The following is a 115,343-nucleotide window of genomic DNA, read 5'->3' as shown; positions in this document are numbered from 1 at the left end:
CCTAACTCTGCCGCAAGCAGCTTTGTTGTCGCTTCACAATGCTGAGGGTAGATATCGCCTTCATCAGCCAGTCGCTTCGGAATACCGTGGAAAGAACACACTAAATGATCGGCTCTGCCATTTTTATCCCAATGACTGCGGACGCTTTCAGCCAATGCTTTGGCATAGCTTGGGTGCGCGTAGTAGTCGCGAATAAAGCGATAGCTCGGGATAACTGGCATCTGCTTAAAGGCTTTGGTTAAACCATCAGAAACCGCCGCTGTGGTTGTACCAGAGTACTGCGGATATAAAGGCAGTACGATGATGTCCTCAACGCCCTGCTCCATCAGTTGCTCAACACCAGTCTTTAGGCTTGGGTTGCCATAGGTCATACCCAGTGCAACAGGCATCTCTAGCTTCTTCTGGAGCTTTTCAGCTTGTCTTTGAGAGTACACAAGCAGTGGTGAGCCTTCATCCATCCAGACAGACTGATACAGCTTAGCAACTTTAGGCGAGCGAATCGGTAAAATCACCCCATGTAATATAGGACACCAAAGCCAACGCGTTAGGTTTACAACTCGCTTGTCGTGTAAGAATTCACTCAAAAATCGACGAACGCCAGCGGGGGTCGCCGAATCTGGAGTTCCTAAGTTCACCAGTAAAACACCCTGCTTTTTATTATTTTCCATAGATACCTGAGACCAATATGTGATTTTCTGGAAAGTAATATACTAATCTGCATAAGTTTAAGATCATTGCGCCTCAATGAAAGTCTGAATAATCACTCTTCATATGAGATACACAACATCCACTCTCAATTGCTAGCCACTGCCATCGGGTCTGAACCGTTCTGAATCATGTGCAATCAAATTATCTAGATTGGTATCGTACTAAAAATTGAAACAAAAAAAGCGACCCTTAAGGTCGCTTCCAATATATCAAATTCTAAAACTGGCTGTTAGCCAATTATGCTAGTGCTTTCTCAAGTTCTGCACTAACTTCAGCAACTTGCTTAGTACCATCAAACTTAAGGTACTGAGTGTTGCCTGCTTCAGCTTCTTTACCGTAGTAAGAGATTAGCGGAGCTGTTTGATCGTGGTATACACCTAGACGTGCACGAACTGTTTCTTCTTTGTCGTCATCACGTACCACTAGGTCTTCACCCGTTACGTCATCTTTACCTTCTTCTTTAGGCGGATTGTACACAGTGTGGTATGTACGACCAGAAGGAAGGTGAGCACGACGACCAGCCATACGCTCAACAATCACATCGTCAGCTACGTCGAATTCAACAACGTAATCAACAGCGATGCCCATTTCTTTTAGGCCATCAGCTTGTGGGATTGTGCGTGGGAAACCGTCTAGTAGGAAACCTTTCTCACAGTCATCTTGAGCGATACGCTCTTTGATAAGACCAAGGATAATTTCATCAGAAACTAGCTGACCAGCGTCGATTACTGATTTTGCTTGCTTACCAAGCTCAGTACCCGCTTTGATAGCAGCACGTAGCATGTCACCAGTTGAAATTTGAGGGATACCAAATTTGTTCATGATGAAGTTAGCTTGAGTACCTTTACCCGCGCCAGGAGCACCTAGAAGAATGATGCGCATGTTTAATCCTCTTATAAAATTATGATTTATACCGAAGCTCACTATCCCTCCACTCTTGCTCATTTTTAGGATGAACAGAAAGCGTTAAGTAACCATTGAGGCTAAGCAAAACTGTGAACAGAAGCAAAACGGTAAGTTTCGGTATAACGTTTAAAAATCATACAACTGGAGTTGATAGCTTCCTAGCCCCAGCTGATTAGGTCGAGCATTCTATCACATTAATATTCAATTTGGCTGAATTTACGACTAAAGAATGCATCGACAACATTTGTTGTGACGATAACGGTGACGTTGACCACGTTAGGTCAATTTTCAACGACGTTCATAAAAAAAGCCCGCATTTGCGAGCTTTTTATTACAATCATTGGCTTAACCTAAAGTCGAAAGACTAACGCTTTGTTAGTAGCTCGTTGATTGCACCCAAGAATTGTGACGGATCTTCCATTGAGCCTTTTTCAGCTAGCATAGCCTGGCCAAGGAGTAACTCAACCCAACGGCCGAACGCTTGCTCATCGGCTTCATCAGCCATCTGTTTCACAAGTGCGTGCTCAGGGTTAATCTCAAAGATGTACTTAACTTCCGGTGCCGCTTGACCCGCAGCTTCAAGAAGCTTCGCCATTTGCGTGCCCATTTCGAAGTCGTCAGTTACGACAACCGCAGGTGTTGTTGCTAGCTTGAAGGTCGTACGAACTTCTTTAACACGACCACCTAGGTAAGATTGAGTACGCTCAACAACAGATTTGAACTCTTCTTCTGTCTCTTTTTGCTTCTCTTTCTCTTCTTCACCTTCAAACTTACTTAGGTCTAAGCCTGCTTTAGTGATCGATTGGAACTGTTTACCGTCGAAGTCTGTCAGGTAGTTCATTACGTACTCATCAATACGATCGTACATTAGAACCACTTCAATACCTTTAGCTTTGAACTGCTCCAAGTGTGGGCTGTTCTTAGCGGCAGCGTAGCTATCTGCTGTTAGGTAGTAAATCTTATCTTGGCCTTCTTTCATGCGCTCAACGTAAGATTCTAGGCTGATGGTTTGTTCAGCAGAATCCACTTCCGTTGACGAGAAACGAAGTAGACCAGCGATCTTCTCTTTGTTCGCCATGTCTTCAGCTGGGCCTTCTTTCAATACTAGGCCGAACTCTTTCCAAAACTCTAGATACTTATCATTGTCATTCTTCGCCATGCGCTCAAGCATAGTCAGGACACGCTTGGTACATGCGCCACGAAGAGACTGAGTTACCTTATTATCTTGCAGAATTTCACGAGACACGTTCAATGGCAGATCGTTTGAGTCAATCAAGCCACGAACGAAACGCATGTAAGATGGCATAAACTGCTCTGCGTCATCCATGATGAATACACGCTGCACGTAAAGTTTTAAGCCACTCTTGTGGTCACGGTTCATCATGTCCCAAGGTGCTTTCGCTGGGATGTAAAGCAGGCTTGTGTAGTCGTTCTTACCTTCAACTTTGTTGTGGCTCCAGGTTAGTGGATCAGCAAAGTCGTGAGATACGTGCTTGTAAAACTCTTGGTACTCTTCTTTCTCGATATCAGACTTGTTACGAGTCCAAAGCGCTTGCGCCTTGTTGATCTGTTCCCAATGCTTCTCTTCGGTGTCTTTACCTTCGTCATCTTTCACTGCAGTGAAGATAGAAACAGGAATGCCGATGTGGTCAGAATATTTACCAATCACTTCACGCAGACGCCACTCATTTAAGAACTCTTTACCGTCTTCGCGCATATGAAGAATGATGTCAGTACCACGAGACTCTTTAGTGATGTCTTCAATTGTGTAATCGCCTTCACCTGCAGAGTGCCACTGAACGGCTTCATTGTTCGGCAGGCCAGCTGCACGAGTGCGAACCGTTACCGCGTCTGCAACGATGAATGCAGAATAGAAACCCACACCAAATTGACCAATCAGTTGAGAATCTTTGCTTTGGTCTTCAGACAGCTTTGAGAAAAAGTCTGCAGTGCCTGACTTAGCAATCGTACCTAAATGCTCAATAACGTTGTCGCGGCTCATGCCGATACCGTTATCAGAAATCGTTAACGTGTTAGCTTCCGCGTTGAATGAAAGTTTTACACCTAGATCGGCATCACCTTGGTAAAGGTCACCGTTCGATAGAGCTTGAAAACGGAGCTTATCAGCCGCGTCAGATGCGTTAGAGATCAGCTCACGTAGAAAGATTTCTTTATTTGAATACAGTGAGTGAATCATTAGATGAAGTAGTTGTTTTACTTCAGATTGAAAGCCACGAGTCTCTTTATTTTGCGTTGCCGTTTCGCTCATTTTTACTCCAAAACATCTATACTTTATGTTGAATAATCATAGGGGCGTAACACTTGATGCCACTCTTCTGTTCATTAACATGAGGATGACAAATGTAAATTCAAGGTCAAAAATCATAAAAACACTGTTTTTTTGATCTGTTTTTATTATCCTTGAGTCTGATAAATATAAAAGAACATAAAAGAAGCCATGATTTGGTGAAGAATTAACGGAACTTCACCTGAGATTTGTCTATTTCGCACCCAAAACAATCAAAAATAGAAGAATTCAATGAGCAATATCGGCACAAAGTTTATTCTCGCACAGCGGTTCGTATTCGACCCAAACAGCAATTCACTTGTTGATCAAATGAGCGACGGTGAAGTCGTTCGTCTTGGTAGCAATGAAAGCCGCATTCTCCTGATGCTGTCAGAAAGACCCAATGAAGTTATCACTCGCAATGAATTGCATGAGTATGTTTGGCGAGACCAAGGCTTTGAGGTGGATGACTCAAGCTTAACGCAAGCCGTATCGACTCTGAGAAAGATGCTCAAAGACTCGACTAAATCTCCTGAATTCGTAAAAACAGTACCAAAGCGCGGTTACCAATTTATTGCGACCGTTGAGCGCTCTGCGCCACTGTCATCAAATGATCAGCCAGTAGCCGCTGAAATTGCAGAAAATGACGTTGAGCCTATCCTAACGTTTGCAACGCCTGCTGCGACTGAACAAGCGATCACGGAATCGATTGAACCAGAGCCAATTGCAAGAGTTCAAGAGACCAAGGTGGCTGTAGAACCAGCAACCGCTCCTGTTGTAGCTCCAACTAAAAGCACCAATAAATGGCTAACATTTTGGTTACTGCTTGCCGCTTTCATCATGCCGATTCTCGTTTTAACGTTTACTAACCCAGCAGAGTCTGAGTTCAAAACTTTGACTGAAGTAGATGGTGTAAAGGTTCTATCACCGGTTAACCACCCAGACCTCAGTAGTTGGCTGCCAGCGATAGAAAAGTGTGTATTACGTTACAACACGAATCACACTGGCGTGCTAAAGCCGACTGAAGTGATCGCGACAGGTGGACAAACCAATAACCTAGCCCTCAACTACATTCACCCGCAAGATTACTCGAGCGAAAATGTAACCCTAAGAATTTACGCAAACCAGTCGGATGTAAACGACATTTGCAACGGTGGTCAGTAACATGAAATTAAAAGTATCGATTATTTTACTGGTTCTATCTGCATTCTTAAGTGGTTGGTTATATTGGGGCAGCGATGCAAAAGTAGAGCGCTTGCTCACTCAGCATGAGTGGCAGTCGAAAATGGTGACGCTGATTAGCGATAACAAGCAAGCTGACTCAATCGGCCCGCTTCGTAGAGTTGAACTATCATCGAATGCGAAATACCTACCAAATGGTACATATTTAAGAATGTCAGTGGTGAGACTTTACGGTAATCAAACTGAGCCTGCGAATGTCATCAACATCTCTGAAACGGGTCAGTGGGATATTAACGATAACTACTTACTGGTTTCGCCAACGGAGTTTAAAGATGTGACTTCGGCTCAGCGCCAAGACTTTTCAGAAGAGCAACTAGAGCTTATCACTCAAGTCATTAAGATGGACGCAGAGCAAAGCCGCCGCATAGATATTGTTAACCCGAAGGCACTGCTACTAACTAGCTTAAATCATGGTTCTACCGTATTGTTTTCAAACTAAGATTGGATCGCTATTTACTGTTTATGAATCGCTGAATACCACAAAACGGAAAACCAATAGAAAAAGGGGCATGAAGCCCCTTTTTTGTTAGCCGTTGGTATCAAATTACGGATGTAGCATTTTAAGGATTAACTATGAATACGGATCAACCAAATCTGGCGCCTACGAAAGAAACAGCAACAAAAGCCACAATCGCCATACACTATTGCCGTCAATGCAATTGGATGCTTCGCTCTAGTTGGTTATGCCAAGAGCTACTGCATACCTTCAGCGAAGAAATTGAACAAGTGAGCTTACACCCAGACACAGGAGGCAGGTTCGAAATCTTTTGTAATGGTGTGCAGATTTGGGAAAGAAAAGCAGATGACGGTTTTCCAGAGGCGAAAGTTCTGAAGCAAAGAGTACGAAACATCATTGCTCCAGACAGAGGTCTCGACCACGTGGACTCAAAATAAGCCTTTCACAGCCGATCCAATGATTTAAAGCTGACCACTCACGAAAACATCACCTTCAAGGCTAATGACTTTGAAGGTATTGTTTTCATAGATGCCATAGCTTGCCGCGTGTCCCTCTCGTGGGAATGTCACCGAGCTAGGGTTAAAGATAAAGATGTCATCTTGGTATTCGGCGACAGGAATATGGGTATGACCGTGTGCAATGATATCGCCCGCCTTCAACGCAGGGCGTTTATTGGTGTTGTACAAATGGCCATGCGTTAGGAAGATACGCTGGCCTGATTCTAATAGCACCCACGAGTAATCCATCATCATTGGAAAAGACAACAACATCTGATCCACTTCGCTATCGCAGTTACCACGAACGGCAATGATCTCTTGAGAAAACGCATTCAACTTATCTGCAACCGCCGGCGGGTTGTATCCTTCTGGAATCGGATTTCTTGGTCCATGATTCAGAATGTCACCCAATAGAACTAAATATTGCGCACCAGATGCTTGGTAGAGTTCTAATACCTTTTCTGTTGCTGGCAGCGAACCGTGTAGGTCTGAAGCAAAAAATAATTTCACACGTACTTCTCCATAAAATTTATGAGCCTATTGTACGTATCTAAATGCTACACGTCATCTCTCGCCATACCATTGATCACGATATTATTGTAACTAACCATACCGACTATCTTGTTATCACGAACTACTGGCGCACGACTGATACCAAAGCGTTCAAACAGGCGAGCGCAATACTTTACGTTCATCTCAGCAGACACGCTTAGCGCTGGCTTGGTCATGATCTCATAAACATTGGTTCGCTTTGGAGATCGGTTCTTAGCCAGTACTTTCTTGGCAATGTCATTCATCAATACGATGCCGTATTCGTCATCTTCGTGGCGCTTATCGACAATAATTGCTTTCACTTTGTGCTTCTTCGCCATCTCTATCGCTTCTAACACTGTGGTTAGCCCATCGATAATCACGTACGTATTGGCCATGACATCACCTACTCGGATTTTTTCACTGGTACTCATAACTCATCCTCCACAACCTTAGTTAATGTCTCGACTTGATGCGCAACCCCGACTGCATCTTCGATATCGATCTGCACCGCTATACCTTGTCCTGACTCTTGGTCAAACTCACCGACTTCGCCAATAGTTTCAAGAATATGCCTCGCTAAGTGTTCCTCAACCACAAACAGCAACACATCTTTTTGTACCTCTAGCGTTAGGCCAAAGAAGGTGGTTTTTTGGTTTAAGCCTTGCCCTCTGGCGTTGTTAATCACCGTTGCTCCAGTCGCGCCCGCATCACGCGCGGCATCGAGCACAGTGTCGGTCTTGCTCTCTTCTACAAACGCTAAGATAAGTTTAAAGCGCATCTTTGCTCTCCTTAGAGGTGTGTAAACGGTTTAACCATTGTGTTATTTGGGCATAGCCCATCACTGAAATGATGGGAAATAAGCTGGCAAAGGCGATCAACCCAAACCCATCAATAACAGGGTTTCTTCCTGGTACGGTTGAAGCGAGTCCAAGCCCGAGCGCCGTCACTAAAGGGACTGTCACCGTTGATGTAGTGACGCCACCCGAATCGTAGGCCAATGGAATAATGAGTTTTGGGGCGTAAAAGGTTTGAATGACCACGACGACATAACCAAAAATGATGTAGTAGTGGATCGGGTCACCCGCAACGATACGGTAGCTGCCCAGTGAGATACCGATAGCAACGCCCAATGCCACGGCGATCCTCAGCCCATTGACGCTGATACTGCCACCGGAAACTTGGTTCGCCTTAATCGCTACAGCAATCAAAGAGGGCTCGGCTATCGTGGTGCTGAAACCAATACAAAACGCGAAAAGATAGACCCAGTAATAATCAAACCAAGCCAAAGCAAGACCAGAACTGATCTTAAACTCAGTCAAAAAGCTTGGCTCGGTGAGTTGCATTGCCATCGTCTCCCCTAGAGGGAATAACGCGAGTTCCAATCCCATCAAAAAGAGTGATAAGCCAAGAATGACGTAGAAGAAACCGATCAGCACTTTGGCTAGGTTATTGACTGGCTTTCGTAATACCGCCAACTGAAAACCGAAGATGATGATCGCAATCGGGATCACATCCATCACAGTGCCGAGAAAGGTGTCGATAAATTGTTGAACACTGATCATGTCACCACCATCCCGTACACCATGACAAACATCATCGGCAGCAACGAAGCAAACGCGATCAACCCAAAACCATCTATCATCGGATTACGCCCTTTAATTGCCGAGGCTAAACCCACCCCTAACGCAGTTACTAATGGGACGGTGATCGTCGATGTCGTTACTCCACCAGAGTCATACGCAATTCCAATGATGTTTTCCGGAGCAAATGCAGTGAGCACGACCACTCCAATATATCCACCGATGATCATGTACTGGATTGGCCAACCTTTTAAGATTCTCAGCACACCGAGTAAAATAGCGATACCGACTGACAGTGCCACAGTAAAGCGCAGGCCATTGGCATACTGCTCCATTTCATCTAACGTATTGGGGATTACACCTCCCTCAGCTGCCACTTCTGCGGCTTCGGCAGCGACTGCGGTTAACGCTGGCTCGGCTATGGTGGTACCAAAACCCAAACAAAAAGCGAAGATCAATAACCAGAACACACTCCCCTTTCTGGCAAATGCTTGAGCCATCGATTCGCCAATTGGAAACAACCCCATTTCAAGGCCAAAGATAAAGAAAGTGAGTCCAAAAACGACGAGCACTAAGCCAGTCAGAATAGATAAAAGATGAGGAAGTGGCTCTTGTAAGACAGCAAGCTGGAAGAAAGCGATTACCGCCACGATTGGCAATAGATCCCTCAGGCTACCTAACATGGATCGAAACAAAGCAAGCACCGCCGTCATCGCAATTCCTTGTCGCTGATTATGAATTAATAATAATCATGGCAAATCCTTATCATTGCTTATGTGACAAATATTACGCAGTTGGTAACATATCCGAGTAAAGTGCATAAGTGTGATAACGGTACACATCCTGACTTGATGAATTTAATTTCACTCCTTTGTAAATTGAAAAAGGCGTAATTTGGGCATCACACGATTGAAACCTTATGATCGTTATAGTGATTTTTTCGTATTGATTGGCGACTAAAAACAAGCCATGTCTATAATTATGTTTAATAGGGAGATTGGTATGAAGATATTGTTAACGGGTGGTACTGGATTTATTGGCTCTGAATTGGTCAAGAGTTGGAACACTGACGACGTGACATTGCTGACGCGGAGTCCTGAAAATGCGAAGCAAAACCTAAATCACCTCAACCAGAACAACCTTCATTACATTCAATCCCTTGATGAGCTCAGTGATCTCAATGACTTTGATGTGGTGGTCAACCTCGCGGGTGAGCCGATTGCCGATAAGCGTTGGAGTACAGAACAAAAAGAGAGGATCTGTAACAGCCGCTGGCACATCACTGAAAAGCTGGTCGAATTAATTCATACCAGTAGCAACCCGCCACACGCTTTTATTAGCGGTTCAGCCGTGGGTTACTATGGCGATCAACAGCAGCACCCGTTTGACGAGTCACTGCAAGTAGAAGATGAAAGCTTTCCTCATAAAGTCTGTGCCCACTGGGAAAAGATAGCCAAGAGAGCACAATCAGAAAGCACACGCGTGATACTACTGCGAACAGGGGTTGTACTTGGCGAGAATGGCGGCGCACTCAAGAAGATGCTATTGCCTTATAAACTCGGCGTCGGTGGTCCAATAGGTTCAGGTGAGCAGTACATGCCATGGATTCACATTCTCGATATGGTGAGAGCCATCAATCACTTGTTGTCACTCCCCCACGCTCAAGGGGAATTCAATATGTGTGCCCCTCACCCTGTGACCAACAAACTGTTCAGCAGCACGTTAGCGAAACAATTAGGCCGACCGCATTTCTTATTCACGCCGAAATGGGCAATGTCGATTCTCATGGGGGAATCATCTTGTTTGCTATTTGACAGCATTCGCTCCAAGCCGAAGAAACTCACTGAGATGGGATTCATCTTTAGTTACTCAAGAATCGAGCCAGCACTAAAAAACTTGTTACAACATCAAGACTAATTCTTTACCCTAGAGCGATAGAGACTCTAATAAAGGATTAAGTGTGAACAAGTCGATTCTGATTACCGGTTGCTCAACAGGTATTGGCTATACATGTGCTCATGCACTTCAAAAGCGTGGTTTTCATGTCATTGCATCTTGTCGTGATCCACAAAATGTTCAACGCCTTCAAGATGAAGGCCTCACCTGTATTCAATTAGATCTTTCCAACCAAGAAAGTATTGAGCATGGCGCCAAGCTTGCTATTGATCTCGCACCTAATGGATTGTATGGATTATTCAATAACGGTGCTTACGGTCAAGCAGGTGCGCTAGAAGACTTACCGACCCAAGGACTCAGAGAACAATTCGAAACCAACTTCTTTGGTTGGCATCATCTCGTCTGTCAGATCCTTCCGCACATGCGCGAGCGTGGCGAAGGTCGAATCGTACAAAACAGTTCCGTATTAGGTTTTGCAGCCATGAAGTATCGTGGTGCTTATAATGCTTCTAAATTCGCGATTGAGGGTTGGACAGATACCTTACGATTAGAACTGCATGGCAGCGGTATACAGATCTCATTACTGCAACCAGGGCCAATTGAGACTCAATTTAGAACCAATGCCTTGAAAGCGTTCAATAAATGGATCAACATTTCTGGCAGCGCCCACCAAGACGCTTACCAACAACAAAAAGATCGACTCGAAAAAGAATCATCGAATAACGCTTTTGTCCTGCCTCCAGAAAGTTGTATTGAGCCGGTATTCCATGCTCTCACCGCCGACAAACCCAAGCTAAGATACCGAGTTACGACCCCGACTAAAGTGTTCGCGGTATTGAAAAGGATTCTACCGAGTCGCTTGCTAGACCCTATTTTGAGAAAAGCTGCATAAATTACTAACTTTGAATGCAGAGTCGCAAACTTTAATGTAACGATGTAATTTTTCCGTAACAATAAGATGTCATGATTATCCTATCCCATCAGTTATTCCCAATTGATGGTTCTACTCTGGAAATCTCATGACTTTAAACCGCCTTAATTGGGTAGGTGTGGGTCTGGCAATTACGCTGTTTATACTGTTTTGAGTATCTCACGCAACGCCTCACTGACTACCTCGATGATAACGCTATGCCTTCCATGTTGAGATAACAACTCTATCAACATCGAAGCATAGCGTTTTTCTATTTTTGGTTCTTTTTATCCGAGATAACCGAGTTAGATCTTGAAGTTACCGACTAACCCCCCCATATTTGCAACGTATCCACAAAACAAACCTCAAGGAACGTAAATGCAATCTCCGCATATTGTTGAACTTAATGAGCAGAACTTTCGTCAAGTATTAGAAGGTTCGATGCAGACCCCTGTACTCATCCATTTTTGGGCACCAATGAGCCAAGAGAGCGCCCAAGTCATTCCTGAACTGCAAACTTTAACTCAGCAATACAACGGTGCCTTCACCTTAGCCCTGCTCAATTGCGAACAAGAGCAAGCTATTGCTAGCCAGTTTGGTGTTCAAGCACTGCCCACTATTGCACTGTTTGTTAATGGTCAGCCAGTCGATGGGCTCGGTGGCCCTCAAAGCATAGAAGCTATTGTCGATATGCTCAGCAAACACCTTCCTAGCCAAGATGAACTTGCTTTGCGTCAGGCTCTTGAGCAAATGCAAGCTGGCGAGCACACACAGGCACTAGCAGCAATGCAGCAACTTCCAGCAGAGCTGACGAATAAAGGTGAAGTAAAACTGGCGATCGCAGAGTGTTTGTTAGAAACACAACAATTTGACCTTGCTGAAACTCAGCTAGCAACTATCCCTCTTGAGTACCAAGACAACTACTACAAAGGCTTAGTTGCAAAGCTTGAACTTCATAAACAAGCAGCAGACAGCCCTGAAATACAAGCATTAGAAGCCGCTCTTCAGCAAAATCCGAGCGACGCTAAAACAGCATCTGAATTAGCATTGCAATATCACCAAGTGAACCGCAGTGAAGAAGCTATGGATCTATTATGGTCTTTCCTAGCCAAAGATCTTAATGCTCTCGATGGTGACATGAAGAAAGAGTTCATGGACATCTTGAGTGCGCTTGGACAAGGTAACCCAGTTGCCAGTAAGTACCGTCGACAACTGTACTCTCTGCTTTACTAGTTAAACCTAAAAAGCCGTAGATTAAACATCGAAAATTGACAATTCAATCAATTAGTTTATCGCATAATAGAATGTAAAATGGGCCATAAAATCAATGCTTTATGGCCCATTTCTCGTTTATAAATTTGCTCAGAATTTAAATATGAGCCAGTATCAATACTGAACTATCAAAAACTCAAACTTGCAAAGGATTTTGTATGCCTATTGATACCTTGATTACTATCGGCGTCTTTACTGCCGTCGCACTGTTATTTATCTTCGCTGGCGTAAAAACCGTTCCACAAGGCAACAACTGGACCGTTGAACGCTTCGGGCGATACACACACACCCTTAAACCGGGTCTTAACTTAATCATTCCATTTATTGATAAAGTTGGACAGCGCATCAGCATGATGGAGCGTGTTCTCGACATCCCAGCACAAGAAGTCATCTCCAAAGATAATGCAAATGTGGTTATCGATGCGGTTTGTTTTGTTCAAGTTATCGACGCGCCTAAGGCAGCTTATGAAGTCAATGACCTTGAACATGCGATCCGTAACTTAACCCTCACCAATATCCGTACTGTGCTTGGCTCGATGGAACTGGATGAGATGCTGAGTCAGCGTGACATGATCAATACCAAGCTACTGAACATCGTTGATGAAGCGACAAACCCTTGGGGCGTAAAAGTCACCCGTATCGAAATTAAAGACGTACAGCCACCAGCAGATTTAACCGCAGCGATGAATGCTCAGATGAAGGCAGAACGAAACAAACGTGCTGATATTCTAGAGGCAGAAGGCGTAAGGCAAGCAGAGATCCTAAAAGCGGAAGGCCACAAGCAATCAGAGATCCTGAAAGCAGAAGGTGAGAAGCAAGCGGCAATATTGCAAGCAGAAGCCCGTGAGCGTGCCGCAGAAGCAGAAGCGAAAGCAACAGAAATGGTATCAACGGCGATTGCTCAAGGTGACATGCAAGCCGTAAACTACTTCATAGCACAAGGCTACACCGACGCACTGAAATCAATTGGTCAAGCAGAAAACGGCAAGATCATCATGCTACCACTTGAAGCAACAGGCCTAATGGGTTCTGTCGCGGGTATTGCAGAGATGTTTGCGCATAAGAATGACAAAGGTAGTAAGGACTAACTTATGGTCGAATTACTAGAACAAGTAAACCACTGGCACTGGCTAGCATTTGGTCTAGCACTGCTTGCACTTGAACTGGTTGGAACCGCTGGTTACTTTTTATGGATAGGCATATCTGCCATGTTGATCGGTGCCCTATTAGGAGCATTACCAATTGGTTGGCAGATGCAATGGCTGTCCTTTGCTAGCTTCTCTCTTATTACCACTTGGTTGTGGTGGAGAAGACAACTGTCTCATGACAAGCAGTCAGATGCAGGGCGAGAGTTAAACCAAAGAGAGAAACAACTGGTAGGTCAAACAACTCGAATCGATACTGACATTAAAAAAGGCAAGTGTCGTATCCGTCTAGGTGATACTACGTGGTCAGCTGTTAGTGCTCACAACTTAAAAGCAGGCACAGAGGTGATCGTCACTGCTGTAGATGGCATAGTATTAACGATTACTCCAACTAAAGAGTAATTCAAGCATTCCTTATCTGAGCCATAAGTAGCCCACTTATGGCTTTTTCTCTACAAGCGAATCAATGATCGGGCAATGGCTATTTGAGTCACCTGGACATTGTTCAATCCACTCTTTCAATGTCTTCTGAATTGCCAAAAGATCTTCAATTTTTTTGTTTACTTCTTCCAATTTACTAAGCGCTTTCGCTTTAACGTCGGCACTTTCACGACAAGGATTGTCAGCTAATTCAACAAGCGCACGGCACTCATCGAGTGAAAAACCCGCGCTTCTCGCTTTCGCAACTATACCAAGTTCTTTGATCTGCTTCTCGTCGTAGCTTCTATAGCCATTTTCCGAGCGTAAAGGGGCTGTAATAACCCCCTTGTCTTCATAAAGACGAATAGACTTCGTTGATAAGTTAGTAAGTTTAGCGGCTTCACTTATGTTCATGATATTACTCTAATAAGCTGATGTATCTTCGGCATTAATTACCTTTGAGGCGCTAGCAAATAGTACACCTAGAACACCTGAATGCATAATAAATATAATTTAAGAAAATAAAGTCTGCCACTTATAACTGTTTTACCTTCAATAAGGTAAATAACTTGCATTTATAGACACTTATCACAACCAGAAATCAATAAGTTACTGATTGATATATTTAAATTAGCTATTGTTATTTTTCATTGAAAATTTTTATATAACTTTGACCTTTCATTAACCATATACATAATTGAGTATTAAGCATGACATTTGAATGCTGTTTATTTTATTTTTTTGGTAAGTATGAAGGATGGAAAATATGAAACTTGTAACTTTAGCACTAGCTTCAGTGTTTATTTTTTCAGCTCCAGTCTCTATTGCACAAAACAACGCAGGAAAAGTATTTGGTGCAGGTGTCCAGTGCACATTCAGTGACGGAGCGATTAAGCAACTGCCCCGTGAATTGTGCAAAGCGTATGGTGGTAAACATCAATAATGACAATAGGTAGGTTTAAGTTAATCGTTTCTAAGCCTACCTAAACTTATAGAAATCAGCACCAATAAATGCGTCCCAGCCTCTTTGCCACTCTGCTTTGATCATCACCTCCTGAGGCATATCGGCACATTGATCTGTATACCTTGTTCCTTTGATGCCTTTTTCAAATGCTTTGTAGGGATCACAGAACTCTAATTTTCCTTTTTCATAACCGGCAAGATAAGCAGGCTCATCAAACTCCACCTTTTCTTTAATATCAGCCAATGAGTCATTATCGATCACGTAGCCACGGGATCCAAAGCGCTCACCTTGACCATACCAAAATTCAGACGCTGTTTTCGGTGAAGAAGTGCATGCAGCTAAGCTAAAAGCCATTAATATAATGGGAATAATACTTTTCATAAATATCTCCTAAAAGCAAAAAAGCTGAGCAAATGCCCAGCTTTTCTATTTCGTATCTAACTTACTTAACTCCGAAAGGAATTGTTAATGCTAGTTTGAAATCGGTCTCATCATTGAATCCGTTAGAGTAAACAGCCCAATCATTTGCGTTAGTGTCATTGTAGTAGTTAGTGTAGTAGAAGCTGATATTGGCATCTTTCAGTGCACCAGCTTGAATCGCGTAGTTCGCGAAGAAACTGTATGCATACTCTACTAGTTCATCGTAACCATCAGCTTTAGCACCCGCGCCATAAGCACCACTTACACCTGCACTAAAACCAGTACCACCAATATCAGTGAAGTCACGAGATGATGATAGGAAGAACGCATATTCGCCATCGTGGTTAAAGTCAGAACGGTTGTTCCACCAAATATCATAAGCGCCATTAGAGCCACCATAAGCCTCTGTTAAGCGGTATGACATATTACCAACATTGCCACGAGTATCTTCAGAATCAGCAACTGTGTATGTTGCTTCTGCACGGAAGCTGTATTGACCCATAGACATAGATGTCAATAACGCAGTTTGGAATGCTGTGCTATCAAATTGATTGTCATCATCTACTACGTATAATTGAGGAGACCAGTATAGGCCACCATCGGTTGTACCTTTAACTTTAACATGAAAGTTCTTACGGTCACCATCTGTCAGAGCACCGTAACCAACGTCAAAAGAAATACCGTTATCTAACGCATAGCGAGCACCTAATGAGTATACTTCACCAGCATCATTGCCAGCACCATCTTGGAATTCGTAAGTTTCTTTGAACCAAGGAGCTTTGTAATTATCGGCCACAACAAGACCAAGAGAAAGATCACCAAAACTAGCTCCAACTTCACCACCGCGGTATGTACCAGGAGCGAATGACCAGTTGACACCTAATGAGCTTGGTACAGAAGGTTGGAAATAACCGAGCTGAGCATTGACATTCTCGCCAAACTTAAACTTCATGGCTGCTTTTGCAAAGGAAACACCATTATCAGTGTTATCACCACGACCATCTTCCCAACAGTCTGTAGAATAGACTGAGTCACATTGGAAGAAGTTCATCTCGTGACCACCACCCCATTTTCCAGCTTCTTGCCACATATCAAATGTGCTGTATACAACAGCGTCAACACCAACGACGTCCGCTACATAACCAGAATGGAAACCCAAATTCGCAAAAATTGAGCCGTGGTCTAAGTTAGCAGTTTTTGCTGTGTCATTACCGTTTGCATCTTTACCAGCTCGGTCACGAGCACGCATGAAAAAGTTTAGGTTACCGCTAATTGTCGACTCAGCAAAGAACTCTGACGCCTGACTTGCATACTCCGGACCGATTGGGTCTTCAGCCATAGCTGGAGCAGCAGACAGCGCACCTACCATTGCTGCTGTAATCGCAGATACTTTAAAAAATTTGTTTTCCATGGAATAAAACTCCTAAAAATGGATATAGCTGTTTGAATATTCCCCGCCTAAAGTTGGCCGCCGTAGAGAGAAATACCTTTTCTTGTTTGAGAACCCTAAACTCTGAATTCTCTATTTCCTTTCTGGTTATGCACATCGTGTGCATCCATGGCATTAAGACTAACTTCGCCCTCAAAAAGATCAATGAGAACTTAATTTTCATCTAAAAAAATATGAGTTGGTGCAAATTTAGTAGGTACTTAGTGATCCAGATCGATAAATTGTAAAGATCACAACTAAAAATAGTAAAAACAATAAATATCAAACACTTATATTAATGTAATTCTTATAAACATAGAAGTGACTCGCATTTTTGATACAACTATAACGGTATTTCATTAATGTTGAGCAGCATCACTGTCCTGATTTTAGAGTTCGTATAAGAACAAAATTCTCAACAATTAAAAAGCCCTCATTTTTATATCAGAAACAAAAAAGGCACTCCCTTGAAAGGAGTGCCTTTGAGCTTTTTTTATCTGTATTTACTTACGAAATAAGAGCTATTAGATCTTCTTCTGTTCTTATTTCGATACCTAAATCTTGTGCTTTGGTTAATTTAGAACCCGCAGCTTCACCGACAAACAAGATGTCCGTTTTCTTAGATACGCTACCCGTCACTTTCGCACCCAATGCTTGCAATGCCGCTTTGGCTTCACTGCGACCCAGTTGAGAAAGTGACCCGGTCAACACAACAACCTTACCTTCTAGTGGTAGCTCTTGGTCATCCGCAGCTTCTTCGATAATAGGCCAATTAACGCCAAGTTCTATCAGCTGCTCTACTACCGCTCTGTTTTTCTCTTGCGAAAAGAAGCTTGTGATATGACTAGCGACGATGTCACCAATATCGGACACTTCAACTAATTGTTCATGGGTTGCGGCTTGAACCAGCTCCAGCGTTTTAAAGTGTTGCGCCAAGTTCATCGCAGTTGCTTCACCCACTTCACGAATACCTAGCGAATAAAGGAAACGTGCCAACGTTGTGTCTTTGGCTTTATTAAGTGCACTAACTACATTTTGCGCCGATTTAGGCCCCATGCGGTCAAGTACTGTAATCACACCTGCGCTGAGCTTGAACAAGTCAGCGGGCGTTTCTACCATTTCACGGTCTACAAGCTGCTCTAGCACCTTTACGCCAAGGCCATCGACATCCAATGCCTTTCTCGACACAAAGTGCTTAAGCGCTTCTTTACGCTGCGCCTGACATACTAAACCGCCAGTACAACGCGCTACAGCTTCGCCCTCTACGCGCTCAACGGCGGAGTTACATACTGGGCAAGCATCAGGGAAAACAATGTCTCTCGCTGTTTCAGGGCGACGATCTTGTACAACAGCCACAATTTGCGGAATAACATCACCTGCACGGCGAATAATAACGCTGTCGCCTACCTTCACGCCTAAACGCGCAATCTCATCGGCATTGTGTAAAGTGGCATTGCTGACTGTCACGCCACCAACGAAGATAGGTTCAAGTTTAGCAACCGGCGTAATAGCGCCAGTACGGCCCACCTGAAATTCAACGTCATTGAGCAGTGTAATCTCTTCTTGAGCTGGGAACTTATAAGCAATTGCCCAACGTGGCGCTCGTGCAACAAAGCCAAGTACTTCTTGAGCCGCGATATCGTCGACTTTGATAACAACGCCATCAATCTCGTAAGCCAGAGCATCACGACGAGTCATAATATCTTGGTAATAGGCTTTCACGTCTTCGAGAGAGCTCAGTTGCTTAGTCTCGGGGCACATAGGTAAGCCCCAACCTTTAAGCTGTAAAAAGCGTTGGTAGTGACTATTTGATAGCTCAGCGCCTTGTACAACACCGACACTGTATGCGTAGAAAGCTAGCGGACGTTTCGCAGTAATACGAGAATCAAGCTGACGCAGGCTACCTGCGGCGGCATTACGTGGGTTAACAAATACTTTCTCGCCTTTCTTCAACGCCATCTCATTCAACTTATCGAAACCCGCTTTTGGCATAAACACTTCGCCACGAACTTCAATACGCTGCGGCCAGCCTTCACCTTGTAACTTAAGTGGGATAGAGCTGATCGTACGCACGTTTTCAGTGATGTTTTCACCCGTCGCACCGTCACCACGTGTCGCAGCCTGAACTAAAGTACCATTCACATAGAGTAGGCTAACGGCAAGGCCATCAAGCTTAGGTTCACAACAGAAAGTCTTGAGGTTAGCGGTTGGCGCTCTATCAGACATTCGCTTATTGAACGCATCCAAATCTTCATCAGAGAAAGCATTGTCCAGAGAAAGCATTGGGATCTCATGAGTCACTTGAGTGAAACCATCGAGAGGCTGACCACCAACACGTTGGCTCGGAGAATCTACCGTCACTAGTTCCGGGTTCTCTTCTTCGATCTTTAGCAATTGCTGCATTAATCGATCGTACTCGACATCAGGGATCTCAGGGCTATCTTCTACGTAATAACGAACGGCGTGATAATGCAGAGTTTCTCTTAACTGCTCTAAGGTAACTTGAATCGATTCTTTCATATCATTCTCTATCGTGATTGAAATATCAAAAAGGGCTCCCTTAGGAGCCCTTTTCTATAAATATAGATTATTTACAAGGCTAAACAATACGGCTAGGTATTCGATGCCGTCATAAAGTCTCTGATTTGCTTGCGGTAGTCAGATAAACGGTTTGGTGTCATTAAGTTGCGTGACTCATCCAACACGTTTCCGCCCATATCGTCAGCAATTTTCTGCGCCGCACTCAGCATCACATTGAAGTTTTGATCAGCTTGACCATAACAAGGCAACGTCATAAAGAACGAAATACCTTTAGTCGTGAAGTCAGCAGGATCATCATGTTCTAGCGTTCCTGGCTGCATCATGTTTGCAACGCTGAAAATAACCTTTGGTGCATCTGTAGATTGTGCAAAGCAGTGGTAAATAGACATCTCACCATAAGTTAAACCGTTGTTCTCCATGCTGCGGAAAAGTTCAGTCCCAACGAATGGGATCTCTCCAGCACAGTGAACATTAAGAACGATCACTTCTAAACCAAGTTCTTCATCTGGTTTTGCTTCTTCAACAGTCGCACTTTGCGGAGTCACGACTTCTTTCGCAACAACGGGCTCTCTTTGAGTAAGCGTTTCGTTTGGAACGACTGGCTCATCAACTGTTTCAGAAGGCTCTTCAAACGAACCGTACTGCACTTTAAAGCCGGCATGGTTTTCTTTTTGCTCGTCAGTCAACTCAAAGCTTGGAACTTCAGGCTCAACGTCCTTCTCTTCCTCAATCACTTCAGGTTCACTTTCAACCTTAATTGGGTCTTCTACGCTGAAAGAAGGAAGATCATTTAATTCGATATCATCTTCGTAAGCTTCTTTCGCTTGTGGCGCTGTTAGCGGATCTGAGTCGATCAGCGGATCAGTATCAGAGGGTGAAACAGCAAAATCCGGCTCTTTACGTTCTTTTCGGATTATCTCAAAATCATCTTCTGGGGCGAATGAACGGTTTGGAATAGTTTCTGCTTCATCTAAGCTGTCGTTATCAAGCTTACCGAGCGGCTTATCTCCAAACTTTGCTTTCCCTTCTTTTTTACTCGTCCATAGACCATGGAACAATAATGCGGCGATAGCTAATGCGCCAACAATAATGAGTACAAATCGCAATTCCTGCATTTTTCGCTCTCAGCTTTCTTAGTCAACTAGCTATAAACACGCTGTCACTAAGTTGGGTTAATTTGGCTAATCTCACTACTCTATCAAAAGTAGCCACTGTTTTAGAACAACTTAATACAATTAGTTCCTTACATGGTGTGATTTTCACCACGCTTTTTTTCTTAATTTCGGTCGAGTACACTAGACATGTTTGCTATTTAACCAAATTCACATGTGACCTAATTTAAATATGACTATTGAATCTGTTCCCCGCTCCGGCTTTGGCTATTTTATTTTCGGAATAAAAATCGCTTTATCACCGAGCATTCGTAAGTTTGTACTAATGCCACTTATCGCGAACGTGTTACTCGTTGGTGGTGCCTTGTTTTATATCTTCTCCAACCTAAACACTTGGATTGAAGGTTGGATTGGTGCATTGCCAAGTTTCCTGTCGTGGTTGTCATACATTTTATGGCCATTACTTGTGTTAACCGTCTTGGCCACATTCTCGTATTTCTTTAGCACGCTCGCTAACTTCATTGCCGCACCGTTCAACGGTTTACTCGCGGAAAAAGTTGAAGAGTTGTTGAGCGGTAAAAAAGTTAATGACGATGGTTTACTTGATGTCCTCAAAGATACCCCACGTATATTAGCGAGAGAATGGCGCAAGCTTGTCTACATTCTGCCAAAAGCGATCGGTTTATTCCTACTTTTGTTAATTCCAGCACTAGGGCAAACCGTTGCTCCGTTTTTATGGTTCATTTTCACAGCATGGATGTTAGCGATTCAATACGCCGACTACCCGTTCGATAACCATAAAATCAAATTTGATGACATGAGAAACAATTTGAAACAAAAACAAGGTAAGAGCTACAGCTTTGGCGCGCTTGTTTCTGTGTTCACTACTATTCCAATTTTAAACCTGATTGTGATGCCCGTTGCCGTTTGTGGCGCGACAGCAATGTGGGTTGCTGAGTTTAAAGACCAAGCTCTACGTTCTCGTCTATAGTTCTCGTCTCTAACCCTTTCTACACTTCCTAGTTTCGCCTATCTTTTTGAAGTTCTGATTTCAATAAAGATAGGCGTGAATTCTGCTACATATCTATATGATATAACTTTTTAATCCTTTTACCTTTTTTTCAACTTGTTTAATCTAAATTCAAGCTGAACAAACATCGTAAGACACTAGACGGTAAAGTGATTGATATACTACGTTTAGTTCTGTCATTAAATGAAGGAATATCGCATGAGCAAGATCTACGAAGACAACACCCTAACGATTGGTAACACACCTCTAGTCCGCCTTAACAAAGTAAGCAAAGGTAACGTCCTAGCTAAGATCGAAGCTCGTAACCCAAGCTTCAGTGTTAAATGTCGTATCGGTTCAAACATGATCTGGGAAGCAGAAAAAGCAGGTACGCTTAAGCCAGGTATCGAGCTTGTTGAACCTACCAGTGGTAACACAGGTGTTGCACTTGCATTCGTAGCAGCAGCACGCGGTTACAAACTAACGCTAACTATGCCTGAATCAATGAGCCTAGAACGTCGTAAGCTGCTTAAAGCGCTTGGCGCAAACCTTGTGCTAACTGAAGCACCAAAAGGCATGAACGGCGCGATTGCTAAAGCAGAAGAGATTGTTGCTTCAGACCCAGACAAATACCTACTACTTCAACAGTTCAACAACCCTGCTAACCCACAGATTCACGAGCAGACGACTGGTCCTGAAATTTGGGAAGCAACAGACGGCGAAATCGACGTGTTTGTAGCGGGTGTTGGTACGGGCGGTACTATCACTGGTACGAGTCGTTACATTAAAGGTGAAAAAGGCAAAGCGATTACTTCAGTCGCGGTTGAGCCGGCTGAGTCTCCAGTGATTGCACAGGCACTTGCAGGTGAAGAAATCAAACCAGCTCCACACAAAATTCAAGGTATCGGTGCAGGTTTCATCCCTGGAAACCTAGATTTAGAGATTATTGACCGTGTTGAATCGGTAACTTCTGAAGAAGCGATTGAGATGGCTCAACGCCTAATGAAAGAAGAAGGTATTCTTGCAGGCATCTCATCTGGCGCGGCAGTTGTAGCAGCAAACAGAATCGCCGAACTACCTGAATTTGCAGGAAAAACTATCGTTACTGTACTACCAAGCTCTGGTGAGCGTTACCTAAGCACAGCCCTATTTGCTGGCATCTTTACGGAAAAAGAGAACCAACAATAATATGTGGTCAAATCAATTTTTCGTCCAAAAAAGCCCCGTTTAGGGGCTTTTTTGTTGATCCCTGCCCCACCTTTGGTAATATCAGGTCTGTTTTATTTTTCGCTTCAAAATAAAAGAAGCAATAAACAAATTCTGAAAGTCATGAGTACTCAGCAAAAGACGACCATGGCTGGATAAAAATTTATAACCAGTCTAAGTTCTAACACGAACATGGCGTACTAGCCTCTAGCGCATTTGGGCTAAAGCAGTTAAGCTAATCTGGTTACAAACTTACAAAAAATAAATTAATTGGGGTATATAAAATGTACGAGAAGCAAGTAGAAATCACAGCAGAAAACGGTCTTCACACTCGTCCAGCTGCACAGTTCGTTAAAGAAGCAAAATCTTTCGACGCTGACATCACAGTGACTTCTAACGGCAAAAGCGCTAGCGCGAAAAGCCTGTTCAAACTACAAACTTTAGGCCTAGTAAAAGGTACTAACGTTACTATTTCAGCTGAAGGTCCTCAAGCTCAGCAAGCAGTAGACCACCTAGTTGCTCTTATGGATCAACTACACTAATACGGTCTCCTTCTTTCAAAGCCATTTTGCATAGCAAAGTGGCTTTGTTCGAAATAGATAGGAATAAGCGCGACATTAGTCGACGACTTAAAGTCACACACTCTCCCGTTTACAGTTGAACAACTAAGGTAAGGCTATGATTTCAGGCATCCTAGCATCTCCTGGTATTGCTTTCGGTAAAGCACTACTACTTCAAGAAGATGAAATTGTCCTAAACACTCAATCTATCTCTGACGACCAAGTTGAAGCAGAAGTACAGCGTTTCTTTGACGCTCGTAACAAATCTTCTCAACAGCTTGAAGTTGTTAAGCAAAAAGCACTTGAAACTTTTGGCGAAGAAAAAGAAGCAATCTTTGAAGGCCACATCATGCTGCTTGAAGATGAAGAGCTAGAAGAAGAGATTTTAGCACTCATCAAGAAAGAAAAAATGCACGCAGACAACGCGATCCACACTGTGATCGAAGAGCAAGCTGTTGCACTAGAGTCTCTTGATGATGAGTACCTAAAAGAACGTGCAACTGATATCCGTGATATCGGTACTCGTTTCGTTAAAAATGCTCTAGGCATCAACATTGTATCTCTAGCAGATATCAATGAAGAAGTTATCCTAGTAGCTTACGACCTAACGCCATCTGAAACTGCACAAATCAACCTAGACTACGTTCTTGGTTTCGCTTGTGACATCGGCGGTCGTACATCTCATACTTCAATCATGGCACGTTCTCTTGAGCTTCCAGCTATCGTTGGTACTAACGAGATCACTAAGCAAGTTAAGAACGGCGACATGCTTGTGCTAGACGCGATGAACAACAAGATCATCATCAACCCTTCTGAAGCTGAACTAGCAGAAGCTAAGAAAATCAAAGCAGATTTCGAAGCAGAAGCGGCTGAACTAGCAAAACTAAAAGATTTACACGCTGAAACTCTAGACGGTCACCGTGTAGAAGTTTGTGGCAACATCGGTACAGTAAAAGACTGTGACGGTATCCTGCGTAACGGCGGTGAAGGCGTTGGTCTGTACCGTACTGAATTCCTATTTATGGACCGTGACGCGCTTCCTACTGAAGAAGAGCAATACGTTGCTTACAAAGAAGTAGCAGAAGCAATGGAAGGCGAGTCAGTGATTATCCGTACTATGGATATCGGCGGCGACAAAGACCTACCATACATGGACCTTCCACAAGAGATGAACCCGTTCCTAGGCTGGCGTGCAGTACGTATCAGCTTGGATCGTCGTGAAATCCTACGTGACCAACTACGTGGCATCCTACGTGCATCTGCACACGGTAAACTACGTATCATGTTCCCAATGATCATTTCTGTTGAAGAGATCCGTGAACTGAAAAAAGCAATCGAAGAGTACAAAGTTGAACTTCGCGCTGAAGGCCTAGCTTTCGATGAAGAAATCGAAATCGGCGTAATGGTTGAGACTCCAGCAGCTGCTGCAATCGCACACCACCTAGCGAAAGAAGTATCTTTCTTCTCTATCGGTACTAACGACCTAACGCAATACACTCTTGCGGTAGACCGTGGTAACGAAATGATTTCTCACCTATACAACCCACTATCTCCTGCTGTTCTTACAGTAATCAAGCAAGTGATCGACGCATCACACGCTGAAGGTAAGTGGACTGGTATGTGTGGTGAGCTTGCTGGTGATGAGCGTGCAACGCTACTTCTTCTTGGTATGGGTCTAGATGAGTTCTCTATGAGCGGTATCTCTATCCCTAAAGTTAAGAAAGTAATCCGTAACTCTAACTTCGCTGAAGTTAAAGCTATGGCTGACGAAGCACTATCTCTACCAACAGCTGCTGAAATTGAAGCTTGCGTAGAAAAGTTCATCGCTGAGAAAACTCAGTAATCGCCAATCGCTTAATAACGTTAGACGGCTAAAAATAGTCGTCTAATTTGTTAGATTGGTATAGTATATTCTACAGAATAAAACTAAACGTTAGGAGCATGACACAATGGGTCTGTTTGACAAACTGAAAAAGCTTGTATCTGATGACAGCGCTGATGCTGGTGCAATCGAAATCATCGCACCTCTTTCTGGTGAAATCGTAAACATCGAAGATGTGCCAGATGTAGTTTTCGCTGAAAAAATCGTTGGTGACGGCATCGCGATCAAACCAGCTGGCGACAAAATGGTAGCTCCAGTTAACGGTACTATCGGTAAGATCTTCGAAACTAACCACGCATTCTCTATCGAGTCTGACGACGGTGTTGAGCTTTTCGTTCACTTCGGTATCGATACTGTTGAACTTAAAGGCGAAGGCTTCACTCGTGTAGCTGAAGAAGGTCAATCTGTTAAAGCTGGTGACACTATCATCACTTTCGACCTAGCGCTTCTAGAAGAGAAAGCAAAATCTACGCTTACTCCAGTTGTTATCTCTAACATGGACGAAATCAAAGAGCTGAACAAGCTTTCTGGTTCTGTAACTGTTGGCGAAACTCCAGTTCTTAAAGTAACTAAGTAATCTCGATTACTTATCTGCTTTAATTAAAACGCTACCTAAGGGTGGCGTTTTTTGTGCCTGCTATATAGTTCTAATGCCAGATTACCAGCCGCTTTGGCCTTATACCTAACAACTACAAATCCCCTTCTTCTTTGGGCCTCTCACGAACAGAGATCCCTGACATCTCGCTCGGTTCGATTCTGGGATGACGATTAAACACTATGGTTTAAGCCTGAGTGATTGTTACTCAAACCGACCTCTTCTATACAGTTAGCTATAGAGTCACCAATACCCAACTCCCGTCATTCCCTACAGTGAGGCACGAACGTGATAGGGAATCTCGCTTTCCAATCAACTACCAACACCACAACTCCCCTCTCTTCTCCAAATTTCAGGCAATAAAAAACCCAGCCGAAGCTGGGTCTGTTTAGCGCTCATCTCTCACCACGAGCTAATTTGTGGAAGCCTAACGTCAACACTATTGGTCAACGTGGCTTTTCAATCGATTAACCTAGTAGGCTAAGTGCCGAGTTCGGTGCTTGCTTCGCTTGAGCAAGAATCGAGCTTGAAGCTTGAGAAAGGATCTGAGACTTAGTCATCTGAGTCGTTTCTTTCGCGAAGTCGGTATCTTTAATACGGCTCTTAGATGCGTTAACGTTCTCGTTAATGTTGTCTAAGTTGCTGATAGCGTGGTCGAAACGGTTTTGGAAAGCACCTAGCTCAGCACGGTGACTGTCTACATACTTAAGGGCCGCATCGATTACTGCTACAGACTCTTGTGCGCCGCCAACAGATGTTACGTCGATAGTATCAACCGTTACGTCTTTAGCTGCTTGAATACCTAGCTCGCCCGCAAGACCGCCAGAGAAAGACACATCGCCGCTCACTTTGTTGTTGCCTGTGAACATTTGTAGCTTGCCGTCTTCAGTAACAGACGCTTTAACAGAATCTTGCTGACCGTTGATGTAAGTCGCTAGCTCTTCGATGTCATCACCTGCTTTTGCGCTGATGTCGATTTCTTGTGCTTGGCCGAAGTTGTCAGTGAACGACAGTTTTAGGTCGTTAGAGCCCGCTTGAACGTTCCAGTCTTTGTCTTTCGCGTTCTCAGTTTGGTAGCTCTTACCACCCATCTGAGCGTTATCAGAGCGCATGTCTTTCAGTTGAAGCATTACAGCTTCACCGTTATCCGCACCGATTTGGAATGATTTAGTACCGTGAGTACCGTTAAGCAGCTTGTTACCACCAAAAGACGTCGTTTCCGCGATACGGTTCAGTTCGTCGTTCAGTGCTGTTACTTCTTCTTGAATCGCTACACGCTCAGATTTTGAGTTTGAGCCGTTTGAAGATTGTAGAGACAAATCACGCATACGTTGCAGGATGTTAGTCGTCTCGTTCATTGCACCTTCAGCTGTTTGTGCAATTGAGATACCGTCGTTCGCGTTACGTACAGCAACATCAAGACCACGACTTTGAACGTTCAAACGGTTCGAGATTTGTAGGCCAGCAGCGTCATCTTTTGCGCTGTTGATTTTTGAGCCTGAAGCTAGACGCTCCATTGATGTTTGTTGTGCGCTGTTTGCGTTGTTTAGGTAACGTTGCGCTGTCATCGCTGAAACGTTTGTATTTACATTCACTGCCATGGTGACTTCTCCAATTGATTTTCCGGTATAGCGGTTTCCGACGTCTCGGAAAACCAAGTAGTTATCTCTAAGTTACTTTTAATAACGGCGTGATTGGCGAAACCTTTAGGAAAAAAACAACAAATTTAAAGAAATAGCGGTAAAACAGAAGAAAGCGTGACTGGTCGTAAAATTATCGAAAAAAGATGAGAAAATCGCTAAAGTTGCCGGGAAGTCAGTCGAGTGAGAAATTGTATTTTTATTCGCCAAAAAGCACCGACCAAGCTGAAATGCTTTTATAAGATTGTAGGTAATTCATTAACCTAATAACGTTAAAGCTAGATTCGGCGCTTGCTTGGCTTGAGCAAGTATCGTTGTGCTCACTTGCTGCAGTATTTGTTGCTTGAGCATTTGAGTGGTTTCTTTGGCGTAGTCGGTATCTTTGATTCGACTGTTTGATGTCGCCAAATTCTCATGAACGTTTTCAAGATTGTTAATGGCATGATCAAAGCGGTTTTGCATTGCCCCTAATTCAGAGCGATGGCTATCGACATACTTCATCGCCGTATCCAAAATAGAGACGGCGCGCTGAGCACCACCCACATCCGTTACATTGATGTCATTAACTGACTCGTAATAGCCCGCTGACATCGAAAGCTCACTGGCTAATGAACCTGAAAAAGAGATGGTACCCGCGGTATCTTCACCTGACATATAAATCTGAAGTTGTCCGTCATCATTAACAGAAGCCGATAAGAGATCCGTTTGACCATTAATGTAAGTCGCCAACTCTTCGATATCATCGCCCGCTTTCGCGTTGATGGTGATCTCTTGTGGCTGACCAAAACGATCGGTAAACGACATCGTCATATCATTCTGGTTTGATTTCACTTCCCATGAATCACTGGCCATGCCATTAGCAACGTAGCTAAAGCCGCCCATGTTGATGTCATCAGTACGCATGCTTTTCAAACCAATCTGCACAGCTTCGCCCGAACTGCCACCAATCTGAAATGACGTACTACCAAAATTACCATTGAGAAGTTTTTTGCCACCAAAAGAAGTGGTCTCTGCAATACGATTCAGCTCATCGTTTAAGGCGGTAATCTCTTCTTGAATCGCCGTTCTTTCCGACTGGCTATTTGAACCGTTGCTTGCTTGTAGAGACAAGTCGCGCATGCGCTGCATGATATTGGTGGTTTCATTCATCGCGCCTTCAGCGGTTTGCATGATAGATATACCATCATTCGCATTACGCACAGCGACATCAATACCACTCATCTGCGCTTCCAAGCGGTTCGAAATTTGTAGCCCTGCAGCATCGTCTTTAGCGCTGTTAATACGACTCCCTGAAGCCAAGCGCTCCAAAGATTGGTTCAGCATGTTATTGGCATTAGAGAGGTTTCTCTGGGCCACCAGCGCTGAGACATTGGTATTAACAGTTATAGCCATAGACCTTCGCTTACAAAAAGAGGAATAAAACTCACGATTGCTCTTATATCGACCAATTCATATAAAGCTTTAATAAAAAAGGAGCCCTGAGGCTCCCTTTGTTTATTCTTTTTGAGACGACTTACTTAATCGTTAATTCACTCAACATCTCAGTTGAAGGAGCAAAGTAATACGCGCCAGTCACCGCTTTAGTAAAGCGAAGCAGTTGGTCTGTTTTGCCATCAGTTACGCCGTACATGCTCTCTAACATCGCATCGAAGTTATGACGAACGTTACAGTAAGCAATGAACAATAAGCCGTGGTCGCCCGTAGCAGTACCGTAAGGTAGACTGTGGCGAACAATCTTAAGCCCCTTGCCTTCTTCTTTGATATCCACACGGCCAACGTGAGACGCCGCAGGAACATCATCTAACTCAATTGAATCAGGTTTAGTTCGGCCAATCACTTTCTCTTGTGCCGATACATTCAAACGATTCCAAGCTGGCAGGTTATGCACAAAACGCTGCACCATTACATAACTACCACCAGCGAATTCACCCTCAGGCACAATAGCGACTTCAGCACGTTGTGCGTCTTTCGGGTTTTCAGTGCCATCAACAAAGTCTGTCATGTCACGAGAGTCTAGGAAGCGGTAACCATAAGTTTCATCAACCACTTCAACATCAGCTGCTACTTCAGATAGCAATTTACGCAAGATAAAGAAGTGCAGATCATGTCGGTTTGAATGACAGTGAATCAGAACATCAGACAGTGTGCTCGGCGCGGTGATATCACCTTCACCCAGCACAGGGAAGTCGATCAAATCAGCGGGCGCTGCTTGCTCGAACTTATCCCAAAAAGCTTTTGAGAACGCAACCGATGCCGTTAAGTTCGCATCAGGCTGAGTTTGGTTTAGTTCGTCGATTAGAGTCGGAAGCTTTTGAATTTCTGCTAGTACATTAGCAGTATTAGCGTTCACTTTAAGTTGAACGTAAAGCGCGAAAGGCCCAGCTTCAGGCAAAATAGCACTTTGAACGTTAGGCTGCTCATTTGAAACATTAAGCATAGATTATTCCTTCCAGTTTTAGCTTCTAAGTATAATTGTGAATGGGACAAATGTTTTGATGAGAATCAGTCTTCGTGCTCAACCACTTTAAAGCAATCCCTTGCAGCATGGCTATTGGTTAGATAAAGCGCTAACCACAGCAGCAACAATAGGGTGATGCCATTTGACCAACGGAACCATCCGTTATCCAAATAGATTAAATAAATCGTATGGGAGCCCTGTGCCAAGATAGCCATCATGGTAACCCAACGTCCCCATGACACGACTTTGTTAAGGCGCTTTCTATCTGGCGATCTTAGCCCAAATAACCACATCAGCAGCAAACTAGGCACACTCAACGCGATCCCGACATAAAACATCTGATGGTCTGGGTAGATTATCTCAAGAATATCGGTTCCCGATTCTCGGCTTGCGCCTGCAACAATGAAAACGACCAAGGCTTTCGCAAGAAACAACCAACCTAGCCAGAGCAAGATTGGAGCTTTCAAAAAGCCGTGCTTGTCGTATTGTTCTATGGAGTACCGCACAAATCTCACTTTCACTTATTTTCAAACCAACACTTTAACGCAAATCATTCATACTTAACTAGCTTTGCGTTATCTTAGTAGCCAATCCGTTTTAATTGTCGAACTCAGTATGAAAAACAAAACTAATACGCCCTCTGTTGAATCTCAACAGGAAGCACTGAAGATAGCCAAAGCGACTCAAAAGCCAGCTCAAACCAAAGAACAAACTAAACTGATTGCTCAGGGTATCGAGAAAGGCATCGCACTGTACAAGAAACAGCAAAAAGAACGCAGCCGCCAAGCCGATAAAGCTAAAAAGCGCGTACAGAAAGAGAAGCAGACTCTACAAGCGAACCAAGACCAAGACCAAGAACAGAATGTCGACTTGGATAATGAAACAACATCAAATCACGCCAGTAAATTGCCGTGGTTATTATTGTTCGCTAGCTGGATAGGCTTCGCGATTTATTTGATGAAATAACAGGATAAGCGTATGAAAAAGGAATTAATCGCTTTGGCTATGAGTAGCGTGTTACTCGGTTGCACGACACCGACATCAACGCCTCATAGCGAAGCTGCCAACGTGCAAATGGATTACCATGGCGTGATTAATATCGATAAATGTCAGTATAAAGGGGAAGTCACAGGCAGCGAAGGCCATTGGTACAACTACCTGTTTTACCCAAATGACACATTGATTCAAGGCGCCATGAATCAACTCAAGTCGAATACGATTGAGCTAGGCGCAGATACCGTGATATTCACACTTCCCCAAGATTTTTCCACATCCGTGACTATGCTTGGTACCGCCTACCTGTGCGAGTAAGCAACTAAAGCGGCATATCGATATGCTTTGATTTTATGACACCCAAAAGAAAGCCAGCTTTCGCTGGCTTATGCACTAAATCCAAGGCTTGTTGCTATATCGCCTTTACGCTGGATAACCCATTGACTGTCAAATGGCCCCCAGTCGGATAACTGGTAATAGCCATCATTATGACGTCGCCCATCTTGAACAAACATAAGTTCGATACCGATCCCCGGTAACGCCTTGAGTACATCTTGAATAGTACGACGAGGCCACCCCGTTTTTTCGATGAGTTTAGGCACATTTGGCCTATCAAGGCTTTCCACTAACAATGCTAAATATAGCCGCCTTGCAAAAACAGGACTCAACTCCATTGACACCTCCTATATATGTGCAGCTCAATTATTTCTTTTTTCGCTGACAACATGTTGAGGCTGATCAATAAGTCTCCAATAGTGACATTTTCTTACGCTTTTTTTTCACTCTATGAAATATTCATCACTCTATTTTGTCTGAGTTGCTGCTTCCTGATAGGATTCAACTCATAACAATGAAATAAAATCACTCAAAGGAAGAATAATGACTATCACCATGTTTGGTATCCCAAATTGCGACACCATTAAAAAAGCAAAGAAATGGCTCGAAGCTGAAGGTATCGAGTTCGAATTTCACGATTATCGCAAACAAGGCATCACAGAAGAGCTAGTAACAAGCTTCTGCTCTGAGCTAGGTTGGGAGCTTGTGCTAAACAAACGTGGTACGACTTATCGCCAACTTTCTCAAGAACAGAAAGACACCCTAACAGAAGAAAAAGCGGTGACTTTGCTTGTTGAACAACCTGCAATGATCAAGCGCCCAATCTTAAAAGTTGAGGGTAAGCTTCACATCGGATTTAAAGCCGACCAATACGCGGCTATTTTTGCTTAGATCGTTGTATTTACATAGACAGACAACAGGACGTTGATCAGTGAATCAGCGCCTAAAAATTAATGACTAGACGTTTTATTTAAACAAGGAATTCAAGGATGACAGATAGCCCAACTTTGGCTCTGGCAAAAGACCTAATCAGCCGTCAATCGGTAACACCAGAAGATGCAGGCTGCCAAGACCTGATGATTGAACGCTTAAAAGCACTCGGTTTTGAAATCGAAGTGATGGTATTTGAAGATACGACCAACTTCTGGGCTCGTCGTGGTACTGAAGCGCCTCTGTTTGCTTTTGCTGGTCACACTGATGTGGTACCTGCAGGCCCAATCGAACAGTGGAACACTAAACCATTCGAACCGACTATCGTAGACGGTTTCCTACATGGCCGTGGCGCTGCTGATATGAAAGGCTCTCTGGCTTCAATGATTGTTGCCGTCGAGCAGTTCATTGCCAAACACCCAGACCACACAGGCTCAATTGGTTTCCTGATCACTTCAGATGAGGAAGGTCCTTTCATCAACGGTACTGTACGTGTTGTTGAAGCATTAATGGCGCGCGGTGAAAACATCGATATGTGTATCGTTGGTGAACCATCGAGCACTGAGTTCGTGGGTGATGTCGTGAAGAACGGCCGTCGTGGCTCTATCACTGGCGACCTAACGATTAAAGGCACACAAGGTCATGTTGCCTACCCTCACCTAGCAAACAACCCAGTACACAGCTCTCTGCTTGCTATTAATGAGCTAGCAACAACTGAGTGGGATAAAGGTAATGATTACTTCCCGCCAACCAGTTTCCAAATTCCAAATGTGAGTGCGGGTACTGGTGCTTCAAACGTGATCCCTGGTGAGTTTAATGTTCAGTTTAACCTACGCTTTAGTACAGAGTTAAGCAACGACATCATCGTTGAGCGCATCACAACGACACTCGACAAGTATGATTTCGAATACGACCTAAGATGGACATTCAATGGCGACCCGTTCTTAACAGACGCAGGTTCACTGCTTGATGCTATTGTTGATGCAGTGGGTCACGTCAATGATGTGAAACCAGCACTGCTAACGACTGGCGGTACATCTGATGGTCGCTTTATTGCACGTATGGGCGGACAAGTGGTTGAACTAGGCCCTGTGAATGCAACGATTCACAAGGTTAACGAATGCGTGAAGGTAGCCGATTTAGAAAAGCTAACTGACATGTACGAAAGAACATTAGTGAACCTATTCGCTAAATAGTCTTTCATCAGCGATTCATAGCATCCAATTATTGAGAGACTCGTTATGACACCAGAGCAGCTTACCGGACAATCAGATTCTCATCTAGAGCCTAGCCTGATCGGCACCAAGACCTTCTTGGTCCACAGTGAGGTTAAGAATGACCTGAATAATTTGATTGAAGCTGCTCAGCTCGCTGGTTTTAAAATGGAGATTGCCAGTGGCTTTCGCGACTATGAAAGGCAATCTCTGATTTGGAACCGTAAGTTTTCTGGTGACGCTCCAATATTAGATTCAGAAAGCCAACCACTTGATGCTTCAACACTCAGTGAGCACCAAAAACTGTCAGCCATTCTTAGGTGGTCTGCCCTTCCCGGTGCGAGCCGTCACCATTGGGGCTGTGACTTTGATGTCTTTGCTCGAAACAACTTACCAGAAGGTACACAGCTGCAATTAGAGCCATGGGAATACCTTACTGGCCACCAGCAAGCATTTTACCAATGGTTGTCTGTTCATGCTTCACAGTTTGGGTTCTTTTTTCCTTATAGCGAAGACCTTGGTGGTGTGGCGATCGAACCATGGCATATCAGCCATCGTAAAGTATCGGAGTCGTGTTTATCACAGTTATCTCCGACTTTACTTGGCAAGCAACTCCAATCTAAGCCAATATTAGGGTATGAGATTATTATGGAGCAGCTAGACGAGATCTACGCACGCTTCGTAGCGAACATCAGCCATTAGGAGCGCTTATGTTAGAGTGGCTTACAAACCCTTGGGTTATCATCATCATCGCAGTTAGCGTTGTTGTGGGTAACATCGCAGCGCTCAAACAGACAGCCAATATGGATCTGACGGGGCGTGGTAAAACTGAGCGAGATTTAGATAAGCTCAATCGCTTGGATAAACTTAACCAAGAGAAAGCTGAAAAAGAAGAATCCAAAGACAATAAAGACGCATAGCCTTTTGCTTTGGCTAATCAGCTTGATTGACCAATTTTGATTGACCAATGTAGCCTGATGACAACGAATACAATAAAAAAGAGGACACAGTGTGTCCTCTTTTTTATTTGCTTTTGCTAATCACAAGGCTGATTTAACTCAGCTTGTGACGGCTTGAATGACTACTCAGCTTTCGCTTCTTTGTCATCTTTGGTTTGGTCAGCAATATGCGCTAATACCGGAACCATAGACTTAAGCAGCTCTTCTTCTACTGGCTTACCTGATGCATCCGTTACGTTGATTGACGTACGGTTGCCAAGGTCACCAAATAGGAAGTTGTAAGTGCCTGGCGCTAAGTCGATAGGCTGTAGGCCAATTTCTTCCCAGAACTCATCATCTGGTGCTGCGTACTTCGCCTTCACCGTACCCTGAGATTGATTGCGTTCTTCAAGCTCAAAGCCCATTTCAGGCAACAAGTTAGGCAGACGCTGCCAGAATACATTGTATGGCGTACGAGCAATAATCACAGGGAAACCACTACGGTCAGCACCCATTGAAATTGGAATACGCTTCACCAACTCTTGCGCTTTCAGCGCCGCTTCAGCACGAAGGTTTTCATCGTACTTAGCCATAACTAGGTTGGTCAGGAACGCGTTGTAACGCTCTTTATTGGTTGCCGTTACTGTTTTCTCTTCAGTACCTTCACGCCAATCAATCAGATTAATCTTGAAGCCATGACGGTTGTTTGCTTGGAAGCGAGAGATAGAGTAACGACTACCAATCTCTACGTCTTCATCTTCAGAAACCCAAGTTACCCAATCGGTCTCAATCTCATTCTCTGATTGCTCACGAATACCAATACCACGTTGAGCCAGCATATCTACAGCCGTTTGCCACACGCGGTCTGCCTCTTCTGCGCGAAGAAGCCATAGTGTCACTTCACCGTTTTGACGCTCAGCACGAGCACCCGGGATCAGTTCAAGAACCTGTTGCGGTGGACGAATATCCACTTCACGACCAGTACCACCACTGAATTCACCGCTTGGGATGTCAAAATTTGGGTAGAACTGAGGCTGAGCATCTACAGGCAATTGCCATTGTGAAAACTCAGGTGTTTCTAAGTATTCGAAATCATCTTTGGCTTGGCGACGTTGAGTCGGGTTGCCAGAACATGCTGTAAGAACGAAAACAGCCAGTGACCCAATCACTAGCTGGTGAGAATACTTCATTTATACTCCTAAATGCCGAAGGTTCGCTTCGGCATCACTTCATACGTTTTAGTAAATGCACGCTTCAGTCATTGCTTGAGCAACAACAGGTTGAGCTGGCTCTGACAGTTCAGTCAGCGGTAGACGTAAGCCACCTTCAGCAATCAGACCCATTTTATGAACCGCCCATTTTACGGGAATAGGGTTAGACTCAACGAACAAATTCTTATGTAGAGGCATCAAACGCTCATTGATCGCTTCCGCTTCTTCAAACTTACCTTCTTTTGCTAGCTTGAACATGGTTGCCATATCAGCGGCTGCAACATTGTTCGTTACAGAGATCACGCCATCGCCACCACGCTTAACAAATTCTAGGCCTGTTAAGTCATCACCACTTAGTAAGATAAAGTCTTCGCCACAAAGTTCACGGTGAATTGCAATTCTGTCGAGATCACCCGTCGCATCTTTCAGTGCAACGATGTTTTCGATCTCAGCAAGACGAGCAACCGTTTCTGGCAACAAGTCTACCGCAGTACGACCTGGAACATTGTATAGAATTTGTGGAACGTCACTGACTTCAGCAATCGCTTTGTAGTGTTGGTACAAACCTTCTTGAGTCGGTTTGTTGTAGTAAGGCGTTACGCTCAGGCAACCAGCAATACCAGAACCATTCAACAAACGGCTGAATAGAACAGATTCATGAGTTGCATTTGCACCTGTACCAGCGATAACGGGAATACGACCATCAGCAAATTCAACGATCTTGTTGACGACTTTGACATGCTCTTCAATAGTGAGTGTTGAAGACTCACCTGTTGTGCCAACCGCAACCAGACCATCACTACCTGCAGCAATATGGTGCTCAACTAACTTTTTAAGGCTGTCGAAATCCACTTCACCATCTGTATTAAATGGCGTAACTAGCGCAACGATACTTCCTGAAAACATGTCTATCTCCCTTAATTTATTCTTTTTGCATGTTACTGTAAGCCAATCAATAAACACAAGACATTAAAGTGGCTTACCGGCAACATCTGCATTAAATATTGTCGTATGTTTGAGGTAAAACGACTTCTAACGGCGTTCTACCTAGAATTTGGGAACCTGCACTCAATCTAGCGGATAGCACATCACTGGATGTCAGTAACAAGTAAGCTGTGCTCTCATCGCTCTATCTCATTTTTTAACGCGCTCGATATTCTTATCATTGGTTGCATGTTCGAAGCAAGGTCGCACATAAAAAGCCCCGCACGCACGCTTATTCCACGAGCTAACTGTGCTAACATGCATGAATCAATGGAATATAAAGAGACGTGATTTTATGACTCAACATCTAGTAATCACAGCTGTGGGCACTGATCGCCCAGGTGTATGCAACCAAGTGGTTCATTTAGTCACCCAATCAGGCTGTAACATTATTGATAGCCGTATCGCCCTGTTTGGCGAAGAATTTACGCTTATCATGCTGCTGTCTGGAAAGGCAAACAACATTACCCGCGTTGAAACCACCTTGCCCTTGCTTGGACAAGAGCACGACTTGATTACGATTATGAAGCGAACCTCAACTCATGATGTTATTGAGAACTCTTACACAGTAGAGGTGTTCGTTGAGTCAGACGATAAAATCGGACTTACTGAGCAGTTTACCCAGTTCTTCGCAGACCGAAACATCGGCCTCGATTCGTTAAGTGCACGAACCATCAATAAATCTAAGGTTCAACTCGACAACGACCAATTCCATATCTCTATTACCGCTTCTGTGCAATCAGAATGTAACTTGATGCAGCTACAAGAAGAATTCGATTCGCTGTGTCAGAGCCTATCAGTCCAAGGCTCGCTCAACTTTATCAAAAACAGTCTTTAAAAAGGAAATGTCATGAATACGCTAACGGCTGGTGTTCCAGCACCTGCTTTTTCTCTTCCAGATCAAGATGGCAATATCGTATCTCTTGGTGACTTCAAAGGTAAAAAAGTACTTTTCTATTTTTACCCTAAAGCAATGACTCCAGGTTGTATTGTGCAAGCGGAAGGCCTGCGTGATATCAAAACACAGCTTGATGACCTAAACGTGGTTGTTCTAGGTGTGAGTGTTGACCCAGTAAAACGTCTACCAAACTTCGTTGAGAAGAAATCTCTAAACTTCACCCTGCTATCTGATGAAGACCACAGCGTTGCTGAACAGTTTGGCGTTTGGGGCGAGAAAAAATTCATGGGTAAAATCTACGACGGTCTGCACCGTATTAGCTTCCTAATTGATGAAGAAGGTCAGATTGAACATGTCTTCAACAAGTTCAAGACTAAGACTCACCACGAAGTGGTTCTAGATTACTTCAATCAAGAAGCTTAAGGGCGATTTGAGTGAGTTAATGACTTAGATTCATCACTTTCTAAGGCAATAGCAACACTCATTAAGCTAATTATTAAGCTAAGAGCAAAAAGGCCGAACATCATGGATGTTCGGCCTTTTTCTATAACAAGATCAATTACTTTTGATGTTCGGGGTCATCGTCTAATGCGTGACTCGGTAAGGCATTCCAAACCGCCTTAACTAACGTTGCCAACGGGATAGCAAAGAACACGCCCCAGAATCCCCACAGTCCACCAAACACTAACACGGCAACAATAATGGCCACTGGGTGCAGGTTCACCGCTTCAGAGAAAAGAACAGGAACGAGCACGTTACCATCTAGCGCTTGGATAATACCGTAAGCGAGAAGCAACCAGTAAAACTGAGGTTCTAATCCCCACTGGAACAAACCGACAATCGCGACAGGAACGGTCACAGCCGCCGCACCGATATAAGGAATCAGTACCGAGAAGCCAACCGCGACAGCCAGCAGAGCTGAATAACGTAAATCTAGAATCGCAAAGGTCACGTAGCTGACACCACCGACGATCAAGATCTCAAGGACCTTGCCGCGAATATAGTTCGAGATTTGTTGGTTCATCTCAACCCAAACCTTGGTCGCTAGACGACGGTTTTTAGGCAACACGCCACTCGCCATGCTGATCATCTCTTCTTTATCTTTTAATAAGAAGAAGATCAGCAGCGGCACAAGAATCAAGTAAACCGCAAGCGTAGCCAAGCTCACAAGAGAAGCCAAAGAACCTTTAACAACACTTTCACCAAAGCCTAATGCTTTGTTTTTCGCGTTAGACACAATCGATTCAACGATCTGCAAGTTTGCTAACTCAGGATAGCGCTCAGGAATCGTCGCGATGAACTTCTGTAAGCCGCCATACATACTTGGAATATCATTGATGAGGTTACCCACTTGCTCCCAAATGGTAGGCACTAAACCAAACAGCGCCAGCAACATCAGGCTAAAGAACATCATGATCACCAACATCACCGAAGGCGTTCTTGGAACACCGAGTCTTTGAAGTTGGGTAACAGGCCACTCAAGCAAATAAGCCAACACAATTGCAACCAAGAGTGGCGCAATTAGGTGACCAAAGAAGTAGATCGTAATAAAGCCGAAGAGAATGATGGCAACCAAACTGACAGCATGGGGATCAGAGAAACGTCGTTTATACCAACGATTGACCATTTCAAGCATCTGACTGCAATTCCTTTTTAGTGACGAGGAGATGATGGTAATTAGAGCAAACCTCAGTGATGACGTCATAGGCTTGCTTAGACAAATAAGTAACAATATCTTTCATCGAGCTGTTATCAGAGACATAAATTGACAATGACTGCCCTACTTCTAACTTTACACTGTGACGCTTGGCTAATAATAGCGCCATTGGACAGCGCTCTTGGCGTAAATCTAGAATATTAGGTGTCATTCTTGAGCTCGATGCTTATTATAAGGGTCGTATTGTAATCTGTTTTTGAAAACGCGCCATCATTCATTCATCCTCCTTCATGATAGCGCACGCACTTGGCAAAGGTTAAATCAGATAAAGAACCAATTTCCATTGCACTTGTCTTACTGTCAGAAGAAACGGAGTATTACTGACTAATATGTTTAAACGCGCTCGCTCAATTGCTTGCTTATGCATCGCAGCTACATTAAGCACCCCAACTATGGCGAATACCAATAGTTTGGAGCTACCAGATATCGGTACCGCTGCTGGCGGCACACTCACTATCGACCAAGAGCTTATCTATGGTGATGCCTACATGCGCATCATCAGAAGTAGCCAGCCTATCGTAAACGACCCAGTTCTAAATCTATATATTGATACTCTTGGCCATCGTCTGGTCGCGAACGCAAATGATGTAAAGACACCTTTCCAGTTCTTTATGATCCGTGACCGCAACATCAACGCCTTTGCTTTCTTTGGTGGTTATGTTGCTTTGCACTCAGGTCTATTCCTGCATGCACAATCTGAAAGTGAATTAGCTTCTGTATTAGCGCACGAAATCGCGCACGTAACCCAACGTCACTTAGCGCGTAGTATGGAAGACCAAGCGCGCCGCTCTCCAGCAACCATTGCAGCGCTAGCAGCCTCTGTATTACTGGCAATTGCAGCTCCTGAAGCCGGCATTGCAGCCCTAACGGCAACGACTGCGGGTAATATGCAAAGCCAAATCAACTACACCCGTAGTAATGAAAAAGAAGCCGACCGCTTTGGTATCAACACGCTAGCAAAAGCTGGGTTTGATGTGAATGCGATGCCACGTTTCTTTGGCCGTTTAGCTGATGAATATCGCTATGCGAGCACACCACCGCCAATGCTACTGACTCACCCATTACCAGAAGACCGAATTACCGATTCACGTGCTCGTGCTCGTAGTTACCCGCCACTGAAACTGGCTCCCTCTCTGGACTACCACCTAGCAAGAGCCCGCATTGTTGCGCGCTATGCTGGCATTAATAATGATGCTGCTCTTGATTGGTTTGAGCGTCAGCTAAAGAAAGCCCCTAAAGCTTTGGTTCCGTCATTAGAATATGGCCAAGCACTGGTTTACCTAGACTCTAAAAAATTAGACAAAGCAGAGCCCATCCTGAACAAGCTGATTAACAGCGATCCAACCAACCTGTTTTATCTAGATGCTATTTCGGATCTGCACATCGAGAAGAAGCAGCCTGAGATTGCGATTAAAGAACTTAAATCGGCACTGGTTCGTCAACCAAACAACCCGGTTCTGACCATTAACTACGCCAACGCACTGATTGAAAATGAAGATCTTCAAGAAGCGGTTCGCGTATTGCAGCGTTACACGCACGATAACCCGAATGACACCAATGGCTGGCACTTACTTTCAAAAGTAAATACGAGCCTTGGTAATAGCGACGAAGAACTGGCTGCTCGTGCAGAAATTTTGGCACTGCAAGCCAACTGGAACAAAGCGATTCAGTACTACACGCAAGCAAGCCAAATCGCAGAATTAGGAAGCCTAAAACAAGCACGCTACGACGCTCGAATTGATCAGATAATGATTCAACGAGAGCGCTTCTTGTCGCTACAATAGAGTGTTTACTGGTAACAGCTCGTTACCAGAATAAAAAGAAAGCTCAACGTTACACAAAAAAGAAGTCACCCCTGGTGGCTTCAGCTAAACAACTAAATCAAAAATAATAATGAGGAAGAACCATGTCTGTCGTGATTTATCATAACCCACGCTGCTCAAAGAGCCGTCAAACTCTAGAAGTGCTTCAGGAAAACGGCGTACAGCCAGAGGTCATCAAATACCTGGAGACTCCGTTAACAGTTGAACAGCTGAAAGTACTGTTCACTCAGCTTGGTTTTGACAGTGTTCGCGACATGATGCGCACCAAAGAAGCGGACTACAAAGAAGCAAACCTTGGCGATGCTTCAGTTACTGATGAAGATCTTTTCGCCGCGATGGCAACCAATCCAAAACTGTTTGAGCGCCCAGTCGTTGTCGCGAACAACAAAGCAAAAATTGGTCGTCCACCAGAGCAAGTGCTAGAGATTCTGTAATCCAATATGAGCATTAACATTCTTGTTCTTTATTACAGTCGCCACGGCAACACACAAGCTCTAGCAAGGCAGATTGCACGAGGGGTTGAGTCTATCCCAAACTGTGAAGCCATGTTAAGAACGGTTAACGACGTGTACACGGTAGAAGAGCAGCCTGATTCACGCTATCAACCAACCGATCCTATTGCCTCGTTACAAGAGCTTCGATCTTGTGATGGTTTGGCGCTAGGCAGTCCGGTTTGGTTTGGTAACATGGCCGGGCCAATGAAGCACTTTTGGGATAGCACGACATCAATGTGGATCAATGGTGATCTCATCGATAAGCCAGGTTGTGTATTTACCTCTTCTTCATCATTGCATGGTGGTCAAGAGACAACACAACAAAGCATGATGTTGCCCCTGCTTCATCACGGCATGTTAGTCGTGGGCATCCCCTACTCAGAACCGGCGCTGCACACCACTCAAACTGGTGGTACGCCTTATGGTGCAAGCAGTACTGGAGAGAGCGCTTCACTTAGCAAAGAAGAGATTGAGTTGGCGCAAAACCTAGGTAAACGCCTAGCGCGCATCGCAATAAATCAGAAGGGAATTTCTCAATGATGTATATGCCAGAGAAGGCTATGTCTCCCAAAACCAAGCTATTTCGCTACCTTGCTTTAGCGGGCAACTTGTCGCTTTTATTCTGGGTGGTGGCTTGGCAGATGACGCTTTCACCGCACCCTCATCTCAGTAATGTCACACTGGCGATTGCTTGGGCTATCCCGCTGTTATTGCCATTACCGGGCATTTTAGCAGGAAAACCTTATACGCACGCATGGGCAAATTTCGTCTTGATGCTCTATTTCCTACACGCATTAACTATCTTGTATGTAGACGATGGTGAACGTTTATTAGCGGCTGTAGAACTGCTTCTGACGACTCTAGGTTTCGCGGGCAATATCTTATTTACTCGCTTTAGAGCCAAAGAGTTAGGCATCAAGTTGAAGCGTCTTTCTGAAGTAGAAAAGAGAGAAAAAGCTAAGTTCGAGCAATAATATTGAGCCCATGCTTTTAAACTGACCGCTTACAAACAAAAAGCCCTGCGAGATTGCTCTTGCAGGGCTTTTTTCAAGTTTTCATTTCAATCAGTCATGTCAGCTGACAATTATGAGCGAACCCACTCGTATACCAAGCTTGGCTTAGCATGTACTGGCGCAGTGATGGTTAGATCTTCTGTACTAGAATCCTCTAACGTTGCGTCAGGCGTATTCGTTAGCTCAGCATCCTCAGATACCTCGTTGCCCTTAATCACTTGTACGCCTGAGTCAGTTTCGTCACCAACGACTTCAGCAGCGTCTGTTGAATCATCACCTACAGACATTGTGTTGTCTTGAGTTTCAAATTCAGGGCTCACTTCAGGCTCAATGTAAGATTCTTCAACCTTCGCAACTTGGCGAATACTTGCTACTTCTTGCTCAAACTCTTGTTGAGTCGACAATAAGTGAATTCGGAAAGTGACTTCGTTGTTCTGAATCTTCAGAATATCTAGGCTTGCCACCGAGTTTAGACGCTTAAGTGCGTTCTCTAACTGGAAGAAGTCTTGAGCATTATTCAGGCTAATAAACTGCGTTAAAATCGATTCTGATGACTCACTCGCTACCGTCACAGCACTTTTGCCTGCGTAGTAGTTACTGATTTGGTCAACCAACTTCTTAGAAGTCGTGTCGCTGTTACCCGATAGTGAACCACTTACAGGCGATGTTGGTGCACTCGTCAATTGACTTGGCTTTTGATCGTATAGAGCCCAACGTAGGCCTGAAGATTGAGCCTTTATCACCAACACAGCATCAACAGGATAACGCTGACTCGCTTTACTGATTGGCGTAACAAAGCTACCCCACAAATCAGAAGTCGCAATACCCGTAATATCGTCAAAGTCACCCACAGGCAGCGTTAGAGGCAAGCCACGCTCTTTTGCGTTCGCTTGTAAGCTAGCTGCTAACTGTGAGTTAGAGTGTTCCCATACGATGTTCTTGTCGTAGTTGTCCTCTTCCACAAGCCAAACAAGGATGTTTGAACGCGTGTCAGGCCAGTAAGGTAACTGTGCTTGAGTCAACAGAGAACGGATTTGAGCACCGTTAAAACGCATACGCAATGTTGATTGGTCATTGCTTTCGCCAAAACTCATTTGAGACATGTACTGCGAACTCTTGCGCATCGCCTTTTGAATCGTCTCATTCGAAGCGACATCAGTTTGGCCAGTCGCACGTATCAATACCTGCTCCATACCTGTATTTCTTGCCACTTGTTCTGGCTGTTTGTCTTCAGCGTTAATCGCAACTTCAGCACTAAAAATATCTACTTGAGTTAAGGCATAACTCGGAGAGGCTAATAGTCCCATCAACAACAATGCTTTGTAGCGCATACTGATCCTAATATTCAAATCTTGTGCCTAGATGATAAGCAACTATGGATTGAGGGGCAAGGTCGATAGCGCCCACTGTGTTTAATAACCACAAAATATCACCTGGCCATGATAAATCGCTCACTTATAAACTGAATTTCTAGGGCTTAGATGGATATAAAACATCACTAAGATAAATAAATTTGATCTATTTGGTGTAGCAATCGATTGCCAAGTGATAGAATCCCGCGAATTTTATTTTTCGCTTTTCATATAACGACCATTTTTAAGGACATAACATGAAAAATGCTCTGCAAGGTGCGCAAATGCTGTTTGTAGCATTTGGTGCGCTTGTATTAGTGCCGCTACTGACTGGACTCGATCCCAACGTTGCACTGTTTGGCGCAGGTATCGGTACCCTTTTATTCCAACTTATTACACGCCGTTCAGTGCCAATCTTCTTAGCATCTTCTTTTGCTTTCATCGCGCCTATCATGTTTGGTATTCAAACTTGGGGTGTTGGTGCAACCATGGGCGGCTTGATGGCGGCGGGTGTTGTGTATGTACTAATGGGCGCGTTAATTAAAGTTCGTGGCGTTGGCTTCATCCATAAACTGCTTCCACCAGTCGTTGTTGGCCCTGTGATCATGGTTATCGGTTTAGGTCTTGCACCTGTTGCAGTTAACATGGCGCTAGGTAAGACAGGCGATGGTGCGGTTCAGCTTGTTGATGCAGACGCTGCCCTGTGGATCTCTTCAATTTCACTGTTAGTGACGATTGTCATCAGTGTGTTTTCAAAAGGCTTCCTTAAGCTACTGCCAATCTTCGGTGGTATTGTTGCGGGTTACATCACCAGCTTGGTATACGGCGCGGTAGACTTCACTCCAGTAGCGCAAGCATCTTGGTTAGCACTGCCAAACTTCACAACGCCAGAGTTCAACATCAACGCTATCTTTTTTATGGTATTTGTCGCGATTGCACCTGCCGTTGAACACGTAGGTGATATGCTTGCGATATCTAACGTGACCGGTAAAGACTACCTTAAAAAACCAGGTTTACACCGCACTATTACTGGCGACGGTGTGGCAACAATTGCCGCTTCAATGCTGGGCGCGCCGCCAAACACTACGTACAGTGAAGTAACAGGCGCAGTAATGCTTACCAAAGCATTCAACCCTGTGATCATGACTTGGGCTGCAGTCACAGCCATCGTTCTTGCATTGGTTGGCAAGCTAGGCGCACTACTTCAAACGATTCCGGTTCCTGTAATGGGCGGAATCATGATTCTACTGTTTGGCTCTATCGCAACAGTGGGTCTTAACACGCTAATCAAAAACAATGTTGACCTACACAAATCACGTAACCTTGTGATTGTGGGCATTACTTTAGTCTTTGGTATTGGCGGCATGGCCTTTGGTATCGGTGACTTTAGCCTACAGGGCGTAAGCTTGTGCGGTATCGTTGCGATTCTACTTAACCTAGTACTTCCAGAAGAGCTAGGTGACAACACTGTGGTAGATAAAGCTCAAATCGATTAATGAGTCGGTAAGGCTAGATTCCAAAGAATCACAAACCAACAAGATCAAAAAAGGGAGAGCATTGAATGCTCTCCCTTTTTACTAATACGGCTAATTCAGCGAGTTAAGGAACTGTTTAGAGTCACTTAAGCTGAAACCGAATTACTTAGTACCGAAGATCTTATCACCAGCATCGCCAAGACCAGGAACAATGTAGCCCTTGTCGTTTAGCTTCTCATCGATTGCAGCCGTGTAAAGCTCAACATCTGGGTGCGCTTTTTCTAGAGCAGCGATACCTTCAGGAGCAGCAACAAGCACAAGAATCTTAAAGTGCTTACAACCTTTCTCTTTCATCAGGTCGATAGTCGCGATCATAGAACCACCTGTCGCAAGCATTGGGTCTACCACTAGAGCAATACGCTCATCGATGTTAGATGCAAGCTTGTTGAAGTATGGTACTGGCTCAAGTGTTTCTTCGTCACGGTAGATACCAACAACGCTGATACGTGCACTTGGGATGTGCTCAAGAACGCCGTCCATCATGCCTAGACCAGCACGTAGGATTGGCACTACCGTTACTTTTTTACCTTTAATTTGGTCAACTTCTACTGGACCGTTCCAACCGTTAATCGTCACACGCTCAGTTTCAAAGTCTGATGTCGCTTCGTATGTTAGAAGGCTACCCACTTCTGTCGCTAGCTCACGAAAACGCTTAGTGCTAATCTCACCTTCACGCATCAGGCCAATTTTATGTTTTACTAGCGGGTGTTTCACTTCAACAACTTTCATTTCCAACTCCGGCAATATTTAAACAAACCTGTAGATTATACACGAACTTTGTGGTTATTTCAGAATCTTTATTCTAATAAAAAAAACCGCGCAAACGTTTGCTCTTGGTAATCAAGCCCTGTTAGAATAGCGCCGTTTTCACATCCAACTTAAGTTCGAGGACTATCCCGTGAGTGGTAATACTTCTTCTCTAAGCTACAAAGACGCTGGTGTTGATATCGACGCAGGTAATGCACTAGTAGACCGTATTAAAGGTGCTGTTAAACGCACTCGTCGCCCTGAAGTAATGGGCGGTATTGGTGGCTTTGGCGCCCTATGTGAACTTCCAACGAAATACAAAGAGCCGGTACTTGTTTCAGGTACTGATGGTGTTGGTACTAAACTTCGCCTTGCTTTGGATCTGAAAAAACACGACACCATTGGTATCGACCTAGTGGCAATGTGTGTGAACGACTTAATCGTTCAAGGTGGTGAACCGCTATTCTTCCTAGACTACTACGCAACAGGTAAGCTAGATGTAGATACAGCAGCAGACGTTGTTTCTGGTATTGCTGAAGGCTGTGTTCAAGCTGGCTGTGCACTAATCGGTGGTGAAACTGCTGAAATGCCAGGCATGTACGAAGGCGACGACTACGATGTAGCTGGCTTCTGTGTTGGTGTTGTAGAAAAAGCGGACATCATTGACGGCACTAAAGTAGCAGCAGGCGACGCACTTATCGCTGTTGGCTCAAGTGGTCCACACTCAAACGGTTACTCTTTAATTCGTAAAGTCCTAGAAGTTTCTGGTGCTGATAAGAGTGAAGAACTAGAAGGTCGCACTATCGGTGAGCACCTACTAGAACCAACTAAGATTTACATCAAATCGGCACTTAAGATGATTGCAGAGCATGACATTCATGCTATCTCACACATCACAGGTGGTGGTTTCTGGGAAAACATCCCACGCGTACTTCCTGAAGGTACTAAAGCAGTCATTGATGGCAAGAGCTGGGAATGGCCTGCTATCTTCAACTGGCTACAAGAGAAAGGTAACGTGGAGACATTCGAAATGTACCGCACTTTCAACTGTGGTGTAGGCCTAGTTGTTGCTCTACCTAAAGATCAAGCAGACGCTGCTGTTGAACTACTGAAAGCTGAAGGCGAAAACGCTTGGGTTATCGGTGAGATCGCAAACGCTGAAGCTGGCGAAGAGCAAGTTGAAATTAAATAAGTGATACGCTCACTTACTTAGTTAATCAATGAGGACCTAATGGTCCTCATTTTGCTATTTAGCCCGCAGAAAACCTTAGTTTATGTAGGTACATTGTAAACAATTCAGTTAATCAATCGTATGACCCACTCTATGAAAAACAATCACTCAAATAAAACCAGTCACTCTCAGAAAAACATCGTTGTGTTAGTTTCAGGAAGCGGAAGTAACTTACAGGCTATTTTAGATGCCTGCGATAGCGATATGATTGATGCATCGGTTAAAGCTGTCTTCTCAAACAAAGCAGAGGCTTTTGGATTAGAACGAGCGAAAACCGCAGGTGTTGACGCTCATTCAGTGAATCCAAAAGACTTTGGTTCACGTGAAGAGTTTGACCATGAATTGATGGTTCAGATCGATGCTTACCAGCCAGATTTAATCGTACTCGCTGGCTACATGCGAATCCTGAGTTCAGAGTTTGTTCGTCACTATGCAGGGAAAATGGTCAACATCCACCCTTCTCTGTTGCCGAAATACCCAGGCCTACACACCCACCAGCGTGCCATTGATGCGCAAGACAAAGAACACGGTACTAGCGTCCACTTTGTTACCGAGGAGCTCGATGGCGGCCCTGTGATCTTGCAAGCTAAGGTGCCGGTATTTGAAGATGATGATGCTGATATGTTGGCAAGCCGAGTGCTGACTCAAGAACACTGCATTTACCCTATGGTCTGCAAGTGGTTCGCGGAAGACCGTTTATCAATGGTCAATGGACAGGCTGTGTTAGACGGTAAAGCATTAGGTAAACACGGTTACGCAGAAGAGTAATTCGTCAAACGACTCTCAGACAACAAATTGCTGAAAAACAAAAAGGCCGCTTACTGACTGGTTAGTGCAGTAAGCGGCCTTCGTTTGTTCGGGTTCAAGCAATACGATCTACAGCATTAGCTTAATGGCTCTGTCGGTGCTTGGCTCGCTACCTTTTTCGGCGCATAAGCAACATCTTCTAACGCTTGATGGTTGTTGCCAATCAGCTCACCAAAATGAAACAGTGCGTATTCGCCCGGCTTCATTCTAAACCACTGTTCATTGTCCGTAAGAGGTTGAGTTGCTACCACCGTCACCACATCATTTGGCGTAGTCTCTTCTTGGAAGTTTATCTCAACATCTTCATCAATCAGGCTCGCATTACCAAAAGGTGCGCGTCTGGTTATCCAGTACAAATGGTTAGTACAGTAAGTCATCACATACTCACCATCACTCAATAACATGTTAAATACGCCTTTCTCGCGTAGCTTGTCACAACACTCAGCCACGAAACGAAACATGCCTTCCATGTCTTGAGGTGGTTCAGGAAAACGTTCTTCTAGTTGTTTCAGTAGCCAACAAAAAGAGAGCTCACTGTCCGTTTCGCCGACAGGTCTAAAACGCCCACTCACCAGATCATCGTAATCTGATAATTGACCATTGTGAGCAAAGGTCCAATATCGCCCCCAAAGCTCACGGGTAAAAGGGTGTGTATTTTCTAGATTAACGCCACCACGGTTGGCTTGACGGATATGACTGACAACAGCTTGGCTTTTAATTGGGTAGTTTTGAACCAACTCAGCGATCTTAGATTCACAGCTCGGATTCGGATCTTTGAAGGTACGAAAACCCTTTCCCTCATAAAAGGTAATACCCCAGCCATCACGATGCGGGCCAGTGTTGCCTCCACGCTGCATAAGACCAGTAAAGCTAAAACAAATATCAGTTGGCACATTCGCGCTCATACCGAGCAATTCACACATGGTTTAATCTACTCCCTATTAAAACCAATGGAGCCAAAAAGCTGGGCTCCAAATGTCTGTAAAACTATTATTCCATCTCTTTTTCGACAAGCTGAATCACAATGTGGATGATCTTAATGTGAATCTCTTGGATGCGATCTGCGTAGCCAAAGTGTGGTACTCGGATTTCGATATCCGCACAACCCGCCATTTTACCGCCATCTTTACCCGTCAATGCAATCGTCTTCATGCCTTTCGCTTGAGCCGCTTCAATCGCTTTTAGAATATTGGCAGAGTTACCTGAAGTCGACAGACCGAACAACACATCACCTTTACGACCCACCGCTTCTACATAGCGAGAAAACACGTGGTCGTAGCCAAAATCATTACTCACACAAGATAAGTGGCTAGGGTCTGAAATCGCAATGCCAGCGTAGCCCGGGCGATTTTCACGGTATCGACCAGTAAGCTCTTCCGCGAAGTGCATGGCATCACAGTGTGAGCCACCGTTACCACAAGAAAGCACTTTGCCTTCTTGTTTGAATGAGTCGGCAATCAGTCTTGCAGCCGCTTCAATTTGAGCGATGTTGTGGTCATCGCTCAAGAACTTGTTAAGAACGTCAGCAGCTTCGTTCAATTCACTTTTGATTAGGTCTTGGTACATAAGGCTTATCTCTTATTTTTTTGGCGCAGTTTAACTTGCGCGAAACGAGAATTGAGGGGTTCCCCCTCTTTATATCCCTGAGTTTACCCACAAACATGAAATAGTGTCGACACTTAAGCCCAAAGATTGCCACCTTTATTAACCAGTCACTGTCGATCCGCCCAAATATTCACCACCAACCTCTCACAATTAGAATTTTAACTCTATTCAGATCGCTTTTTATCCAATTTAGAGTTTTACAAATATTTAATATTTTGTTTACACTTAACTGGTTAGACCTCTTACCTAAAACTTAATAACAATAAGTGATCTCTGAAAAGGAAATCGATCATGAACATATTGCTCTCCCTACTCGGCATGACCGTCATCTTAGGCGTCTGTCTTTACCATAGAGTTAGTCTTGTGCGTGCATTAGTTGTACTAACCTGCGCGATGATAGCACTCACACTGTTTGGCGGCGTGGCTGTTACTGGCTGGCTTTGCTATCTATTAGCCGTTGCGATCTTTGCTGTACCGACCATTCGTCAGACACTGATCAGCCAAAAAGCACTCTCTTTATTTAAGAAAGTTCTGCCAGCGATGTCTCAGACAGAAAAAGAAGCACTAGAAGCTGGCACAGTATGGTGGGAAGCAGAGCTGTTCAAAGGCAAACCTGAATGGAAGAAGCTTCAGAACATTGCTGACCCAAAACTCTCTGAGGCTGAGCAAGCGTTTTTAGATGGTCCAGTAAATACCGTGTGTGAAATGGTCAACGATTACCAAGTGACACATGAGCTTGCTGATTTGCCACCAGAAGTATGGCAATACCTGAAAGACCATAAATTCTTCGCCATGATCATCAAGAAAAAATACGGCGGCTTAGAGTTCTCAGCTTACGCTCAATCTTTGGTTCTACAGAAGTTGACGGGTGTTTCTAGTGTATTGTCATCGACGGTTGGCGTACCTAACTCATTAGGCCCTGGTGAGCTTTTACAACACTACGGTACAGAAGAACAAAGAAACCACTACCTGCCTCGCCTAGCGGAAGGTAAAGAGATCCCTTGTTTCGCACTAACTAGCCCAGAAGCTGGCTCAGACGCTGGCTCTATTCCAGATTACGGTGTGGTTTGTAAAGGCGACTGGCAAGGCGAAGAAGTACTCGGCATGCGCCTAACTTGGAACAAGCGTTACATCACTCTCGCGCCTGTCGCGACGGTATTAGGCTTAGCTTTTAAACTTCGTGACCCGGATGGCCTGCTTGGTGATCAAAAAGATCTTGGTATCACTTGTGCGCTTATCCCAACGGATTTAAAAGGCGTAGAGATTGGCAACCGCCACTTCCCACTAAACGTACCTTTCCAAAATGGCCCGACGCAAGGCGACAATATCTTCGTGCCTATCGATTTCATCATTGGCGGTCAGAAAATGGCCGGTCAAGGCTGGCGTATGCTGGTTGAGTGCCTGTCGGTTGGTCGTGGTATCACACTGCCTTCAAATTCAACTGGTGGCATCAAGTCTGCCGCGCTTGCAACTGGCGCTTACGCTCGTATCCGCCGTCAGTTCAAACAGCCTATTGGCCGCATGGAAGGGGTTGAAGAGCCACTTGCACGCCTTGCAGGTAACGCTTATGTAATGGACGCTGCAAGTAACCTAACCGTTGCGGGCATCGACCTTGGTGAAAAGCCTTCGGTTATCTCTGCAATCGTTAAGTACCACTGTACTCACCGTGGCCAGCGCAGCATCATTGATGCGATGGATATCGTCGGTGGTAAAGGCATTTGTTTAGGCCCATCGAACTTCCTAGCTCGTGGCTACCAAGGCTCGCCTATCGCGATTACGGTTGAAGGCGCAAACATCCTGACTCGTTCAATGATCATCTATGGTCAAGGTGCGATTCGCTGTCACCCTTACGTACTGAACGAAATGGAAGCGGCTTATTCTGAAAGCAGCGATGCGCTTGATAAGTTTGATTCAGCGTTAGCAGGGCACGTTAGCTTTACGATGAGCAACCTAGTCCGCAGCTTGTGGTTTGGTTTAACCGATGGTCGTGGTTCTGATGCGCCAACACCTTCAAATAAAACAGATAAACAGACACAGCGTTACTACCAACAGCTAAACCGCTACAGTGCAAACCTAGCGCTACTGTCTGATATTTCAATGGCAGTTCTAGGCGGATCACTGAAGCGTAGAGAACGTTTATCAGCAAGACTGGGTGATATCTTAAGTCAACTTTACCTCGGTTCAGCAACGTTGAAGCGCTTTGAAAGTGAAGGCAGCCATGCTGAAGATCTACCGTTAGTACATTGGGGGATGCAAGATAGCTTACGTCAGACTGAAGTGGCGATTGATGAATTCTTAGCGAACTTCCCTAACCCTGTGATTGGTCGTCTGCTTCGTGTTGTGCTAATGCCATTTGGTCGTATCCGTCGTGCTCCAAACGACAAGCTCGATAGCAAAGTTGCGCACATTCTACAAACACCAAGCGAAACACGCTCTCGTATAGGTCGCGGCCAATACCTAGAAGCGACGGAATACAACCCAGTAGGTAAGATTGAAAAAGCGCTAGAAGTGATTCTTCAAGCTGAACCTCTGTTCGACAAAGTCTGCAAAGAGACACATCAAAAACGTGCCTTCTTACGACTTGATCTTGTTGCTCAGTTGGGACTTGAGAAAGGTATCTTAACGCAAGACGAAGCAAATCTTCTGATTAGCGCTGAGGAACATAGACTGTACACGATTAACGTGGATGACTTCTCACCAGAGGAGCTTTCAGCAAAATCTCAGTACCCAGACCAATCGATTGATAACGTCGCTTAAGGCCAGAAAAAGAAACAAAAACGGGACTACTATGAGTCCCGTTTTTTTGTTCATGATTTCGTTGCCACAAATTCCAATGCTTTATCTAGCAGCTTATTCTCTCTAGACAATCTAATCATCTAAGCGAGTTACTTGGGCGCCTTGAGCTGCATCTCAGGTAACGCTTTTTTCTTCGCCTTGACCTTACGAACCACAAACCAAATCAATAAGCCCAATAGAATAGCGACCACATTACCCACCGCAATAATGATCATACTGCGCTGTCTGTCATCTTCACGTTTTTGAAGGATCATCAACTCTGTTGCGATACGCTTCTGTTCAGCAAGAGCTTCTTCTTGAAGACGTCGTGACTCTGCTAAGTCGATATCTTCAACAACGCTGTACGACTGCTCGGTAATTGGAAAAATCAGCGGGCGCTGACTTGAAGCATCAGTGGCATAAACCATCCCTGACCAATTATAAATTCCTAAATCGCCATTATAAGGCACCTCTAAAGCGACTTTCATTGCGTCGACTTCAGCTTGCCCCTGCTTGTACATCACATATTCATCAGGAGCCTTGTGCTCAACATGAACCGCTAACGAGCTCGGTGCGATCATCCCCTGTTCACCAGACACCACAATAGTATGAGGTAAACCCTCTTTTCGTGATTGAATGAAGGTGCTAGTGATCGGTGTTGGGTAAACCAAGACTTCTTGCTCTTGCGCTCGCAGGAACACGCCATTACCAGAGGTAATACGCGCTCGGTATTTACCGGGCTCGATATCAATTGGCAAAGAGACAGTGAACACACCATCTCCGGCTTTTTCATCAAGACCACTGCCATCATCGGCAAACTCGCCCATCACAACCGGCACCGGGCGCGCTTCTCTCACCAAAGACTCTTCGTTTTCAACAAACTTAGTAAAGGTAACCTTAAGCTTCACGCGATCGAGAAAATCGCGCAGCACCAGCGGCTTGCCATCAGAAGTCAGTCGAGCGGTAAATTTGATGCGCTCTGTTTGATACAACTTATCTGGGAACTCATTAGCATCCAAAACAAGATGAGACAGCAGCTTGATATTGTTCTTGGGGGAAACTTTACCTATCGCTTGCCAAGGGCCGGGCATCGGATTGTCGATAGAGATAATGTCCATGGACGATTCTTCGTACCAACGGACATTATCAGCATTGCGCCAAGAGTAGTATTTCTTGCCATCAGGGCGAACCAAAACGACAGGTTTAGAGTTATCGGCTCGATAAATCACAAAGGTGACTTGTTCAATACTGGGATCAACTCGAAAACGGTTGTCCAATAAACTCATAACGGATTCTGTTGCTGCATGTAAGCCAAAACTTAACAGCAATAAGCAACCGGTAGCCAATACCCTTAACATACTTTCTCCCTACTGACGCCAGAGGCAGCTTCCGCTTTTCTCGACGAGATCTAAACGACTTTGATGCGCTTCTACTTCATCGGCCGTAGCTCGTAAAACCTTTAGGGATTTTCGACCACTTTCTACTCTTCGTATGCTTTCGGCTTCGCCTTCCTGTTGACCAGCGTTAAATTGCAGCGAAGTTTGACCACCCGTCATCAATAAGTAGACGTCGGCTAGGATCTCCGCATCGAGCAATGCGCCGTGGAGAGTGCGGTGCGAGTTATCGATACCGTAACGGTCACATAAGATATCTAGGTTGTTTCTTTTACCTGGGAATATCTTCTTCGCCATTGCCAAGGTATCGGTAACTTTACAGTAGTCATCCGTTTTACCTATCGCTGGGTTGAGCTTCTCAAACTCATAGTCCATGAAGCCCGTATCGAAGGGCGCGTTATGAGCCACCAGTTCCGCACCTTTGATAAAGTCGAGAAACTCTTTATGAATGTCTTGGTATTCAGGCTTATCAATCAAGAATTCATCGGTAATACCGTGAACGCCAATCGCCTCTTCTTGAATCGCACGATCGGGCTTGATGTAGACGTGGAAATGACGCCCGGTCAGCCTACGGTTGATGATCTCTACTGCACCAATTTCAACGATGCGGTGACCCATATAGTGAGGGCCACCTTCTGTATTCATACCGGTGGTTTCGGTATCGAGTACAACAATGCGCTTATTTTCGTTCGAACTGTTTTTTTCGTTCGTGCTTTGTTCTGGAGTGCTACTGGTATTCATAAGGATAACTGTGTCAGACTATGCCGATAATGTGCTTGAGGTAATAGTATCAAATCATGACGAAACAAGTTGAAATTTTCACTGATGGTTCTTGTTTAGGCAACCCTGGTCCCGGCGGCTATGGCATCGTACTTCGCTACAAAAAAGTCGAGAAGACGCTAGCAGAAGGTTTCACGCTAACAACCAATAACCGTATGGAAATGCTCGCCGCTGTCGTTGCTCTCCAAGCCCTCAAAGAACCTTGCTCTGTGATTCTGACCACAGATAGCCAATACGTGCGTCAAGGCATCACACAGTGGATTCATAACTGGAAAAAGCGTGACTGGAAAACAGCCGACAAGAAACCGGTTAAAAATGCCGATCTGTGGCAAAGGCTCGATAAAGAAACCGCTCGCCATAGCGTTGATTGGCGCTGGGTAAAAGGACACGCGGGACACAGAGAAAACGAAATGTGTGATGATTTAGCGCGAAATGCAGCGGAGAATCCGACTCTAGAAGATACGGGCTATCAACCAAGCTAATCGTCTTTTTAATTAGACGCACATTTCAGAAAGCGATTTATAATTTCTTAAACTAATTGACAATTTCTCAATCGAATTGATAGATGAAAAGCCGACAACTAATCGGCTTTTTCTGTTTTTAGCGGATATGACGCTTTGGCTGAATCCATTGTACGGCGCGTATTGGTTCTAAAACTTGCCCCAACAGGCGAGAAACGTCGCTTAAGGTGCCAATGTGGTTTGATGGGTTTTAGCGGGTAAGTACGCTTACGAGCAACAATAAAGTATTGGCTTCCGGCGAAGGATGCACAACCACCTAAGCTGTTCTCCAACCACGTCCACATCGCTTGATACTTACTCATCGGAAACAGCGCGTAGGTGTCACAATGAATTACTTCATAGTTAAGTACACCTAACCAGTCTTTAATTCGACTTGGCGTGTACATACGCCCACTCCAAGGCAAGCTGTTCTTTCGCCAAGGCATCAAACTGGCAAGCCCAGTGACACTGATTGGGTTGAAGCCCGTGATAATGATATAGCCATCGTCCATCATCACTCGGTCGACTTCTCTCAATAAGCGATGCGGGTCATTGCTATAATCTAGCTGATGACTCAGTACTACAACATCAAAGCTTTTCTCCAAAAAGGGTAAATTATAGCCATCCGCTATCACATTATGTAATGGGTTCTGGATATCTAGGTTTACTTGATGTTGAATGTTGCATGTGCAGCTAGAAATCTCACTACTGAGGCCACCGAGCTTGAGCATATGGTAACCAAATAGCTTTGGGCACCACTCATCGAGTCGAGTTTGAATAGATTCTCTCAACCAGTCCCCATTGTGCAATTGCGCCCAAGTGTAAGGACGTTCAAACTTCTTTCTGCTACGTGCTGGCTTCATCAATAATCTGTCTCACTTATTCTGTCGCACTAATAGTGACTGGAGAACCAATAATGTTACATATCAAAAGCATACCTGCATTTAACGACAATTACATCTGGCTGATTCAAAATAGCGATCGCCGTTGTGCTGTCGTCGACCCTGGTGATGCGGCTCCAGTATTAGAGTACTTGGCACACCATGAGCTAACTTTAGATGCAATCTTGATTACACACCACCACCACGATCACATTGGTGGTGTTCCAGAACTCGTTAGACAATTTCCCGGCGTGGATGTTGTCGGTCCAAGGAATGAACCTATCCCTACCTTAACTCATCCGGTCGATGATGGTGATCAATTAGAACTGTTTGGCGAAGTATTCCTCGTCCTAGGGCTCAGTGGCCATACTGCGGGTCATATTGGTTATGTGGGCGATGCCAAACTGTTTTGTGGTGATGTGTTGTTCTCTGCGGGCTGTGGCCGAATCATGGAAGGCACACCACAACAGATGTTCGATGCACTGAATAAGATCACGGCTCTGCCTCAAGAAACCGAAGTTTATTGTGCACATGAGTACACTGCAGCCAATATCGCTTTCGCATTAGCCGTAGAGCCTGATAACCAACATTTGCAGCAATATCGCGACCAAGTGAACCGACTTCGCGCTCAAAATAAGTCGACCATCCCCACAAATTTGAGACAAGAGAAGTTTGTGAACCCCTTCCTGCGCTATACCGAGCCAAGTGTAGTGAAATCAGTGTCTAATCGCACCGAGCAGACCGATCCTTTATCGGTATTCACCGCTTTACGTGCGTGGAAGAACGAATTTTAACAAATACAGACTTGTCACTCATAGGGGGTGGCAAGTATTATCATCGGCCGTTAATTAAAAAGGCTGTAACATGCGAGTTAAGTACAGCTGGGCTTTGGTATTACTACTTTCTGGTTGCCAATTAACTCAGTCAGAGAATCCAGACCAAGCTTCCGAGCAAACCAACACATCTCCTACTAAAGAAGTTTCTCAAGCGAACGTTTCATCAGAAGCAACAGCCAAAGAAGATCAAAAAGTTGAAGCACCTGTCGTTACTCCACAAACACAAGAAGATGTTTGGAAACGCATTGCGATGCAACTTGAAATGGAAGTGCCAGACCAAAAGAAGGTCGACTACTACCGAACTTGGTATCTCAAGCACCCGAGTCATCTAAAAACAGTATCAAAGCGTGCTGAACCTTTCTTGTATCTGATCACGACTAAGATTGAAGAAAAAGGCTTACCACTAGAATTGGCACTACTACCCGTTGTAGAAAGCTCTTTCGATGCATTTGCCTACTCTCATGGCAGTGCTGCTGGTCTATGGCAATTCATTTCAGGCACTGGCAAAGACTACGGGCTTGAACAGAACTTTTGGTATGACGGCCGCCGCGATGTTGCCGCCTCTACCGACGCCGCATTGGACTTCCTCTCAGATCTTAACCGACGTTTCGATGGCGACTGGAATCATGCGATTGCTGCCTATAACAGTGGTGGTGGTCGAGTAAACAGCGCAATCCGCAAGAACAAGAAGCTTGGCAAGCCAATCGACTTTTTCTCTTTGGACTTACCAAAAGAGACCAGCAGCTATGTACCTAAACTGCTTGCTCTAGCAGATGTCATTGCCAACCAAGAAAAGTATGGCATCGATATTCCGGCGATCCCGAATAAGCCAGTGCTGACTCTGGTTAACCCTGAAGAACAGCTTGATTTAGCCATTGCTGCGAACTACGCAGGCATTCCTGTCAAAGAACTTCAAGGTTACAACCCGGCTTACAACCAATGGGCAACGGCACCAGAGAAACACCAACAACTATTACTTCCTTTAGATTCAGTTGAGAAATTCAACAAAGAAGTCGCTGCCAATAAAGGCAAAGGCATGAAGTTGGTGCGTTACAAGGTTCAATCTGGTGACAGCATTAGCGTACTGGCAAGCAAATATAACACCACCAGCAAAGTGATCCGCTCTGCAAACGGTTTGAGCAACAACAATATTCGTATTGGCCAGCACTTACTTATCCCAACATCCACCAAAGACGACAAGACATACGCCCTAAGCGCCTCAAACCGCCTAGCAAGCACACAGTCGAAGAGTCGTGGTCAATATAAGCTCAGCCATACTGTAAGAAGTGGTGACAGCCTATGGACGATTGCACGCGCAAATAAGGTCTCTCATCAATCACTGGCTAAGTGGAATGGCATGGGACCACGCGACACGCTTAGAGTTGGTCAAGAACTGGTCATTTGGAAGAACGGCTCAGACGGCACCATCATCCGTACGATCTTTTATAACGTAAGATCAGGTGACACAGTCAGCGGTATTGCATCAAAGTTCAAAGTAAAAAGTACAGATGTTGTAAAATGGAACACTTTGCAGAACAAAAAATACCTACAGCCAGGACAAAAACTGAAGCTGTATGTTGATGTAACTAAGGTAAGTGTATGAACCCGTCAAGTAACCCACTCGTCATGCTGTTGGATATATTCCGTTCGCCAACAGCTTGTTTCTTAGCGCTTTATCAACGAAGTGCTTGGGGATGGCAACCCTACGTCGTATTAATGCTCAGCCCATTTTTGTTTTGGGGTGCTTATTTTTCGAATGTAGATTTTGCATGGTTAAGTGCAGAGCTCTCGCAGCAACTGGCTCAAACGAACCCTGACCAATTGGCGTTACTTGACAGCAATACCTTACTCGCAAGTGAAATCATCAGCGACGTATTTGGCCGAACATTAACCATCGTTCTATTGGCATTCTGGTTTAACCTAGCAACCAAGCCAAGCCAACATCAGCACAGCTTTTGGCGATGGTTTGCAGCGGCATCGGTTGTTATATTCCCAGCTGTTTTAGGTGATGTAGCAAGCTACGCAAGCCTGATACTCAAGCATGGACATGTGATGAACTACGCTGCCGACTTGAACAGCTTAAATGGCTTGATCAAGTTACCGCTAACTAATGATTGGTCACAGTTTGCTAGCTCATTACCACTGCTTCTGCCATGGTACATCGTGCTAGGTTATGCTGCGGTATTAACGTGGACTGAGTTTGAACGCGGGCAAGCGCTTGTGATTTCAGGCTTACCATGGGTTGGCTACTACCTAATCTGGGCGCTCTACATTTTAATCTTTTAAGTAGAAGAGATAAGGCTAGCGAAGACTCTCTAGCCTATTGTTCCGTTAGATTTCCCAAGGTAACCACCGTGCGAATGGTTAAGTTCCAATGACTAATAGCTAATCACTATTTAGCCTTAAAGGTCACTCGCATAGGGTTATGATCAGAAGCGTCCGTAATGGGCGCTTTTGCTTTTTCTACCTCTAGCCCTCGATAGAACACATGGTCGAGCACCAGTCCTGTAATGAACTGAGTTCTGTTATCTGGCTCAAAGGCAACTTCCGTCAAACCAACCTTCTCCAACGCATCTTTCAATACAGCAAAGCGAGCTTCACTCCAGCTATTAAAGTCCCCAGCAAAAATAACCGGCCCACGATACTTTTGCAGATTGTCAGTTAAGCTCTTGAGCTGAGCCTCGTAATCTTCCGTACCAAAGGTAAAGTTCACAGCGTGGATATTAATCACAGCCAGCTCTTCGCCATTGTTTAGTTGGTAACGCGACCAAAGCGCCGATTTAGGCAGTTGAAGCCAAGGTTCTTCATGAGTATAAGCACAAGCTTCGATCGGTAAATGGGTTGCTAGGTTGAGTACCCCAGCACTTTGCTCAAAGGCCTCAAACGTATTAACACGTGTGCTTCCCCACTGTCCGCTCATGACCCATTGGCGAAGTCCTTCTGTCATACTAGCTTCTTGCAGCAAGACTAAATCGCTACCTGCCGACAGCTTATTTAACTCACTCTGCCAATTATTTCGGTTTTGCTTGTAGATATTCCACACCGTAATGTCTAAGCCATCAGACACATCAATCGCTTTCGGTGCAGAGTTTTGGTAGCAACTGTAGATGTCGTTACTGGTACTTTGAGAGGAAATGATCAGGTTGGGTTTATTCGGGATCACGAAGATAAAATGAAAACTAACGACAGCAAGCGTTATCAATAACGTGATAACAATGATGGTTTTCTTAAACATACAGCACCCTACCAGAGATGAAAAAGGAGCGATAAACGCTCCTTTTAGGGTAATAGTTTTTTTATACGGCGTCTTCGTCTTCTTCGCCAGTACGAATACGTACCACACGTTCAACTTCAGTAATGAAGATCTTACCGTCACCAATTTTACCTGTTTGAGCCGTCTCAATGATGGTATCAACACATTGGTCAGCCACTTCGTCGGTCACAACGATTTCTAGTTTCACTTTAGGTAAAAAGTCGACCATGTACTCTGCGCCGCGGTATAGCTCAGTATGACCTTTTTGACGTCCAAAGCCTTTAACTTCAGATACTGTCATACCCGTAATACCCACTTCTGCAAGTGCTTCACGTACATCATCAAGTTTGAATGGCTTGATAATGGCTTCAATCTTTTTCATGTTCATCCCTTAAACTGTGCGAATGGCTCATTATCGGTTAGCTATAGTAAACATTCAATGAAAAAAGCCAGAGCTTTAAAGCTCTGGCTCGAAATTTATCATCTTGTTTAATCAGCGCTTTGAGAAGGTTTTACTTAAGGCTTGCGTAGTAAGCGGCTAGATTCGCGATGTCTTCATCACTCAGCATTGAAGCTTGAGCCTGCATTACAGCGGCCAAACCGCCGGTGCGCTGGCCATTCTTATAGGCCTTAATTGATGAAGCGATGTATTGCTCGTTTTGACCTTTAAGGTTTGGATAGCCAGGGATCACTGCGATACCGTCTGCACCATGACATGCCGCACAGATTGCTGCTTTAGCTTGACCCGCAGCAACATCAGCCGCCAGAGCGTTACCACTCAATAGTCCAAATCCAAGAACTAATCCTAGTGTAATTTTCTTCATTGCATATTCCATTAATTATTTTTATTAAAGTGACGGTGAATTGTGACATAAACTTTTTCTACTTGCTCCAAAGCGCTTCACAATCTTGACCTTCGTAGTTTTTATCTACGAATAAGCCTAAAACAGCGATCACTCGATCGCCATCCATTAATATCGGCGTTCTGCGTCTTAACCAACTGGGTACTTGGTACTCTTGAAACAACTTCTTAAGCTTCCTGCTATGACCGCGCCCAACAGGGTGTGCTGACAATCCCTCAGGGTTAAATATCACTCGCAGTGTTCCTCTCGTTGTGTTGAGACTAAAATGTTGCGCATCACAGTGGTTAGATACACCATCACTCGCCGCTGAAGTTAAGTGTAGTTCCCCTAAACCGTCAGGCAAAACTAAGCTCTCTTCCATCGAGATATCACTTTGCCAGTTCGACAAGTCTTTGGTCTCTTTTACGACATAGAGCTGATGATTAAAACGTCTAACCTCAACCTCATTCAACACCAGCTTAGGGTTGGCGTCTGCCTGAGCACATGCCACCTCATCCCATATAAGTTTGAGCTGCTTTTGGCTCGGCATCGGTTGATTACAGCGGCTCAGCCACATTCTTAATAAGCGTGCACGCAGTAAATCAGAGTGCTGAGATAATACCTCAATACTTAAGCTGTGCTTCTCAGTCAAAGCTTGTTGTAAGTGAGATTCTAACAACTCATCCAACAGTAACTCTTGCTCTGCACATAGCTGAGCACTACGACTGACCGATTCTCGAAAACTAGGCCAACGCTCGGTCAGTGTCGGAGTGACTTGATGACGAATAAAATTACGGTCAAAGCGAACGTCTTGATTACTCTCATCTTCTACCCAAGTTAAAGCCATATCGCGCGCCGCCCCTTCAATATCCGTTCTCGTCACCGACAGCAGTGGGCGAACGATATGAGCACCTGAAAATGGCATCACTTTCGCCATTGAAGAGAGCCCTTTCGGACCACTGCCACGCTTAAGAGCTAACAAGAAGGTCTCGACTTGGTCATCGATGTGCTGGCCTGTCACTAACACATCACCTTGTCTAATATGCTTTTTAAGGGCTTGGTATCGCGCGTCTCGAGCCAGCTTTTCAACGCTTTCTCCACGGCTAATATCTAGCGAGACTCGTTCAATGAACAAGGATACCGACAAAGCATCACACCATGTTTTGCACTGCTCTGCCCAATAATCAGCATTGTTGCTTAAGCCGTGGTGAACATGTACCGCACAGCAATCGATGTGATGGGACTTAGCGAATTGGGCAGCCAACTCCAACAACACTCGTGAATCGACACCACCACTGAAAGCGACGATCAACCGACAAGGCTTAAGCGCGCTTTGATCAAGTACAGATGTGAAGGTATCAATTAAGTGTGTCATGAGGCTAATAAACCAAGAGATCGTGTTTTAAGGGATAATGTTTTAATAATAAAAAAGGGTTGGCACTGAGTCCAACCCTTTCATCATTTGTTCGTATAGCTAGCCTTATCGCTAAGGCAAGTTATCAGCAGTAGCCGTAGCTCATTAGACGCTGGTAACGACGCTCAAGCAGCGTTTCGTTATCAAACTGCTCTAGCTCTTCTAGCTGTTTAACTAACATGTCTTTCATGTTTTGAGCGGTTTGTGCAGGGTCGCGGTGCGCGCCACCTAGAGGCTCAGGAATGATTTCGTCGATAAGCTCAAGCTCTTTAAGACGAGGAGCAATCAGGCCCATCGCTTCAGCTGCTTGTGGTGCTTTATCTGAATCGCGCCATAAGATTGAAGCACAACCTTCTGGAGAGATTACTGAGTACGTAGAGTACTGAAGCATGTTCACGTAGTCACCAACACCAATCGCTAGTGCGCCACCAGAACCGCCTTCACCCACAACGTTACAGATAACAGGAACTGAAAGGCCAGCCATCACTTTTAGGTTTTTAGCGATAGCTTCAGATTGACCACGCTCTTCAGCACCAACACCTGGGTATGCGCCCGCTGTGTCGATGAAAGTAATAATAGGCATGTTGAAACGCTCAGCAGTTTCCATTAGACGTAGCGCCTTACGGTAACCTTCTGGCTTTGGCATACCAAAGTTACGGATCACTTTCTCTTTAGTCTCACGACCTTTCTGGTGACCAATAACCATAACAGGACGGCCATTTAGACGAGCCATACCACCCACAATAGCTTTGTCGTCAGCGTAAGCGCGATCGCCCGCCATCTCTTCAAACTCTGTGAATGCATGCTCCAGGTAATCTTTGGTGTAAGGACGTTGAGGGTGACGAGCAAGTTGAGCTACCTGCCATGCACCTAAGTCACTAAAGATTTTCTGTTTAAGCTCTAAGCTTTTTTTCTCTAGTTGTTCGATTTCTTTGTCTAGATCTACCGCTGTGTCACCACCGTGACGCGAAACGTCACGTAGCGCTTCGATTTTTGCTTCAAGTTCAGCGATAGGCTTTTCAAATTCTAGAAAGTTCAGGCTCATCTATGAATCCTTGTTGATTCAGCTCCGCATTCGCGAAGCTAAATTTTAGTTAAATTCGAGTTCTACTTGGCTATTTCCAAGCAGCTGTTTTAATTCGTCTAGTAATGTATCACTTGGCGTCACGCGCCATTCTGTGCCCAATGTTAACCGCGCTCTAGCGTCGGCACGCTGGTAGTATACATTGACTGGGACCGTTCCGGCTCTATAAGGTTCTAAGATTTGACTAAAGCGTTCAAAAAATTGACCGTTAATTTGGGATTGGTCGATAGATATCGACACCCCACGAGCATATTTCTCACGGGCGCTTCCTAAGTCCATGACCTCGCGCGCGGACATTTTAAGCCCGCCATTGAAATCATCAAAGCTGACCTGTCCGGAAACGACCACAATTTTGTCTTTTTCGAGCAATTCTGCGTAGCGATCGAGCGCATCCGAGAACAACATCACTTCCATTCGGCCCGATCGGTCATCAAGTGTCATCAAACCGATTCGCGTACCGCGCTTAGTCGTCATTACTCTCGCAGCAATCACCAAACCGGCAATTGTTAGTGATTGGTCACGACGCGTTGGCGTGGCATCTTTCAAACGACAGCTGGTGTATTTCGCTAACTCTTTGATGTAAGCGTTAACCGGGTGACCCGTTAAATACAAACCAAGCGTTTCACGTTCACCTTCAAGCCAAACCTTCTCAGGCCATTTAGGCACTTGGGTATACTTGTGTTCAACCTCTTCCGGAGCGTCGGTCAACACGCCAAACATATCAGATTGACCAAAAGACTCGGCATGGTGATGTTGACTCGCTGCCTTCACCGCATCTTTCAAAGATGCCATCATCGCCGCTCGGTGAGGACCTAATCTATCTAAGGCTCCGGATAGAATCAACTTTTCGATAACACGTTTATTAACCTTCTTCAGATCAAGACGTGCACAGAAGTCGAATAAGTCTTTAAAGTAACCACCTTTATTTCGCGCTTCAATAATCGCTTCAATAGGGCCTTCACCGACCCCTTTGATCGCACCGATGCCATAAACAATCGCGCCATCTTCATCCACATTAAAGCGGTACAGACCCGAGTTGATATCTGGTGGTAAAAGCTTGAGCTTCATACGGAAACATTCATCAACAAGGCCAATAACCTTCTCGGTGTTATCCATATCTGCCGTCATTACCGCAGCCATAAATTCCGCTGGGTAGTGCGTTTTCAGCCATAGCGTTTGATAAGAAACCAGTGCATATGCTGCGGAGTGAGATTTGTTAAAGCCGTAGCCCGCAAATTTCTCTACCAAGTCAAAGATCTTCATGGCCAGCTCGCCATCAACACCATTGGCTTCAGCACCCTCTTTAAAGGTACCACGCTGCTTTGCCATCTCTTCTGGCTTTTTCTTACCCATCGCACGACGCAACATATCCGCTCCACCAAGCGTATAGCCAGCAAGGATCTGTGCGATTTGCATTACCTGCTCTTGATACAGGATGATGCCGTACGTAGGTTCTAGCGTCTCTTTCAGCGATTCGTGTTGCCACGTTTCATCAGGGTAAGAAACCGCTTCACGGCCGTGTTTACGGTCGATAAAGTTATCTACCATGCCTGATTGCAGAGGACCCGGACGGAACAGGGCTACCAATGCGATAATATCTTCAAAACAGTCGGGCTGTAGACGTTTGATAAGGTCTTTCATACCACGCGATTCCAGCTGGAATACCGCGGTGGTTTCAGAATTTTGTAATAGGTTAAATGACGCTTGGTCATCAAGAGGAATCGACTCGATACGAACCGGTTCTTTCCCCTCTTTCTTCAAACGTGGATTCACTAGGCCTAACGCCCAGTCGATGATGGTCAGGGTACGCAGCCCCAAGAAGTCGAACTTAACCAAGCCAGCCGTTTCAACGTCATTCTTATCGAACTGCGTTACTGGGAAGTTACCTTCTGCGTCGGCATAGATTGGCGCAAAATCGGTGATCGTGGTGGGTGAGATAACAACACCACCTGCGTGCTTACCGGCATTTCGCGTACAACCTTCAAGGATGCGACACTTATCAATCAGCTCACGAACTTCTTCATCGCCATCGTAAAGCTCTGGCAATGCAGGTTCAGCAAGGAATGCTTTCTCTAGCGTCATACCCGGGTCTGGCGGTACAAGCTTTGAAATTCGATCGACGAAACCAAACGGGTGGCCCAATACACGGCCTACATCGCGGATTACCGCTTTTGCCGCCATGGTACCAAAGGTGATGATCTGAGAAACGGCATCACGACCGTACATTTCAGCCACGTGATCAATAACTTGGTCACGCTTATCCATACAGAAGTCGATATCGAAATCGGGCATGGATACACGTTCTGGGTTCAAGAAACGTTCGAAAAGTAGATCGTATTCAAGTGGATCGAGATCGGTGATATCCAAGGCGTAAGCGACTAGAGAGCCGGCACCAGAACCACGGCCAGGACCTACTGGCACATCGTTGTCTTTTGACCACTGGATGAACTCCATTACGATCAAGAAGTAACCTGGGAAACCCATGTTGTTAACAACTTCGAGCTCAATCTTGAGTCGCTCATCGTATTCCGGTCTGCGCTCAGCACGCACTTTTTCATCTGGGAATAGGAACGCTAGACGTCGCTCAAGGCCTTCTTCAGATTTCTTGATCAAGAAGTCTTCAATCGCCAAACCTTCCGTTGGGAAGTTAGGCAGGAAGTACTCGCCCAGACGAACCGTTACATTACAACGCTTAGCAATCTCAACACTGTTCTCAAGTGCTTCAGGAATGTCTGAGAACAGCTCACACATCTCTTCTTCACTACGTAGATATTGCTGCGCGCTGTAGTTCTTAGGGCGACGAGGATCGACCATAGTGAAACCATCATGGATCGCCACGCGGATTTCGTGAGCATCAAACAGGTCTTCAGTTAGAAAAACCACTTCGTTGGTTGCGACAACAGGCAGGTCTTCCTGTTCAGCAAGCTCTAACGCAAAGTGTAAGTATGACTCTTCATCTGGTCGTCCGGTACGAATCAGTTCCAAGTAAAAACGATCGGCGAAGTACGTTTTGTAAAACTCGACGCTGCTTGCAACCAAGTCACGGTTACCTTTCAGCAACGCCTTACCAATCTCACCTTCTTTGGCGCCCGATAGAATGATCAGGCCTTCTGCATTCTCAATTAGCCACTCTTTATCAATAACAGGCTGATGTTGAACATGACCACGAAGGTAAGCTTTTGAGATGAGTAACGTTAGGTTGTTATAACCTTTATTGTTCGTTGCGATAACGGTGAGCTTGGTCAACTCGTCACCGAATTCTGGAGACTGCATCAAGAAGTCAGCACCAATAATAGGTTTAACCCCACACCCATGGGCAGTACCGTAAAACTTCACTAAACCACACAGGTTGGTAAAGTCGGTCAATGCTAGAGCAGGCATACCCATTTCAGCGACTTTTTTAACTAATGGTGGCACCTTGGATAGGCCATCCACCATCGAAAAGTCACTGTGTACGCGTAGGTGAACAAATTTTGGATCTGACATTATTTTTCCTGAGTTCTAGGTTTGAGCCTAGGATTACAACTGTGTGTATTCTATTTTTTTCTAATACAAGTTAGCAACTTTATTCGATGCTAAGCTCTAGTTAACGTAAAGCTCTAATCTATACCAAGAATACGTTTTACTGGCTTAAAGCTCTTGCGGTAATGCTCGGTTACACCATGTTTTTCAATCGCTTCGAAATGCGCTTTGGTCGGGTAACCTTTATGCTTAGCAAAACCAAACTCTGGATGAAGTTTATCAAGATCTTCCATCTCTTGGTCACGAACGACTTTTGCGATAATAGACGCCGCACTGATTTCAGCCACTCGCAAGTCCCCCTTCACAATCGCAAGACCATCCATCGGCAGTTCTGGGACTCGGTTTCCATCTATCAACGCCATATCAGGTTGAACGCTCAACCCCGCGATAGCTCGCTGCATAGCAACCATCGTCGCTTGCAGAATATTCAACTCATCAATTTCTTGTGGAGAACAACGACCGACAGACCACGCCAAAGCTTTCTCTTTGATTTCAGGAAGTAACGCAAGACGCTTTTTCTCAGACAATTTCTTTGAGTCGTTCAAGCCTTCGATTGGGTTGTTTGGATCAAGGATAACCGCAGCGGTCACCACGTCGCCAACCAAAGGGCCACGCCCTACTTCATCCACGCCAGCAAACAGCTGGTAACCTTGCGGGTATTCAAATGGAGGAAGCTCTTTTTTTTCTTTTACTGCCATAACTAATCTCTTAATGTTCTGTAAATAAGCGCTTTATGCTTCAACAAAAGGTCGGTCAATCAATTTCAATACTGCGTTAGCGGCTTGTTTGTCTGCGTCTTTGCGGATCCAGTGATGCATCTCGGTAAAGCGTTTGATCAAGGCACTGTTATCGGCTGATAGCATTTTATCGACAGACGGGAACAAAAAGTCTGGGTGGCACTCTTCAAGAATATGCTCTTTCACGATCTCTTCACCAGCCAAAATATTCGGCAGTGACACAAACTCAGTGATCGCCAACTTCTTAACAATGTAACCCGTCAGCTTATTTACTTTGTAACCAACCACCATAGGGCGTTTAAGCAACATACATTCAAGAGCCACGGTACCTGAAGCCAAGAGCACAGAATCAGCGGCGGTAATCACGTTGGTTGCCGTATCTTCGACTAACGTGAATTCAAGCTCAGGTGCGGTCGATTGCCAGATTTCAGTAAACTGCTTTTTACGCTGCTCGTTAACGAGCGCAACAACAAAATTGATATCCGGATACTTCTGCTTGATACGTTGGCAAGTTTCGATAAATGGCTGAGCAATCAAACCCATCTCACCACCACGACTACCCGGTAATACGGCTAACCACTGCTTGTCTTGATCAAGACCTAACAGCTCTCGAGCATCTTGTTTACTAGGCTCTAAAGGAATCGCGTCTGCCAACGTGTGACCAACAAACTCACAGGCAACGTTATATTTATCGTAGAACGCTTTTTCGAACGGCAAGAAAGCCAAGACTAAGTCGGTTGCTTTGTCGATTTTAAAGATACGCTTTGGACGCCAAGCCCACACTGAAGGGCTCACGTAATGCACCGTTTTGATACCAGCGTTCTTAAGGTCTAACTCAAGCCTTAGGTTGAAATCGGGCGCGTCGATACCGACAAAGACATCGGGTGGATTTTGAGTGAAATACTTAACCAGCTCTGCTTTTACTTTTAACAAGCGAGGTAAACGGCCAAGCACTTCAACTAAGCCCATAACGGCCAGCTCTTCCATCTCGAAAAGAGACTCACAACCTAGGGCTTTCATTTTCGGCCCGCCAATGCCAACGAACTCTGCATTCGGGTATTGTGATTTGATCGCTTTGATAAAGCCTTCACCAAGCGTATCGCCAGACAGTTCGCCGACAACAATGCCTACGCGCAATGGTTCATTCGAAACGAAGTCCGAGCTATTGGTTGCTGCTTCTTGCTGTGCCATAGTTTTTCAATTCCCTTGTTGCCTAAAACAAAAAAGACCGCCTAACGAGTAGCGATCTTTTTGTTATACCATTCTGATGAAGTAGTTATTGCCATACTCACATTGATTGGTACATAACCATATCGAGTATTAACGAATAATACCGCGCTCAGAGTTCTCTAGCATTTCAAGCATAGGCGCTACCGAAGTAAACTCTTTTGCCATTTCAACTAAAGCCGCTTTCGCTTCTTCAAGTGTTTTACCTGAACGGTATAGCTCTTTGTACGCCTTCTGTAGTGCACGAATTTCAGGTTTTTCAAATCCGTTACGCTTCAAACCTACTAGATTAAGACCGAATGGAGCCGCGTGGTTACCCTGTGCAAGCACGTACGGCAGTACATCTTGAACAACTGCAGAACAACCACCAATGTATGCGTAAGCACCAATTGAGCAGAATGGGTGAATCGCAGAAAGTGCCATAACACCAGCGTAGTCGCCAACCGTTACATGACCGCCAAGAATAGCGTTGTTACCAATGTGAGTGTGGTTACCAACAATAACATCGTGCGCTACGTGAGCATTAACACAAAGTAAGTTGTCATCACCAATCACTGTGGTTGCTTTGTCTTGAACCGTACCACGATGGATTTGAACCGCTTCACGAATTACGTTGCGATCACCGATTACAACTGTTGTGTCTTCGCCGCCGTATTTCTTATCTTGGTTTTCTTCACCGATAACAGCGTGTGGGAAGATACGATTTTCTTTACCAATGGTTGTGTGACCTTTGATCACAACGTGCGACATCACTTCAGTGTCGTCACCAATTGTCACATTACCAGCAATGTAAGTGAAAGGCCCAACCGTCACGTTAGCACCGATAGTTACATCACCTTCGATTACTGCTGCCGGGTGAATTTTCGCTGTTTCATGAATCATATTAAAACTCTCTACGAGCACATTTAAGTTCAGCTGAACATACAACTACGCCGTCAACCTTAGCAACACCATTAAACGATGCGATGCCACGACGTTCTTTTAAGAATTCAACTTCGATAACCAGTTGGTCACCTGGTACTACTGGCTTACGGAATTTAGCTTTATCTACGCTAGCAAAGTAGTACAACTCGTTGCCAGAAGGCGCACCGAAAGATTTGAATGCTAGAAGGCCTGTTGCTTGTGCCATTGCTTCTAAGATCAACACGCCTGGGAATACAGGAAGCTGAGGGAAGTGGCCTGTGAACTGAGGTTCGTTAACAGAAACATTCTTAATTGCGGTCAGTGTTTTTTCTTTTTCAAAGCTAGTCACACGATCAACCATTAAGAATGGGTAGCGATGAGGTAGTAGTTCCTGAATTTCAGTAATGTTCATCGTTGTCTGTTCAGTAGTCAAAGTCGTATTCCTATGTATATTCTTTATTTAATTAGAAGGATTATAAACGAAAAAGACTCGCTGTACGCGAGCCTTTTATTAGAAATGCTGGAATTATGATTCCGCGCTCTTCTCAATAAGTTTTTCAACGGTTTTCAAACGCTTGTTCATTTCATCAATACGATGAACTCGTGTCGCTGTTTTACGCCAGTCTTTATTTGGCTGTAAAGGAATACCCGAAGAGTACATGCCTTTCTCAGTGATGCTGCGCATTACCATCCCCATACCGGTGATTGTAACGCCGTCAACGATTTCAATGTGACCATTAATCACACAACCACCACCAATAATACAGTACTTACCTATCGTCGTGCTGCCTGCAATGATAGTACCACCAGCAAGAGCTGAACCATATCCGATGTGAACATTGTGAGCAATCTGGAGTTGGTTATCTAGGATAACGTTGTCTTCGATGATTGTGTCATCTAATGCGCCGCGGTCGATGGTAGTACACGCGCCAATTTCTACGCGGTTACCAATGCGAACAGAGCCGACTTGCGGGATCTTAACCCATTCGCCTTTCTCGTTCGCATAACCAAAGCCATCAGAGCCAATAACAGTACTTGATTGGATCAGACATGCTTCACCAATCACAACTTCATGGTAAACACTTACGTTAGCCCACAGCTTAGTGCCTGCGCCAATTTTTGCATTTTTACCAATAAAGCAACCAGCACCGATGATCACATCATCACTAAGTACTACACCAGACTCAATCACAGCGTTCGCACCAATAGACACATTTTGTCCAATAGTTGCATCGCTAGAGATTGAAGCAGAATCAGCAATAGCCGCTGCGGGTGCAGGAGTAGTATCAAGCGCTTGAGCAACCTTAGCAAAAGCAACGTAAGGGTCACTAACCACAATAACGTTGGTCTTACACAATTCGCGCTCACTCTCTTTAACCATAATAGCGGACGCTTTACAGTCACCTAGGTGCTTGCTGTACTTCACGTTAGAAAGGAACGTAATGTTACCTTCTTGCGCTTTATCCATAGGAGCGACTGCTGAGACGGTAATCGTACCGTCTCCGTGTAGCTCTCCCCCAGTAATCGTTGCCAATTCGGCTAAAGTCAGGTTCTTCATAAAACTTATTTCAGTGATTTAATTACTTGCTCAGAGATGTTGTATTCAGGCTTACCGTATTGTAGAGCTTGAATATCAACGATCATGTCGTAGCCTTCTTTCTCTGCAACTTTAGTTACAGCATCTTGAATCACTTTGAACAGCTTCTGCTTCTCTTGTGCTTCACGACGTTGACTTGCTTTTTCTAATGCTTGAGCTTTGATTTTGTACTTGCTGTCTAGTTGGCCAACTTCGATACGAAGCTTCTCAACTTCTTCAGGACCTAGTAGCTCGCCATCACGCTTAAGCTTTTCAATCTTGGTTTTCGCTTCAGCTTGAATGCTCTGTAGCTCAGCCGCTTTATCTTTGAACTCTTCCTGCATTTTTTGAAGAACAACTTCACGCTGAGGTAGAGCCTGGAATACTTGTGCAGTGTTTACATAACCCACTTTTTGCGCAGCTTCAGCAGCTGTTGCAAAGAAAGAAGAGCTAAGAACTACAAGGCCTAAACCTGCTGCTTTAATCATATTTTTCAAAATATTGTCCTTTAAATATTAGAAAGTTCTACCAATGGTAAATGTGAAGAACTCTTCATCATCACCTTCGTAAACTTTAATTGGTTTCGCTAGAGAGAAAACCAGTGGGCCCATTGGTGACATCCATTGAAGAGCGGCACCATAAGATGAACGGTAATTTGTTGGGTCAGAGTAATCGTAGTAGTACTGGCTGCCACTATTTGGTGCGCCGCGGTCTACGAACTCTGTGTCCCATACACTTGCCATGTCGAAGAAAACACTGGTTCGAATCTGGCTGCGCGCTTCATCAGAAGCAAACGGCGTTGGTACAATTAACTCTAAGCTTGCTAAGGCAACCGCGTTACCACCCACTGAATCATCAGTAGCGGTATCATAGGTTGGGTTGTTACCTGTGCTGCTTCCGTAAACGGCTTTCGGGCCAGCTGAGTTAGAACCAAAGCCACGTAGGGTTGTAAAACCACCTGCGTAGTAGTTCTCGTAGAATGGGAACAAGTTATCGTTACCATCTGTTTGACCATAACCATTACCATAGCCTAATCGGCCACGCATCAATAGTGTGAACTCATGCTTTTGGGTCAGCGGGATGTAATGTTTTACATCGTACTGCATTTTGAAGTACTGAGCATCAGAGCCTGGTACCGTCATTTTAGCGAAAGCACGTTGGTGGTTACCCTCAGTTGGGAAGAAACCACGGTTCAAATTGTTACGCGTCCATGAAATATTGATATCGAAGTCATCGGTTAAGATGTGCTCGTCACCGTATTGGTCGATACTTCTCGCGAACTGTTCAACTTGGATATAAGTCGGTACGTTACCGATCTTGTTGTGCGTATAGCCCACACCAAACTCGATACGGTTCAGCTCATCCATAGGGAAACCCCATGTTAGGCTGGTACCGTAACTTTGGTTGGTATAGTCGACGATGCCCGCTTCAGAGGCTTCAAATTCGTTGTAGAAGATCTTACCGCCTAAGCTCACACCATCAAGGTTCCAGTATGGGTCACGGTAGTCTAAGCTCACGTTCTTTTGGTAATCATTCATCATGGCACTTACGCCAACACGGTTACCTGAACCTGCAAAGTTATCTTGTTGCAAACCAACTTGGAAACTAACACCTGATTCAGTACCGTAGCCGACACCAAAGTTGATACTGCCTGAGTTCGCTTCCTTAACGTTGTAAACCAAATCAACTTGGTCTTCACTGCCAGGAACACGCACTGTTTGTACATCAACCGTTTCAAAGAAACCTAAACGGTTAAGACGGCTCTTACCGGTATCAATGGACTTAGAGTTAAGCCAGCTGCCTTCCATTTGACGCATTTCACGACGCAGTACTTCGTCTTTCGTTGAGTTGTTACCCGTGAATCGAATATCACGAACATAGATACGGCTGCCCGCTTCTACATTGATAACCAACGACACTTCTTTGGTCTCATCGTCAAATTCAGGAATCGTGCGAACTTGTGGGTACGCGTAGCCAGATTCACCAAGAATTCGTTTTACGTTCTCTTCCAAAGACGTTACCGAAGAACCGTTGTACGTATCGCCGTCTTCGAATGGCACTAACGCTTCGAAGTCAGCCTCACGACCGATTAATTCACCACGGAAAGAGACATCTTTAACGGTGTAGGCTTCGCCTTCATCGAGGCCAAGCGTGATGTAAACACCTTTTTTGTCTGGAGAGATCGCCACCTGCGTAGAGTCAACCTTAAACTTAAGGTAACCACGGTCAAGGTAGTAAGATTTCAGCGCTTCGATATCACCGGCTAATACTTGCTTTTGGTATTTTTCATCCGCAAGGAAATTCCACCATGCAACATCAACATTCAGATTGAAACGACTAAGCAGTTCAGAGTCAGAGAAGACTTCATTACCGATAAAGTTGATTTGCTGAATCTTAGCGGATACGCCCTCAGTAAACACAAACTTAAGGTCAGAACGGTTACGTGGCAGAGGTGTCACAACCGCTTTTACTGTCGCGTTGTACTTACCAACACTGTAGTAAAAATCTTCAAGGCCTTTTTCAATGTTACTCAGCGTAGTACGGTCAAGGGCTTCACCTTCACGAACACCAGACGCATCTAGGTTCTGCTGAAGCTGTTCTTCTTTAATCGCTTTATTACCAGAGAATGAGATGCTTGCGATGGTCGGTCGTTCTTGAACTTGAACAATCAATACACCTTCATCACGAAGTACTTTAACGTCCTCAAAGTTGCCCGAAGCATACAATGCACGAATGATCTCAGACACATCGCTTTCATCTACTTCATCGCCAATACGTACTGGCATTTTCAGTAGAGCTGCACCAAGTGCAACACGCTGTAAACCTTCGATCTTGATATCTTGAACTACAAAGTTTTGTGCTCCGTTCGCAGCCACACTAGTGGCCAATAGACTTGCGAACAGAATTTGCTTAATCGCCATACTTATTCTAATTATTCCTTGCTACTACCAATGCCTGTGAGAAACCATTCACAGACGAGTAAAATCGTTAAATATTGCCAGAGCCATCAATGAGAAGAGGATTGCCCCTCCCACTCTGTATCCCATTTCCTGAACTTTCTCAGGTACCGGTTTACGAGTAACGGCCTCAATAGCGAAAAACAGCAAATGTCCGCCATCAAGCATAGGCAGCGGAACCAAATTAATAATCCCTAAGTTAACACTAATCAGAGCCAAAAAGCCCAAGAAGTAAACCAGACCATAATCGGCGGTTGTACCTGCACCTTTAGCGATTGAAATAGGGCCACTCAAGTTGTTTAAGCCAACATCACCAACGATGAGCTTCTTAAGCATTGTCAGTGTCAATCCAATGATTTGACCTGTTTTATCAAATGCTTTTCCTACAGACTCAATTACACCAAATTGTAACTCAAAGCGATAATCTTCTGGCCATTCTGCGACTTCCGGAGCAATACCTGCATAGCCGATTGTCGAACCATCAGAAAGCTCGCGGCTTTTTGGTGTCATAACCAATGACTGCTCGGCACCATTTCGCAATACGACCAAGTCCAATGATGTCATTGGATTAGCACGAATTAACTCAACAACCGACTGCCACTGTTCAATAGGTTGCCCGTTAATCTCAACAATTTTATCGCCAGCTTCAAGACCTGCATCGTATGCAGCGCCATCATCAATGATTTGAGCCAGTACGGTCGATATCTCTGGAGAATACGGTCTAAAGCCCAGCGTTGTCATTGCAGATTCAGTTTCTGGGTTGAACGACCAGTCTGAAATATCCAATGTCATTTGTTGCTCAAAGCCGATGTCGTCTTGAGAAGCAACCGTCACTGTCATGGATTGATCACCAATGTGCGATATCAACCCCATATTGACTGATTCCCAATCTGCGGTTTTGATTCCTGAAATAGATTTAAGTTCCATTCCAGTTTCAATTCCGGCTTGTGCAGCAATAGATTGTGGAGTGACTTCACCAATCACGGGCTTAACCGCGGGTACGCCAATCAAAAATACTAACCAATACGCGAACACCGCAAAGATAAAGTTGAATGCAGGGCCTGCACCGACTATCGCCGTTCGTTTCCAAAGCGGCTTCTTGTCGAAAGCGTATTGCTGTTGATCTTCAGAAAGATCGTCAACACGACCATCGAGCATCTTAACGTAGCCGCCCAGTGGAATCACTGACAAGCTGTATTCAGTACCATCACGGCCCACTTTACTCCAGATTGATTTACCAAAACCAATCGAGAATTTTTCAACTTTCACACCACAACGACGAGCGACCCAGAAGTGTCCAAACTCATGAACAGCAACCAGAATGCCAAGCGCTACGATAAAAGATGCGAAGTTCCACAGAATTCCACTCATGCTAGCTGCTCTTTAATAAATTGAATGGCTATTTGACGAGACATATTATCGAGCTCGAGAAGGCTTTCCAAGCTATCTAAACCCTCAGAGTTATGTTGTTCACATACTTTGCTCATAACGTGTTCGTTAATGACAGCAATATCGGTAAACTTCACCTGATTGTTCAAGAAAGCATCGACCGCGATCTCGTTTGCTGCATTAATGGCTGTTGTCGCATGCTGACCTAAGTAGCACGCTTCAATCGCTAACCTCAAACACGGGTAACGACTGAAATCTGGTTCTAAGAAGGTAAGCTCACCCACTTTAGTAAAGTCTAAAGGCTTAACGCCAGCCTCTGTACGCTCAGGGTAAGACATCGTCAAAGCGATTGGCGTTGCCATATCTGGTTCGCCCATTTGAGCAAGCACAGAGCCATCCTTGTACTGAACCATCGAGTGAATCACAGACTGCGGGTGAATGATGACCTTTAACTGCTCCTGAGAAGCATTAAATAGCCATTTCGCTTCAATGTACTCTAGCCCTTTATTCATCATAGTCGCAGAATCGACAGAGATCTTAGGCCCCATAGACCAGTTAGGGTGTGCAATTGCGCGTTCAGGAGTCACTGATTCGAGTTCAGCCACATCGGTATAACGGAAAGGACCACCAGAACCAGTCAGAAGAATATGGTTAATGCCGTTTTCTTCAAGGTTACAGCGGCCTAGGTTAGTTTGTACGTTCTGCGGAAGGCATTGGAAAATAGCATTATGCTCGCTATCGACAGGAAGCAGCTCTGCACCGTATTTTTCCACGGCGTCGATAAACAACTGCCCAGACATCACCAAAGCTTCTTTGTTTGCAAGCAAGATACGCTTGCCCGCTTTAACCGCAGACATAGTAGGAAGTAAACCAGCGGCACCAACAATCGCGGCCATTACCGTGTCCACTTCCTCTAGAGAAGCAACCTGACACATGCCTTCAGTGCCTGAAAGTACTTTTACGTTAGGGTAACTCACGGACAACACTTCAGTCAGTTGAGACGCTGCATCAGAGCAAGCCATAGCAACATAGCTTGGTTGCCACTTTTCAACTAACGCCAGCATCTTTTCAACATTCGAGCCTGCAGCCAGTGCAACCACTGAATAGAGATCTGGGTTTTGCTCAACGACTTTTAGTGTACTTGCACCAATTGAGCCGGTAGCGCCAAGGATAGTTAGATTTCGCATCACATATGACCGTAGAAATGTAATAAAGGGCAGAATCACTGCCCTTTTTTATTAGAATGCTAAATAAAGCAGAGCAAAGACAGGGAATGCAGCCGTTAAGCTATCTATTCTATCTAGTATACCACCATGACCAGGAATCAGATTACTGCTGTCTTTCACCCCAGAAACACGCTTAAACATGCTTTCAACAAGGTCACCTAGAACAGAAATAACAACGGTCACAAGGGTAATAACAATCATGTGAAGTGGGCTTGTGAATTGGATGTCAAACAAGTCAGCAAAGATCCAAGCCACGATCACCGCAGTAATAATGCCACCGATAAGACCTTCAATCGTCTTATTAGGGCTTACCGCTGGTGCCATTTTACGCTTACCAAAACTCTTTCCTGAAAAGTATGCGCCGCTATCTGCAGCCCAAACAAGCAAGCAAACAAACATCACCAGTTTAGCACCGTGGTAAGGATCAGCATCGATACCGTTAGCACGCAGGATAACCACACTCCAGAAGAATGGCAGCAGAGTCAGCACACCAAAGGCGTGACGAAGAAGAGAAGAGTCTTTCCATGCAGGCATAGACTTAGGATAAGTCACCGCCATGCCACTCGCGATTACCCACCAAATCGAGCCAATCGTTAGAATGGCGTAGTGAGCAGTAGACAAGTTATTAAGGCTAAATGCATCAAAAGGGATAAAAGAAAAACTTGCAGCACTAACCACAACCGTTGGAATCAACGCTAAATAACGCGATTTGCTTTCCACAAACTGAGTCCACTCCCAAAAACCCAATAGCGAGATTACCGCTAGTGAAAGAATAAATGTAGGAAGTGATAACTCGAAAATACCTAGAATAACTAGGGGAGCCAAAATCAACGCCGTAATAATTCGTTGTTTCAAACCAAAAAATCCTTATTAACTGTCCATCAAAGCTTTAATTTGCTCACCGGTGCATCCAAAACGACGCTCACGGTTAACAAACCAAGTCACAGCTTCTACTAAGCTGTCTTCATTAAAGTCTGGCCAGAATTGTTCAGTGAAATACATTTCGGCGTAAGCCAACTGCCAAAGCATAAAATTACTAATGCGGCATTCGCCACTGGTACGGATAAGTAGATCAACCTCAGGAATATCTGCCATCGTCAGGTGCTGTGTAATCATAGCTTCATCAATGTCATCTACATTAATATCGCCAGACTTTACCTGTTGAGCAATAGAGGTCATTGCTTGCTGAATATCCCACTTACCGCCGTAGTTAGCTGCAATATTAATAACCATACCAGTATTAGTGCTAGTCAAAGCTTCCGCTTCTTCTATCTTCTTTTGTAGTCGATCATTGAAACGACTTTTATCACCAATAACACGAAGTTGTAGATTATTTTTATGAAGCTTTTTAACTTCACTCGACAGCACTGAAATAAACAGTTCCATCAAGATACCGACTTCTTCTTCAGGACGACGCCAGTTCTCGCTACTAAACGCAAAAAGAGTAACGGCTTTAATGCCAAGTCTGGCTGCAGAAGAGATAGTTTTACGAACGGCTTGAACACCGTTTTTATGGCCAAAGACGCGAGGCTTGCCCTTAGCTTTTGCCCAGCGACCATTACCATCCATAATGATAGCAATGTGTTTAGGAAGAGAGTCTGTGAACGCTTGAGAATTATGCATAAAAGAGTGAATCAAATTCTAATAGTCGAACAGAGTAGCATAAAAAAACGCTGCACCGTGAGTACAGCGTTTTTCCGGAAAGAAAAGAATATGGAAAATTAAACTTCCATCAACTCTTTTTCTTTAACAGCTAGAACTTCGTCTACGTTCTTAACCGCAGCGTCAGTTAGCTTTTGAATTTCGTCTTGTGCTTTACGATCTTCATCTTCAGAGATTTCTTTATCTTTAAGAAGTGCTTTTAGATCGCCATTCGCGTCACGACGGATGTTACGGATAGCAACACGGCCACCTTCAGCTTCGCCACGAACGATTTTAACTAGGTCTTTACGACGCTCTTCCGTTAGCGGTGGAAGTGGAACACGGATAACTGTACCCGCAGACATAGGGTTTAGGCCTAGGTCAGATGTCAGGATTGCTTTTTCAACTAGAGGAGTCAGTGTTTTATCAAACACTGTAATAGCTAGTGTACGTGCATCTTCAGCGATAACGTTAGCTACTTGAGTCAAAGGCGTTGGAGCACCGTAGTACTCAACAGTAAGACCAGAAAGTAGGCTCGGGTGCGCACGGCCTGTACGAATCTTTTGCAGGCTGTTTTTTAGTGCATCAACACTTTTTACCATGCGCTCTTGAGCGTCTTTTTTGATTTCGTTAATCACAATTTCACCTTGATTATGTTCTTTCTTCAAGAAAGCTTTTTATTTGGAGTGATAAGGATAAGCTTACCAAGGTACAACACCTCAGTAAGCCCGAAAAATTAGTCAGCGTCGCTGATTAATGTACCTTCAGTTTCACCCATAACCACGCGACGTAGTGCGCCTGGTTTATTCATGTTAAATACACGGATTGGCATTTTGTGATCACGTGCTAGCGTAAATGCAGCCAAGTCCATTACTTTAAGTTCTTTATCAAGAACCGTGTTGTAAGACAACGTATCATACAACTCTGCGTCTGGGTTTGCTACAGGGTCAGAAGTAAATACACCATCTACTTTTGTCGCTTTTAGAACTACGTCAGCTTCGATTTCGATACCACGTAGACATGCAGCAGAATCCGTAGTGAAGAATGGGTTACCCGTACCAGCAGAGAAGATCACAACGCGACCTTGACGTAGTTGGCTGATTGCATCTGCCCAGTTGTAGTCGTCACACACACCTTTAAGAGGGATTGCAGACATTACACGTGCGTTTACGTAAGCACGGTGAAGAGCGTCACGCATTGCAAGGCCGTTCATTACCGTTGCAAGCATACCCATGTGGTCACCAACAACGCGGTTCATGCCAGCTTCAGCAAGACCAGCACCACGGAACAAGTTACCGCCACCGATAACAACACCAACTTGAACGCCTAGTTCAACCAATTCTTTTACTTCTTGAGCCATACGATCAAGGATCGTTGGGTCAATACCAAAACCTTCTTCGCCTTGTAGCGCTTCACCGCTAAGTTTTAACAGAATACGTTGATACACTGGTTTAGGGTTCGTAGTCATGGAGTTTACCTTCCAAAGAGTTGATGATTAACAGTCATGGATAAAAACTGAAGAGCTCAGTTTGCATTCATAACAGCTAAAAGTCGGAAATAATTCATTATTCATAAAAAGACCGCAGCATTTGCCACGGTCTTTTTCAAACAATACGCTAAGGATTAACCTTTTTGTACCGCAGCAACTTCGTCAGCGAAGCTCATTTCAGCCGCTTTCTCGATGCCTTCACCAACTTCTAGACGTACGAAGTCAGATACTGAAGCGCCTTTCTCTTTCAGGATAGCGCCAACAGTTTGCTTAGGCTCCATGATGAAAGCTTGACCAGTTAGAGAGATTTCGCCCGTGAATTTCTTCATACGGCCAACAACCATTTTCTCTGCGATTTCAGCTGGTTTGCCTTCGTTCATAGCGATTTCAACTTGAACTGCTTTTTCTTTAGCAACTACGTCTGCTGGTACGTCTTCTGGGTTTAGGAACTCAGGACGTGATGCAGCAACGTGCATTGCAACGTGCTTAAGCGTTTCAGCTTCGCCTTCACCAGCAACAACAACACCGATTTTCTCGCCGTGACGGTAAGAAGCTAGTGCAACACCTTCAACGAATTGTACGCGACGGATGTTGATGTTTTCACCGATCTTAGTTACTAGTGCAATACGCGCTTCTTCAAATTTAGCTTGAAGAGCAGCGATTTCTAGACGTTCTGCTAGAGCAACTTCAGCAACTTCGTTAGCGAATGCAAGGAAACCTGCATCTTTAGCTACGAAATCAGTTTGGCAGTTAACTTCAAGAAGAGCAGCTGCGCCGTTTGCTTCTTTGATGATGATTGCGCCTTCAGCAGCAACGTTACCAGCTTTTTTAGCTGCTTTCGCTGCGCCAGATTTACGCATGTTTTCAATTGCTAGCTCGATGTCGCCTTCAGCAGCAACAAGTGCTTTTTTACATTCCATCATGCCCGCAGCTGTGCGTTCACGAAGTTCTTTAACTAGAGCTGCAGTTACAGTTGCCATTCTCTATTCCTCAGTAAATTCTAAAAAAGATAAAAAACAGGGGCCTAATTAATTGGCCCCTGATATTGACTGTATTCAGTCCGTTAAGCCACCGATTATGACCGCTTAATATGAACTAAATATGGCTCAGAGCCGCTATTATTCAGCTTCTACAAAACCGTCTTTTTCAGCAGCTACAGCAGCAACATCTTTGTTACGACCTTCTTTAACCGCGTCTGCAGCAGCGTTTAGGTAAAGCTGTACTGCACGGATTGCATCATCGTTACCTGGGATAACGAAGTCAACGCCGTCTGGGTTAGAGTTAGTATCAACTACAGCGTAAACTGGGATACCTAGGTTGTTTGCTTCTTTAACTGCGATGTGTTCGTGATCAGCATCGATTACGAATAGAGCGTCTGGAAGGCCGCCCATGTTCTTAATACCACCAAGAGATTTCTCTAGCTTCTCCATTTCACGAGTACGCATTAGAGCTTCTTTCTTAGTAAGCTTGTCGAAAGTACCGTCTTGAGCTTGCGCTTCAAGTTCTTTCAGACGCTTGATAGACTGACGAACAGTTTTGTAGTTCGTTAGCATACCGCCTAACCAGCGGTTGTTAACGTAGAACTGGTTGCTGTTGATAGCAGCTTCTTTAACAGCTTCAGATGCAGCGCGCTTAGTACCAACAAAAAGAACTTTACCTTTCTTCTCGCCAACTTTAGCAATTTCAGCTAGAGCGTCGTTGAACATTGGTACAGTTTTTTCTAGGTTGATGATATGTACTTTGTTACGAGCACCAAAGATGAATGGCTTCATTTTTGGGTTCCAGTAACGAGTTTGGTGACCGAAGTGAACACCAGCTTTAAGCATATCGCGCATTGATACAGTTGCCATTTTAAAATCCTCTATGGGGTTAGGCCTCCACATCCCCCATGAATCCGACCCCTAACAACTAACCACTTTTCAGCCGTTATCTATGTTGTTGAGGCACCCCGGAACATGTGTCGGAATGTGTGTGATTTAAAGAAATAAGTTAGTGGACACAAAGCTTGTTTCGCCAAGTGGAGAAAACAGTCCTGATGTCCGGCGCGCTTTATACCATATTTTGTCTATCTATGGCTAGAAAAAATTCTAAAAATGGCGACTGCTATACTGAACCGTGGCGGCGAATTTCCTCTGTAAAATAGTGTCCTATTCAAATCACGCTGCACCATTAAACCGAACATTATCCACTCAGATTGAGCAGTATCCACCAATATTGTACGGACATGGTAATGTTGCGCTAAAATGCTGCACTGATAGAATAGCCCCAATATGCACACTTAGGTGCTACCAAATTAAGAGATATGCAATGGCTGTAAAAATTAAAACTGCTGAAGAAATCGAAAAAATGCGCGTTGCCGGCAAACTGGCCGCTGAAATTCTAGAGATGATTGAACCTCACATCCAAGTAGGTACAACGACAGAAGAACTGAACAAAATCTGTCACGAGTACGCTCTAGAAAGAGGCGCATACTCAGCACCACTTGATTACCACGGTTTCCCTAAGTCAATCTGTACGTCTATCAACCACATCGTGTGTCACGGCATTCCAGCATCACAAGATGAGACAGGTAGCACAGGTCAATTCAAACCTGCAGTATTGAAAGATGGCGATATTCTAAACGTTGATATAACTGTGATTGTTCCTGATGATGAAAATGCAGACCTAAGCGTTCGTCCACAAGGTTACCACGGTGACACCTCTAAGATGTTCCTAGTGGGTGAGGTTTCACCTGCAAACAAGCGTCTGTGCATGGTTGCTCAAGAAGCACTTTACGAAGGCATGCGCCAAGTTAAGCCAGGTGTTCAACTTGGTCAAATCGGTACTGCTATCGAGAAGTACATCAAAACAAACAACAAGAACAACCCACGCGCTAAGTTCTCTATTGTTAAAGATTACTGTGGTCACGGCATTGGTTCTGAATTCCACGAAGATCCACAAGTAGTTCACTACAAGAACAGCGATCGCACCGTGCTAAAAGCAGGCATGTGCTTCACTATCGAGCCAATGATCAACGCGGGTAAGTTTGGCTGTCGTCTTGATGACGAAGATAGCTGGACAGTATACACAGCAGACAGCAAGAACTCGGCTCAATGGGAGCACACTCTGGTTGTAACTGATACTGGTTGTGAAGTACTAACACTGCGCAGCGATGATACAATCCCACGTATCATGAAGAACGCTTAGTTCACCGAACTGAGCGCATCAGCCTTTTAAAAATATCCTCGCCGCATTGTCGAGGATATTTTTTATCCACTCAATTTCGATTTTCCATCAGCTTCTGTTAAATTGTTTACTATTCTCATTTGCTTGCACGGATAGCAGACTATGCCTTATCAATGCCCTCTTACGTTCAATGACGAACAAATTGAAATCTGCGAATTAAAAAATCAGCTCGAGATCTTCACGCAGTATCAAAAAAATGAATTTCTGAACCACCATCCCGTCACCGATTTGGTTCTACTGCGCTCCGAATACATGGATTTACTTCTCAATCGTTTGTGGGAAAATTTCGGATTCAACAAACTGCCACATATTTCCCTTGTCGCAGTGGGTGGATATGGTCGAGGTGAACTTCACCCGTTATCGGACATTGATATTCTCATTGTCTCGCAAAAAACGCTTCCACCAGCTCTTGGTGAAAAGGTCAGTCAATTCATTACTCTACTTTGGGATTTAAAGCTCGAAGTTGGCCATGCTGTGCGAACTATTGCTGAGTGTCTTGATATCGGCACCGATGATTTAACCGTCGCGACTAACCTACAAGAGTCACGCTTACTTTGTGGCAGCGAAGACACCTTCCAAGAGCTGAAACTAAAGATTCATTCCGATTCATTTTGGCCTAGTGAGACTTTTTACAAAGCTAAAATTCAAGAACAAAGAGAGCGTCATGCTCGCTACCACGACACCACTTACAATCTAGAGCCAGATATCAAATCAACTCCAGGCGGCTTAAGAGATATTCACACACTGAGTTGGGTAGCTCGTCGACATTTTGGTGCGACATCGTTACTAGAAATGAGTAAATACGGCTTTCTTACCGATGCTGAATATCGCGAGCTCGTTGAGTGCCAAGATTTTTTATGGCGTGTTCGCTTTGCATTGCATATTGAACTGCGCCGTTACGACAACCGTTTAACGTTCGCACATCAAGCTCAAGTCGCTGAGCATCTAGGTTATACTGGTGAAGGAAACCGTGGCGTCGAGATGATGATGAAAGAGTTCTACCGAACACTTCGTCGTGTAGCAGAGCTCAATAAGATGCTACTTAAACTGTTCGATCAAGCGATCATCAATGGCGGTGAGACCCAAGAAGCTGAAATTCTTGATGACGATTTCCAGCGTCGAGGTTCACTGATAGAGGCGCGTAAGCCTGCACTGTTCCAAGCACGGCCAGAAACGATTCTCGATATGTTTATCCATATTGCCAATGACTCGACTATCGAAGGGGTAAGTCCACCAACACTGCGACAACTGCGTACGGCACGCCGTCGATTGAACCGATTCCTGCATACCATTCCTGAAGCTCGTGACAAGTTCATGGATCTAGTTCGCCACCCTAATGCCCTGCACAAAGCCTTTAGCTTAATGCACAAATTGGGCGTGCTCTCTGCGTACTTACCGCAGTGGAGCCAGATCGTTGGTCAGATGCAGTTTGACCTATTCCATGTTTACACCGTGGATGAGCACAGTATCCGCCTGCTCAAGCACATCAACCGCTTTGGTCAAATCGAAAACCACGATAAGCACCCTATCTGCTGTGAAGTCTATCCTCGAGTACAGAAGAAAGAGTTGCTGATCCTTGCCGCTATCTTCCATGACATCGGCAAAGGCCGCGGCGGAGACCACTCTGAGATAGGTGCGGTTGAGGCTTACTCTTTCTGTATTGAACACGGGCTATCGAAGCCTGAAGCCAAACAAGTCGCGTGGTTGGTACAAAATCACCTATTGATGTCAGTAACGGCTCAACGTCGTGATATCTACGACCCAGATGTGATCACCGAATTCGCCAAAAAAGTGCGTGATGAAGAATCACTCGAGCTACTGGTTTGTTTAACCGTTGCCGATATCTGTGCGACTAACCCTGAGCTATGGAACAGTTGGAAACGAACCCTGTTAGCTGAGCTGTTCCACTCAACGCAGCGAGCACTGCGCCGCGGCTTGGAAAACCCTGTCGATGTCAGAGACCGTATTCGTCACAACCAACAAATGGCATCAGCACTGCTGCGTAAAGAAGGCTTCACCGCTCGTGAGATTGAAGTGTTGTGGCAACGCTTTAAGGCCGATTATTTCTTGCGTCACACACATAAACAAATCGCTTGGCACTGTGAGCACTTACTTCGCCTAGAAGACCCAAGCCAACCGTTAGTGCTGATCAGTAAGAAAGCGACGCGCGGTGGCACAGAAGTGTTCGTTTATTGTAAAGACCAAGCAGCACTGTTTGCGACCGTGGTTGCCGAACTCGACAGACGTAACTTTAACGTTCATGACGCGCAGGTCATGGTTAGCAAAGATGGTCATGTTTTGGATACCTTTATCGTACTAGACCAGCACGGCGAAGCGATTGATGAAGCAAGACACAAAGCCGTTGCTAAACATCTGACTCATGTATTGACTGATGGCCGCCCGACTAAGATTAAGACGCGTCGCACGCCACGTAACTTGCAACACTTTAAGGTCAAAACCTTAGTTGAGTTCCTACCAACCAAGAGCAAGAAACGTACCTTGATGGAGTTAAGAGCTCTTGATACGCCGGGGTTATTGGCTCAAGTCGGTGCAACCTTTGCGGAGCTAGACATCAACTTGCACGGTGCCAAAATCACCACCATAGGTGAGCGAGCTGAAGATTTGTTTATTCTGACCAGTGAAGCGGGAGGAAGGCTGTCTGAAGAACAGGAACAAGCGCTAAGAGAAAGGTTAACTGAGCATGTTTCAGAACTCGCACCTTAGAAAGCTAATTTAGTGCTAGAAGTAAGTTATGACTAGGAAACAAGTTTAGCTCTAGGAACAGCTTTAATAGCCAAATAAGTGTGGGCAAAGATAGAGAGCGATCTTGCCCACAACTTACAATCAATTCACAGATATCAACTATCTAGCTCGTCGTTAGGCTGCTACATTGATCAAGTCAATTACATAAAAGTATTACATTCATAACCTAGAGGTCGCTTATGTATCCAAACCTCACTGGCTTAGGTATCCACGAACCTAAACAGATTGAACGTTACTCCCTTCGCCAAGAAGCTCATAAAGATATCCTGAAGATTTACTTTCGTAAGCAGAAAGGTGAACTTTTCGCGAAAAGCGTTAAGTTTAAGTACCCACGACAAGTAAAAAGTGTGCTTGTTAGCGGTGGCAATAATCAATACAAAGAAGTGACTGAGATTAACCGCAACCTCACTCTTGTGATTGATGAGCTCAACAAGATCACCAAACCGACGCCAACCGCTGAGGTCGATGTGAAGCAGAAGATCCTTACCGACTTACGCCACTTAGAGAAGGTTGTATCAAGTAAGATCGCAGAGATCGAAGCCGATCTAGAAAAGCTGAAATGATCCCGCGATGAGCGACTAACTAACATTAGTTTTACCGCTAAGATTGCATAGACACAAAAAGGGCTGATATCACTATCAGCCCTTTATTTTTATTCTATTTTCTATGTTTACTAAACGCCTGGTCTTTACTTAGACGACCGTGCTTCAGCATTCACCAAGCTGGTATCCCACTCAAAGGTTTCAAACAACCTTAGCCATGTTTCATCTAGGCTGGCCTTCATTACTAATTCTTTCTTTGTAAAAGGGTGGATGAAGCGCAATTCAGAAGCATGCAGTAACAGACGGTGTGAATCTAAATCGTCACGGAACAGTCGGTTGTGCTTACCATCACCATGTGAAGTATCGCCAACGATTGGATGTCTTAGATGAGCCATGTGACGGCGCAGCTGATGTTTACGTCCTGTCTTCGGCATCATCTCAACTAAGCAATAACGACTGGTAGGAAAACGACCTGTTGAATACGGCACTTCTACTTTTGCTAGCGGTTCATAGACTGTCACTGCCTCTTGCGCTTCTTTGTCTTCTTTCGCGAACTTATCTGCGATCTTATCCAGCTCAACCTTAAGTGCATAATCGAGCGTATCGCCCTCTTCTATCCAACCACGGACAATCGCATGATAGGTTTTTTGCATCTCATGATTAGCGAACATTGGCATCACCTGTGAAGCAACCTCACTCGACAACGCAAACACCAACACACCCGATGTCGGTCTGTCTAAGCGATGCAATGGAAATACATGCTGACCAATTTGATCTCGCAGTGTCTGCATAACAAATTGAGTCTCGTGTTTATCGAGCCATGAGCGGTGTACTAGCATGCCGGCTGGCTTATTCACCGCGACAAAGTACTCATCTTGATAAATGATCTCTAACATTACGCACATACCTCATCAATACTCTGAATCGTCACTAGCAGTTCAGCTTTTTCTGCCTCATTTTTCCATACTTCACCAAAATAAGGATGAATCGCAAAGCCTCTCGGTAGGCTCATTTGGGCATCCATCATTGCGTTGATCTTTACGATAAAGATCCACTGCAACCACTCTTCTGGCTGTAGCGAGTCAATCGCAAAAGGCTCAACGCTCGCTAGAGCTTCATCCGAAGGCGGAAGCGTGCTCCATAGCGAACATTGGCGCATTTGTTCTTCTAGTTGTTGAAGTAAAAGAGGTAACTTTGTGGCTGCTGTCATTTTTCACCAAGTTATTTATCTAGTGACCTTGAAATTGGGGCATAGAGTACCATCTATTTAGGAAAGAAAGTTAGGAGCTTTATTACTATGGAAACGATTCACACGCTCACTCAGTTACTAAAGAATAGCGGTTGCCAGTACGATATCTACGACCTAGGTCGCCGTATTCAGAAGATCGACAACACCTTATTCTCTGATGTTGAGCAAGGGAAACAGCCGTACCCATTTCCACTTCAGAAACAAGCTCACTTAGCGATTAGTTACTGGAACGAACACAAGCAACCTTGGATCTGGTTCCTAAAATTCAAACTGGACGAAAGAGGCCTATTACATCAAGGTGATGTCGGCAATTTCCTTAAGTTTGTTATCGAAGCGATGGGCACACGTTTGAACGGTGAGATCAGCGAAGAGCAACAACAAAAGCTGTCAAACAACCCATATACCTTCAAGCCTTCAGAAGACAAAATGGCCGTGTTCCATAGCCAAGTAAGAGCAGGTTTAGACCTTGCAACGAGCCAATACTACGAACACGCTCAACACTACTTCACAGGCGATCTAGGCTGGGACAACTGGAAAACCGTTGGCCTACAAGGCATCACTGATATGTGTGCTCGTTTAGGCAGCCAACAAAATGGTGTCGCGATTCGCAAAGCATTGAATAAGCTGCCTTCAGAACCTCTATACGCGACTCTCGGGGCGCTTGAGCATACGCAAATCAATGACAAGCTCGCTCAACGCTTACAAGAAATGGCAGAGAATGAGATTAACAGTCAAGAGCCAGATCTGTTCTTACTGTCAGCACTGGTACGTGCCCTTTCTGGCGCAGAGCAAAGCACAACCAACGCCGTAATTAACCAAGTTCTGGCTAGCCCGCGCTTAAGCCACCAAGAAGTATTGATTGGTTTGGCTGGTCGCAGCTGGCACGCACTGCAAGATCCTGCGATTGCTGAGCAGTTCTTGCTGCGTCTCGCACAAACGGGCAACCAAAACTTGTTCAATCAGTTATTTGCAGATTTAGTGATGATTCCGACACTGAGAATGGTATTTTTACCATTGTTGAACTCGAACCCATCACCAGAACTCGCCAATGCACTTGTAGAATTACAACAAGCGGCTAAGTCGCAATAGATACCAGACAGAACAGCTCAGTAGCTCATAACAAAAAGCTCAAATCACGAACGGAATAGAGAGATAAAAGGAAGTATGGATTAAATGATAGATAACTTATTGGCTATTTTGATGCTGTGCTTCTTTTGCTTTCTGTTTTGGCAACAGCGCAGGCAATCCGAGCTTGCGAAAGCTGCCATTGCGAGAAAATGTAAAGAGCTCGACTTACAGCTATTAAGTGTTGCCTTTAGTGGTCATAAACTTAAGATGCGCCATGAGCTCACCACCATTTGGCGCTGGCACACCGTGTATCAATTTGAGTTTTCAGCGTTAGGTGATGACCTGTACCAAGGGAAACTGACCATGGTGGGCTTCCGTTCTATGCGGTTTGAGCTACAGCCTCATAGAATGTAACGTCGCAATACGCGGTATAACTATATTCATGATAAGGGCCAAACTGATCTTGTTTGGTCTCTTTAAATGCAAAGCCTAACTTTTCAAGTAACTTAATTGATGGGTTATGACCAACATTAACGGTCGCGACAACATTCGTTAGGTGTTCTTCAAAACAAACCAAACTAAAGAAAGGTTTTAGCACTTCACTAGCAAGGCCTTGATTCCAAAACTCCTTGTCCAGAATAAATCCCAGTTCATGCTTCCCTTCTTCAGACGAAACAAACAAATGCCCGAGGTATTCGCGGGTTTGGTTGTGGATAATGGCTCGGCAAAAACCAACGTTGTCGTTCAGTATTTCTTGAAATAGGTGTTTTGCAGAGGCAATAGAATGCGGCCCGTTCATTTCAGCACGATTGATGGGGCAGCAATTCAACTTGATAAAGTCATGTTCTAACTGCTCGGTATAAGGTACCAACAGCGTTCTTGAGGTTGCTATCGTCATAAAACACTCCTTGTGTTGACCATTAGCAGAAAAGCAGATGTCGCGTGCTTAGATAAAAGCTCCTGAATTAAAGAGAGCCCCTAGATAGAGAAAAAGCCTTAGGAAAAGAAAAGCCCCGACACCGAAGTGTCAGGGCTAGGGTCTTACTCGCAGCAGTCCGGCTACTAATTAATGCTCCATGCATCATCCATAATAGTGGCTGTAATCCTTCAGCTCTTTCCTTTACTTCGCCGTCCTAGCGGTGTCCAATCATCCTGAAAGCTAACAATCCTAGTTAGCGCACATCACTTGTTCCGTGAGCGGTGTCCTTTACATCGTCCTGATGCTAATCCAACCCTTTAATCCTAAAGGTGTCCATTGTCATTCCGTTGCAGCTAACTTCCTGTTAACTGACTGTATCCCTACAATGTCCTTACGCTCCATGCTTGATCACTCAATCCTAAGTAACCAAATCTTCATCCTGAAGATAACCAAATCCTTGGTGCTTTCCTGTTCCGTGTCAGAATCCTTCCGACAAGGTTTAATTTACGCGATTTAGGATTTCGGACAATAGATTTGCATCACATTTTGAATTCAAGAAAGTTGTTAATTATATAAAACAATTAAAATTCAACACCTTAACCATGTGCACATCAATCTCTCTAGCGATGTATTCGTGTTATCTCACAACCTTTGTAAGAGATCTCTCACAAGCCATGGGCGGTTTTATGATTCGCTATCATTCACCAGAGCGAGTAAAATGACTAAAGACTAAAAATGGAGATCAACATGCTGACAAAAGATGTTTCTGAAGAGTTGAAATCAGTGCTTAAAGGACTGCAAGCGCAAGGGAAAGAGCCGACAGTTGCTTTAGTTAAGGCTCGTATGAGCACATCCGTTCCGATGCCCGCTTTAATCACGACCATCAAGAGCTGGAAAAGCGCAAATCGTGTTCCTAAAGTTGAAGTCGCGACACAAGAAGAGCCAGCACTTGATCGTGTTAGCCAACTGGAAAAGCAAATCCTTGAACTCACTGCTCGCGTTGCCATGCTTGAAGCTAAACTAACTGATCAATAAGGCAACTGAGCAATAAGTTGACCGATAAATAAGCTAACAGAGAAATAGAACACTATGAAGATATGGGTTGATGCGGACGCTTGTCCAAAGGTTATCCGAGAAACAATCGTACGCGCAGCTGAGCGCACAGGGGTTGAATGTACCTTTGTGGCAAACCATCTGGTTCCCGTTCCTAAACGCAATAACATTCACTCAATTCAAGTGCCAAGCGGGTTTGATATTGCTGATGATGAAATCGTAAAGCGCACTGAACCCGGCGATCTTGTGATTACATCCGATATCCCTCTGGCTGACGAAGTGATCACTAAAGGTGGGCAAGCACTCAGCTCTCGTGGTGAGCTTTACACCAAAGAGACCATTAAAGCGCGTCTGAACATTCGTGACTTTATGGATACCATGCGCTCAAGTGGCATCCAAACGGGTGGACCAAGTGCCCTTTCTCAAACCGACCGTCGTGAGTTCGCAAACCACTTAGATAGAATTCTAGCCAAACGCTAGCTGGCTCATCCGAGCTTAACCTAGTTCTATCTCTCCATAAAAAATCAAAAAACCTGCAAACAATGCAGGTTTTTTTAATATCAATTAGAAGAAGGTTTCCCCTACTCTACAACTAAGGCGTGTAGTACGTTGCAGCGCCTGGACCTACTGGTAGACCGAATACGAATACCCATAGGTAGAACAAGATGCTCCAACCAAACATGAATACCATTGAGTAAGGCAACATTGTCGCGATCAGTGTACCGATACCTAGGTTCTTCATGTAGCGAGTTGCTACGGCAAGGATAAGACCGAAGTAGCTCATCATTGGTGTAATGATGTTGGTTGTTGAATCACCGATACGGTAAGCCGCTTGAATCGTTTCAGGTGCGTAGCCTACTAGCATTAGCATTGGAACGAAGATTGGCGCTGTTACTGCCCACTGTGCAGAAGCTGAACCGATCATCAGGTTAATGAAACCACACATTAGGATGAATGCGAAGAACAACATTGGACCCGTTAGGCCGATATCCTGAAGGAATGTTGCGCCGCCTACAGCAACCACTTGACCAAAGTTCGTCCACTTAAAGAAAGCAACAAACTGTGCAGCAAAGAATACAAGAACGATGTACATGCCCATTGAAGACATCGACGTTGCCATTGCATTAATCACATCACGGTCATTCTTCATTGAACCGGTAATTTTGCCGTAAACAAAACCAGGAATAGCAAAGAATACAAAGATAAACGCGACGATACTTTTCAGGAATGGAGAGCCTGAAATCGTGCCCGCCTCTGAACGTAGAACACCGTCAGCAGGAACAACAGTCCAAGCTAAAAGCGCACTCACGATTAATACAGCGACACCCGCCAATCTAAGGCCTTTCTTCTCAATAGCAGTAAGCTTACCCATTGAGTCATTTGAAAGATCTTCAGACGCGTCTTCGACATTGTATTTACCCAGTTTAGGTTCAACAATCTTCTCTGTTACCAATGCGCCGGCAATCGAGATAAAGAAGGTCGAAATAAACATGAAGTACCAGTTTGATTCAGGGCCAACAGAGTAAGATGGATCAAGCATTTGTGCTGCTGTTTCTGTGATACCAGAAAGCAGTGGATCAACCGTACCGATAAGTAGATTTGCAGAATAACCACCAGATACACCAGCAAATGCTGCCGCTAGACCTGCTAATGGGTGACGACCCAATGAGTGGAAAAGCATTGCTGCAAGAGGGATAAGTACTACGTAACCCAGCTCTGAAGCCGTGTTAGAGATAATACCGGCAAATACCACGGTTACAGTAACCATGCGCTGAGATGCGCCCATTACCATGCCGCGCATTGCCGCAGATAATAGACCTGAGTGCTCAGCAATCGCAACACCTAGCATTGCAACAAGTACAGTACCAAGTGGCGCAAAGCCAACAAAGTTCGAAACTAGATTCGTTACGATGAGTTGTAAGCCTTCAGCATTAAGTAAGCTTACAACGTGGATCATACCATCAGCAGCACGACCACTAGCACCTTCAGGGCGAGGGTCCATGACAGACACTTCAAAGTAACCAGCAATACCTGAAGAAACTAGGATTGCGACACAGAAGATAGCAAAAAGAGTGATTGGGTGGGGTAAAAGGTTCCCCAAATATTCAACGCTGTCTAAAAAGCGTGTGAAAATAGGTTTTTTTGGTGCGTTGTTTTTTATTGAAGCAGATGAACTCATCTGTTCCCTCCTTGTGTAGTGATTCCTGTGCAATTGTGACAAAGATGTTCAAATTGCCAGCGAAGGGTACGCGACAAAAATATCAATTAGAAATTCAAAATGTTACAAAGTGTGTAACAAACGACGACTTTTAACTTTATTTGAACAATTAATTAGCAAATAAATCTATATTAAACACAAAAACTAGATTTATAATTTACAACAACGCATTCACTAGAAATATAACTCACAATATAACCCATTGATTCACTTGAAAATAAAATACATCGTACGTTAAATACACACTCGATATCCGGTTAAGTTCCTCTCGAAGGAAAAGAAAAACAGACAAATGAATGAAGTTTGACTTTCCCCTCGTTTTTACACACATGTCACATCATATTGACGGTTATTTTTGAACCGCTTTAAATCTTGGATTGGATTTACAGATCACATAGTGACGCCCTCTACGCTTAACTATCTGGCAATCAGGGTGACGGCTTTTCGCACTTTTAAGTGATTTAACAACTTTCATTATTTAGCTCCCTTACCTAATTGACCAAAACGACGAGTGAAGTTCGCAACGCGTCCCTCTTTATGTAGCACTCGTTGTTTGCCCGTATAGAAAGGATGCGACTTTGGCGACACCTCAATCGTGAAGTAAGGGCAAGTATTGCCGACTTCCCATTCGATAGTACGGTCTGTTTTTAGCGTTGAGCCGATTAAGAAGTACTCATCGACACTGGTGTCATGAAAAACCACGGGACGGTAATCTGGATGGATATTCGGTTTCATTGTATTCCCCTTAAATAACCAACTTGATATGTTATAACACTACAAGTGACAATTGTTATCAAAAGAAAAACAAGCGATTTTATGATATTTTTCCGTCTTAATCGTAATCAGAGAACACCCAACTATGTACACAATTGAACCTGTTGGCTTTATTGAGTCTCCTTATAAAGAGAAGTTCGCTGTGCCAAGGCAGCCCAGGTTGGTACCCACATCCACCTCAAGAGTCAGATTGGTTGATGCAGCAAACTGCCTTGAGTCTGTTCGTGATATAGAGCAATTTAGCCATGTTTGGTTACTATTTCTGTTCGACAAGAACCTTGAAGCAGGCTGGAAACCAACTGTGAGGCCACCTCGCCTTGGCGGGAATGAACGTATTGGTGTATTCGCGTCACGTGCCACATTCAGACCAAATGGAATTGGCATGTCTGCGGTTGAACTAAAAGGTGTGTCTCAAGAGAAAGGACAGACTTGGTTGGATCTCGGCAGCGTCGACTTAGTAGACGGTACACCGATCATCGACATCAAGCCTTATATCCCCTATTCAGATTCGATTCCGGATGCATTGGGAGGGTTTGCCGCCGATGAACCAGAAGTGCTCGACGTTAACTTTTCGCAGCAAGCGCAAAGTAAGCTCGCAAGCCATCCACAAGCGCGCCATATCATTCAGGTGATCAAAGAAGTATTAGGCCAAGATCCGCGACCTGCCTATAAAAAAGGCAAGCCTGACAACAAGGAATATGCGGTAAATTTGTTCAATCTTAACGTGAAATTCGTGGTTGAAACGCTTTTCATCAATGTAACTGACATTGAACGCTTTTGAGATCCCAAATAGGCTGATATTATATGCGGCTATATCAGATTTGCTGTGGTTACGAACGACAGCAAGTTTTCTTTTATCAATGATGAAACGGATACCATAGAATGCGTACCAGTAACTACCTTCTTTCTACTCTGAAAGAGACTCCAAACGACGCAGAAGTTATCAGCCACCAGCTGATGCTACGTGCAGGTATGATCCGTAAGCTAGCTTCAGGTTTATATACTTGGCTACCTACTGGTCTACGTGTACTGCGTAAAGTCGAAAATATCGTTCGCCAAGAGATCGATAATGCAGGTGCCGTTGAAATCTTGATGCCCGTAGTTCAACCGTTTGAGCTTTGGGAAGAGACTGGCCGTTCTGAAAAGATGGGGCCTGAGCTACTTCGTTTCACAGACCGTCACTCTCGTCCATTTGTTCTTAGCCCAACAGCTGAAGAAGTGGTAACGAGTCTAGTACGTAACGAGATCAGCTCTTACAAACAGCTACCTCTAAATCTGTACCAAATCCAGACTAAATTCCGTGATGAGCGCCGCCCTCGTTTTGGCGTAATGCGTGCACGTGAATTCTCTATGATGGATGCGTACAGCTTTGATATCGACAAAGAAGGCTTAGAAAAGTCTTACCAAGCGATGCACGATGCTTACTGTAAAGCATTCGACCGTATGGGCCTTGAATACCGTCCAGTATTGGCAGACTCTGGCGCAATCGGCGGCAGCGGCTCTCAAGAGTTCCACGTTCTTGCTGAAAGCGGCGAAGACCTAATCGCATTCTCAACTGAGTCAGATTACGCAGCAAACATCGAAAAAGCAGAAGCACTTGCTCCTACTGAAGATGCAGCAGCACCAACTCAAGAGATGGAATTGGTTGATACACCAAATGCGAAAACTATCGCAGAATTGGTAGAGCAACACGGTCTAGCAATCGAGAAGACAGTTAAGACTCTATTCGTTAAAGCTTCTGATGAAGTAGACGCTGATATCATCGCGCTAATCATCCGTGGTGACCACGAACTGAACGAAGTGAAAGCAGAGAACCTTCCACAGGTTGCTTCTCCGCTAGAGATGGCTTCTGAAGAAGAAATCCGCGCACTTGTTGGTGCAGGTCCTGGTTCACTTGGACCTGTTGGCCTAGAGCTACCATTCATCGTTGACCGCTCTGTTGCTGTAATGAGCGACTTTGGCGCTGGTGCAAACGTAGATGGTAAGCACTACTTCGGCATCAACTGGGGTCGTGACGTTGAGCTTGCTCAAGTTGAAGACCTACGTAACGTAGTTGAAGGTGACCTTAGCCCATGTGGTAAAGGTACTATCCAGCTTAAGCGTGGTATCGAAGTGGGTCACATCTTCCAACTGGGTAATACTTACTCTAAAGCAATGAACTGTAACGTGCTTGGTCCTGATGGTAAGAGCGTAATCCTAGAGATGGGTTGTTACGGTATCGGTGTTTCACGTGTTGTTGCATCTGCTATCGAGCAAAACCACGATAAATTCGGTATCACTTGGCCAGACGCACTAGCGCCGTTCCAAGTTGCTATCGTACCAATGAACATGCACAAATCTGAGCGCGTTAAAGAAGCAGCTGAGAAGCTATACGCTGAATTAACAGCTATGGGTATCGAAGTTTTATTCGATGACCGTAAAGAGCGCCCTGGTGTTATGTTTAAAGATATCGAGCTTGTGGGTATCCCTCACACTATCGTTATCGGCGATCGCAGCATGGACGAAGGTAACTTCGAATACAAAAACCGTCGTACTGGTGATAAAGAAGCTATCGCAATGGACACGGTTATCGAGCACCTTAAGGCTCAACTAGCTTAGTAATCCGATTACTGACTAGATAAACATTGAAAGGCTACCGTTAGGTGGCCTTTTTTGTGCCTGTCATTTCGCTTCAAACTCCCTTCTATTTATCAGTAGAGTAAATAACGTAAGTTAATCCCCTGTTCATCTTTAAATCCGTATATTGGTGTCATCAACTTTTTGGACATGCTCACCATTGGAGGTATCGATGGATATCAAAAGCCCACTGAACCAAGCACTTAAATCAGATCTCGTTAAACAAGGCACTCAGAAACTTTCACAAGGGTCTTCAAGTTTAAGTGGCCTAACTCAAGGCAGCAATGGCAAGAGTATCAACAAAAGCACGCTCGGAGCCTTCGGTGCAGGCGCAGTTGGCGGAGGACTCTTAGGTGCGTTAATGGGCTCGAAGAAAACCAAGAAAATGGGTAAGAAAGCCGCTGGTATTGGTGGCGCAGCGGCACTTGGTGCACTCGCTTACAAGGTCTATAACGATTACCAGTCTAAACAAGGCCAAACACCGAATGCCGAACAAGCTCAATTTGATGAGAACGACTCAAACCATAGTGTGCTGATTCTAAGATCTATGATTGCTGCGTCCAAAGCCGATGGTCATGTCGATGAGGAGGAGATGGCAAAGATCGAGCAAGCGGTCGAAAATATGGGCGCGGACTATCAACTGACTAAATTGGTCTCTGAAGAGCTGCACAAACCACTCGACCCAAGTGAGATTGCTCAGCTCGCAACTTCACCTCAACAAGCAAGTGAGATCTACTTAGCCTCTTTGATTGTGGCTGACGAGCAGAACTTTATGGAGAAGGCCTACCTCAAAAAGTTAGCTAAGCAACTCAACCTTGCAGATGAAGTTACTTATCAACTTGAACAGCAAATATCTGGTTAAGCGGTCAATATTAGGCTAATCAATAAATATCATGCTAAGCCGCAAATACACGCTAAGTAGCAGACTAGCAAAGTGATACGTTGAGCATTAACAGAATGAGATATTGAGCATTAACAGAATGAGATATTGAGCAAGAACAAACTAATTCTGAACTTAATCAGATCCACTTTGTTTTTGCTTATCTCTATGTGTATATTGAGATCAGTTATCATTTGGTTAGGTATAAAAATGAAAGTATACGATTGTTGTGATTTGGTGCGTGAACTGTATTCTCAAATTGGCAGTGGCGACCAAGGCTATATCCCTAAAGCGATCACCTGCGCGGTAAAAACATTGAATGACCTTGCTGCAGATGAATCTCTTCCTAAAGAAGCACGTGATCGCGCTGCATTTGCCGCAGCCAATCTGCTGATCTCAGATTTCGAGGACTAACATGAACCTCGCTAATTTTGAAAAGATGGACTCTGTGATGTTGATGAGTATCGTCAACATGAAGTTACGTGACGACTTCGGTGGTGACTTGGATCGAGTGGTCAACTTCTACGAAATCGACAAAGCAGCCTTAATCGCTAAGCTCGCGTCTGCTGGTTTTGAGTATCTTCCAGAAGCTAAACAGTTTCGATAGTCGTTTAAAAAATCTTCCTATTTAAAGACCAACCTCTGTGTTGGTCTTTTTTTGTTGGTGATACGTAATAAGGAAACACGCAGCAAACCCATTATAAATTAGCTGTATGCACCTATACTTTTATATCTTAGAGTCAACGAACGCGCCTTGAACCAAAGCGTATTGTTGTATAGGCTACCTAAACTAGCATATAAAACTCATCACTCAAATTGATGATAGTGAAGGATTAACAATGAAAAGACTCGGACTTTTAGCCGTTATCGCAGCCGCACTCACCGCAGGTTGCGCTTCAAATACTCAGCAAGACAACTTTCGCGAAGCCTCTTTTGAGCTGTGTAATACTGAAGTCGATATTTACTCTGTAAGCCATGATGAACGAGTTCGTATCGTCTGTTCTGATGGCTCTAAATTCGCTTTGAACAGCGAAGACACATTAGAAGTGATGCGTGACATCAACATCGACTACTGTGATGGCGAAGGCCTAGGTAAGTTCAGTGAAAGCCGCCACTACTACTCTTTCAAGTGTAAGTCAGGCACCCTACTTAGCATCAAAAAGTAGAATCGACACTACCAAATACCAAAGGGTTAATGTGAAAGCATTAACCCTTTTTAATACCCGCTTTTCTTTACTCTTAATCCCAAATCCACCAGCCACCAGATACAAAAAATAGCTCCTTTAAAGAAGCCTCTAGTATCATTGCTTTTCAAAGTAGTTGTTTGAAATTCTAAGAGAGCACGCAGAGATTACGGGTGTAAGTGAGCATGCTCGACAACAATTTTAAAACTTCCAAGTACAAAAAAGGCCCCTATTAAGGAGCCTCTAGTATCAATATTTTTCAAAGTAGTTGTTTGAAATTCTAGGAGAGCACGCGGAGCTTACGAATGTAAGTGAGCATGCTCGACAACGTAATACCCAAAAAAACAAAAAAAGCTCCCAACAGGAGCCTTTCAAATCGTATTTTTCAATCAAATAGCTTTAGTTCAAGGAAAAGGCGCGGAGTTTACGAATGTAAATGAGCACCTTTGACACAGAAATTAAGCTATTTGAGCCAGAAAAATTAAGCGTAAACAGGTAGACGCTTACAGATCTCTAGTACTTTTGCTTTAGTCGCTTCGATAACAGACTCATCACCCATGTTATCTAGGATGTCACAGATCCAACCTGCTAGCTCTTTCGCGTCTGCTTCTGAGAAACCGCGACGAGTGATAGAAGGAGAACCGATACGGATACCTGAAGTAACGAATGGGCTACGTGGGTCGTTTGGTACTGAGTTCTTGTTTACAGTGATGTTTGCTGCACCTAGTGCTGCATCTGCTTCTTTACCTGTGATGTCTTTGTTGATTAGGTCAACTAGGAACAGGTGGTTCTCTGTAGAACCTGAAACGATGTTGTAACCACGAGCTAGGAATTCAGCAACCATTGCTTTTGCGTTAGCAACAACGCGTGCTTGGTATTCTTTGAACTCTGGCTCTAGAGCTTCTTTGAACGCTACTGCTTTACCAGCGATAACGTGCATTAGAGGACCACCTTGGCCGCCTGGGAATACTGCTGAGTTCAGCTTCTTGTAAAGATCTTCGCCTTCGTTAGAAAGGATTAGACCACCACGAGGACCCGCAAGCGTTTTGTGCGTCGTTGTAGTTACTACGTGAGCGTGTGGCACTGGGTTCGGGTAAACGCCTGCAGCGATTAGACCTGCTACGTGAGCCATATCTACGAACAGGTAAGCACCTACTTTGTCAGCGATTTCACGCATGCGCTTCCAATCACAGATTTGAGAGTAAGCAGAGAAACCACCGATGATCATCTTAGGCTTGTTCTCGATAGCCAGCTTTTCCATCTCTTCGTAATCGATTTGACCCGCTTCATCGATACCGTAAGGGATGATGTTGTAAAGCTTACCAGAGAAGTTTACTGGAGAACCGTGAGTTAGGTGACCACCGTGTGCTAGGCTCATACCTAGAACCGTATCGCCTGCATTTAGTAGTGCCATGTATACAGCGTTATTTGCTTGAGAACCTGAGTGAGGCTGTACGTTTGCGTACTCTGCACCAAATAGTTCACATGCACGTTCAATTGCTAGAGTTTCAACTTTGTCTACGTACTCACAACCACCGTAGTAACGCTTGCCTGGGTAGCCTTCAGCGTATTTGTTTGTTAGCTGAGAACCTTGAGCTTCCATTACACGTGGGCTTGTGTAGTTTTCTGAAGCGATAAGTTCGATATGCTCTTCCTGACGAAGAGTTTCTTCTTGGATAGCTGCGAATAGATCCGCATCGTAATCAGCAATGTTCATGTCACGCTTAAGCATCTGTATCTCCTGACTCAGATTGTACTGAAAGTTTCAAAAAAACCACACAACGACCGAAAGCAAACGTTTCCGTCACCGTTTTGATGTGACGCATTCTACATAATTTGATCTAGGTCATAAAGAGCTAATTGCAATTTTATCATGCAGTTTTTTCATAATCACAAATAAGATTCATCATGGTTATTTGGCTTATCCAACCAAAGATGGCGCTTACTGTCAATTTTACGCTTTACACCCTGTAAAACGCAGATTACATAGGTTTACCTTAATTTTGCCCCTCAAGCTACCGAAAGCTAAGGTTTTTCTCTACTATGCACGCCTTTATTGGTTAGGTAATTATAAAAACGATGGAAAAACACTCACGTAAAGAAGATTGGGTAGCGATTCTCACTGGCACGTTTTTAGTGGCGTTAGGCGTCTTCTTTTTACAGTCAGCGAACCTGCTTACCGGGGGCACTACTGGCTTGGCTCTGCTTTTGAGTCAATTCTTGCCTGTAACCTTTGGTATTTTGTACTTTGTTGCCAATTGTCCATTCTATTTATTAGCATGGAAACGATTCGGCCGTAGCTTTGCTATTAGCAGTGCGATTTCTGGTACTTTAGTATCTGTGTTTGCCGATCATTTATACTTAGTTATCTCGCTAGAAGTTCATAACGAGATCTATTGTGCTGTTGCCGGCGGCTTATTAATGGGCTTAGGTATGCTAATCCTATTCCGTCACCGCTCAAGTCTGGGTGGCTTCAACGTACTGTGCTTGTTTATCCAAGACCGCTACGGTATCTCGGTAGGTAAAACACAAATGGGTATTGATGCATGTATTCTGTTTGCATCGTTCTTCTTCGTGTCACCTTGGGTGATTGCCGTTTCTGTATTAGGCACCGCAGTATTGAACATCGTATTGGCAATGAACCACAAACCAACTCGCTACTCGGTGAATTACGCGTCTTAGAGTTCATTACCTGCTCTGTCGTTGCTGGCACTCGATGCTCAAACTTCTCGCAAGTAGACTCGAGGCACGATATTCCAGCCATCACTAAAACAAAAAAGGCTTTGGGGAGCACTCCAAAGCCTTTGTAGAAGCCCAATCCTTTAAGGGGAATAAGAATCAAGCTTCTTAAAATGAAACAAGGTTAACCTTCAATCAAGAGAATACGAGTCTCGTAAGGACGTAAGACTTGATGATGTAATGCAACTGAAGTGTTCGCTTGTTGATAGTTAGACAACAGACTCTTCGCCTTAGTCATATCAAAACGTTCCGGTAAAACGCACTCCGCCTCTTCACCATAATAGTTGTTAATACACAGCAAGGTTTGCCCTTCGTTCTCACGTGCATATGCAAAAATGGATGAGTGATCAGGCAATAGATCTTGATAGCTGCCATCCGTAATCACTGGTACTTGTTTGCGTAACTCAATCAAGCTCTTATAGAAATAAAAAACAGAGTCTTTGTCTTCCAGTGCTTGCTCAGCGTTAATCTCAGAGTAATTATTCGCTACATCAAGCCATGGCTGAGCTTGTGAGAATCCGGCGTAAGGCTCACTATTCCATTGCATTGGTGTACGAGAGTTATCACGAGATTTCTGCGCTAGAATCGCCATCATATCTTGATGAGCCACACCATCACGGTTAACCATGATGTCGTACATATTGGTACTCTCAACATCACGATACTGGCTGATGTCAGTATAGCCAGGGTTGGTCATACCAATCTCTTCACCTTGATAGATATAAGGCGTGCCTTGCATCATGTGCACAGAAGCAGCCAACATCTTGGCCGACTCAACACGATATTGCTGATCATCACCTAAGCGGCTCACCACTCTTGGTTGGTCGTGGTTACACCAGAATAGTGCGCCCCACCCTTTGCCATTCAATCCCGTTTGCCAGTGATTAAAGATCGATTTGAGCTGTAAGAAATCAAACGGCGCATTGGTCCACTTCTCACCATTGGTGTAATCGACCTTAAGGTGGTGGAAGTTAAACACCATCGATAGCTCACTGTTATCAACGTTTGAGTATTGCTGGCAGTGTTCCAACGTGGTTGAAGACATCTCGCCTACGGTCACGCTGCCGTACTTCTGAAATACGGCTTCGCTGATCTCTTTCAGGTATTCGTGTACACGTGGACCATCGGTATAGAAACGACGGCCATCACCGATATCATCATTAGGAAAGTCTTGCTGCTTCGAAATCAGGTTGATCACATCCAAGCGGAAACCATCAACGCCCTTTTCTGCCCAAAAGCTGATAACGTCTTTCACTTCTTCGCGTACAACTGGGTTCTCCCAGTTGAGGTCAGCCTGTTCTTTGGCGAATAAGTGTAGGAAGTATTGCCCAGTCGCCTCATCTAGTTCCCACGCATTACCACCGAACTTAGACTGCCAGTTAGTTGGTGCTTGACCATCTACGGGATCTTTCCAAATATAGTAATCGCGGTAAGAGCTGTTTTTGTCGCCCAAAGCAGATTGAAACCATGCATGCTCTGTCGAGGTGTGGTTTACCACGATATCCATCACGATACGGATACCACGTTGGTGCGCTTCAGACAGCAATAAGTCGAAGTCTTCCATGGTGCCGAATTGAGGATTAATCGCGTAGTAGTCTGAGATATCGTAACCATTATCGATCATAGGAGATGCGTAAACCGGGGTTAGCCAAATCGCATCGACACTCAAATGTTTAAGGTAATCCAGTTTTGAAATGATCCCTTTGATATCGCCAGTACCTTTACTGCCACTGTCACAAAAGCTCTTTGGGTAGATTTGATAGATGGTTGCGGTTTTCCACCAACTTTCATCATGCTCAGTCATCGCCATCTCTAACACTCACTTACCAGAAAATATAAAATAAAAATCACCATGTGAATCATGGTCGAATAGCCGTTATAACTAAAAGAAAAAGCTATAACTAAGAGAAAAAGCGATGGCTCACCTTGGAGTCATCGCTTATTAAATGCATTACGCGTTGGCGGTTTCTAGCTCGCCTTTCATCTGTGCTCGTTTATAGAAGAACAGTGTTAACGTGACGGGTAGTACAATCGCCACCAGCATCGCAATTAAGTAAACAGACCAATATTGCGGTTGAATCGATAAGATGCCTGGCAAGCCACCAACACCGATACCATTCGCCATCACTCCTGCACTACCACAGATAGCAGCCGCAGCGGCACTGCCGATCATTGCGCTCAGCATTGGGAATTTGTATTTAAGGTTGATGCCGTACATCGCTGGCTCTGTTACACCTAAGTAAGCAGAGATTGCAGCTGGAACCGAGATATCTCGTTCGCCTTCGCGTTTGCTTAAGATGATGATGCCAACAACCGCTGAAGCTTGTGCAATATTTGATAGCGCAATCAAAGGCCAGATTGGTGTGCCGCCTAAGTCTTGCATCAGTTGTAGGTCGACGGCATTGGTTGTGTGGTGAATACCTGTAATCACCAAAGGTGCGTATAGGAAGCCAAAGACTACTGAACCAAGAATCGCAAAGTCACCTGTCATTGCCGCTTTAGCCGCGAATGCCACGCCATCGCCTAACATACGGCCAAATGGGCCAATGAAAGCGTGCGCTAGAATCACAGACAAAATAATCGATACGAACGGCACGACAACAAGGTACAGGTAAGAAGGAACAATACGCTTAAGGTTGGTCTCGATGAAGGCCAGAGCCACACCCGCTAACATCGCAGGGATCACCTGAGCCTGATAACCAACTTTCTCTATCACGAACAAGCCAAAGTCCCACACTTCAGGTACCGATTTACCTATCATGTAAGCGTTCATCAATTGCGGGGAAACCAAGGTCACACCGAGCGTGATGCCTAAAATAGGGGTTCCGCCGAGCTTCTTAACCGTTGCCCAACACACACCAACCGGAAGGAAGAAGAAAATAGCTTCGCCGATCAACCATAAGAAAGAGTGAACCGTTGCCCAGAATTGACTGATTTCAACGAGGGTTTTGCCGTCGAACATGCGAATGTCGCCAATCACATTACGGAAACCAAGAATCAAACCACCTGTAATGATGGCAGGCAGCAGTGGTACGAAAATTTCGGCTAAATGGGAGATACCACGCTCAAGGAAGTTCATGTTTTGACGAGCAGCCAGCTTCGCCTCATCTTTTGATGATGCCTCTTTACCTGTCTGTTCAATCAGAAGTGCGTACACTTCATCAACTTCAGTGCCAATCACAACTTGGAATTGGCCTGCATTAGTAAAACAGCCTTTTACTAGCTTCAGTTTTTCGAGTTCAGCTTTGTTGGCCTGCTCTGTATCGTTCAATACAAAACGCAGTCGAGTCAGACAGTGGCTGACACTCGCAATGTTTTCTTTACCACCGACTAACTCGATAAGACGCGCAACGTCTTGCTTCGCTATCTTACTCATACTACCCCACCCTGGTTTCATTCAATTACTCATCTAAACCATGCAAGCTATAATCACTCAGACTTAGATTTATGGGAACATTCCCAATTACGGTTATTATAATGCCCGTATGAATGATAAATTAAAATGGGAACAATCCCATTAATTGAAAGAGATCACACTCTAATTTTAATCTAAGCCGTTCAATTTCGCTTAATTGAGTGGATTATAGAATAGGAGATTGCGTATGATGAGAGATCTCTGAATTGCCTAAAAGCTGAGAGATCAATAGATTAGCAGCCAACTTACCTGCAGATTGGTAACCAGGATCAATGCTAAATACTCGTGGGAACAAGAATGAGAGAAGATCATTGCCACCAACGCCAGTCACCACCACATCTTCACGTTGTAACTCTTGCAGACGTTTGATTACGCCAAGAGCCAGTGTATCACTCGCACAGACAATCGCTTGAGTCGCAGGAGCAAGCACCTCATCCACCAACTGATAAGCGCTTTCATGATGAAGTTGACCAGTACGATAGTTCGCAATTGAACCTGTATTTTCACACCACTCGAGATAAGCCTTAAGACGCAGTTCACCGGTTGATTTATCACTAGGATCAACGCCAATGAAGCCAACCTCAGAGATCCCCTGATCTGCTAAATGCGTTAACGCACTATTGATCACCTGTTGGTTATCATAGTTAATCGACGTCACGTTCTCGGTATCCAGAGCAATCACCACCGCTTTGTGTTCCCAAGCTTCGATTGCCGGAATATCGCAGTCAGTAAAACCAAATACAATAATGCCATCAACGTTACGACGCTTTAGAACTTGCAGGTGCTCATTGGCTTTATCTCTATCAAGTTGGCTTTCCATGATCACGACATCGTAATCCGCTCGATACAACTCGGCCAGCATCGTGCTAACGGCTTTGTTTTCAGAGGGAGAGTCCAAACGAGAGATAATCACGCCGATGACTTTTTGGCTGCCACCGCGCATCGATTGCGCAGATTTTGAAGGCGTGTACCCAGATTCTTGAATTACTCTTTCCACCCTTTCACGGGTTTCAGGTTTCACTTTTGGATCATTGGTCAGAACGCGTGATACGGTTGACTTACCAACACCGGACAGCTTTGCAATATCAAGAATAGTGAGTTTTTTGCTCATAAAAAGTCTAACGTTAAAGGGAAGAGAAGAAAAAGTGAGGGTAGATTCCCTCACTTAACTGTTTGTAAATACTAGCAGTTCTTACTATGACTTACTTTTGGCAATTTCGATAGACTACGCGACCAAGTTCTAGACGCGCATTGTCACCTTTCGTGCGCAAAGTGATGCTGTTAATCATCTCTGAAGTGCCATCATCTAAGATGTATTTGGTTCCTGAGCCCGCTGGAACTTGAGTCAGGCGGTATTCATTATCAGGCAAGCGTAGTACCGCTTTTTCATTATCAAGGTAAGACACATCAAACGAGACGTCAGACTCACATTGATAAGTCGCGAATTGATCATTCGATGTTGCGCTATCAGTCTCAGGGGCTGCTGATTTAGAGCACCCAACCAATGCTACTGTACATAGAGATGCTACCAACATAGCTTTCATACTTCGTTCCTCATCTTTATATAGTCAACGACACTTAGCCTATTCACAGGTTCGAACAAACCTAATGTAAGTGCCTAATGATAGGTCCATACCTTAGTGATAAATAAAACGTTTAGCCTTTTAAGAAAGCGGGTACGTCTTTAATGCTATCAAGTACCACGCTAGCCAACGCTTCACCTTTTTCAGTGATGGGTTTACCCGTTCTTACCAAGACTTTAGTACCAACACCTGCTGCTTCTGCAGCCATCATGTCTTCCGCTTTATCGCCGATCATGACCGAGTTAGCCATATCAATCTTCAGAAAGTCACGAGCAGAAATGAACATGCCTGGCTTTGGCTTACGACATTCACAATCTTGCTTGTAGTCACCAATACCGTGCTCAGCGTGGTGAGGACAGTAATAAATGCCATCGAGCTCGACACCATTATCAACAAAGTTCCAATCCATCCACTGCGTTAAAGAAAGAAAACGGTCTTCACTAAACATGCCGCGAGCAATACCAGATTGGTTGGTCACTAGCACCAATAAATAACCCATATCTTTAAACGCTTTCGCCGCTTCAAACACACCATCGATGTATTCAAAGTCATGCTCATCATGTACGTAGCCGTGATCAACGTTAATCACTCCATCACGATCTAAAAAAACAGCAGGTTTAGACAAAATTTTGTTCTCTATCAACTCTCTATTAATCATTAATTATTACACGCTTTATTTGCTTCATCACTATCTATTTAGTTTTGCGTTCGTTAACGATTTGTTTCTAGCTTAGCCATACAATCGACGTTTAGCCGTCTAGACGTAAAAATATCTATTGACTTAGATCATAGAACACCATAGCATCGTCTGTAAATCGAGCGAGCTATCGACATATTATTCTGTTCTACCTGCACGGGTTTCTCTATGATTAAAGTGAATCAAGTCAATAAGGTTTTTTATCAAGGCACTAAAGAAATCAATGCCTTAATTGATATCAACCTCCACATTCCTCAAGGTCAAATCTTTGGAGTCATCGGCTCTTCAGGTGCAGGCAAAAGTACCCTAATCCGCTGTGTAAATATGTTGGAAGCCCCGACTTCGGGTGAAGTGATTGTTGATGGTATCGACCTAACAAAACTCAGCAAATCAGAACTTAGCGAAGCGCGCCGTAACATCGGCATGATATTCCAGCACTTCAACCTGCTGTCTTCTCGTACTGTATTTAACAATGTAGCACTGCCTCTAGAACTTGCTGGTAAAGATAAAGCGATTATTGAAGCGAAAGTCAGCGAGTTACTTGAACTGGTTGGCCTTGCTGATAAGCGTGACACCTACCCGGCAAACCTAAGTGGTGGTCAAAAGCAGCGTGTGGCGATTGCTCGCGCACTGGCCTCTGACCCGAAAGTACTGCTATGTGATGAAGCCACCAGCGCATTGGATCCAGCAACAACTCAATCTATCCTTGAGCTGCTGCGTGAAATCAACCGCAAGCTGAACATCACTATCCTGCTTATTACACACGAGATGGATGTGGTTAAAAGCATTTGTCACGAGGTTGCGATCATTGGCGGCGGTGAATTGGTAGAGAAAGGTACAGTCGGTGACATCTTTGCTCATCCGAAGACAGAGCTAGCGCATCAGTTTATTCGCTCAACGTTGGATCTGACGATCCCTGAAGATTACCAAGCACGTTTGCAAGAGACTCGCGTAAACAGCAGCTACCCGCTGGTGCGTCTTGAGTTTACTGGTGCAACGGTTGATGCTCCGCTAATGACGCAAATCGCACGTAAATTCAATATCGATGTCAGCATCTTAAGTTCTGACCTTGATTACGCCGGTGGCGTGAAGTTCGGCATGATGGTCGCTGAACTGTTCGGTAATGAAGCAGATGATAATGCTGCTATCCAATTCCTACGCGACAACAATGTAAAAGTAGAGGTGCTTGGTTATGTCCTTTAGTTTCAACGAGATTGCTGACTGGATCAGCCTTAACGGTAACCTTCTATTAGGCGCAACAGGCGAAACGCTTTACATGGTTGCTGTTGCAGGCATTGTTGGCTTCGCGGTCGGTATTCCACTAGGCGTGATTCTGCATACGACTAAAAAAGGTGGCCTGTTAGAGAACACCAAAGTAAACAAGATTCTAGGTGCGATTGTGAACGTGGGTCGTTCAGTACCTTTCTTAGTTTTGATGGTTGCGATTATTCCACTGACTAAGATGCTGATTGGTACCTTCATCGGTACAACAGCAGCGATTGTTCCACTGACGATTGGCGCTATCCCATTCGTGGCTCGACTTATCGAAAGTGCACTACTTGAAGTACCAACAGGTCTAGTGGAAGCGGCCCAATCAATGGGCGCAACACCAACACAAATCATCAATAAGGTTCTGCTTCCAGAAGCACTACCGACTATCATCAACTCAGTAACGATTACGCTAGTGACTCTGGTGAGCTACTCAGCAATGGCCGGTACTGTAGGCGGAGGTGGCCTAGGTGATGTCGCGATTCGTTACGGATTCCACCGCTACGATGTGACCATCATGGCTGTGACAGTAGTGATGTTGATTGTGCTGGTACAAATTATTCAATCAATCGGTGATTCATTAGTTCGCCGTGTTGACCACAGATAAAGACTCACACATAAAGAGTAGAGTCGTCTGAACCTAATTAAATAGATTTATTAAAAGGAGATTATTATGAAATTTAACCTTAAAGGTTTACTAACTATCGCAGCAGCAGCTTCAGCGCTAGTTCTAGCAGGTTGTGGCGATAAAGAAGTGGATACTTCTAAAGTAAAAGTTGGCGTAATGGCAGGTGCAGAAGCGCAAGTTGCTGAAGTGGCAGCTAAAGTAGCGAAAGAGAAATACGGCCTAGACGTTGAACTGGTTACTTTCACGGATTACGTAACACCAAACGCAGCTCTAGATGATGGTTCTATCGACATCAACGCATTCCAACACGCACCGTACCTAGATCAGCAAGTGGCTGACCGTGGCTACAAGCTAACTATCGCTGGTAACACGTTTGTTTACCCAATTGCGGGTTACTCTAAAGAAGTGAAATCGGTAGACGAAATCCAAGACGGTGCTCGTATTGCTGTACCAAACGACCCTACAAACCTAGGTCGCTCTCTACTTCTTCTTGAGCAACAAGGTCTTCTTGAACTTCGTGAAGGCGCAGGTCTTCTAGCTACAGTTCGCGACATCGTGGGTAACCCTAAGAACCTAACGATTGTTGAACTAGACGCAGCTCAACTGCCACGTTCTCTTGATGATGTTGCTCTATCTATCATCAACACAACTTACGCGAGCTCTATCAACCTGACTCCACAAAAAGATGGCGTATTCGTTGAAGACAAAGATTCTCCTTACGTAAACCTAATCGTTTCTCGTGAAGACAACCTAAACGCTGAAAACGTACAAAACTTCGTTAAAGCTTACCAAACTGAAGAAGTGTACAACGCAGCTTCTGACATCTTCCAAGGTGGCGTCGTTAAAGGTTGGTAATCAACTAAACGACAGCACTGTATAGATACCCGAAGGGGCTGACATAACGTCAGCCCCTTTTTTAATGATAAAGATTTGCTAGAAAGTAAAGCATCTCAGATTTAAGCGAAACAAAGTCGATTACTTCAGGTGATCCCAAGAGATGTTTGACACCAATCGGCAGTCATCACACTTGAAATAGAAAATATCGTGGATAGGCGCATCTAGCAGCCATTCACCACCACATTGCGGGCATTTGCGCTCTTTTTCATCTTTCAGGCTGATCCCACCGACACGGTATAAGTAGTAGTAGGTTGGAACCTTAGTCAGATACTCAATGCGCCCTCTTAGACCCCAACCGCGTTTAAACAGCACACTCTTCGTGTCACTGATCTCGGTTAGCGTTGCATGTTCCGCGCGACAACCACCACCCATTTGTACTTCATCACAGGCTTGCCATTCGGTCTGCCATTTCAACACGGCTTTATGGTCGCCATTGAAGGTAGGTGGATTGCGATACAAAGGGATTGGTAGCAAGCTATCGCCACTACGCAGCGGTGAACAGGTGTGCACGAATGTCGTGTATAACACCTGCCAGCTTGGTGTTTCATCTTCTGCCACTTCTTCTGAGTTCAGATCTCGACCTAGCAAACGCATTTTAGGCGCTAGTAGGCTCGCGTTAGACAAGCGATCAAAACACACTTTCACAAAGTCTGAGTGATTACGCGGGTGCAAGCTATCTTGCTCCGGGCACACAACGCGAACATAGAATTCACCATCGCCCATCACGATTGGGAACTCACGACCTAACACTTGTCCGTTATAACGAAGTGCATCCATTAAGCCATTAACCGCCTTGTCGACAGCGCTTACCGTTGTGTTATCAAAACACTCAAATTGAAGTTCTAGTACGTACATCTATTTATACCGCTGGTTGTAGCTTTTCTAAAAATTCTGCCAATGTCTCGGCGAGCACATCACGATTTTTGGTACCTAAGCGCTCCAAAATCACGTTACCCGTTAGGTTACAGATAGAGATAACATCCAGCTCAGCATCGGTCGCGGCAATGAAAACCGTTGGTTTTAGCTTCAAGCGACGCTGAGTTACTAGGTGACCCAAAATGTTTTCTTGTAGGCATTCGAAGTCTTCATCACTCCAAATCTGTAACAGAGTCAATTCGTTACCATCGAAAGTTGCGTTCATATCTGCGCTGAATTGTGCGCCGTAGAAAGTTTTGATGTCTTCATGCAGAGTCAACTCAATACCGGTTTCAACGTTGGTGAAATCCGCGAATTGCTCACGTGGATAGTGCTTCCACAACACGGCATCGCCACTCTTTTCTTCTACGCATGGCGATACGATGTCCACCAACTCCTCATTACGAGGTAAGCTTTGGTGTTTCTGCTGCCACGCGTCAACGTATCGCTGACTAAAAGAAAGTAGTGCGTCTTGAGCACGTTGAGTCATGAAAATCTCCTAAACACAAAATAATAAATAGAATCCGAGCCCTTTCCGCGCCGATTAAGCGATGACTTAATGACAGGGTAAGGGGGATTCAGTAAAATCGACCCCATTCTAATCGAATTTGAAACGAAAGTATGAGCAAATATTCTGACGCAAAAGAGCTAGCGGGTTTAACCCTTGGCCAAAAAACTGAGTACTCTAACCAATACGATGCAAGTTTATTGCAACCAGTGCCTCGTAGCCTTAATCGCGATGATCTTGCGCTAAACGGCGAGCTGCCTTTTGTTGGTCATGATATTTGGACGATGTACGAGCTTTCGTGGCTAAACACCAATGGTCTACCACAAGTGGCTGTCGGTGAAGTTTTCATCCCAGCAACCAGCCCAAATTTAATTGAATCAAAATCTTTCAAGCTGTACCTGAACAGCTACAACCAGACTCAATTTGAAAACTGGGATCAAGTAACCGAGCGCCTGACCCAAGATTTGTCGGCATGTGCAGGCGAAACGGTGATTGTGAATGTAAACTCAGTAACCGACTACACTAACCAACCTATCGTGACGATGGAAGGTGACTGTATCGACAACCAAGACATCCAAATCACTAGCTACGACTTTGAAGCGTCGCTGCTTGAAGGCGCTGCTGGCGAACAAGACGTTGAAGAAACACTGCACAGCCACCTATTGAAGTCGAACTGTTTGATCACCAATCAACCGGATTGGGGCAGCGTTGAGATCGCATATTCTGGTAAGCAAATTGACCGTGAAGCTCTGCTACGCTATTTAGTTTCTTTCCGTGAGCACAATGAATTCCACGAACAATGTGTTGAGCGTATCTTCACTGACATCATGAAATACTGTGCACCTTCGAAGCTAACTGTGTTCGCACGTTACACACGTCGTGGTGGTCTGGATATCAACCCATACCGTTCAACAGAGCAAGATAGACCAAGCCACAATAAGCGTATGGCTCGCCAATAATCAGGCGAGAACCACCCACACTTATTTGAACCTACCAAATCTTTAAAGGGACATTGAAATGCGTTGGTTATACGTTGTTAGTCTATTTATTTTAAGCTTAAGCACATCGGTCAATGCGTCGGTTTATTCGTCGGCGCTACTCAATGAAGCCAATAATTTGGTTGAGATCGAGCCGAGCCAAGCAAAACAAATGGCCAACAGCTACCTAACGCTGCGTGTCCTTTCTGATCAACGCGAGAAAAGCCCTTCAGCTATTTCTCGCGAAGAGACAGACTCCTCGATTCGAACACCAAACAGCAGTATCGATGCGTATAAGATCTTAGCCAAAGCGGAATACAACCTTGGCAATATGCGTATTGCGATTCAGCACATCGACAAAGCCTCCGAGCTAGCGCAAACCTATAAGCTTGATTACCTAAAAATAGATCTTCAGATCCTAAAAGTTCGCTTACTTTGGCTGAGTGATAGAAAATCAGCCAAAGCAAAATCAGAGCTCACTAACATTGAAACAAATCTAGAGTCGGTGAATAAAACCTTACGCTTAACGGAAGGCATTACCTATCGCTTGATCATGTTGAAAGCCGACATCGCCTCTTACGACAACAAGATCGATGAAGCCGAAAAGTTCTATCAAGAAGCCAAAACCTATCTCGATCAACGTTACTCTGAAAAAGTCACCATCGACTACCATATCTCCGTCGGCGAGTTTTATCTGACTCACAAAGAGTACAACCACGCGTTATCCGAGTTGTTGTATGGCTACTGGAAATCAGTAGAGGGCAATCTAAGTTCACGTTTGGCCAAGGTCAACCGCCTACTTGCGCAGCTTTTCTTTGAGCGCCAAGTGTTGGATAAAGCGTTAGAACACCTATCTCAAGCCGCTGATTTCTATGACAACTTTGAAAACTCGCCTGTCTTAGCACAAGTGCTTAAGAAAATGGGGGATGTGTACTTCTATCAAGGGAAATATAACCTTGCCTTGGTACACTTCTTCAACGTTCTTGATCACGAAAGCACTGACCGAGATATCCACCAAGTCATTGATATCCGACTAAGTCTATCGGCGACCTACTTACGCCTTTATAACTACCCTCTAGCAGAACAGTACCTAACCCGTGCCCTTGAGCTGCTGGAATATACCGACATTCCAAAGCTGGAAGGCCGTGCTGCACTGTTATCTGCAGGGTTAGCGTATCACCTACAAGAAAGCGAAGACGTGATAAAGCATGCGACACGTGCACTTGAGATCTCACGCCAGATAGAGAACATGCGCCTTTCACAACGCTCGTACTACTTACTTTCTTTGGGTTATGAACAGGCAGGTCGTCCACAGCAAGCATTGGCAAACCTCAAGCAATACAACAGCCTTGTCTCTCTAGAGCAGCAAAAACTCAACCGTGTTGGCGAAGACGCGTTCCGTCAACAGAAAGAATTTGCCGAACAAACCCTGCACTACGCAGGCCAAGCGCAAGAGCTAGAGCAATACAAACTGGAGCATCGTAAGTTCCAAAAAATATCGTTCGCCCTATTCCTGTTCAGCATTGTCTTGTTCTTCTTTGTTCTGCGCCGTGGCTATCTCATTCAAACCTTAGCCAAAGAAGTGGACTCACTGCGCACCGACCTATTTACGCACTCACGTTCAAAGCTTCCGAACTTAAGAATGCTCAATGCGAAGCTCTCTAACTCGCTGGAACAAACCAGCCAGACCTTCGAACAGTGGCAACTTGGCGAATTGATTCATGAGCCACTCAACGACCGCTTACGCTTCGTGATGATTGATTTACCGTTCTTACGCAATATGTACACGCAGAACGGTTACAAAGCCGGTCTAGAACTGGAAGACGCTTTCGGTGAATTCCTAAAATCTAAGCTTGAAGGCCCAGCTCGTGTCTACCACTTCTCGGATGCGAACCTGCTTTATATCGAGCCAAACGCGGACCGTGATTTGTCGCCTGAGGACATGTTCAGAAAGATTCAGTCTTGGGTGAATGACTTCGAAACAGAGCGAAACATCAACCGAACGGTCCGTATGGGCATCGCTGACTACCCATTCTTGCCACGCGCTTACACCGCAATTAACGATCAAGAGCTGCTCGACGTATTGTTGATGTCGACCAATCTCGCCCGTGAGATCAGTCTCAAAGAGCGCAGTAGCCAATGGGTCTATCTAAAAGCTATCGATAATGCACCAGCAGCGAGCCTTGCAACTGGTAACATAAGAGAAGCGTGTAAACATGCGATTAATCAAGGGTTAATAAAAATACAATCCTCGTACCAGAATGAGGACAACATCAAAAAAATGCTAAAAGATGACTGATTTGCGAGCGGTTAAGAGCAGCAAGTCGTGACCTTATTTTTAGTTTTGTTATTATCGATGTAACGGAATTTCATCAAAATGATCGAGATCGGTCTACGCGGCGCTAATAAATACATCTATGGGCATTCTTGAAAAAGACATTCAGGCGCAACTCCACCAGCTGAAATCTCAGTTGGAGCAGGTCCGTTTGACGCAAAGAGACACCTCATTCAAGTTTATTAGAGAACAGAAAGTTCTAAAGCGTATCGTCACGTCTTTAAGTGATGCATGTGTTGGTAGTAACAGCCATTTAGATGAAAACCTCATTGCCCTTAGGGAAGAGCTAGAAAAGCAAAAAGACATTAGCTCAATGATCCCAAAACTGGCAGTATTAGAAAGGATGCTTAAGCAGAAAACGTTGGCTATGGATAAACAGAACGGGTATCTGGACGATAGCATTAAGCACAGTGGGGAAACGCTGCAGCGCATAACTGGCCTTCCAGCACAGCTCAAACGCGACCTACGAAACTTACTTAGCTTCTCCGAATGCAATGGCAGTCAGAAAGTCGACCACGCCATGAAACTTCTCGGTATTTATGAGCGTGCCATAAAGATTATGGCGAATAACTCACGCACCCATTTTGCTGACGCTGCGCACTCTCCGGAACAAGAGCTCCTTTCCGACCTATCAAACGAACTACAACATCTGATCACTGAACTCGACTTCGAGGGTGAATCGGGTGATCTGCTTACCGATATTCGAGCGAAGCTGCTGCTTGGTGTTTCCACACAAAACCTACTTGAGCTAACACTTCAGATCCTCAAACTGGTTATTGAAGGCACCAACCTAGAACGTAAGAAGTCTGAACAATTCATCGATCAGCTTAATTCTTCTTTAGCGTCCAGCATCAAAACGGCAGACCAAAATGCCGACCAGAGCCAGAGCTACTTTGAGCACCGACAAGGTCTAAACTCTGAGTTAAATGAACTAGTCACTAGAAGCCAAAGCTCGGTAGATAAAG

The 115,343-nt window shown here is 44.6% G+C and carries 119 protein-coding genes (2 of these 119 cut by a window edge); 54 read left to right on the top strand and 65 right to left on the bottom strand.

All coding sequences use genetic code 11. The features are described 5' to 3' along the window. The 3 genes from hemH to htpG all read right to left on the bottom strand — a co-directional run. A protein-coding gene (gene hemH / locus AB4323_RS03150) for a ferrochelatase (RefSeq protein WP_017063404.1) crosses the window boundary here: on the bottom strand, positions 1-668 show its 5' portion. Its footprint begins 295 nt before the window's first position; only the first 668 of its 963 coding nucleotides appear in the window; it begins with the start codon at positions 666-668; the stop codon falls past the left edge of the window. Between the two features lie 277 nt (positions 669-945). Next, the gene (gene adk, locus AB4323_RS03145) at positions 946-1,590 is read right to left on the bottom strand and encodes an adenylate kinase (RefSeq protein ID WP_017062200.1); all 645 of its coding nucleotides are present in this window, start codon (positions 1,588-1,590) and stop codon (positions 946-948) included. Between the two features lie 388 nt (positions 1,591-1,978). Then, on the bottom strand, positions 1,979-3,883 hold the full coding sequence (gene htpG, locus AB4323_RS03140) for a molecular chaperone HtpG (RefSeq protein WP_048612176.1): 1,905 nt from the start codon (positions 3,881-3,883) through the stop codon (positions 1,979-1,981). Positions 3,884-4,153: 270 nt separating this feature from the next. On the opposite strand from htpG, the gene AB4323_RS03135 reads away from it, so the two are divergent. The 3 genes from AB4323_RS03135 (at position 4,154) to AB4323_RS03125 (ending at position 6,037) form a co-directional block, all read left to right on the top strand. After that, a complete protein-coding gene (locus AB4323_RS03135; RefSeq protein WP_372151593.1) occupies positions 4,154-5,065 on the top strand; it encodes a winged helix-turn-helix domain-containing protein in 912 nt (303 codons plus the stop codon). Between the two features lies 1 nt (position 5,066). Continuing rightward, positions 5,067-5,582 (top strand): regulatory protein ToxS, encoded by a 516-nt coding sequence (locus AB4323_RS03130; RefSeq protein ID WP_017066005.1) that lies wholly within the window; start codon positions 5,067-5,069, stop codon positions 5,580-5,582. 134 nt (positions 5,583-5,716) lie between these two features. Continuing rightward, the gene (locus tag AB4323_RS03125; protein WP_372151591.1) at positions 5,717-6,037 is read left to right on the top strand and encodes a SelT/SelW/SelH family protein; all 321 of its coding nucleotides are present in this window, start codon (positions 5,717-5,719) and stop codon (positions 6,035-6,037) included. A gap of 24 nt (positions 6,038-6,061) precedes the next feature. Here the strand turns inward: AB4323_RS03125 and yfcE are convergent, their stop codons facing one another. The 5 genes from yfcE to AB4323_RS03100 are packed head-to-tail and all read right to left on the bottom strand — an operon-like array spanning position 6,062 to position 8,924. Then, positions 6,062-6,607: a phosphodiesterase gene (yfcE, locus tag AB4323_RS03120; protein ID WP_372151589.1), complete on the bottom strand. Its 546-nt coding sequence runs from the start codon at positions 6,605-6,607 to the stop codon at positions 6,062-6,064. 47 nt (positions 6,608-6,654) lie between these two features. Continuing rightward, the gene (locus AB4323_RS03115) at positions 6,655-7,062 is read right to left on the bottom strand and encodes a CBS domain-containing protein (protein WP_017062206.1); all 408 of its coding nucleotides are present in this window, start codon (positions 7,060-7,062) and stop codon (positions 6,655-6,657) included. Next, complete coding sequence (locus AB4323_RS03110; RefSeq protein ID WP_017062207.1) at positions 7,059-7,409, bottom strand: P-II family nitrogen regulator; 351 nt, start codon at positions 7,407-7,409, stop codon at positions 7,059-7,061. Before AB4323_RS03110 ends, AB4323_RS03115 begins: the two co-directional genes overlap by 4 nt. Continuing rightward, positions 7,399-8,193 (bottom strand): DUF1538 domain-containing protein, encoded by a 795-nt coding sequence (locus tag AB4323_RS03105; RefSeq protein ID WP_017062208.1) that lies wholly within the window; start codon positions 8,191-8,193, stop codon positions 7,399-7,401. Before AB4323_RS03105 ends, AB4323_RS03110 begins: the two co-directional genes overlap by 11 nt. After that, positions 8,190-8,924: a DUF1538 domain-containing protein gene (locus AB4323_RS03100; protein WP_017072437.1), complete on the bottom strand. Its 735-nt coding sequence runs from the start codon at positions 8,922-8,924 to the stop codon at positions 8,190-8,192. The genes AB4323_RS03105 and AB4323_RS03100 overlap by 4 nt, the downstream gene beginning before the upstream one ends. 289 nt (positions 8,925-9,213) lie before the next feature. Between AB4323_RS03100 and AB4323_RS03095 the strand changes: the two genes are divergently transcribed. The 5 genes from AB4323_RS03095 (at position 9,214) to AB4323_RS03075 (ending at position 13,836) form a co-directional block, all read left to right on the top strand. Beyond that, the gene (locus AB4323_RS03095; RefSeq protein WP_372151587.1) at positions 9,214-10,128 is read left to right on the top strand and encodes a TIGR01777 family oxidoreductase; all 915 of its coding nucleotides are present in this window, start codon (positions 9,214-9,216) and stop codon (positions 10,126-10,128) included. Between the two features lie 43 nt (positions 10,129-10,171). Next, positions 10,172-10,999: an SDR family oxidoreductase gene (locus AB4323_RS03090; protein ID WP_372151585.1), complete on the top strand. Its 828-nt coding sequence runs from the start codon at positions 10,172-10,174 to the stop codon at positions 10,997-10,999. Positions 11,000-11,395: 396 nt separating this feature from the next. Beyond that, the gene (locus AB4323_RS03085) at positions 11,396-12,250 is read left to right on the top strand and encodes a co-chaperone YbbN (protein ID WP_017061924.1); all 855 of its coding nucleotides are present in this window, start codon (positions 11,396-11,398) and stop codon (positions 12,248-12,250) included. A 197-nt stretch (positions 12,251-12,447) separates the two neighbouring features. After that, on the top strand, positions 12,448-13,377 hold the full coding sequence (locus AB4323_RS03080) for an SPFH domain-containing protein (protein ID WP_017063395.1): 930 nt from the start codon (positions 12,448-12,450) through the stop codon (positions 13,375-13,377). A 3-nt stretch (positions 13,378-13,380) separates the two neighbouring features. Continuing rightward, positions 13,381-13,836: an NfeD family protein gene (locus AB4323_RS03075; RefSeq protein ID WP_372151583.1), complete on the top strand. Its 456-nt coding sequence runs from the start codon at positions 13,381-13,383 to the stop codon at positions 13,834-13,836. A gap of 36 nt (positions 13,837-13,872) precedes the next feature. Here the strand turns inward: AB4323_RS03075 and cueR are convergent, their stop codons facing one another. Beyond that, on the bottom strand, positions 13,873-14,268 hold the full coding sequence (cueR, locus tag AB4323_RS03070; RefSeq protein ID WP_372151581.1) for a Cu(I)-responsive transcriptional regulator: 396 nt from the start codon (positions 14,266-14,268) through the stop codon (positions 13,873-13,875). Positions 14,269-14,620: 352 nt separating this feature from the next. On the opposite strand from cueR, the gene AB4323_RS03065 reads away from it, so the two are divergent. Beyond that, positions 14,621-14,797, top strand: coding sequence for a hypothetical protein (locus tag AB4323_RS03065; RefSeq protein WP_019821234.1), 177 nt, complete (start codon positions 14,621-14,623; stop codon positions 14,795-14,797). Positions 14,798-14,833: 36 nt separating this feature from the next. Here the strand turns inward: AB4323_RS03065 and AB4323_RS03060 are convergent, their stop codons facing one another. From AB4323_RS03060 to zipA, 5 genes are all read right to left on the bottom strand, one after another. Continuing rightward, entirely contained in the window at positions 14,834-15,199 is a 366-nt protein-coding gene (locus tag AB4323_RS03060) for a DUF2799 domain-containing protein (protein ID WP_102428748.1), read from the bottom strand. 61 nt (positions 15,200-15,260) lie between these two features. Next, positions 15,261-16,649, bottom strand: coding sequence for a multidrug transporter (locus AB4323_RS03055; RefSeq protein ID WP_372151579.1), 1,389 nt, complete (start codon positions 16,647-16,649; stop codon positions 15,261-15,263). Further along, positions 16,630-16,785, bottom strand: coding sequence for a hypothetical protein (locus AB4323_RS03050; RefSeq protein ID WP_004734257.1), 156 nt, complete (start codon positions 16,783-16,785; stop codon positions 16,630-16,632). Before AB4323_RS03050 ends, AB4323_RS03055 begins: the two co-directional genes overlap by 20 nt. Before the next feature lie 389 nt (positions 16,786-17,174). Then, complete coding sequence (gene ligA, locus AB4323_RS03045; protein WP_372151577.1) at positions 17,175-19,187, bottom strand: NAD-dependent DNA ligase LigA; 2,013 nt, start codon at positions 19,185-19,187, stop codon at positions 17,175-17,177. Between the two features lie 92 nt (positions 19,188-19,279). Then, positions 19,280-20,323, bottom strand: a complete 1,044-nt coding sequence (zipA, locus tag AB4323_RS03040) for a cell division protein ZipA (protein ID WP_372102579.1) — start codon at positions 20,321-20,323, stop codon at positions 19,280-19,282. A gap of 229 nt (positions 20,324-20,552) precedes the next feature. Between zipA and cysZ the strand changes: the two genes are divergently transcribed. The 5 genes from cysZ (at position 20,553) to crr (ending at position 25,554) form a co-directional block, all read left to right on the top strand. Continuing rightward, positions 20,553-21,311 carry a sulfate transporter CysZ gene (cysZ, locus tag AB4323_RS03035; RefSeq protein ID WP_029235129.1) on the top strand — a complete coding sequence of 253 codons (759 nt, stop codon included), beginning with the start codon at positions 20,553-20,555 and terminating at the stop codon, positions 21,309-21,311. A 237-nt stretch (positions 21,312-21,548) separates the two neighbouring features. Beyond that, complete coding sequence (cysK, locus tag AB4323_RS03030) at positions 21,549-22,517, top strand: cysteine synthase A (RefSeq protein WP_017061934.1); 969 nt, start codon at positions 21,549-21,551, stop codon at positions 22,515-22,517. A 302-nt stretch (positions 22,518-22,819) separates the two neighbouring features. Next, complete coding sequence (locus AB4323_RS03025) at positions 22,820-23,077, top strand: HPr family phosphocarrier protein (protein WP_004734263.1); 258 nt, start codon at positions 22,820-22,822, stop codon at positions 23,075-23,077. Between the two features lie 136 nt (positions 23,078-23,213). Next, the gene (gene ptsI, locus AB4323_RS03020) at positions 23,214-24,938 is read left to right on the top strand and encodes a phosphoenolpyruvate-protein phosphotransferase PtsI (protein WP_372151575.1); all 1,725 of its coding nucleotides are present in this window, start codon (positions 23,214-23,216) and stop codon (positions 24,936-24,938) included. A 106-nt stretch (positions 24,939-25,044) separates the two neighbouring features. Continuing rightward, on the top strand, positions 25,045-25,554 hold the full coding sequence (gene crr / locus AB4323_RS03015) for a PTS glucose transporter subunit IIA (RefSeq protein WP_004737851.1): 510 nt from the start codon (positions 25,045-25,047) through the stop codon (positions 25,552-25,554). A gap of 485 nt (positions 25,555-26,039) precedes the next feature. Here crr and AB4323_RS03010 read toward each other — a convergent pair whose 3' ends face one another. The 4 genes from AB4323_RS03010 to AB4323_RS02995 form a co-directional block, all read right to left on the bottom strand. Then, entirely contained in the window at positions 26,040-27,173 is a 1,134-nt protein-coding gene (locus tag AB4323_RS03010) for a flagellin (RefSeq protein ID WP_102300543.1), read from the bottom strand. A 297-nt stretch (positions 27,174-27,470) separates the two neighbouring features. Beyond that, the gene (locus AB4323_RS03005) at positions 27,471-28,604 is read right to left on the bottom strand and encodes a flagellin (protein WP_372058932.1); all 1,134 of its coding nucleotides are present in this window, start codon (positions 28,602-28,604) and stop codon (positions 27,471-27,473) included. 121 nt (positions 28,605-28,725) lie between these two features. After that, on the bottom strand, positions 28,726-29,649 hold the full coding sequence (locus AB4323_RS03000; RefSeq protein WP_372058930.1) for a Dyp-type peroxidase: 924 nt from the start codon (positions 29,647-29,649) through the stop codon (positions 28,726-28,728). Between the two features lie 65 nt (positions 29,650-29,714). Next, positions 29,715-30,176: a DUF2919 domain-containing protein gene (locus AB4323_RS02995; RefSeq protein ID WP_136982704.1), complete on the bottom strand. Its 462-nt coding sequence runs from the start codon at positions 30,174-30,176 to the stop codon at positions 29,715-29,717. Positions 30,177-30,285: 109 nt separating this feature from the next. On the opposite strand from AB4323_RS02995, the gene AB4323_RS02990 reads away from it, so the two are divergent. Together AB4323_RS02990 and AB4323_RS02985 are read left to right on the top strand one after the other, a co-directional pair. Then, complete coding sequence (locus AB4323_RS02990; protein ID WP_372109928.1) at positions 30,286-30,636, top strand: DUF2956 domain-containing protein; 351 nt, start codon at positions 30,286-30,288, stop codon at positions 30,634-30,636. A gap of 12 nt (positions 30,637-30,648) precedes the next feature. Further along, complete coding sequence (locus tag AB4323_RS02985) at positions 30,649-30,981, top strand: DUF4156 domain-containing protein (RefSeq protein WP_372137934.1); 333 nt, start codon at positions 30,649-30,651, stop codon at positions 30,979-30,981. A gap of 68 nt (positions 30,982-31,049) precedes the next feature. Here the strand turns inward: AB4323_RS02985 and AB4323_RS02980 are convergent, their stop codons facing one another. Next, positions 31,050-31,337 (bottom strand): helix-turn-helix domain-containing protein, encoded by a 288-nt coding sequence (locus AB4323_RS02980; RefSeq protein WP_004734273.1) that lies wholly within the window; start codon positions 31,335-31,337, stop codon positions 31,050-31,052. Positions 31,338-31,542: 205 nt separating this feature from the next. On the opposite strand from AB4323_RS02980, the gene AB4323_RS02975 reads away from it, so the two are divergent. The 4 genes from AB4323_RS02975 (at position 31,543) to AB4323_RS02960 (ending at position 34,063) form a co-directional block, all read left to right on the top strand. Continuing rightward, the gene (locus AB4323_RS02975; protein WP_017060699.1) at positions 31,543-31,890 is read left to right on the top strand and encodes an ArsC family reductase; all 348 of its coding nucleotides are present in this window, start codon (positions 31,543-31,545) and stop codon (positions 31,888-31,890) included. 98 nt (positions 31,891-31,988) lie between these two features. After that, complete coding sequence (dapE, locus tag AB4323_RS02970) at positions 31,989-33,125, top strand: succinyl-diaminopimelate desuccinylase (RefSeq protein ID WP_017060700.1); 1,137 nt, start codon at positions 31,989-31,991, stop codon at positions 33,123-33,125. Positions 33,126-33,170: 45 nt separating this feature from the next. After that, on the top strand, positions 33,171-33,845 hold the full coding sequence (locus AB4323_RS02965) for a M15 family metallopeptidase (protein ID WP_372151573.1): 675 nt from the start codon (positions 33,171-33,173) through the stop codon (positions 33,843-33,845). A gap of 8 nt (positions 33,846-33,853) precedes the next feature. Beyond that, positions 33,854-34,063: a DUF2897 family protein gene (locus tag AB4323_RS02960; protein WP_017071057.1), complete on the top strand. Its 210-nt coding sequence runs from the start codon at positions 33,854-33,856 to the stop codon at positions 34,061-34,063. A gap of 161 nt (positions 34,064-34,224) precedes the next feature. On the opposite strand, the gene bamC is transcribed toward AB4323_RS02960, so the two are convergent. Continuing rightward, positions 34,225-35,271 carry an outer membrane protein assembly factor BamC gene (bamC, locus tag AB4323_RS02955; RefSeq protein WP_017060703.1) on the bottom strand — a complete coding sequence of 349 codons (1,047 nt, stop codon included), beginning with the start codon at positions 35,269-35,271 and terminating at the stop codon, positions 34,225-34,227. A gap of 48 nt (positions 35,272-35,319) precedes the next feature. After that, positions 35,320-36,198, bottom strand: a complete 879-nt coding sequence (gene dapA, locus AB4323_RS02950) for a 4-hydroxy-tetrahydrodipicolinate synthase (RefSeq protein ID WP_017060704.1) — start codon at positions 36,196-36,198, stop codon at positions 35,320-35,322. Positions 36,199-36,571: 373 nt separating this feature from the next. Here dapA and AB4323_RS02945 point away from each other — a divergent pair, with 373 nt between their 5' ends. Beyond that, the gene (locus AB4323_RS02945) at positions 36,572-37,114 is read left to right on the top strand and encodes a glycine cleavage system protein R (protein WP_017060705.1); all 543 of its coding nucleotides are present in this window, start codon (positions 36,572-36,574) and stop codon (positions 37,112-37,114) included. A gap of 12 nt (positions 37,115-37,126) precedes the next feature. Next, positions 37,127-37,597 (top strand): thioredoxin-dependent thiol peroxidase, encoded by a 471-nt coding sequence (bcp, locus tag AB4323_RS02940; RefSeq protein WP_017060706.1) that lies wholly within the window; start codon positions 37,127-37,129, stop codon positions 37,595-37,597. Positions 37,598-37,733: 136 nt separating this feature from the next. Here the strand turns inward: bcp and AB4323_RS02935 are convergent, their stop codons facing one another. After that, a complete protein-coding gene (locus AB4323_RS02935; protein ID WP_017060708.1) occupies positions 37,734-38,810 on the bottom strand; it encodes an AI-2E family transporter in 1,077 nt (358 codons plus the stop codon). After that, entirely contained in the window at positions 38,803-39,042 is a 240-nt protein-coding gene (locus tag AB4323_RS02930; RefSeq protein ID WP_017060709.1) for a sulfurtransferase TusA family protein, read from the bottom strand. The genes AB4323_RS02935 and AB4323_RS02930 overlap by 8 nt, the downstream gene beginning before the upstream one ends. A 178-nt stretch (positions 39,043-39,220) precedes the next feature. On the opposite strand from AB4323_RS02930, the gene AB4323_RS02925 reads away from it, so the two are divergent. From AB4323_RS02925 to AB4323_RS02910, 4 genes are all read left to right on the top strand, one after another. After that, the gene (locus AB4323_RS02925) at positions 39,221-40,675 is read left to right on the top strand and encodes a M48 family metalloprotease (RefSeq protein WP_372151570.1); all 1,455 of its coding nucleotides are present in this window, start codon (positions 39,221-39,223) and stop codon (positions 40,673-40,675) included. Between the two features lie 122 nt (positions 40,676-40,797). Further along, entirely contained in the window at positions 40,798-41,148 is a 351-nt protein-coding gene (gene arsC / locus AB4323_RS02920; RefSeq protein WP_017060711.1) for an arsenate reductase (glutaredoxin), read from the top strand. 6 nt (positions 41,149-41,154) lie between these two features. Beyond that, positions 41,155-41,748 (top strand): NAD(P)H:quinone oxidoreductase, encoded by a 594-nt coding sequence (gene wrbA / locus AB4323_RS02915; RefSeq protein WP_017060712.1) that lies wholly within the window; start codon positions 41,155-41,157, stop codon positions 41,746-41,748. Continuing rightward, complete coding sequence (locus AB4323_RS02910; RefSeq protein WP_017060713.1) at positions 41,745-42,182, top strand: DUF2069 domain-containing protein; 438 nt, start codon at positions 41,745-41,747, stop codon at positions 42,180-42,182. Before wrbA ends, AB4323_RS02910 begins: the two co-directional genes overlap by 4 nt. Positions 42,183-42,292: 110 nt before the next feature. On the opposite strand, the gene AB4323_RS02905 is transcribed toward AB4323_RS02910, so the two are convergent. After that, positions 42,293-43,552 carry a DUF2066 domain-containing protein gene (locus tag AB4323_RS02905; RefSeq protein ID WP_372102573.1) on the bottom strand — a complete coding sequence of 420 codons (1,260 nt, stop codon included), beginning with the start codon at positions 43,550-43,552 and terminating at the stop codon, positions 42,293-42,295. A 278-nt stretch (positions 43,553-43,830) separates the two neighbouring features. Here AB4323_RS02905 and AB4323_RS02900 point away from each other — a divergent pair, with 278 nt between their 5' ends. Then, a complete protein-coding gene (locus AB4323_RS02900; RefSeq protein WP_017060715.1) occupies positions 43,831-45,069 on the top strand; it encodes a uracil-xanthine permease family protein in 1,239 nt (412 codons plus the stop codon). A 141-nt stretch (positions 45,070-45,210) separates the two neighbouring features. Here AB4323_RS02900 and upp read toward each other — a convergent pair whose 3' ends face one another. Next, on the bottom strand, positions 45,211-45,837 hold the full coding sequence (upp, locus tag AB4323_RS02895; protein WP_017060716.1) for a uracil phosphoribosyltransferase: 627 nt from the start codon (positions 45,835-45,837) through the stop codon (positions 45,211-45,213). A 169-nt stretch (positions 45,838-46,006) separates the two neighbouring features. Between upp and purM the strand changes: the two genes are divergently transcribed. Next, on the top strand, positions 46,007-47,047 hold the full coding sequence (purM, locus tag AB4323_RS02890) for a phosphoribosylformylglycinamidine cyclo-ligase (RefSeq protein WP_008222945.1): 1,041 nt from the start codon (positions 46,007-46,009) through the stop codon (positions 47,045-47,047). Positions 47,048-47,179: 132 nt separating this feature from the next. Beyond that, positions 47,180-47,854 (top strand): phosphoribosylglycinamide formyltransferase, encoded by a 675-nt coding sequence (purN, locus tag AB4323_RS02885; protein WP_017060717.1) that lies wholly within the window; start codon positions 47,180-47,182, stop codon positions 47,852-47,854. Between the two features lie 116 nt (positions 47,855-47,970). Here the strand turns inward: purN and AB4323_RS02880 are convergent, their stop codons facing one another. Both AB4323_RS02880 and lpcA read right to left on the bottom strand, forming a co-directional pair. Next, on the bottom strand, positions 47,971-48,816 hold the full coding sequence (locus tag AB4323_RS02880; protein WP_017063380.1) for a class II glutamine amidotransferase: 846 nt from the start codon (positions 48,814-48,816) through the stop codon (positions 47,971-47,973). A 67-nt stretch (positions 48,817-48,883) separates the two neighbouring features. Next, positions 48,884-49,459, bottom strand: a complete 576-nt coding sequence (lpcA, locus tag AB4323_RS02875) for a D-sedoheptulose 7-phosphate isomerase (protein ID WP_372151568.1) — start codon at positions 49,457-49,459, stop codon at positions 48,884-48,886. Positions 49,460-49,789: 330 nt separating this feature from the next. Between lpcA and fadE the strand changes: the two genes are divergently transcribed. Continuing rightward, positions 49,790-52,255, top strand: a complete 2,466-nt coding sequence (gene fadE, locus AB4323_RS02870; protein ID WP_372151566.1) for an acyl-CoA dehydrogenase FadE — start codon at positions 49,790-49,792, stop codon at positions 52,253-52,255. A 128-nt stretch (positions 52,256-52,383) separates the two neighbouring features. On the opposite strand, the gene AB4323_RS02865 is transcribed toward fadE, so the two are convergent. Both AB4323_RS02865 and dnaQ read right to left on the bottom strand, forming a co-directional pair. After that, positions 52,384-53,631: a TIGR03503 family protein gene (locus AB4323_RS02865; RefSeq protein ID WP_372151564.1), complete on the bottom strand. Its 1,248-nt coding sequence runs from the start codon at positions 53,629-53,631 to the stop codon at positions 52,384-52,386. Between the two features lie 9 nt (positions 53,632-53,640). Beyond that, positions 53,641-54,408 (bottom strand): DNA polymerase III subunit epsilon, encoded by a 768-nt coding sequence (gene dnaQ / locus AB4323_RS02860; protein WP_017060722.1) that lies wholly within the window; start codon positions 54,406-54,408, stop codon positions 53,641-53,643. 56 nt (positions 54,409-54,464) lie between these two features. Here dnaQ and rnhA point away from each other — a divergent pair, with 56 nt between their 5' ends. Further along, positions 54,465-54,929 (top strand): ribonuclease HI, encoded by a 465-nt coding sequence (gene rnhA / locus AB4323_RS02855; protein ID WP_017060723.1) that lies wholly within the window; start codon positions 54,465-54,467, stop codon positions 54,927-54,929. A gap of 98 nt (positions 54,930-55,027) precedes the next feature. Here rnhA and AB4323_RS02850 read toward each other — a convergent pair whose 3' ends face one another. Next, positions 55,028-55,810 carry a class I SAM-dependent methyltransferase gene (locus AB4323_RS02850; RefSeq protein ID WP_017060724.1) on the bottom strand — a complete coding sequence of 261 codons (783 nt, stop codon included), beginning with the start codon at positions 55,808-55,810 and terminating at the stop codon, positions 55,028-55,030. A 53-nt stretch (positions 55,811-55,863) separates the two neighbouring features. On the opposite strand from AB4323_RS02850, the gene gloB reads away from it, so the two are divergent. From gloB to AB4323_RS02835, 3 genes are all read left to right on the top strand, one after another. Then, positions 55,864-56,622 carry a hydroxyacylglutathione hydrolase gene (gene gloB, locus AB4323_RS02845; RefSeq protein WP_017060725.1) on the top strand — a complete coding sequence of 253 codons (759 nt, stop codon included), beginning with the start codon at positions 55,864-55,866 and terminating at the stop codon, positions 56,620-56,622. A gap of 70 nt (positions 56,623-56,692) precedes the next feature. Then, entirely contained in the window at positions 56,693-58,267 is a 1,575-nt protein-coding gene (locus AB4323_RS02840; protein ID WP_372151562.1) for a LysM peptidoglycan-binding domain-containing protein, read from the top strand. Then, on the top strand, positions 58,264-58,950 hold the full coding sequence (locus AB4323_RS02835) for a YIP1 family protein (protein ID WP_017060727.1): 687 nt from the start codon (positions 58,264-58,266) through the stop codon (positions 58,948-58,950). Before AB4323_RS02840 ends, AB4323_RS02835 begins: the two co-directional genes overlap by 4 nt. A 106-nt stretch (positions 58,951-59,056) precedes the next feature. Here the strand turns inward: AB4323_RS02835 and AB4323_RS02830 are convergent, their stop codons facing one another. The 21 genes from AB4323_RS02830 to rpsB form a co-directional block, all read right to left on the bottom strand. Next, on the bottom strand, positions 59,057-59,899 hold the full coding sequence (locus AB4323_RS02830) for an endonuclease/exonuclease/phosphatase family protein (RefSeq protein WP_372151560.1): 843 nt from the start codon (positions 59,897-59,899) through the stop codon (positions 59,057-59,059). A 61-nt stretch (positions 59,900-59,960) separates the two neighbouring features. Beyond that, positions 59,961-60,299, bottom strand: coding sequence for a nitrogen regulatory protein P-II (gene glnB / locus AB4323_RS02825; protein WP_017063373.1), 339 nt, complete (start codon positions 60,297-60,299; stop codon positions 59,961-59,963). Positions 60,300-60,429: 130 nt separating this feature from the next. After that, positions 60,430-60,753 carry a cytochrome c gene (locus tag AB4323_RS02820; protein ID WP_170791809.1) on the bottom strand — a complete coding sequence of 108 codons (324 nt, stop codon included), beginning with the start codon at positions 60,751-60,753 and terminating at the stop codon, positions 60,430-60,432. 46 nt (positions 60,754-60,799) lie between these two features. After that, entirely contained in the window at positions 60,800-62,134 is a 1,335-nt protein-coding gene (gene tilS, locus AB4323_RS02815) for a tRNA lysidine(34) synthetase TilS (protein WP_372113547.1), read from the bottom strand. A gap of 124 nt (positions 62,135-62,258) precedes the next feature. Then, on the bottom strand, positions 62,259-63,218 hold the full coding sequence (gene accA, locus AB4323_RS02810) for an acetyl-CoA carboxylase carboxyl transferase subunit alpha (protein WP_017060731.1): 960 nt from the start codon (positions 63,216-63,218) through the stop codon (positions 62,259-62,261). A 45-nt stretch (positions 63,219-63,263) separates the two neighbouring features. Further along, a complete protein-coding gene (gene dnaE / locus AB4323_RS02805; RefSeq protein ID WP_050649624.1) occupies positions 63,264-66,743 on the bottom strand; it encodes a DNA polymerase III subunit alpha in 3,480 nt (1,159 codons plus the stop codon). Positions 66,744-66,856: 113 nt separating this feature from the next. After that, complete coding sequence (gene rnhB / locus AB4323_RS02800; protein WP_017063371.1) at positions 66,857-67,477, bottom strand: ribonuclease HII; 621 nt, start codon at positions 67,475-67,477, stop codon at positions 66,857-66,859. 33 nt (positions 67,478-67,510) lie between these two features. Beyond that, positions 67,511-68,707: a lipid-A-disaccharide synthase gene (gene lpxB / locus AB4323_RS02795; protein ID WP_017066406.1), complete on the bottom strand. Its 1,197-nt coding sequence runs from the start codon at positions 68,705-68,707 to the stop codon at positions 67,511-67,513. Positions 68,708-68,836: 129 nt separating this feature from the next. Beyond that, complete coding sequence (gene lpxA / locus AB4323_RS02790; RefSeq protein WP_050644950.1) at positions 68,837-69,625, bottom strand: acyl-ACP--UDP-N-acetylglucosamine O-acyltransferase; 789 nt, start codon at positions 69,623-69,625, stop codon at positions 68,837-68,839. A 1-nt stretch (position 69,626) separates the two neighbouring features. Continuing rightward, the gene (gene fabZ / locus AB4323_RS02785) at positions 69,627-70,079 is read right to left on the bottom strand and encodes a 3-hydroxyacyl-ACP dehydratase FabZ (RefSeq protein ID WP_009847408.1); all 453 of its coding nucleotides are present in this window, start codon (positions 70,077-70,079) and stop codon (positions 69,627-69,629) included. Positions 70,080-70,172: 93 nt separating this feature from the next. After that, complete coding sequence (lpxD, locus tag AB4323_RS02780; protein WP_017066404.1) at positions 70,173-71,204, bottom strand: UDP-3-O-(3-hydroxymyristoyl)glucosamine N-acyltransferase; 1,032 nt, start codon at positions 71,202-71,204, stop codon at positions 70,173-70,175. Between the two features lie 5 nt (positions 71,205-71,209). Continuing rightward, positions 71,210-71,710: an OmpH family outer membrane protein gene (locus tag AB4323_RS02775; RefSeq protein ID WP_017063367.1), complete on the bottom strand. Its 501-nt coding sequence runs from the start codon at positions 71,708-71,710 to the stop codon at positions 71,210-71,212. Between the two features lie 27 nt (positions 71,711-71,737). Next, positions 71,738-74,143, bottom strand: coding sequence for an outer membrane protein assembly factor BamA (gene bamA, locus AB4323_RS02770; RefSeq protein WP_372151558.1), 2,406 nt, complete (start codon positions 74,141-74,143; stop codon positions 71,738-71,740). 48 nt (positions 74,144-74,191) lie between these two features. Then, the gene (gene rseP / locus AB4323_RS02765) at positions 74,192-75,550 is read right to left on the bottom strand and encodes a sigma E protease regulator RseP (RefSeq protein ID WP_017060736.1); all 1,359 of its coding nucleotides are present in this window, start codon (positions 75,548-75,550) and stop codon (positions 74,192-74,194) included. Beyond that, a complete protein-coding gene (ispC, locus tag AB4323_RS02760; protein ID WP_372151556.1) occupies positions 75,547-76,755 on the bottom strand; it encodes a 1-deoxy-D-xylulose-5-phosphate reductoisomerase in 1,209 nt (402 codons plus the stop codon). The genes rseP and ispC overlap by 4 nt, the downstream gene beginning before the upstream one ends. 51 nt (positions 76,756-76,806) lie before the next feature. Beyond that, positions 76,807-77,649 carry a phosphatidate cytidylyltransferase gene (locus AB4323_RS02755; RefSeq protein ID WP_017060738.1) on the bottom strand — a complete coding sequence of 281 codons (843 nt, stop codon included), beginning with the start codon at positions 77,647-77,649 and terminating at the stop codon, positions 76,807-76,809. Between the two features lie 15 nt (positions 77,650-77,664). After that, entirely contained in the window at positions 77,665-78,417 is a 753-nt protein-coding gene (locus AB4323_RS02750) for an isoprenyl transferase (protein WP_017060739.1), read from the bottom strand. 98 nt (positions 78,418-78,515) lie between these two features. After that, positions 78,516-79,073, bottom strand: coding sequence for a ribosome recycling factor (gene frr / locus AB4323_RS02745; protein WP_017060741.1), 558 nt, complete (start codon positions 79,071-79,073; stop codon positions 78,516-78,518). 98 nt (positions 79,074-79,171) lie between these two features. Further along, positions 79,172-79,903, bottom strand: a complete 732-nt coding sequence (gene pyrH, locus AB4323_RS02740; RefSeq protein ID WP_017060742.1) for a UMP kinase — start codon at positions 79,901-79,903, stop codon at positions 79,172-79,174. A 155-nt stretch (positions 79,904-80,058) separates the two neighbouring features. Further along, positions 80,059-80,904: a translation elongation factor Ts gene (tsf, locus tag AB4323_RS02735; RefSeq protein WP_372151554.1), complete on the bottom strand. Its 846-nt coding sequence runs from the start codon at positions 80,902-80,904 to the stop codon at positions 80,059-80,061. Positions 80,905-81,042: 138 nt separating this feature from the next. Next, complete coding sequence (rpsB, locus tag AB4323_RS02730; RefSeq protein ID WP_009847420.1) at positions 81,043-81,774, bottom strand: 30S ribosomal protein S2; 732 nt, start codon at positions 81,772-81,774, stop codon at positions 81,043-81,045. Positions 81,775-82,231: 457 nt separating this feature from the next. Between rpsB and map the strand changes: the two genes are divergently transcribed. From map to AB4323_RS02715, 3 genes are all read left to right on the top strand, one after another. Continuing rightward, positions 82,232-83,110 (top strand): type I methionyl aminopeptidase, encoded by an 879-nt coding sequence (map, locus tag AB4323_RS02725; RefSeq protein ID WP_065583997.1) that lies wholly within the window; start codon positions 82,232-82,234, stop codon positions 83,108-83,110. A gap of 141 nt (positions 83,111-83,251) precedes the next feature. Continuing rightward, entirely contained in the window at positions 83,252-85,873 is a 2,622-nt protein-coding gene (gene glnD, locus AB4323_RS02720) for a bifunctional uridylyltransferase/uridylyl-removing protein GlnD (protein WP_372151552.1), read from the top strand. Positions 85,874-86,091: 218 nt separating this feature from the next. Next, on the top strand, positions 86,092-86,475 hold the full coding sequence (locus tag AB4323_RS02715; protein WP_004734354.1) for a DUF3461 family protein: 384 nt from the start codon (positions 86,092-86,094) through the stop codon (positions 86,473-86,475). A 125-nt stretch (positions 86,476-86,600) separates the two neighbouring features. Here the strand turns inward: AB4323_RS02715 and truC are convergent, their stop codons facing one another. Continuing rightward, positions 86,601-87,350 carry a tRNA pseudouridine(65) synthase TruC gene (gene truC, locus AB4323_RS02710; protein ID WP_372151550.1) on the bottom strand — a complete coding sequence of 250 codons (750 nt, stop codon included), beginning with the start codon at positions 87,348-87,350 and terminating at the stop codon, positions 86,601-86,603. After that, positions 87,350-87,664, bottom strand: a complete 315-nt coding sequence (locus AB4323_RS02705) for a YqcC family protein (protein ID WP_372151548.1) — start codon at positions 87,662-87,664, stop codon at positions 87,350-87,352. Before AB4323_RS02705 ends, truC begins: the two co-directional genes overlap by 1 nt. Positions 87,665-87,751: 87 nt before the next feature. Between AB4323_RS02705 and AB4323_RS02700 the strand changes: the two genes are divergently transcribed. Both AB4323_RS02700 and AB4323_RS02695 read left to right on the top strand, forming a co-directional pair. Further along, a complete protein-coding gene (locus tag AB4323_RS02700; protein ID WP_017060747.1) occupies positions 87,752-88,792 on the top strand; it encodes a DUF3549 family protein in 1,041 nt (346 codons plus the stop codon). Between the two features lie 84 nt (positions 88,793-88,876). Further along, complete coding sequence (locus tag AB4323_RS02695; protein WP_017060748.1) at positions 88,877-89,185, top strand: DUF3301 domain-containing protein; 309 nt, start codon at positions 88,877-88,879, stop codon at positions 89,183-89,185. Here AB4323_RS02695 and AB4323_RS02690 read toward each other — a convergent pair. After that, the gene (locus AB4323_RS02690) at positions 89,151-89,669 is read right to left on the bottom strand and encodes a GNAT family N-acetyltransferase (RefSeq protein WP_017060749.1); all 519 of its coding nucleotides are present in this window, start codon (positions 89,667-89,669) and stop codon (positions 89,151-89,153) included. The genes AB4323_RS02695 and AB4323_RS02690 overlap by 35 nt on opposite strands. A gap of 768 nt (positions 89,670-90,437) precedes the next feature. On the opposite strand from AB4323_RS02690, the gene AB4323_RS02685 reads away from it, so the two are divergent. Next, positions 90,438-90,725: a hypothetical protein gene (locus AB4323_RS02685; protein WP_372151546.1), complete on the top strand. Its 288-nt coding sequence runs from the start codon at positions 90,438-90,440 to the stop codon at positions 90,723-90,725. 54 nt (positions 90,726-90,779) lie between these two features. Beyond that, positions 90,780-91,223, top strand: coding sequence for a YaiI/YqxD family protein (locus AB4323_RS02680; RefSeq protein WP_017063355.1), 444 nt, complete (start codon positions 90,780-90,782; stop codon positions 91,221-91,223). Between the two features lie 112 nt (positions 91,224-91,335). Here AB4323_RS02680 and AB4323_RS02675 read toward each other — a convergent pair whose 3' ends face one another. From AB4323_RS02675 to AB4323_RS02665, 3 genes are all read right to left on the bottom strand, one after another. Continuing rightward, positions 91,336-92,922: an AbgT family transporter gene (locus AB4323_RS02675; protein ID WP_010436458.1), complete on the bottom strand. Its 1,587-nt coding sequence runs from the start codon at positions 92,920-92,922 to the stop codon at positions 91,336-91,338. Positions 92,923-93,310: 388 nt separating this feature from the next. Then, a complete protein-coding gene (ykgO, locus tag AB4323_RS02670; RefSeq protein WP_010436457.1) occupies positions 93,311-93,436 on the bottom strand; it encodes a type B 50S ribosomal protein L36 in 126 nt (41 codons plus the stop codon). After that, a complete protein-coding gene (locus AB4323_RS02665; protein WP_136982694.1) occupies positions 93,436-93,696 on the bottom strand; it encodes a type B 50S ribosomal protein L31 in 261 nt (86 codons plus the stop codon). The genes ykgO and AB4323_RS02665 overlap by 1 nt, the downstream gene beginning before the upstream one ends. A gap of 124 nt (positions 93,697-93,820) precedes the next feature. On the opposite strand from AB4323_RS02665, the gene tsaA reads away from it, so the two are divergent. From tsaA to AB4323_RS02635, 6 genes are all read left to right on the top strand, one after another. Continuing rightward, on the top strand, positions 93,821-94,516 hold the full coding sequence (gene tsaA, locus AB4323_RS02660; protein ID WP_017063354.1) for a tRNA (N6-threonylcarbamoyladenosine(37)-N6)-methyltransferase TrmO: 696 nt from the start codon (positions 93,821-93,823) through the stop codon (positions 94,514-94,516). Positions 94,517-94,617: 101 nt separating this feature from the next. Continuing rightward, the gene (locus AB4323_RS02655; protein ID WP_102428248.1) at positions 94,618-96,333 is read left to right on the top strand and encodes a proline--tRNA ligase; all 1,716 of its coding nucleotides are present in this window, start codon (positions 94,618-94,620) and stop codon (positions 96,331-96,333) included. A gap of 190 nt (positions 96,334-96,523) precedes the next feature. Then, complete coding sequence (locus AB4323_RS02650; RefSeq protein ID WP_372151544.1) at positions 96,524-97,213, top strand: tellurite resistance TerB family protein; 690 nt, start codon at positions 96,524-96,526, stop codon at positions 97,211-97,213. Positions 97,214-97,441: 228 nt separating this feature from the next. After that, a complete protein-coding gene (locus AB4323_RS02645) occupies positions 97,442-97,645 on the top strand; it encodes a YaeP family protein (RefSeq protein WP_009847436.1) in 204 nt (67 codons plus the stop codon). A gap of 1 nt (position 97,646) precedes the next feature. Next, positions 97,647-97,838, top strand: coding sequence for a DUF4250 domain-containing protein (locus tag AB4323_RS02640; protein WP_102467014.1), 192 nt, complete (start codon positions 97,647-97,649; stop codon positions 97,836-97,838). Positions 97,839-98,070: 232 nt separating this feature from the next. Beyond that, positions 98,071-98,397 (top strand): hypothetical protein, encoded by a 327-nt coding sequence (locus AB4323_RS02635; protein ID WP_017072003.1) that lies wholly within the window; start codon positions 98,071-98,073, stop codon positions 98,395-98,397. A gap of 499 nt (positions 98,398-98,896) precedes the next feature. Here AB4323_RS02635 and glyA read toward each other — a convergent pair whose 3' ends face one another. Continuing rightward, positions 98,897-100,147: a serine hydroxymethyltransferase gene (glyA, locus tag AB4323_RS02630; RefSeq protein WP_017066387.1), complete on the bottom strand. Its 1,251-nt coding sequence runs from the start codon at positions 100,145-100,147 to the stop codon at positions 98,897-98,899. Positions 100,148-100,494: 347 nt separating this feature from the next. On the opposite strand from glyA, the gene AB4323_RS02625 reads away from it, so the two are divergent. Then, positions 100,495-101,097, top strand: coding sequence for a YitT family protein (locus AB4323_RS02625; protein ID WP_372151542.1), 603 nt, complete (start codon positions 100,495-100,497; stop codon positions 101,095-101,097). Between the two features lie 181 nt (positions 101,098-101,278). Here AB4323_RS02625 and treC read toward each other — a convergent pair whose 3' ends face one another. The 5 genes from treC to gmhB all read right to left on the bottom strand — a co-directional run bounded on the left by treC (position 101,279) and on the right by gmhB (position 106,810). Beyond that, positions 101,279-102,964 carry an alpha,alpha-phosphotrehalase gene (gene treC / locus AB4323_RS02620; protein WP_372116559.1) on the bottom strand — a complete coding sequence of 562 codons (1,686 nt, stop codon included), beginning with the start codon at positions 102,962-102,964 and terminating at the stop codon, positions 101,279-101,281. Between the two features lie 141 nt (positions 102,965-103,105). Then, positions 103,106-104,530: a PTS trehalose transporter subunit IIBC gene (gene treB / locus AB4323_RS02615; protein WP_017069492.1), complete on the bottom strand. Its 1,425-nt coding sequence runs from the start codon at positions 104,528-104,530 to the stop codon at positions 103,106-103,108. Positions 104,531-104,735: 205 nt separating this feature from the next. Then, entirely contained in the window at positions 104,736-105,680 is a 945-nt protein-coding gene (treR, locus tag AB4323_RS02610; RefSeq protein ID WP_372151540.1) for a trehalose operon repressor TreR, read from the bottom strand. A gap of 91 nt (positions 105,681-105,771) precedes the next feature. Continuing rightward, positions 105,772-106,113: an MliC family protein gene (locus AB4323_RS02605; protein ID WP_017060761.1), complete on the bottom strand. Its 342-nt coding sequence runs from the start codon at positions 106,111-106,113 to the stop codon at positions 105,772-105,774. Positions 106,114-106,225: 112 nt separating this feature from the next. Then, positions 106,226-106,810, bottom strand: a complete 585-nt coding sequence (gene gmhB / locus AB4323_RS02600; RefSeq protein WP_017060762.1) for a D-glycero-beta-D-manno-heptose 1,7-bisphosphate 7-phosphatase — start codon at positions 106,808-106,810, stop codon at positions 106,226-106,228. 207 nt (positions 106,811-107,017) lie between these two features. Here gmhB and metN point away from each other — a divergent pair, with 207 nt between their 5' ends. From metN to AB4323_RS02585, 3 genes are all read left to right on the top strand, one after another. Beyond that, positions 107,018-108,052: a methionine ABC transporter ATP-binding protein MetN gene (gene metN / locus AB4323_RS02595; protein WP_017060763.1), complete on the top strand. Its 1,035-nt coding sequence runs from the start codon at positions 107,018-107,020 to the stop codon at positions 108,050-108,052. Continuing rightward, a complete protein-coding gene (locus AB4323_RS02590) occupies positions 108,042-108,725 on the top strand; it encodes a methionine ABC transporter permease (RefSeq protein WP_017060764.1) in 684 nt (227 codons plus the stop codon). Before metN ends, AB4323_RS02590 begins: the two co-directional genes overlap by 11 nt. Before the next feature lie 66 nt (positions 108,726-108,791). Then, the gene (locus tag AB4323_RS02585; protein WP_017060765.1) at positions 108,792-109,601 is read left to right on the top strand and encodes a MetQ/NlpA family lipoprotein; all 810 of its coding nucleotides are present in this window, start codon (positions 108,792-108,794) and stop codon (positions 109,599-109,601) included. Positions 109,602-109,721: 120 nt separating this feature from the next. On the opposite strand, the gene AB4323_RS02580 is transcribed toward AB4323_RS02585, so the two are convergent. After that, on the bottom strand, positions 109,722-110,498 hold the full coding sequence (locus tag AB4323_RS02580) for a Zn-ribbon-containing protein (RefSeq protein ID WP_017060766.1): 777 nt from the start codon (positions 110,496-110,498) through the stop codon (positions 109,722-109,724). A 4-nt stretch (positions 110,499-110,502) separates the two neighbouring features. Beyond that, on the bottom strand, positions 110,503-111,048 hold the full coding sequence (syd, locus tag AB4323_RS02575) for a SecY-interacting protein (RefSeq protein ID WP_050633962.1): 546 nt from the start codon (positions 111,046-111,048) through the stop codon (positions 110,503-110,505). Positions 111,049-111,179: 131 nt separating this feature from the next. On the opposite strand from syd, the gene queF reads away from it, so the two are divergent. The 3 genes from queF to AB4323_RS02560 all read left to right on the top strand — a co-directional run. Next, positions 111,180-112,025: an NADPH-dependent 7-cyano-7-deazaguanine reductase QueF gene (queF, locus tag AB4323_RS02570; protein WP_017060768.1), complete on the top strand. Its 846-nt coding sequence runs from the start codon at positions 111,180-111,182 to the stop codon at positions 112,023-112,025. A 58-nt stretch (positions 112,026-112,083) separates the two neighbouring features. Beyond that, positions 112,084-114,342: a tetratricopeptide repeat protein gene (locus AB4323_RS02565; protein WP_017071997.1), complete on the top strand. Its 2,259-nt coding sequence runs from the start codon at positions 112,084-112,086 to the stop codon at positions 114,340-114,342. Positions 114,343-114,460: 118 nt separating this feature from the next. Next, positions 114,461-115,343: the 5' portion of a GGDEF domain-containing protein gene (locus AB4323_RS02560; RefSeq protein WP_017069497.1), read on the top strand. The gene runs 683 nt beyond the window's last position; the window shows 883 of its 1,566 coding nt (coding positions 1-883); it begins with the start codon at positions 114,461-114,463; its stop codon lies off the right edge, out of view.

It is taken from the genome of Vibrio sp. 10N.261.52.C11, from assembly GCF_041471405.1.
Taxonomy (GTDB): Bacteria; Pseudomonadota; Gammaproteobacteria; order Enterobacterales; family Vibrionaceae; genus Vibrio; species Vibrio crassostreae_C.
Note: the sequence above shows the minus strand (reverse complement) of the source record. Positions and strands in the feature narration are given on the sequence as shown.

Bases quoted from the DNA above. Each gene is read 5' to 3' on its own strand.
- AB4323_RS03130 (WP_017066005.1), top strand. From the start codon at position 5,067: ATGAAATTAAAAGTATCGATTATTTTACTGGTTCTATCTGCATTCTTA.
- tsaA (WP_017063354.1), top strand. From the start codon at position 93,821: ATGTACACAATTGAACCTGTTGGCTTTATTGAGTCTCCTTATAAAGAG.
- AB4323_RS03100 (WP_017072437.1), bottom strand. From the start codon at position 8,924: ATGACGGCGGTGCTTGCTTTGTTTCGATCCATGTTAGGTAGCCTGAGG.
- pyrH (WP_017060742.1), bottom strand. From the start codon at position 79,903: ATGACTACGAACCCTAAACCAGTGTATCAACGTATTCTGTTAAAACTT.
- ispC (WP_372151556.1), bottom strand. From the start codon at position 76,755: ATGCGAAATCTAACTATCCTTGGCGCTACCGGCTCAATTGGTGCAAGT.
- AB4323_RS03010 (WP_102300543.1), bottom strand. From the start codon at position 27,173: ATGGCAGTGAATGTAAATACAAACGTTTCAGCGATGACAGCGCAACGT.
- AB4323_RS02775 (WP_017063367.1), bottom strand. From the start codon at position 71,710: ATGATTAAAGCAGCAGGTTTAGGCCTTGTAGTTCTTAGCTCTTCTTTC.
- cysZ (WP_029235129.1), top strand. From the start codon at position 20,553: ATGACTATTGAATCTGTTCCCCGCTCCGGCTTTGGCTATTTTATTTTC.
- cueR (WP_372151581.1), bottom strand. From the start codon at position 14,268: ATGAACATAAGTGAAGCCGCTAAACTTACTAACTTATCAACGAAGTCT.
- AB4323_RS02835 (WP_017060727.1), top strand. From the start codon at position 58,264: ATGAACCCGTCAAGTAACCCACTCGTCATGCTGTTGGATATATTCCGT.
- AB4323_RS02820 (WP_170791809.1), bottom strand. From the start codon at position 60,753: ATGGAATATGCAATGAAGAAAATTACACTAGGATTAGTTCTTGGATTT.
- AB4323_RS02625 (WP_372151542.1), top strand. From the start codon at position 100,495: ATGGAAAAACACTCACGTAAAGAAGATTGGGTAGCGATTCTCACTGGC.
- treC (WP_372116559.1), bottom strand. From the start codon at position 102,964: ATGGCGATGACTGAGCATGATGAAAGTTGGTGGAAAACCGCAACCATC.
- ptsI (WP_372151575.1), top strand. From the start codon at position 23,214: ATGATTTCAGGCATCCTAGCATCTCCTGGTATTGCTTTCGGTAAAGCA.
- fadE (WP_372151566.1), top strand. From the start codon at position 49,790: ATGAACATATTGCTCTCCCTACTCGGCATGACCGTCATCTTAGGCGTC.
- dnaQ (WP_017060722.1), bottom strand. From the start codon at position 54,408: ATGAATACCAGTAGCACTCCAGAACAAAGCACGAACGAAAAAAACAGT.
- lpxB (WP_017066406.1), bottom strand. From the start codon at position 68,707: ATGGCACAGCAAGAAGCAGCAACCAATAGCTCGGACTTCGTTTCGAAT.
- gloB (WP_017060725.1), top strand. From the start codon at position 55,864: ATGTTACATATCAAAAGCATACCTGCATTTAACGACAATTACATCTGG.
- AB4323_RS03085 (WP_017061924.1), top strand. From the start codon at position 11,396: ATGCAATCTCCGCATATTGTTGAACTTAATGAGCAGAACTTTCGTCAA.
- lpxA (WP_050644950.1), bottom strand. From the start codon at position 69,625: ATGATTCATGAAACAGCGAAAATTCACCCGGCAGCAGTAATCGAAGGT.
- accA (WP_017060731.1), bottom strand. From the start codon at position 63,218: ATGAGCCTGAACTTTCTAGAATTTGAAAAGCCTATCGCTGAACTTGAA.
- syd (WP_050633962.1), bottom strand. From the start codon at position 111,048: ATGACTCAACGTGCTCAAGACGCACTACTTTCTTTTAGTCAGCGATAC.
- AB4323_RS02925 (WP_372151570.1), top strand. From the start codon at position 39,221: ATGTTTAAACGCGCTCGCTCAATTGCTTGCTTATGCATCGCAGCTACA.
- dapE (WP_017060700.1), top strand. From the start codon at position 31,989: ATGACAGATAGCCCAACTTTGGCTCTGGCAAAAGACCTAATCAGCCGT.
- purN (WP_017060717.1), top strand. From the start codon at position 47,180: ATGAAAAACAATCACTCAAATAAAACCAGTCACTCTCAGAAAAACATC.
- AB4323_RS03080 (WP_017063395.1), top strand. From the start codon at position 12,448: ATGCCTATTGATACCTTGATTACTATCGGCGTCTTTACTGCCGTCGCA.
- metN (WP_017060763.1), top strand. From the start codon at position 107,018: ATGATTAAAGTGAATCAAGTCAATAAGGTTTTTTATCAAGGCACTAAA.
- AB4323_RS02880 (WP_017063380.1), bottom strand. From the start codon at position 48,816: ATGTGTGAATTGCTCGGTATGAGCGCGAATGTGCCAACTGATATTTGT.
- AB4323_RS02990 (WP_372109928.1), top strand. From the start codon at position 30,286: ATGAAAAACAAAACTAATACGCCCTCTGTTGAATCTCAACAGGAAGCA.
- AB4323_RS02865 (WP_372151564.1), bottom strand. From the start codon at position 53,631: ATGTTAAGGGTATTGGCTACCGGTTGCTTATTGCTGTTAAGTTTTGGC.
- AB4323_RS03095 (WP_372151587.1), top strand. From the start codon at position 9,214: ATGAAGATATTGTTAACGGGTGGTACTGGATTTATTGGCTCTGAATTG.
- queF (WP_017060768.1), top strand. From the start codon at position 111,180: ATGAGCAAATATTCTGACGCAAAAGAGCTAGCGGGTTTAACCCTTGGC.
- AB4323_RS03005 (WP_372058932.1), bottom strand. From the start codon at position 28,604: ATGGCTATAACTGTTAATACCAATGTCTCAGCGCTGGTGGCCCAGAGA.
- AB4323_RS03000 (WP_372058930.1), bottom strand. From the start codon at position 29,649: ATGCTTAATGTTTCAAATGAGCAGCCTAACGTTCAAAGTGCTATTTTG.
- bamA (WP_372151558.1), bottom strand. From the start codon at position 74,143: ATGGCGATTAAGCAAATTCTGTTCGCAAGTCTATTGGCCACTAGTGTG.
- AB4323_RS02695 (WP_017060748.1), top strand. From the start codon at position 88,877: ATGATAGATAACTTATTGGCTATTTTGATGCTGTGCTTCTTTTGCTTT.
- map (WP_065583997.1), top strand. From the start codon at position 82,232: ATGGCTGTAAAAATTAAAACTGCTGAAGAAATCGAAAAAATGCGCGTT.
- AB4323_RS03055 (WP_372151579.1), bottom strand. From the start codon at position 16,649: ATGGAAAACAAATTTTTTAAAGTATCTGCGATTACAGCAGCAATGGTA.
- AB4323_RS02680 (WP_017063355.1), top strand. From the start codon at position 90,780: ATGAAGATATGGGTTGATGCGGACGCTTGTCCAAAGGTTATCCGAGAA.
- adk (WP_017062200.1), bottom strand. From the start codon at position 1,590: ATGCGCATCATTCTTCTAGGTGCTCCTGGCGCGGGTAAAGGTACTCAA.
- AB4323_RS02635 (WP_017072003.1), top strand. From the start codon at position 98,071: ATGAAAAGACTCGGACTTTTAGCCGTTATCGCAGCCGCACTCACCGCA.
- glnB (WP_017063373.1), bottom strand. From the start codon at position 60,299: ATGAAAAAGATTGAAGCCATTATCAAGCCATTCAAACTTGATGATGTA.
- AB4323_RS02690 (WP_017060749.1), bottom strand. From the start codon at position 89,669: ATGACGATAGCAACCTCAAGAACGCTGTTGGTACCTTATACCGAGCAG.
- AB4323_RS02960 (WP_017071057.1), top strand. From the start codon at position 33,854: ATGTTAGAGTGGCTTACAAACCCTTGGGTTATCATCATCATCGCAGTT.
- AB4323_RS02840 (WP_372151562.1), top strand. From the start codon at position 56,693: ATGCGAGTTAAGTACAGCTGGGCTTTGGTATTACTACTTTCTGGTTGC.
- AB4323_RS02590 (WP_017060764.1), top strand. From the start codon at position 108,042: ATGTCCTTTAGTTTCAACGAGATTGCTGACTGGATCAGCCTTAACGGT.
- AB4323_RS02645 (WP_009847436.1), top strand. From the start codon at position 97,442: ATGAAAGTATACGATTGTTGTGATTTGGTGCGTGAACTGTATTCTCAA.
- zipA (WP_372102579.1), bottom strand. From the start codon at position 20,323: ATGCAGGAATTGCGATTTGTACTCATTATTGTTGGCGCATTAGCTATC.
- AB4323_RS03065 (WP_019821234.1), top strand. From the start codon at position 14,621: ATGAAACTTGTAACTTTAGCACTAGCTTCAGTGTTTATTTTTTCAGCT.
- AB4323_RS02605 (WP_017060761.1), bottom strand. From the start codon at position 106,113: ATGAAAGCTATGTTGGTAGCATCTCTATGTACAGTAGCATTGGTTGGG.
- AB4323_RS02985 (WP_372137934.1), top strand. From the start codon at position 30,649: ATGAAAAAGGAATTAATCGCTTTGGCTATGAGTAGCGTGTTACTCGGT.
- lpxD (WP_017066404.1), bottom strand. From the start codon at position 71,204: ATGAAGAACCTGACTTTAGCCGAATTGGCAACGATTACTGGGGGAGAG.
- AB4323_RS02640 (WP_102467014.1), top strand. From the start codon at position 97,647: ATGAACCTCGCTAATTTTGAAAAGATGGACTCTGTGATGTTGATGAGT.
- AB4323_RS03135 (WP_372151593.1), top strand. From the start codon at position 4,154: ATGAGCAATATCGGCACAAAGTTTATTCTCGCACAGCGGTTCGTATTC.
- AB4323_RS02715 (WP_004734354.1), top strand. From the start codon at position 86,092: ATGTATCCAAACCTCACTGGCTTAGGTATCCACGAACCTAAACAGATT.
- ykgO (WP_010436457.1), bottom strand. From the start codon at position 93,436: ATGAAAGTTGTTAAATCACTTAAAAGTGCGAAAAGCCGTCACCCTGAT.
- dapA (WP_017060704.1), bottom strand. From the start codon at position 36,198: ATGTTTTCAGGAAGTATCGTTGCGCTAGTTACGCCATTTAATACAGAT.
- AB4323_RS02700 (WP_017060747.1), top strand. From the start codon at position 87,752: ATGGAAACGATTCACACGCTCACTCAGTTACTAAAGAATAGCGGTTGC.
- AB4323_RS03115 (WP_017062206.1), bottom strand. From the start codon at position 7,062: ATGAGTACCAGTGAAAAAATCCGAGTAGGTGATGTCATGGCCAATACG.
- tilS (WP_372113547.1), bottom strand. From the start codon at position 62,134: ATGACACACTTAATTGATACCTTCACATCTGTACTTGATCAAAGCGCG.
- cysK (WP_017061934.1), top strand. From the start codon at position 21,549: ATGAGCAAGATCTACGAAGACAACACCCTAACGATTGGTAACACACCT.
- crr (WP_004737851.1), top strand. From the start codon at position 25,045: ATGGGTCTGTTTGACAAACTGAAAAAGCTTGTATCTGATGACAGCGCT.
- wrbA (WP_017060712.1), top strand. From the start codon at position 41,155: ATGAGCATTAACATTCTTGTTCTTTATTACAGTCGCCACGGCAACACA.
- AB4323_RS02965 (WP_372151573.1), top strand. From the start codon at position 33,171: ATGACACCAGAGCAGCTTACCGGACAATCAGATTCTCATCTAGAGCCT.
- lpcA (WP_372151568.1), bottom strand. From the start codon at position 49,459: ATGTACCAAGACCTAATCAAAAGTGAATTGAACGAAGCTGCTGACGTT.
- rnhA (WP_017060723.1), top strand. From the start codon at position 54,465: ATGACGAAACAAGTTGAAATTTTCACTGATGGTTCTTGTTTAGGCAAC.
- AB4323_RS02830 (WP_372151560.1), bottom strand. From the start codon at position 59,899: ATGTTTAAGAAAACCATCATTGTTATCACGTTATTGATAACGCTTGCT.
- truC (WP_372151550.1), bottom strand. From the start codon at position 87,350: ATGTTAGAGATCATTTATCAAGATGAGTACTTTGTCGCGGTGAATAAG.
- AB4323_RS02910 (WP_017060713.1), top strand. From the start codon at position 41,745: ATGATGTATATGCCAGAGAAGGCTATGTCTCCCAAAACCAAGCTATTT.
- AB4323_RS02650 (WP_372151544.1), top strand. From the start codon at position 96,524: ATGGATATCAAAAGCCCACTGAACCAAGCACTTAAATCAGATCTCGTT.
- AB4323_RS02665 (WP_136982694.1), bottom strand. From the start codon at position 93,696: ATGAAACCGAATATCCATCCAGATTACCGTCCCGTGGTTTTTCATGAC.
- AB4323_RS03125 (WP_372151591.1), top strand. From the start codon at position 5,717: ATGAATACGGATCAACCAAATCTGGCGCCTACGAAAGAAACAGCAACA.
- AB4323_RS02905 (WP_372102573.1), bottom strand. From the start codon at position 43,552: ATGCGCTACAAAGCATTGTTGTTGATGGGACTATTAGCCTCTCCGAGT.
- AB4323_RS02935 (WP_017060708.1), bottom strand. From the start codon at position 38,810: ATGCTTGAAATGGTCAATCGTTGGTATAAACGACGTTTCTCTGATCCC.
- glnD (WP_372151552.1), top strand. From the start codon at position 83,252: ATGCCTTATCAATGCCCTCTTACGTTCAATGACGAACAAATTGAAATC.
- AB4323_RS02675 (WP_010436458.1), bottom strand. From the start codon at position 92,922: ATGAGTTCATCTGCTTCAATAAAAAACAACGCACCAAAAAAACCTATT.
- tsf (WP_372151554.1), bottom strand. From the start codon at position 80,904: ATGGCAACTGTAACTGCAGCTCTAGTTAAAGAACTTCGTGAACGCACA.
- AB4323_RS02750 (WP_017060739.1), bottom strand. From the start codon at position 78,417: ATGCATAATTCTCAAGCGTTCACAGACTCTCTTCCTAAACACATTGCT.
- AB4323_RS03050 (WP_004734257.1), bottom strand. From the start codon at position 16,785: ATGTGCATAACCAGAAAGGAAATAGAGAATTCAGAGTTTAGGGTTCTC.
- AB4323_RS02900 (WP_017060715.1), top strand. From the start codon at position 43,831: ATGAAAAATGCTCTGCAAGGTGCGCAAATGCTGTTTGTAGCATTTGGT.
- upp (WP_017060716.1), bottom strand. From the start codon at position 45,837: ATGAAAGTTGTTGAAGTGAAACACCCGCTAGTAAAACATAAAATTGGC.
- AB4323_RS02980 (WP_004734273.1), bottom strand. From the start codon at position 31,337: ATGGAGTTGAGTCCTGTTTTTGCAAGGCGGCTATATTTAGCATTGTTA.
- bcp (WP_017060706.1), top strand. From the start codon at position 37,127: ATGAATACGCTAACGGCTGGTGTTCCAGCACCTGCTTTTTCTCTTCCA.
- treB (WP_017069492.1), bottom strand. From the start codon at position 104,530: ATGAGTAAGATAGCGAAGCAAGACGTTGCGCGTCTTATCGAGTTAGTC.
- arsC (WP_017060711.1), top strand. From the start codon at position 40,798: ATGTCTGTCGTGATTTATCATAACCCACGCTGCTCAAAGAGCCGTCAA.
- rpsB (WP_009847420.1), bottom strand. From the start codon at position 81,774: ATGGCAACTGTATCAATGCGCGATATGCTTAAAGCTGGTGTTCACTTC.
- AB4323_RS02705 (WP_372151548.1), bottom strand. From the start codon at position 87,664: ATGACAGCAGCCACAAAGTTACCTCTTTTACTTCAACAACTAGAAGAA.
- AB4323_RS02945 (WP_017060705.1), top strand. From the start codon at position 36,572: ATGACTCAACATCTAGTAATCACAGCTGTGGGCACTGATCGCCCAGGT.
- AB4323_RS03025 (WP_004734263.1), top strand. From the start codon at position 22,820: ATGTACGAGAAGCAAGTAGAAATCACAGCAGAAAACGGTCTTCACACT.
- AB4323_RS02655 (WP_102428248.1), top strand. From the start codon at position 94,618: ATGCGTACCAGTAACTACCTTCTTTCTACTCTGAAAGAGACTCCAAAC.
- htpG (WP_048612176.1), bottom strand. From the start codon at position 3,883: ATGAGCGAAACGGCAACGCAAAATAAAGAGACTCGTGGCTTTCAATCT.
- rseP (WP_017060736.1), bottom strand. From the start codon at position 75,550: ATGAGTGGAATTCTGTGGAACTTCGCATCTTTTATCGTAGCGCTTGGC.
- treR (WP_372151540.1), bottom strand. From the start codon at position 105,680: ATGAGCAAAAAACTCACTATTCTTGATATTGCAAAGCTGTCCGGTGTT.
- AB4323_RS02930 (WP_017060709.1), bottom strand. From the start codon at position 39,042: ATGACACCTAATATTCTAGATTTACGCCAAGAGCGCTGTCCAATGGCG.
- bamC (WP_017060703.1), bottom strand. From the start codon at position 35,271: ATGAAGTATTCTCACCAGCTAGTGATTGGGTCACTGGCTGTTTTCGTT.
- gmhB (WP_017060762.1), bottom strand. From the start codon at position 106,810: ATGATTAATAGAGAGTTGATAGAGAACAAAATTTTGTCTAAACCTGCT.
- ligA (WP_372151577.1), bottom strand. From the start codon at position 19,187: ATGAAAGAATCGATTCAAGTTACCTTAGAGCAGTTAAGAGAAACTCTG.
- glyA (WP_017066387.1), bottom strand. From the start codon at position 100,147: ATGCTTAAGCGTGACATGAACATTGCTGATTACGATGCGGATCTATTC.
- AB4323_RS03060 (WP_102428748.1), bottom strand. From the start codon at position 15,199: ATGAAAAGTATTATTCCCATTATATTAATGGCTTTTAGCTTAGCTGCA.
- AB4323_RS02580 (WP_017060766.1), bottom strand. From the start codon at position 110,498: ATGTACGTACTAGAACTTCAATTTGAGTGTTTTGATAACACAACGGTA.
- AB4323_RS03075 (WP_372151583.1), top strand. From the start codon at position 13,381: ATGGTCGAATTACTAGAACAAGTAAACCACTGGCACTGGCTAGCATTT.
- AB4323_RS02585 (WP_017060765.1), top strand. From the start codon at position 108,792: ATGAAATTTAACCTTAAAGGTTTACTAACTATCGCAGCAGCAGCTTCA.
- AB4323_RS03105 (WP_017062208.1), bottom strand. From the start codon at position 8,193: ATGATCAGTGTTCAACAATTTATCGACACCTTTCTCGGCACTGTGATG.
- AB4323_RS02975 (WP_017060699.1), top strand. From the start codon at position 31,543: ATGACTATCACCATGTTTGGTATCCCAAATTGCGACACCATTAAAAAA.
- AB4323_RS02565 (WP_017071997.1), top strand. From the start codon at position 112,084: ATGCGTTGGTTATACGTTGTTAGTCTATTTATTTTAAGCTTAAGCACA.
- rnhB (WP_017063371.1), bottom strand. From the start codon at position 67,477: ATGGCAGTAAAAGAAAAAAAAGAGCTTCCTCCATTTGAATACCCGCAA.
- AB4323_RS02850 (WP_017060724.1), bottom strand. From the start codon at position 55,810: ATGAAGCCAGCACGTAGCAGAAAGAAGTTTGAACGTCCTTACACTTGG.
- AB4323_RS02685 (WP_372151546.1), top strand. From the start codon at position 90,438: ATGCTGACAAAAGATGTTTCTGAAGAGTTGAAATCAGTGCTTAAAGGA.
- dnaE (WP_050649624.1), bottom strand. From the start codon at position 66,743: ATGTCAGATCCAAAATTTGTTCACCTACGCGTACACAGTGACTTTTCG.
- AB4323_RS03110 (WP_017062207.1), bottom strand. From the start codon at position 7,409: ATGCGCTTTAAACTTATCTTAGCGTTTGTAGAAGAGAGCAAGACCGAC.